116 protein-coding genes, 1 tRNA gene and 1 pseudogene (2 of these 118 running past the window's edge) are annotated in these 115343 nt (G+C 59.8%); 53 read left to right on the top strand and 65 right to left on the bottom strand.

The window, feature by feature from the left end:
• The 21 genes from M2401_RS21600 to trmJ all read right to left on the bottom strand — a co-directional run.
• On the bottom strand, window positions 1-252 hold the 5' end (the start) of the coding sequence (locus tag M2401_RS21600; protein WP_259105873.1) for an amidohydrolase. It extends 540 nt beyond the left edge of the window; only the first 252 of its 792 coding nucleotides appear in the window; its start codon is at window positions 250-252; its stop codon lies off the left edge, out of view.
• Entirely contained in the window at window positions 240-1388 is a 1149-nt protein-coding gene (locus tag M2401_RS21605; RefSeq protein ID WP_259105874.1) for a pyridoxal phosphate-dependent aminotransferase, read from the bottom strand. Before M2401_RS21605 ends, M2401_RS21600 begins: the two co-directional genes overlap by 13 nt.
• Before the next feature lie 120 nt (window positions 1389-1508).
• The gene (gene der / locus M2401_RS21610; protein WP_259105875.1) at window positions 1509-2978 is read right to left on the bottom strand and encodes a ribosome biogenesis GTPase Der; all 1470 of its coding nucleotides are present in this window, start codon (window positions 2976-2978) and stop codon (window positions 1509-1511) included.
• 162 nt (window positions 2979-3140) lie between these two features.
• Window positions 3141-4292: an outer membrane protein assembly factor BamB gene (gene bamB, locus M2401_RS21615; RefSeq protein WP_259105876.1), complete on the bottom strand. Its 1152-nt coding sequence runs from the start codon at window positions 4290-4292 to the stop codon at window positions 3141-3143.
• Window positions 4285-4926: a tetratricopeptide repeat protein gene (locus tag M2401_RS21620; protein WP_259105877.1), complete on the bottom strand. Its 642-nt coding sequence runs from the start codon at window positions 4924-4926 to the stop codon at window positions 4285-4287. Before M2401_RS21620 ends, bamB begins: the two co-directional genes overlap by 8 nt.
• A gap of 40 nt (window positions 4927-4966) precedes the next feature.
• Window positions 4967-6256 (bottom strand): histidine--tRNA ligase, encoded by a 1290-nt coding sequence (gene hisS, locus M2401_RS21625; RefSeq protein WP_259105878.1) that lies wholly within the window; start codon window positions 6254-6256, stop codon window positions 4967-4969.
• 35 nt (window positions 6257-6291) lie between these two features.
• The gene (gene ispG / locus M2401_RS21630) at window positions 6292-7401 is read right to left on the bottom strand and encodes a flavodoxin-dependent (E)-4-hydroxy-3-methylbut-2-enyl-diphosphate synthase (RefSeq protein ID WP_259105879.1); all 1110 of its coding nucleotides are present in this window, start codon (window positions 7399-7401) and stop codon (window positions 6292-6294) included.
• A gap of 3 nt (window positions 7402-7404) precedes the next feature.
• The gene (locus M2401_RS21635; RefSeq protein WP_259105880.1) at window positions 7405-8397 is read right to left on the bottom strand and encodes a RodZ family helix-turn-helix domain-containing protein; all 993 of its coding nucleotides are present in this window, start codon (window positions 8395-8397) and stop codon (window positions 7405-7407) included.
• On the bottom strand, window positions 8397-9155 hold the full coding sequence (gene pilW / locus M2401_RS21640) for a type IV pilus biogenesis/stability protein PilW (RefSeq protein WP_259105881.1): 759 nt from the start codon (window positions 9153-9155) through the stop codon (window positions 8397-8399). The genes M2401_RS21635 and pilW overlap by 1 nt, the downstream gene beginning before the upstream one ends.
• Before the next feature lie 14 nt (window positions 9156-9169).
• Window positions 9170-10318: a 23S rRNA (adenine(2503)-C(2))-methyltransferase RlmN gene (rlmN, locus tag M2401_RS21645; RefSeq protein ID WP_259105882.1), complete on the bottom strand. Its 1149-nt coding sequence runs from the start codon at window positions 10316-10318 to the stop codon at window positions 9170-9172.
• A 29-nt stretch (window positions 10319-10347) separates the two neighbouring features.
• Complete coding sequence (gene ndk / locus M2401_RS21650) at window positions 10348-10773, bottom strand: nucleoside-diphosphate kinase (protein WP_259105883.1); 426 nt, start codon at window positions 10771-10773, stop codon at window positions 10348-10350.
• Between the two features lie 89 nt (window positions 10774-10862).
• Entirely contained in the window at window positions 10863-11063 is a 201-nt protein-coding gene (gene iscX, locus M2401_RS21655) for a Fe-S cluster assembly protein IscX (RefSeq protein WP_259105884.1), read from the bottom strand.
• Between the two features lie 13 nt (window positions 11064-11076).
• Entirely contained in the window at window positions 11077-11418 is a 342-nt protein-coding gene (gene fdx / locus M2401_RS21660) for an ISC system 2Fe-2S type ferredoxin (RefSeq protein ID WP_259105885.1), read from the bottom strand.
• A gap of 3 nt (window positions 11419-11421) precedes the next feature.
• On the bottom strand, window positions 11422-13284 hold the full coding sequence (gene hscA, locus M2401_RS21665; RefSeq protein ID WP_259105886.1) for a Fe-S protein assembly chaperone HscA: 1863 nt from the start codon (window positions 13282-13284) through the stop codon (window positions 11422-11424).
• A gap of 45 nt (window positions 13285-13329) precedes the next feature.
• Window positions 13330-13851, bottom strand: a complete 522-nt coding sequence (gene hscB, locus M2401_RS21670) for a co-chaperone HscB (RefSeq protein ID WP_259105887.1) — start codon at window positions 13849-13851, stop codon at window positions 13330-13332.
• 8 nt (window positions 13852-13859) lie between these two features.
• Complete coding sequence (gene iscA, locus M2401_RS21675; RefSeq protein ID WP_259105888.1) at window positions 13860-14183, bottom strand: iron-sulfur cluster assembly protein IscA; 324 nt, start codon at window positions 14181-14183, stop codon at window positions 13860-13862.
• Between the two features lie 42 nt (window positions 14184-14225).
• Window positions 14226-14612 carry a Fe-S cluster assembly scaffold IscU gene (gene iscU / locus M2401_RS21680; protein ID WP_259105889.1) on the bottom strand — a complete coding sequence of 129 codons (387 nt, stop codon included), beginning with the start codon at window positions 14610-14612 and terminating at the stop codon, window positions 14226-14228.
• Between the two features lie 89 nt (window positions 14613-14701).
• Window positions 14702-15916, bottom strand: a complete 1215-nt coding sequence (locus M2401_RS21685) for an IscS subfamily cysteine desulfurase (RefSeq protein WP_259105890.1) — start codon at window positions 15914-15916, stop codon at window positions 14702-14704.
• A 44-nt stretch (window positions 15917-15960) separates the two neighbouring features.
• Complete coding sequence (gene iscR, locus M2401_RS21690) at window positions 15961-16452, bottom strand: Fe-S cluster assembly transcriptional regulator IscR (protein WP_259105891.1); 492 nt, start codon at window positions 16450-16452, stop codon at window positions 15961-15963.
• A 164-nt stretch (window positions 16453-16616) separates the two neighbouring features.
• The gene (gene cysE / locus M2401_RS21695; protein WP_259105892.1) at window positions 16617-17408 is read right to left on the bottom strand and encodes a serine O-acetyltransferase; all 792 of its coding nucleotides are present in this window, start codon (window positions 17406-17408) and stop codon (window positions 16617-16619) included.
• Window positions 17408-18181: a tRNA (cytosine(32)/uridine(32)-2'-O)-methyltransferase TrmJ gene (gene trmJ, locus M2401_RS21700; protein ID WP_259105893.1), complete on the bottom strand. Its 774-nt coding sequence runs from the start codon at window positions 18179-18181 to the stop codon at window positions 17408-17410. Before trmJ ends, cysE begins: the two co-directional genes overlap by 1 nt.
• Window positions 18182-18375: 194 nt before the next feature.
• On the opposite strand from trmJ, the gene suhB reads away from it, so the two are divergent.
• Entirely contained in the window at window positions 18376-19191 is an 816-nt protein-coding gene (suhB, locus tag M2401_RS21705) for an inositol-phosphate phosphatase (protein WP_259105894.1), read from the top strand.
• A 215-nt stretch (window positions 19192-19406) separates the two neighbouring features.
• Here suhB and M2401_RS21710 read toward each other — a convergent pair whose 3' ends face one another.
• From M2401_RS21710 to queA, 6 genes are all read right to left on the bottom strand, one after another.
• Window positions 19407-19958: a glycine zipper 2TM domain-containing protein gene (locus M2401_RS21710; protein ID WP_259105895.1), complete on the bottom strand. Its 552-nt coding sequence runs from the start codon at window positions 19956-19958 to the stop codon at window positions 19407-19409.
• Window positions 19959-20073: 115 nt separating this feature from the next.
• Window positions 20074-20985 carry a protein translocase subunit SecF gene (gene secF, locus M2401_RS21715; protein ID WP_259105896.1) on the bottom strand — a complete coding sequence of 304 codons (912 nt, stop codon included), beginning with the start codon at window positions 20983-20985 and terminating at the stop codon, window positions 20074-20076.
• 9 nt (window positions 20986-20994) lie between these two features.
• The gene (gene secD / locus M2401_RS21720) at window positions 20995-22863 is read right to left on the bottom strand and encodes a protein translocase subunit SecD (protein WP_259105897.1); all 1869 of its coding nucleotides are present in this window, start codon (window positions 22861-22863) and stop codon (window positions 20995-20997) included.
• 64 nt (window positions 22864-22927) lie between these two features.
• The gene (gene yajC / locus M2401_RS21725; protein WP_259105898.1) at window positions 22928-23263 is read right to left on the bottom strand and encodes a preprotein translocase subunit YajC; all 336 of its coding nucleotides are present in this window, start codon (window positions 23261-23263) and stop codon (window positions 22928-22930) included.
• Between the two features lie 50 nt (window positions 23264-23313).
• Window positions 23314-24429, bottom strand: coding sequence for a tRNA guanosine(34) transglycosylase Tgt (gene tgt, locus M2401_RS21730; protein ID WP_259106008.1), 1116 nt, complete (start codon window positions 24427-24429; stop codon window positions 23314-23316).
• Between the two features lie 5 nt (window positions 24430-24434).
• A complete protein-coding gene (gene queA, locus M2401_RS21735) occupies window positions 24435-25499 on the bottom strand; it encodes a tRNA preQ1(34) S-adenosylmethionine ribosyltransferase-isomerase QueA (RefSeq protein WP_259105899.1) in 1065 nt (354 codons plus the stop codon).
• 117 nt (window positions 25500-25616) lie between these two features.
• Between queA and M2401_RS21740 the strand changes: the two genes are divergently transcribed.
• The 4 genes from M2401_RS21740 (at window position 25617) to M2401_RS21755 (ending at window position 27386) form a co-directional block, all read left to right on the top strand.
• Window positions 25617-25701: transfer RNA gene (locus M2401_RS21740), tRNA-Leu, on the top strand.
• Window positions 25702-25954: 253 nt separating this feature from the next.
• Entirely contained in the window at window positions 25955-26452 is a 498-nt protein-coding gene (locus M2401_RS21745) for an SMI1/KNR4 family protein (protein WP_259105900.1), read from the top strand.
• Window positions 26453-26478: 26 nt separating this feature from the next.
• Window positions 26479-26880, top strand: coding sequence for a hypothetical protein (locus M2401_RS21750; RefSeq protein ID WP_259105901.1), 402 nt, complete (start codon window positions 26479-26481; stop codon window positions 26878-26880).
• Window positions 26868-27386 (top strand): DUF4303 domain-containing protein, encoded by a 519-nt coding sequence (locus M2401_RS21755; protein WP_259105902.1) that lies wholly within the window; start codon window positions 26868-26870, stop codon window positions 27384-27386. Before M2401_RS21750 ends, M2401_RS21755 begins: the two co-directional genes overlap by 13 nt.
• Before the next feature lie 14 nt (window positions 27387-27400).
• On the opposite strand, the gene M2401_RS21760 is transcribed toward M2401_RS21755, so the two are convergent.
• The gene (locus M2401_RS21760) at window positions 27401-28798 is read right to left on the bottom strand and encodes a methyl-accepting chemotaxis protein (protein WP_310504145.1); all 1398 of its coding nucleotides are present in this window, start codon (window positions 28796-28798) and stop codon (window positions 27401-27403) included.
• A gap of 245 nt (window positions 28799-29043) precedes the next feature.
• Between M2401_RS21760 and M2401_RS21765 the strand changes: the two genes are divergently transcribed.
• The 7 genes from M2401_RS21765 to M2401_RS21795 all read left to right on the top strand — a co-directional run bounded on the left by M2401_RS21765 (window position 29044) and on the right by M2401_RS21795 (window position 35414).
• On the top strand, window positions 29044-29289 hold the full coding sequence (locus M2401_RS21765) for a hypothetical protein (RefSeq protein WP_259105903.1): 246 nt from the start codon (window positions 29044-29046) through the stop codon (window positions 29287-29289).
• 152 nt (window positions 29290-29441) lie between these two features.
• Window positions 29442-29714 carry a hypothetical protein gene (locus M2401_RS21770; protein WP_259105904.1) on the top strand — a complete coding sequence of 91 codons (273 nt, stop codon included), beginning with the start codon at window positions 29442-29444 and terminating at the stop codon, window positions 29712-29714.
• Entirely contained in the window at window positions 29707-30432 is a 726-nt protein-coding gene (locus M2401_RS21775; protein ID WP_259105905.1) for a zeta toxin family protein, read from the top strand. The genes M2401_RS21770 and M2401_RS21775 overlap by 8 nt, the downstream gene beginning before the upstream one ends.
• 81 nt (window positions 30433-30513) lie before the next feature.
• Window positions 30514-31011 carry an RNA polymerase sigma factor gene (locus M2401_RS21780; RefSeq protein WP_259105906.1) on the top strand — a complete coding sequence of 166 codons (498 nt, stop codon included), beginning with the start codon at window positions 30514-30516 and terminating at the stop codon, window positions 31009-31011.
• Window positions 31012-31048: 37 nt separating this feature from the next.
• Window positions 31049-31990, top strand: coding sequence for a FecR domain-containing protein (locus M2401_RS21785; RefSeq protein ID WP_259105907.1), 942 nt, complete (start codon window positions 31049-31051; stop codon window positions 31988-31990).
• 293 nt (window positions 31991-32283) lie between these two features.
• Complete coding sequence (locus M2401_RS21790) at window positions 32284-34710, top strand: TonB-dependent receptor (RefSeq protein WP_259105908.1); 2427 nt, start codon at window positions 32284-32286, stop codon at window positions 34708-34710.
• Window positions 34711-35144: 434 nt separating this feature from the next.
• Window positions 35145-35414, top strand: coding sequence for a DUF3077 domain-containing protein (locus tag M2401_RS21795; RefSeq protein WP_259105909.1), 270 nt, complete (start codon window positions 35145-35147; stop codon window positions 35412-35414).
• A 134-nt stretch (window positions 35415-35548) separates the two neighbouring features.
• Here the strand turns inward: M2401_RS21795 and M2401_RS21800 are convergent, their stop codons facing one another.
• The 3 genes from M2401_RS21800 to M2401_RS21810 form a co-directional block, all read right to left on the bottom strand.
• Window positions 35549-35851, bottom strand: coding sequence for a helix-turn-helix domain-containing protein (locus tag M2401_RS21800; protein WP_259105910.1), 303 nt, complete (start codon window positions 35849-35851; stop codon window positions 35549-35551).
• Between the two features lie 10 nt (window positions 35852-35861).
• Window positions 35862-36140: a type II toxin-antitoxin system RelE/ParE family toxin gene (locus M2401_RS21805; protein ID WP_259105911.1), complete on the bottom strand. Its 279-nt coding sequence runs from the start codon at window positions 36138-36140 to the stop codon at window positions 35862-35864.
• A gap of 103 nt (window positions 36141-36243) precedes the next feature.
• Window positions 36244-37122 (bottom strand): LysR family transcriptional regulator, encoded by an 879-nt coding sequence (locus tag M2401_RS21810; RefSeq protein ID WP_259105912.1) that lies wholly within the window; start codon window positions 37120-37122, stop codon window positions 36244-36246.
• A gap of 109 nt (window positions 37123-37231) precedes the next feature.
• Here M2401_RS21810 and lldD point away from each other — a divergent pair, with 109 nt between their 5' ends.
• The 12 genes from lldD (at window position 37232) to M2401_RS21870 (ending at window position 46032) form a co-directional block, all read left to right on the top strand.
• Complete coding sequence (gene lldD, locus M2401_RS21815) at window positions 37232-38374, top strand: FMN-dependent L-lactate dehydrogenase LldD (RefSeq protein ID WP_259105913.1); 1143 nt, start codon at window positions 37232-37234, stop codon at window positions 38372-38374.
• A gap of 213 nt (window positions 38375-38587) precedes the next feature.
• Window positions 38588-38833, top strand: coding sequence for a hypothetical protein (locus tag M2401_RS21820; RefSeq protein WP_259105914.1), 246 nt, complete (start codon window positions 38588-38590; stop codon window positions 38831-38833).
• A gap of 216 nt (window positions 38834-39049) precedes the next feature.
• Window positions 39050-39898 (top strand): 3-keto-5-aminohexanoate cleavage protein, encoded by an 849-nt coding sequence (locus M2401_RS21825; protein WP_259105915.1) that lies wholly within the window; start codon window positions 39050-39052, stop codon window positions 39896-39898.
• 297 nt (window positions 39899-40195) lie between these two features.
• Entirely contained in the window at window positions 40196-40669 is a 474-nt protein-coding gene (locus M2401_RS21830; protein ID WP_259105916.1) for a hemerythrin domain-containing protein, read from the top strand.
• A gap of 341 nt (window positions 40670-41010) precedes the next feature.
• Complete coding sequence (locus M2401_RS21835; protein ID WP_259105917.1) at window positions 41011-41220, top strand: DUF6124 family protein; 210 nt, start codon at window positions 41011-41013, stop codon at window positions 41218-41220.
• A gap of 328 nt (window positions 41221-41548) precedes the next feature.
• Window positions 41549-42214 (top strand): GntR family transcriptional regulator, encoded by a 666-nt coding sequence (locus tag M2401_RS21840; RefSeq protein ID WP_259105918.1) that lies wholly within the window; start codon window positions 41549-41551, stop codon window positions 42212-42214.
• A 13-nt stretch (window positions 42215-42227) separates the two neighbouring features.
• Window positions 42228-43079 (top strand): DUF1989 domain-containing protein, encoded by an 852-nt coding sequence (locus M2401_RS21845; protein ID WP_259105919.1) that lies wholly within the window; start codon window positions 42228-42230, stop codon window positions 43077-43079.
• A gap of 192 nt (window positions 43080-43271) precedes the next feature.
• Window positions 43272-43625, top strand: coding sequence for a YceK/YidQ family lipoprotein (locus tag M2401_RS21850; RefSeq protein WP_259105920.1), 354 nt, complete (start codon window positions 43272-43274; stop codon window positions 43623-43625).
• Between the two features lie 5 nt (window positions 43626-43630).
• Window positions 43631-44410, top strand: coding sequence for a transporter substrate-binding domain-containing protein (locus tag M2401_RS21855; protein WP_259105921.1), 780 nt, complete (start codon window positions 43631-43633; stop codon window positions 44408-44410).
• Window positions 44411-44482: 72 nt separating this feature from the next.
• Window positions 44483-44722 carry a CopG family ribbon-helix-helix protein gene (locus tag M2401_RS21860; protein ID WP_259105922.1) on the top strand — a complete coding sequence of 80 codons (240 nt, stop codon included), beginning with the start codon at window positions 44483-44485 and terminating at the stop codon, window positions 44720-44722.
• Window positions 44712-44990, top strand: a complete 279-nt coding sequence (locus tag M2401_RS21865) for a type II toxin-antitoxin system RelE/ParE family toxin (RefSeq protein ID WP_259105923.1) — start codon at window positions 44712-44714, stop codon at window positions 44988-44990. The genes M2401_RS21860 and M2401_RS21865 overlap by 11 nt, the downstream gene beginning before the upstream one ends.
• A gap of 46 nt (window positions 44991-45036) precedes the next feature.
• The gene (locus tag M2401_RS21870) at window positions 45037-46032 is read left to right on the top strand and encodes an ATPase (protein ID WP_259105924.1); all 996 of its coding nucleotides are present in this window, start codon (window positions 45037-45039) and stop codon (window positions 46030-46032) included.
• Here M2401_RS21870 and M2401_RS21875 read toward each other — a convergent pair.
• Window positions 46007-46687, bottom strand: a complete 681-nt coding sequence (locus M2401_RS21875) for a Crp/Fnr family transcriptional regulator (protein ID WP_259106010.1) — start codon at window positions 46685-46687, stop codon at window positions 46007-46009. The genes M2401_RS21870 and M2401_RS21875 overlap by 26 nt on opposite strands.
• Window positions 46688-46909: 222 nt before the next feature.
• Between M2401_RS21875 and M2401_RS21880 the strand changes: the two genes are divergently transcribed.
• A complete protein-coding gene (locus tag M2401_RS21880; protein ID WP_259105925.1) occupies window positions 46910-47665 on the top strand; it encodes a class II aldolase/adducin family protein in 756 nt (251 codons plus the stop codon).
• 129 nt (window positions 47666-47794) lie between these two features.
• Here M2401_RS21880 and M2401_RS21885 read toward each other — a convergent pair whose 3' ends face one another.
• From M2401_RS21885 to M2401_RS21900, 5 genes and pseudogenes are all read right to left on the bottom strand, one after another.
• The gene (locus tag M2401_RS21885) at window positions 47795-48814 is read right to left on the bottom strand and encodes a branched-chain amino acid aminotransferase (RefSeq protein ID WP_259105926.1); all 1020 of its coding nucleotides are present in this window, start codon (window positions 48812-48814) and stop codon (window positions 47795-47797) included.
• A 240-nt stretch (window positions 48815-49054) separates the two neighbouring features.
• Window positions 49055-49918, bottom strand: a complete 864-nt coding sequence (locus tag M2401_RS34675; protein ID WP_409033966.1) for a methyl-accepting chemotaxis protein — start codon at window positions 49916-49918, stop codon at window positions 49055-49057.
• Window positions 49910-50686: pseudogene (locus M2401_RS34680) on the bottom strand (MCP four helix bundle domain-containing protein); the annotation flags it as partial. The pseudogene M2401_RS34680 and the gene M2401_RS34675, both read right to left, overlap by 9 nt.
• 249 nt (window positions 50687-50935) lie before the next feature.
• Window positions 50936-51577 carry a CatB-related O-acetyltransferase gene (locus M2401_RS21895; RefSeq protein WP_259105928.1) on the bottom strand — a complete coding sequence of 214 codons (642 nt, stop codon included), beginning with the start codon at window positions 51575-51577 and terminating at the stop codon, window positions 50936-50938.
• Between the two features lie 28 nt (window positions 51578-51605).
• Complete coding sequence (locus M2401_RS21900) at window positions 51606-52505, bottom strand: glycosyltransferase family 2 protein (protein WP_259105929.1); 900 nt, start codon at window positions 52503-52505, stop codon at window positions 51606-51608.
• A gap of 362 nt (window positions 52506-52867) precedes the next feature.
• Between M2401_RS21900 and M2401_RS21905 the strand changes: the two genes are divergently transcribed.
• The gene (locus M2401_RS21905) at window positions 52868-54388 is read left to right on the top strand and encodes a hypothetical protein (protein ID WP_259105930.1); all 1521 of its coding nucleotides are present in this window, start codon (window positions 52868-52870) and stop codon (window positions 54386-54388) included.
• 65 nt (window positions 54389-54453) lie between these two features.
• On the opposite strand, the gene cyoE is transcribed toward M2401_RS21905, so the two are convergent.
• The 7 genes from cyoE to hmpA form a co-directional block, all read right to left on the bottom strand.
• Entirely contained in the window at window positions 54454-55341 is an 888-nt protein-coding gene (gene cyoE, locus M2401_RS21910; RefSeq protein WP_259105931.1) for a heme o synthase, read from the bottom strand.
• A 10-nt stretch (window positions 55342-55351) separates the two neighbouring features.
• Entirely contained in the window at window positions 55352-55684 is a 333-nt protein-coding gene (gene cyoD / locus M2401_RS21915; RefSeq protein ID WP_259105932.1) for a cytochrome o ubiquinol oxidase subunit IV, read from the bottom strand.
• Window positions 55685-56311 carry a cytochrome o ubiquinol oxidase subunit III gene (gene cyoC, locus M2401_RS21920; RefSeq protein ID WP_259105933.1) on the bottom strand — a complete coding sequence of 209 codons (627 nt, stop codon included), beginning with the start codon at window positions 56309-56311 and terminating at the stop codon, window positions 55685-55687.
• A gap of 3 nt (window positions 56312-56314) precedes the next feature.
• On the bottom strand, window positions 56315-58327 hold the full coding sequence (gene cyoB, locus M2401_RS21925; RefSeq protein ID WP_259105934.1) for a cytochrome o ubiquinol oxidase subunit I: 2013 nt from the start codon (window positions 58325-58327) through the stop codon (window positions 56315-56317).
• A gap of 3 nt (window positions 58328-58330) precedes the next feature.
• Complete coding sequence (gene cyoA, locus M2401_RS21930) at window positions 58331-59266, bottom strand: ubiquinol oxidase subunit II (protein WP_259106011.1); 936 nt, start codon at window positions 59264-59266, stop codon at window positions 58331-58333.
• 462 nt (window positions 59267-59728) lie between these two features.
• Window positions 59729-60253: a disulfide bond formation protein B gene (locus M2401_RS21935; protein ID WP_259105935.1), complete on the bottom strand. Its 525-nt coding sequence runs from the start codon at window positions 60251-60253 to the stop codon at window positions 59729-59731.
• A gap of 313 nt (window positions 60254-60566) precedes the next feature.
• The gene (gene hmpA / locus M2401_RS21940; RefSeq protein ID WP_259105936.1) at window positions 60567-61748 is read right to left on the bottom strand and encodes an NO-inducible flavohemoprotein; all 1182 of its coding nucleotides are present in this window, start codon (window positions 61746-61748) and stop codon (window positions 60567-60569) included.
• Window positions 61749-62049: 301 nt separating this feature from the next.
• On the opposite strand from hmpA, the gene M2401_RS21945 reads away from it, so the two are divergent.
• The 5 genes from M2401_RS21945 (at window position 62050) to M2401_RS21965 (ending at window position 65705) form a co-directional block, all read left to right on the top strand.
• Window positions 62050-62952 (top strand): chemotaxis protein, encoded by a 903-nt coding sequence (locus tag M2401_RS21945; RefSeq protein ID WP_259105937.1) that lies wholly within the window; start codon window positions 62050-62052, stop codon window positions 62950-62952.
• Between the two features lie 50 nt (window positions 62953-63002).
• Window positions 63003-63434 carry a GNAT family N-acetyltransferase gene (locus M2401_RS21950; protein ID WP_259105938.1) on the top strand — a complete coding sequence of 144 codons (432 nt, stop codon included), beginning with the start codon at window positions 63003-63005 and terminating at the stop codon, window positions 63432-63434.
• Between the two features lie 44 nt (window positions 63435-63478).
• Window positions 63479-63802 (top strand): hypothetical protein, encoded by a 324-nt coding sequence (locus M2401_RS21955; RefSeq protein ID WP_259105939.1) that lies wholly within the window; start codon window positions 63479-63481, stop codon window positions 63800-63802.
• 181 nt (window positions 63803-63983) lie between these two features.
• Window positions 63984-64736 (top strand): YkgJ family cysteine cluster protein, encoded by a 753-nt coding sequence (locus tag M2401_RS21960; RefSeq protein WP_259105940.1) that lies wholly within the window; start codon window positions 63984-63986, stop codon window positions 64734-64736.
• Between the two features lie 9 nt (window positions 64737-64745).
• Entirely contained in the window at window positions 64746-65705 is a 960-nt protein-coding gene (locus M2401_RS21965) for a GlxA family transcriptional regulator (RefSeq protein WP_259105941.1), read from the top strand.
• On the opposite strand, the gene M2401_RS21970 is transcribed toward M2401_RS21965, so the two are convergent.
• From M2401_RS21970 to M2401_RS22000, 7 genes are all read right to left on the bottom strand, one after another.
• Window positions 65702-65935 carry a hypothetical protein gene (locus M2401_RS21970; protein WP_259105942.1) on the bottom strand — a complete coding sequence of 78 codons (234 nt, stop codon included), beginning with the start codon at window positions 65933-65935 and terminating at the stop codon, window positions 65702-65704. The genes M2401_RS21965 and M2401_RS21970 overlap by 4 nt on opposite strands.
• Before the next feature lie 200 nt (window positions 65936-66135).
• Window positions 66136-67128, bottom strand: a complete 993-nt coding sequence (locus M2401_RS21975) for a fimbrial protein (protein ID WP_259105943.1) — start codon at window positions 67126-67128, stop codon at window positions 66136-66138.
• Between the two features lie 2 nt (window positions 67129-67130).
• Window positions 67131-67895, bottom strand: coding sequence for a molecular chaperone (locus M2401_RS21980; protein ID WP_259105944.1), 765 nt, complete (start codon window positions 67893-67895; stop codon window positions 67131-67133).
• Window positions 67892-70342 (bottom strand): fimbria/pilus outer membrane usher protein, encoded by a 2451-nt coding sequence (locus tag M2401_RS21985; RefSeq protein ID WP_259106012.1) that lies wholly within the window; start codon window positions 70340-70342, stop codon window positions 67892-67894. Before M2401_RS21985 ends, M2401_RS21980 begins: the two co-directional genes overlap by 4 nt.
• A gap of 156 nt (window positions 70343-70498) precedes the next feature.
• On the bottom strand, window positions 70499-71242 hold the full coding sequence (locus M2401_RS21990) for a molecular chaperone (protein ID WP_259105945.1): 744 nt from the start codon (window positions 71240-71242) through the stop codon (window positions 70499-70501).
• Between the two features lie 99 nt (window positions 71243-71341).
• Window positions 71342-71926, bottom strand: a complete 585-nt coding sequence (locus M2401_RS21995; protein ID WP_259106013.1) for a fimbrial protein — start codon at window positions 71924-71926, stop codon at window positions 71342-71344.
• Window positions 71927-72258: 332 nt separating this feature from the next.
• Complete coding sequence (locus M2401_RS22000) at window positions 72259-72630, bottom strand: hypothetical protein (RefSeq protein WP_259105946.1); 372 nt, start codon at window positions 72628-72630, stop codon at window positions 72259-72261.
• Window positions 72631-72932: 302 nt separating this feature from the next.
• Between M2401_RS22000 and M2401_RS22005 the strand changes: the two genes are divergently transcribed.
• The 5 genes from M2401_RS22005 (at window position 72933) to M2401_RS22025 (ending at window position 80978) form a co-directional block, all read left to right on the top strand.
• The gene (locus tag M2401_RS22005) at window positions 72933-74087 is read left to right on the top strand and encodes an efflux RND transporter periplasmic adaptor subunit (RefSeq protein ID WP_259105947.1); all 1155 of its coding nucleotides are present in this window, start codon (window positions 72933-72935) and stop codon (window positions 74085-74087) included.
• Entirely contained in the window at window positions 74084-77209 is a 3126-nt protein-coding gene (locus M2401_RS22010; protein ID WP_259105948.1) for a multidrug efflux RND transporter permease subunit, read from the top strand. Before M2401_RS22005 ends, M2401_RS22010 begins: the two co-directional genes overlap by 4 nt.
• A gap of 10 nt (window positions 77210-77219) precedes the next feature.
• Complete coding sequence (locus M2401_RS22015; protein ID WP_259105949.1) at window positions 77220-77897, top strand: heavy metal response regulator transcription factor; 678 nt, start codon at window positions 77220-77222, stop codon at window positions 77895-77897.
• Complete coding sequence (locus M2401_RS22020) at window positions 77887-79251, top strand: heavy metal sensor histidine kinase (RefSeq protein ID WP_259105950.1); 1365 nt, start codon at window positions 77887-77889, stop codon at window positions 79249-79251. The genes M2401_RS22015 and M2401_RS22020 overlap by 11 nt, the downstream gene beginning before the upstream one ends.
• Window positions 79252-79451: 200 nt before the next feature.
• Window positions 79452-80978 (top strand): sensor domain-containing diguanylate cyclase, encoded by a 1527-nt coding sequence (locus tag M2401_RS22025; RefSeq protein ID WP_259105951.1) that lies wholly within the window; start codon window positions 79452-79454, stop codon window positions 80976-80978.
• A gap of 192 nt (window positions 80979-81170) precedes the next feature.
• Here the strand turns inward: M2401_RS22025 and M2401_RS22030 are convergent, their stop codons facing one another.
• Window positions 81171-81641 carry a PA2169 family four-helix-bundle protein gene (locus tag M2401_RS22030; protein ID WP_259105952.1) on the bottom strand — a complete coding sequence of 157 codons (471 nt, stop codon included), beginning with the start codon at window positions 81639-81641 and terminating at the stop codon, window positions 81171-81173.
• 230 nt (window positions 81642-81871) lie between these two features.
• Between M2401_RS22030 and M2401_RS22035 the strand changes: the two genes are divergently transcribed.
• Window positions 81872-82108 carry a DUF3820 family protein gene (locus M2401_RS22035; RefSeq protein WP_259106014.1) on the top strand — a complete coding sequence of 79 codons (237 nt, stop codon included), beginning with the start codon at window positions 81872-81874 and terminating at the stop codon, window positions 82106-82108.
• A gap of 7 nt (window positions 82109-82115) precedes the next feature.
• Complete coding sequence (locus M2401_RS22040; RefSeq protein ID WP_259105953.1) at window positions 82116-83315, top strand: aminotransferase class V-fold PLP-dependent enzyme; 1200 nt, start codon at window positions 82116-82118, stop codon at window positions 83313-83315.
• Window positions 83316-83414: 99 nt separating this feature from the next.
• Here M2401_RS22040 and M2401_RS22045 read toward each other — a convergent pair whose 3' ends face one another.
• From M2401_RS22045 to zwf, 3 genes are read right to left on the bottom strand one after another with little or no spacing between them, the layout of a single operon-like run.
• Entirely contained in the window at window positions 83415-84089 is a 675-nt protein-coding gene (locus M2401_RS22045) for a bifunctional 4-hydroxy-2-oxoglutarate aldolase/2-dehydro-3-deoxy-phosphogluconate aldolase (RefSeq protein WP_259105954.1), read from the bottom strand.
• A gap of 17 nt (window positions 84090-84106) precedes the next feature.
• Window positions 84107-84820 carry a 6-phosphogluconolactonase gene (gene pgl, locus M2401_RS22050; protein ID WP_259105955.1) on the bottom strand — a complete coding sequence of 238 codons (714 nt, stop codon included), beginning with the start codon at window positions 84818-84820 and terminating at the stop codon, window positions 84107-84109.
• Window positions 84807-86276, bottom strand: a complete 1470-nt coding sequence (gene zwf, locus M2401_RS22055) for a glucose-6-phosphate dehydrogenase (RefSeq protein ID WP_259105956.1) — start codon at window positions 86274-86276, stop codon at window positions 84807-84809. Before zwf ends, pgl begins: the two co-directional genes overlap by 14 nt.
• A gap of 226 nt (window positions 86277-86502) precedes the next feature.
• On the opposite strand from zwf, the gene M2401_RS22060 reads away from it, so the two are divergent.
• Complete coding sequence (locus M2401_RS22060) at window positions 86503-87360, top strand: MurR/RpiR family transcriptional regulator (protein ID WP_259106015.1); 858 nt, start codon at window positions 86503-86505, stop codon at window positions 87358-87360.
• A 200-nt stretch (window positions 87361-87560) separates the two neighbouring features.
• Here the strand turns inward: M2401_RS22060 and M2401_RS22065 are convergent, their stop codons facing one another.
• The 10 genes from M2401_RS22065 to edd form a co-directional block, all read right to left on the bottom strand.
• Window positions 87561-88415: a D-hexose-6-phosphate mutarotase gene (locus M2401_RS22065; protein ID WP_409033967.1), complete on the bottom strand. Its 855-nt coding sequence runs from the start codon at window positions 88413-88415 to the stop codon at window positions 87561-87563.
• 198 nt (window positions 88416-88613) lie between these two features.
• Entirely contained in the window at window positions 88614-89972 is a 1359-nt protein-coding gene (locus M2401_RS22070) for a carbohydrate porin (protein ID WP_259105958.1), read from the bottom strand.
• A 129-nt stretch (window positions 89973-90101) separates the two neighbouring features.
• Entirely contained in the window at window positions 90102-91274 is a 1173-nt protein-coding gene (locus M2401_RS22075) for an ABC transporter ATP-binding protein (RefSeq protein ID WP_259105959.1), read from the bottom strand.
• Window positions 91275-91276: 2 nt separating this feature from the next.
• Window positions 91277-92122, bottom strand: a complete 846-nt coding sequence (locus tag M2401_RS22080; RefSeq protein WP_259105960.1) for a carbohydrate ABC transporter permease — start codon at window positions 92120-92122, stop codon at window positions 91277-91279.
• On the bottom strand, window positions 92115-93029 hold the full coding sequence (locus M2401_RS22085) for a carbohydrate ABC transporter permease (protein WP_259105961.1): 915 nt from the start codon (window positions 93027-93029) through the stop codon (window positions 92115-92117). The genes M2401_RS22080 and M2401_RS22085 overlap by 8 nt, the downstream gene beginning before the upstream one ends.
• Before the next feature lie 106 nt (window positions 93030-93135).
• Entirely contained in the window at window positions 93136-94422 is a 1287-nt protein-coding gene (locus tag M2401_RS22090) for an ABC transporter substrate-binding protein (protein WP_259105962.1), read from the bottom strand.
• 328 nt (window positions 94423-94750) lie between these two features.
• A complete protein-coding gene (locus M2401_RS22095; RefSeq protein ID WP_310504146.1) occupies window positions 94751-96157 on the bottom strand; it encodes an ATP-binding protein in 1407 nt (468 codons plus the stop codon).
• Window positions 96158-96217: 60 nt separating this feature from the next.
• Window positions 96218-96958, bottom strand: a complete 741-nt coding sequence (locus tag M2401_RS22100; RefSeq protein ID WP_259105963.1) for a response regulator — start codon at window positions 96956-96958, stop codon at window positions 96218-96220.
• Between the two features lie 165 nt (window positions 96959-97123).
• Window positions 97124-98104, bottom strand: a complete 981-nt coding sequence (locus M2401_RS22105; protein WP_259105964.1) for a glucokinase — start codon at window positions 98102-98104, stop codon at window positions 97124-97126.
• On the bottom strand, window positions 98101-99927 hold the full coding sequence (gene edd / locus M2401_RS22110; RefSeq protein ID WP_259105965.1) for a phosphogluconate dehydratase: 1827 nt from the start codon (window positions 99925-99927) through the stop codon (window positions 98101-98103). Before edd ends, M2401_RS22105 begins: the two co-directional genes overlap by 4 nt.
• 220 nt (window positions 99928-100147) lie before the next feature.
• Here edd and gap point away from each other — a divergent pair, with 220 nt between their 5' ends.
• The 14 genes from gap to gcvP all read left to right on the top strand — a co-directional run.
• Window positions 100148-101149, top strand: coding sequence for a type I glyceraldehyde-3-phosphate dehydrogenase (gene gap / locus M2401_RS22115; protein ID WP_259105966.1), 1002 nt, complete (start codon window positions 100148-100150; stop codon window positions 101147-101149).
• A 99-nt stretch (window positions 101150-101248) separates the two neighbouring features.
• On the top strand, window positions 101249-101767 hold the full coding sequence (locus M2401_RS22120; RefSeq protein WP_259105967.1) for an RNA polymerase sigma factor: 519 nt from the start codon (window positions 101249-101251) through the stop codon (window positions 101765-101767).
• 75 nt (window positions 101768-101842) lie between these two features.
• Window positions 101843-102760, top strand: a complete 918-nt coding sequence (locus tag M2401_RS22125; RefSeq protein WP_259106017.1) for a FecR domain-containing protein — start codon at window positions 101843-101845, stop codon at window positions 102758-102760.
• Between the two features lie 192 nt (window positions 102761-102952).
• Window positions 102953-105544 carry a TonB-dependent receptor gene (locus M2401_RS22130; protein WP_259105968.1) on the top strand — a complete coding sequence of 864 codons (2592 nt, stop codon included), beginning with the start codon at window positions 102953-102955 and terminating at the stop codon, window positions 105542-105544.
• A gap of 68 nt (window positions 105545-105612) precedes the next feature.
• Window positions 105613-106209: a biliverdin-producing heme oxygenase gene (locus M2401_RS22135; protein WP_259105969.1), complete on the top strand. Its 597-nt coding sequence runs from the start codon at window positions 105613-105615 to the stop codon at window positions 106207-106209.
• A gap of 55 nt (window positions 106210-106264) precedes the next feature.
• Window positions 106265-106660 (top strand): YbaN family protein, encoded by a 396-nt coding sequence (locus tag M2401_RS22140; RefSeq protein ID WP_259105970.1) that lies wholly within the window; start codon window positions 106265-106267, stop codon window positions 106658-106660.
• 267 nt (window positions 106661-106927) lie between these two features.
• Window positions 106928-108355, top strand: coding sequence for an arginine-ornithine antiporter (gene arcD, locus M2401_RS22145; protein WP_259105971.1), 1428 nt, complete (start codon window positions 106928-106930; stop codon window positions 108353-108355).
• Between the two features lie 24 nt (window positions 108356-108379).
• Window positions 108380-109636 carry an arginine deiminase gene (gene arcA, locus M2401_RS22150; RefSeq protein WP_259105972.1) on the top strand — a complete coding sequence of 419 codons (1257 nt, stop codon included), beginning with the start codon at window positions 108380-108382 and terminating at the stop codon, window positions 109634-109636.
• Between the two features lie 13 nt (window positions 109637-109649).
• Window positions 109650-110660, top strand: a complete 1011-nt coding sequence (locus M2401_RS22155) for an ornithine carbamoyltransferase (RefSeq protein ID WP_259105973.1) — start codon at window positions 109650-109652, stop codon at window positions 110658-110660.
• Between the two features lie 130 nt (window positions 110661-110790).
• A complete protein-coding gene (arcC, locus tag M2401_RS22160) occupies window positions 110791-111720 on the top strand; it encodes a carbamate kinase (protein WP_259105974.1) in 930 nt (309 codons plus the stop codon).
• A gap of 74 nt (window positions 111721-111794) precedes the next feature.
• Window positions 111795-112151 (top strand): DUF5064 family protein, encoded by a 357-nt coding sequence (locus M2401_RS22165; RefSeq protein ID WP_259105975.1) that lies wholly within the window; start codon window positions 111795-111797, stop codon window positions 112149-112151.
• A gap of 167 nt (window positions 112152-112318) precedes the next feature.
• Window positions 112319-113827 carry a sigma-54-dependent transcriptional regulator gene (locus M2401_RS22170; protein ID WP_259105976.1) on the top strand — a complete coding sequence of 503 codons (1509 nt, stop codon included), beginning with the start codon at window positions 112319-112321 and terminating at the stop codon, window positions 113825-113827.
• Between the two features lie 419 nt (window positions 113828-114246).
• Window positions 114247-114630, top strand: a complete 384-nt coding sequence (gene gcvH, locus M2401_RS22175) for a glycine cleavage system protein GcvH (RefSeq protein ID WP_259105977.1) — start codon at window positions 114247-114249, stop codon at window positions 114628-114630.
• 9 nt (window positions 114631-114639) lie between these two features.
• Window positions 114640-115343: the 5' end (the start) of an aminomethyl-transferring glycine dehydrogenase gene (gene gcvP, locus M2401_RS22180; protein WP_259105978.1), read on the top strand. The gene runs 2161 nt beyond the window's last position; the window shows 704 of its 2865 coding nt (coding positions 1-704); the start codon lies at window positions 114640-114642; the stop codon falls past the right edge of the window.

Here is a 115343-nt window from a genome sequence, read left to right on the forward strand (position 1 = left end):
GACCACGGCGTTCAAGCGTTTGGCCTGAGCCAGCATCCAGGCCGCCGTCGGACCGTTCTCCGGCTCAGCCAGCAGCTGCGATTCCATGCTGAAGCCGGTGGTGAACATCTCCGGCAAAATCACCAGGTCAGCGCCTTCGGCCTGATCAAGCAAGGCGTCGAAGTGCTCATGGTTGGCCTGACGGTCGTGCCAGGCCAGGGTGGTCTGGACCAGCACCACCTTGAGATCGGGTAACTCGCTTAGATCACGCATAGTTTCTCTGCTGCTTGGCGCAGCGTCTCCTCGCGCTTGGCGAAGCACAGGCGGATGATCCGCTGCCCTTCGGGTGGGTTCTGGTAGAAAACCGACACGGGAATACTGGCAACACCGTGTTCACGGGTCATCCACAGAGACATGTCTACATCATTGAGGTCCGGACGGATCTGCGAATAGTCAACCAATTGGAAATACGTGCCGCCGACCCGATTGAAGGTAAAGCGCGACGACGCCAACTGATCGCAGAAGAAATCCCGCTTGGCCTGATAGAACGCCGGTAACTCTTCGACGTGCTCCGGATGGGCCGCCATGAAGTCAGCCAAGGCCCATTGCAGCGGAGTCACGCCACAGAAACTGACGAACTGGTGAATCTTGCGCAACTCGGCGGTCAGAGCAGGAGGCGCGACCACGTAGCCGGTTTTCCAGCCGGTGACGTGATAGGTCTTGCCGAAGGAGCTGACCACGAAGGCACGCTGATACAGCTCTTCATGGGCCAGCACACTGGCATGCTGGACGCCGTCGAACACCAGGTGCTCATAGACTTCGTCGCTGACCAGATAAATATCGCGATTGGCGATCAAAGCCGCCAGTTGATCGAGTTCGGCACGGGTAATCAGGGCACCGCTGGGGTTGTGCGGGCTGTTGATGATGATCATCCGCGTACGCGGGCTCAGGGCATCACTGAGCTTTTGCCAGTCGATGGAGAAATCATCGAGGCCCAACTGCACATGCACGCAACGACCGCCCGCAAGTTCGACTGAAGGCTCATAGCTGTCATAGCAAGGATCGAAGACAATCACTTCATCGCCGGGGCGGATCACCGTCTGGATGGCGCAGAAAATCGCCTGGGTCGCACCGGGGGTGACCGTCACTTCGCTGTCCGGATCAACCTGGCGGCCGTAGCTGCGGGCGATCTTGGCCGCGATCTGCTGGCGCAAGGCAGGCAGGCCGGTCATTGGCGAATACTGGTTATGGCCCTCGGCTACGTGACGGCTGAGCGCGTCGCGCAAGGCTTGCGGGCCGTCGAAATCCGGGAAGCCCTGAGACAGGTTGATCGCCCCGGTCTCGGCGGCGAGCTGGGACATCACGGTAAAAATGGTGGTGCCCACGTTGGGCAATTTGCTGCTGATCATCGAGCCTTTTCCCTGCGGTACACCCGGCTCCACAGCGGCACGGGTCAGGCAGGATAGCCCATAGCGCAAGCATAAAAAAAGGCGCCATTGGCGCCTTTTCCGAGAAAGCCTTTTACAGAATCAACGCTTATCGCGGCGCTTCTTGTCGGCTTTCTTGTGGTGCGACATCATTCGACGCTTCTTGTTGACCTGGCGGTCAGTCAGCGTGTTCTTGTTGCCTTCGTACGGGTTCTCGCCGCCCTTGAATTCGATGCGGATCGGCGTACCGACCAGCTTCAGGACACGGCGATAGGTGTTTTCCAGATACCGCACATACGACTTCGGTACTTTCTCGACCTGGTTGCCGTGGATCACGATCAACGGCGGGTTGGCACCACCCAGGTGGGCATAGCGCAGCTTGATGCGGCGGCTGCCAACCATTGGCGGAGCATGCTCGCTGACGGCGTCTTCGAGGATCTGGGTCAGGCGGCTGGTCGGCCAGCGAGTGACCGCCGACTTGAACGAGTTCTGCACCGACTGATACAGGTTACCCACGCCCGTGCCATGCAGCGCGGAGATGAAGTGGATATCGGCGAAGTCAACGAAGAACAACCGGCGTTCCAGCTCGGTCTTCACGTAATCACGTTCGCTCGGCACCATGCCATCCCACTTGTTCAGTGCGATGACCAGGGCACGGCCGGCTTCCAGGGCAAAGCCCAGCAGGTTGAGGTCGTGGTCGACCACGCCTTCACGGGCATCCATGACGAAGATGACGACGTTGGCGTCTTTGATCGCCTGCAGTGTCTTGACCACCGAGAATTTTTCAACTTCCTCGTGGATCTTGCCGCGCTTGCGCACACCCGCGGTGTCGATCAGCGTGTACTTCTCGTCGTTGCGCTCGAACGGGATGTAGATACTGTCGCGCGTGGTGCCAGGCTCGTCGTAGACGATAACCCGGTCTTCACCGAGCATGCGGTTGACCAGGGTCGACTTGCCAACGTTCGGGCGACCGATAATGGCGATCTTGATGCCGTCTTTTTCGCTCGGGCCCGGAATGCGCTTGGCTTCCTCACCTTCGGCGACGTGCTCGGCTTCGCCTTCTTCGGGCTCTTCCTCGTCACGGGGGAAATCACGCAGGGCGATTTCCAGCATCTGGCTGATGCCACGACCGTGGGCGCCGGCGACCGGAATCGCATCACCCAGGCCCATCGGGCTGAATTCGGCACGGGCCAGCTCAGGATCGATGTTGTCGATCTTGTTGGCGACCACATAGGAACGCTTGTTGCGCTTGCGCAGGTGCTCGCCAATCATCTGGTCCGCAGCGGTGTAACCGGCGCGGGCATCGACCAGGAACAGCACGACATCGGCTTCTTCGATGGCCAGCAGCGACTGCTCGGCCATCTTTTCGTCCATGCCGTGCTCATCGCCGGAGATACCACCGGTGTCGATCAGGATGTAGGAGCGCCCCTGCCACTTAGCCTCACCGTATTGGCGATCACGGGTCAGACCGGACAGATCGCCGACGATGGCGTCACGAGTCCTGGTCAGGCGGTTGAACATGGTGGACTTGCCGACGTTCGGTCGGCCCACCAGGGCGATTACGGGAACCATGCGGCTCTCCACTTCGTTATTTCAGAAAATACAAAAGCCGCTGCACAGCAGCGGCCGGAGCTTGGCGCGACACACCGAGTGTCGCAGGCCTTGTCTGGGCAAGGCCGCTCGACGCTTGCCTCCACCGTCAGGCAGGAGGCTCACATCGAGCATAGACAGCCATTACTTGATCGTCAGGGCTTCCAGTTTGCCGCTGTTGCCATAGACATAGATCATGTTGCCATCCACCAGCGGCCGGGCACGCACGCCGTCGCTGTCGATACGCTCGCGACCGACGAAGCGACCGTCAACCTGGCTGAGCAGGTGCAGATAGCCTTCGAAGTCACCCACAGCGACATAGCTGGAGTAAACCTCTGGCGAACCCAGCTGGCGACGAGCCAGTTGGTCGTTGGTCCACAGACCGGTAGTGGTGCGCTCATCGACGCCCTCAACCGAACCGTTGGCCAGGCTCAGGTAAACGCTGCCAAAGCCCTGGGCAACGCCCGAGTAGCTGGAGGCATCACGCTGCCAGAGAATACGACCGCTTTCCAGATCCAGACCGGCAACGCGGCCCTGATAGCTGGCGACGTAGATGGTATTGCCCGACAGCAGCAGGCCGCCGTCGATATCCACTACACGATCGAGTTCGGAGCGACCTTGAGGGATCGCCACACGCTGCTCCCAGACCGGTACGCCGTTGCTGGTATCCAGTGCCACGACCTTGCCAGTCGAAAGACCGGCAATGGCCAGATGGTTGGTGACCAGCGGTGCACTTGTGCCGCGCAGGGTCAGTACCGCCGGGGTGCTTTCGTAGATCCAGCGACGGTTGCCGGTGGAGGCATCAAAGCCAACCACACGGTCGTCCTGGGTCTGGACTACAACCACATCACCGTTGTTGACCGGTGGAGCCAGTACTTCGCTGGTGACGTGGGCGCGCCATTTTTCTTCGCCGTTGGTCACGTCCATGGCGATGACTTCGCCCTTGAGCGTACCGATGGTCAGCATGCCGTAGGCCACGCCGACGGCGCCGGAGACCGGAACCTTGAGATCTTTCTTCCAGATCACGTCGCCGTTCATGCGGTTCATCGCCACGACTTCGCCGTTGACGTCGGCGGCGTAGATGTTCTGGCCATCAATGGCCGGCACCAGCATGTTGTAGGTTTTACCCTGACCATCACCGATCGAACGGCTCCATTGCTTCTGCAGGACCACTTCTTCCTTGAAAGAAGTCAGTTCGGCGGGCGGCAATTCCTTTTTGCTGTTGCTGCTGCAACCCACGGCCATAACGGCCAGGGCCAGCAATGCTGCATGTTTCCAACGGATCACGTCACGCATCCCCTTTGGCCAGGTCGTCGAGTTTCATTTGCAGGTCACCCACAGCAGCCTCTTCGGACAGCGCGGATTTAGCTTTCTGGTATGCAGCGTGAGCTTCATCAGCACGACCCAGTTGCACCAGCAGGTCGCCCTTGAGTTCTTCACGGCTGGCCAGGAATGCCTTGTCGGCATCGCCAGCGAGCAGTTTCAGCGCATCTTCGGCCTTGTTCTGTGCCGCCAGGATCCGGGCCAGACGCTCACGGGCGATTTCGCCCAGGGTCGGGTTGACCGGCTTGTCGAGTACAGTCTTCAGCTCAGCCGCAGCATCATCGAGCTTGCCGGCATCGACGGCAACCTTGGCGACGAACAGACTGCCGTATTGGGCGTATGCGGTGCCAGCGTATTCGCTTTTCAGCTTGCCGGCGACGTCGGCGACACGGCCGATATCAGCCTGGCCGCTTGGCGTCAGCGCGGTTTCGAGCAGTTGCTGATAGAGCGCCGAAGCGCCCTGGGTCTGGTTGCCCTGGTATTTCTGCCAGGCCTGCCAGCCAAAGAACACGATCAACGCCAGCAGACCGCCAGTTACCAGGGGTTTGCCGTTGCGCTGCCACCAGTCCTTCATTACCGCCAGCTCTTCATCTTCGGTACGCGACACCCCAATACTCCTATTCGCTAAATCGGCTGTTAATCAGCTCTCAACCCTGCACGACGCAGGCGGCCAGGTGCTCGGACAGAGCATCCCAGGCAATATTTTGTTGTTCGCCCTGACCACGCAGGGGTTTGACCCCGATGATCTGCTGGGCCAGCTCTTCTTCGCCAAGAATCAGGGCAAACAGCGCACCGCTCTTGTCGGCTTTCTTGAATTGGCTCTTGAAGCTGCCGGCACCGGCGTTGACTTGCAGGCGCAGGTCCGGCAACTGGTCGCGCACACGCTCGGTCAGGGCCAGGGCAGCCAGTTCGGCCGCTTCGCCGAAGGCGCAGAGGTAGACGTCGACCTGACGGGAGATCTCTTGCGGGATCTGCTCCAGGGTTTCCAGCAGCAGTACCAGGCGCTCGATACCCATGGCGAAACCAACACCCGAGGTCGGCTTGCCGCCCATCTGCTCCACCAGACCGTCGTAACGGCCACCGGCACACACGGTGCCCTGGGCGCCGAGCTGGTCGGTGACCCACTCGAAAACGGTCTTGCTGTAGTAATCCAGCCCACGCACCAGCTTGGGATTGATCACATAAGGAATGCCGGCCGCATCCAGGCGCGCTTTCAGACCTCCGAAATGCACGCGGGATTCTTCGTCCAGGTAATCCGCCAGTTTGGGCGCATCCACCAGTACGGCCTGGGTTTCCGGGTTCTTGGTATCGAGCACGCGCAGTGGGTTGGTCTTCAGCCGACGTTGGCTGTCTTCGTCCAGTTCGCTCAGGCGGCTGGAGAGGAATTCGACCAAAGCGTCACGATACCGACCACGGGCTTCGCTGGTGCCCAGGCTGTTCAGCTCGAGCTTGACCGCATTGCGGATGCCCAGCAGGCCCCACAGGCGCCAGGTGAGCACGATCAGTTCGGCGTCGATGTCCGGACCGTCGAGGTTGAACACTTCGACGCCAATCTGATGGAACTGGCGATAACGGCCTTTCTGCGGGCGCTCGTGGCGGAACATCGGGCCGATGTACCAGAGTTTCTGCACCTGGCCACCGCCAGTGATGCCGTGCTCAAGCACCGCTCGCACGCAGGCCGCCGTGCCCTCAGGGCGCAGGGTCAGGGAATCGCCGTTGCGATCCTCGAAGGTGTACATCTCTTTTTCGACGATATCGGTGACTTCACCAATGGAGCGCTTGAACAGCTCGGTGAATTCGACAATCGGCATGCGGATCTGGCGATAACCGTAGTTATCCAGCAGACGCGAAACGGTGCCTTCGAAGTAGCGCCACAGCGGCGTCTGTTCCGGCAGGATGTCGTTCATGCCACGAATGGCTTGCAGGGACTTGCTCACAAAAAATCCTTAGCGAAATCTTCTATTGGCCACACTCAGCCGCGGGCGATGAGCGCCGCTTCAGCTGCGACTTTTTCGGCCGCTTTCTGCCGGATCAAGCGTTCAAGCTCATCCACCAGATTGTCATTGGTCAGTTTCTGCGCCGGCTTGCCGTCGATGTAGATCAGGTTCGGCGTACCACCGGTGAGGCCGATATGCGCCTCCTTGGCTTCACCAGGACCATTGACCACACAACCGATCACCGCCACGTCCAGCGGCACCAACAGATCTTCGAGGCGCCCTTCCAGGTCGTTCATGGTCTTGACCACATCGAAGTTCTGCCGCGAGCAGCTCGGGCAGGCGATGAAGTTGATCCCACGGGAACGCAGGTGCAGCGACTTGAGGATGTCGTAACCGACTTTCACCTCTTCGACCGGATCAGCGGCCAGGGAGATGCGGATAGTATCGCCAATTCCTTCGGCCAGCAGCATACCGAGGCCGACGGCAGATTTCACTGTGCCTGAACGCAGGCCACCGGCTTCGGTGATACCCAAGTGCAAAGGCTGAATGATTTGCTTAGCCAGCAGACGGTAGGCCTCAACGGCCATGAACACGTCGGAGGCCTTGACGCTGACCTTGAAGTCCTGGAAATCCAGGCGATCCAGGTGATCGACGTGGCGCAGGGCAGACTCCACCAGCGCAGCCGGGGTCGGTTCGCCATACTTCTTCTGCAGGTCTTTTTCCAGTGAGCCGGCGTTGACCCCGATGCGAATCGGGATACCACGGTCACGGGCGGCATCCACCACCGCGCGCACACGGTCTTCGCGACCAATGTTGCCGGGGTTGATCCGCAGGCAATCGACGCCCAATTCGGCTACGCGCAGGGCGATCTTGTAGTCGAAGTGGATGTCGGCGACCAGAGGCACCTTGACCAGTTGCTTGATGCGGCCAAAGGCTTCGGCGGCGTCCATGTCCGGCACGGAAATACGCACGATATCGACACCGGCGGCTTCCAGACGGTTGATCTGGGCGACCGTGGCAGCCACATCGTTGGTGTCGCTGTTGGTCATGCTCTGTACGGCAATCGGCGCATCACCGCCGACAGGGACCGAGCCGACCCAGATTTTGCGGGATTCGCGACGCTTGATCGGAGATTCGCCGTGCATGATTTATTGCCCCAGCTTCAGGCGAGCAGTCTCGCCACTGGTGAATGGAGCGACGTCGACTGCCTGACCGTTGTAGGTCACCTGGGCGCCGCGAGCAAAGCCAAGGCGGACGGTCAGCGGCGGTTTGCCATTGACGTCAACGGTATCGCCCTTGCGTTTCAGGCCGCTAAGCAGCACTTTGCCGCCGCCGTCGGTGACCTGGGTCCAGCAATCGGCAACGAATTGCAGCTTCAATTGGCCATTACCTGCCGGGACTTCAACCACCGGCGCTGCTTCGCTGGTAGTCGGTGCAGCAGTCGGCGCGGTGGCAACCGTCGGCGCAACAGGCTGCGGTGCATGAACAGGCGCAGCCGGCGGCGTTGCAGCCCCATGGGCCGGAGCCGCAGGTCCTGTCGGCGCTAGCGTAGCAGCCGGAGCAGTCGCGGTTTCAGCAGCCGGTGCGGTATTCAGTGGCAGTGGCGCTTGCTGGACAGGCTTCGGCGCTTCTTCCGGCTCGTCCAGCGGATGAATCTGCGTGGTGCCGTCGGCGCTTTCCACTTCCACATGCTCAAGGGCCAGGCCGCCCTGATCCTTGCCACGGGACGAAGTCTGATCCTGCCACCAGACAAAGCCGCCACCCACCAGCACTACCAGCAACAGCAGGCTGACGATGCGCAGGATATTGTGGGACAGGCGCACAGGCTCCTCGATACGGCCCAGCGCATGTACCGCACTGCCCTTGCCGTCGGTGCCGGTGGTCTGGTCGAACTGGTTGACCAGCGCGGCCTGATCCAGATCCAGCAGCTTGGCGTAGGCGCGGATATAACCCCGGGCGAAAGTATTGCCGGGCAACTTGTCGAACTCACCGGCCTCGACGTGGCTCAGGGAAGTCACGGTGAGGTTCAGCCTCGTGGCCACATCGGGCAGCGACCAGTTCCTGCTCTCGCGGGCCTGGCGCAGGGTTTCTCCAGGATTCATGCGAGTGGTTGCCACAACTTCGGGATGCGCCGCTTTCATCATTGCTCCGACAGGTATTGCTGATATTCCGGCGTACCGGGATAGAGTCTTTTTAGTAGCAGCCCGTAACTGGCCACTTTGTTGCGATCGTCATAGATCTTGCCCAGTCGCGTACCGAGCAACAGGCTGCGCGCGTTCTGCTCGCTGACCTTGCTGAAACGATCGTAGTATTCGCGCGCCGGCACATATTGCCCGTCTTCGTAAGACAACTCAGCCATTTCCAGCAATGAGCGGGACAATTGACGATCCAGGTGCAGGGCTTTGGTGAAATGTTCACGTGCAGTGTCGCGCTGACCCAGTTGGATGGCGGTCAGCCCCAGGTTCTCGAAAACCCGTGAGCGGCCGGGGTAGAGGTTGTCTTCGGCAGCCTGCTGGAAACGCTCATAGGCTTCCTTGTACTTCTTCTGCTCGTACAGGAAGCTCCCGTAGTTGTTGAGGATACGGGCGTCGTTATGGCTGTTGGACAGGGCCTTGCGAAAGTACTGCTCGGCCAGGTCCGGCTCCATCTCGGCCTGGAACACCAGGGCCAGGGTGGCGTTGGCGTCCGGGTCGGAGCTGTTCATTTCCAGGGCTTTCTTGAGCGGCACCTTGGCCCGCTCGGTCTGCCCCTGCTGCAAGTAGCCCACGCCCAGTTGGACGTAGGCCGCGCGTGCCTCGTCGCGTCCCTTGCTGGTGCTCATGGGGTCGATATTACCCGATGAAACGCAACCAACCAGCGAGGTCAGGAACAACAGCAACAGCGCAGCACGCACAGACATGGGTACCCTCTCGGTCAGTTTCGCGGCGCGGCGCTTTGCACCACATCGGCCTCGGCACTCAGCTCACGTACAGCAATGTAACGTTCACTGCGACGAGTCCGGTCCATGACCTGGCCAACCAGTTGGCCACAGGCTGCATCGATATCTTCGCCGCGCGTGGTGCGCACAGTGACGTTGAAACCGGCCTGATGCAACTGATCCTGGAAACGGCGTATTGCATTGTTGCTCGGACGCTCGTATCCGGAGTGCGGGAAAGGGTTGAACGGGATCAGGTTAATCTTGCAAGGCGTGTCCTTGAGCAGCTCGATCATCTCGACCGCGTGCTCGACCTTATCGTTGATATCCTTGAGCAAGGTGTACTCGATGGTCAGGACACGCTTTTCGCCCAATGCCGACATGTAGTTGCGGCAGGACTCAAGCAGCATCTTGAGCGGGTACTTCTTGTTGATCGGTACCAACTGGTTGCGCAGCGCGTCGTTGGGCGCGTGCAGCGACAGGGCCAGGGAGACGTCGATGTGCTTGGCCAGCTCGTCGATCATCGGTACCACGCCGGAGGTGGACAGGGTCACCCGGCGCTTGGAAATGCCATAGCCCATGTCATCCATCATCAGATGCATGGCGGCAATGACGTTGTCGAAGTTCAGCAGCGGCTCACCCATGCCCATCATCACCACGTTGGTGATGGCACGGTCGACGGTCGCCGGGACGCTGCCAAAGGATTTGTTGGCAATCCACACTTGGCCGATGACTTCGGCGGCGGTGAGGTTGCTATTGAAGCCTTGCTTGCCGGTGGAGCAGAAACTGCAGTCCAGGGCACAGCCTGCCTGGGACGAAACGCACAAGGTGCCGCGTTTTCCCTGGGGAATGTACACGGTCTCAACGCAGCTGCCGGACTCAACGCGCACTACCCATTTACGGGTGCCGTCGCTGGAAATGTCCTCGCTGACCACTTCCGGACCGCGAATCTCGGCACAGGCCTTGAGCTTTTCGCGCAGGGCCTTGCCGACATTGCTCATGGCGTCGAAATCATCGACGCCATAGTGGTGAATCCACTTCATTACCTGACCGGCACGGAAGCGCTTCTCCCCTATCGAGTCGAAGAACTTTTCCATTTCCAGCTGAGTCAGCCCCAACAGGTTTGTCTTGCCAATCGATTCAGTCATGAATTCACCTTCGCTCGTAGACCGCAGTCTTATCGAGCGGTTACTTCGGTAGCAGCGAAGAAGTACGAGATTTCGCGGGCAGCAGCGGCTTCCGAGTCGGAACCGTGTACAGCGTTGGCGTCGATGGAGTCAGCGAAGTCAGCGCGGATGGTGCCGGCAGCAGCTTCTTTAGGGTTGGTAGCACCCATCAGCTCGCGGTTCAGAGCGATAGCGTTTTCGCCTTCCAGAACCTGAACAACAACCGGACCGGAGATCATGAAAGCAACCAGGTCGCCGAAGAAACCGCGAGCGCTGTGCTCAGCGTAGAAACCTTGAGCTTCAGCCTTGGACAGTTGCTTCAGTTTCGAAGCTACGACGCGCAGGCCGGCTTTTTCGAAACGAGTGGTGATCTCGCCGATTACGTTTTTAGCAACGGCGTCAGGCTTGATGATCGAGAAAGTACGTTGAACAGCCATGTGAAACTCCAGAAACTGTGATTAAAGCGAAAAATTAAACCCGCGAATTATACGCGGGTTCCTTGGTATTGCCTAACCTGCAAAGAGGATCAGTCGATTTCTTCGGCCCAGAGGGTCTGGACAGCTTCCAGGACCTTCTCACCAACGCGCCCGGATTCATTGTCAAAATCGGGCAATTCCTTGATCCATTGCTGCAAAACCACGAAATTGACTGAAAACGGGTCGACACCCGGTTTGGCTTCAGCCAGCTCTTCGGCAATGCGTTGTACATCATTCCAACCGTAGCTCATTTCAGCATCTCGATCAGTGCGGCGCTTCGGCCGCATGGTTGAGCGAATATTTCGGGATCTCGACGGTCAGGTCTTCACTGCCGACCTTGGCCTGGCACGCCAGGCGCGACTGCGCTTCCAGACCCCACGCACGATCAAGATAGTCCTCTTCCAGCTCGTCGGCCTCTTCCAGCGAGTCAAAACCCTCGCGGATGATGCAGTGACAAGTGGTGCAGGCGCACACACCGCCGCAGGCGCTCTCGATCTCGATATGGTTGTCATGGGCCACTTCGAGGATGGACTTGCCTTCCTCGGCCTCGACAACCATACCGTCCGGGCAGTGCTCGGCGTGTGGCAGAAAAATGACCTGCGGCATCAGTTATTCCTCGATTTCATTCAGATTGCGCCCTGCCAGTGCGGCCTTGACCGTCGAATCCAGGCGGCGGGCTGCAAATGCGTCGGTCACTTGCGACAGACGCTTGGTCTGTTGCTCGATGGCCGGGCCATCGGTGCCTTGCATCAATTCACGGAGTTCATCCATCTGCAGTTCGATGACCATGCGCTCTTCGGCATCGAGCAGACGCTCGCCGTCGGCCTCAAGGGCACCCTGCACGGCTTCCAGCAGACGCTCGGCGTCCACCTGCTGCTCGCGCAGGACACGGGCGACCTTGTCATCGCTGGCGTACTGGAACGAATCCTTGAGCATGCGGGCGATTTCGCCGTCGGTCAGGCCGTAGGACGGCTTGACCTGGATGCTCGATTCGACACCCGAACCCAATTCACGGGCCGAGACGTTGAGCAATCCATCGGCATCGACCTGGAAGGTCACACGGATCTTCGCGGCACCGGCCACCATCGCCGGAATGCCACGCAGCTCGAAGCGCGCCAGGGAGCGGCAATCGCTGATCAGCTCGCGCTCACCCTGCAGGACATGGATCATCATGGCCGTCTGGCCATCTTTGTAGGTCGTAAAGTCCTGGCCGCGTGCGACGGGGATGGTGGTATTGCGCGGAATCACCTTCTCCATCAGGCCGCCCATGGTTTCCAGCCCCAGGGACAACGGAATCACGTCCAGCAACAACAATTCTTCGCCATCGCGCTTGTTGCCCGCGAGGGTATCGGCCTGGATCGCAGCCCCGATGGCCACCACTTGATCCGGATCGATTTCGGTCAACGGCTTGCGACCGAACAATTCGCCCACGGCTTCACGCACGCGCGGCACACGAGTCGAACCGCCCACCATGACCACGGCTTCAACTTCTTCGATTTCGATACCGGCATCGCGCACCGCACGGCGGCAGGCTTTCAGGCTGCGAGCCAGCATCGATTCGATCAGCGCATTGAACGCTTCACGGCTCAGCTCGCCCTTCCAGTCACCGTATGCAACCTCAACCGACGTTGCATCAGTCAGGGCTTCTTTCGCCGCACAGGCAACCTGCAGCAGGCTGCGCTGGGCAGAAGGGTCGATGTCGGCGGACAGACCCGCCGAGCTGACGATCCAGCTGGCGATGGCATGGTCGAAATCGTCGCCGCCCAAGGCACTGTCGCCACCGGTGGCCAGCACTTCGAACACACCGCCGGTCAGGCGCAGGATCGAGATATCGAAAGTACCGCCGCCCAGGTCATAGATAGCCACGACGCCCTGGGCATGCTGATCCAGGCCATAGGCCACGGCAGCCGCAGTCGGCTCGTTGAGCAGGCGCAGCACGTTCAGGCCAGCCAGACGCGCGGCGTCCTTGGTGGCCTGGCGCTGGGCGTCGTCGAAATACGCAGGCACGGTGATCACCGCGCCAACCAGCTCGCCGCCCAGGGTCTGTTCAGCGCGTTGACGCAGGACCTTGAGGATGTCCGCCGAGACTTCCACCGGGCTTTTCGGCCCCTGGATGGTCTCGATAAAGGGCATATGCGACTCGCCGCCGACAAAGCGGTAAGGCAGTTGCTCACCCAATTGCTTGACGTCGGCCAGGCCGCGGCCCATCAGGCGCTTGACCGAGAGCACGGTATTGAACGGGTCGATGGACGCCGCAGCCTTGGCCGACTGCCCGACTTCGACGCGATCGGCGTGATAGCGTACGGCAGACGGCAGGATGACCTGGCCTTCAGCGTCAGCCAGTGGCTCGGAAAGACCACTGCGCAACGCAGCGACCAGCGAATTGGTGGTGCCCAGGTCGATCCCGACAGCCAAACGGCGCTGGTGGGGTTGAGGACTTTGGCCGGGTTCGGCGATCTGCAGTAGAGCCATGCTTGTCTGAACATCACAGGCGCGCCGCCCAAGGGCGACACGGGGTTAGTCGTCGAGGCGCTCTTCCAGCTGGCGCACTTCGTAAGAGAGCTTGTCGAGGAACTGCATGCGCCGCATCAGGCGTTCGGCCTGGTCGCGTTGTGCTGCATCATCCCAACAGGCGGCAAAACTTTCGCCCAACTGTTCCTGAGCCACTTTCAACCGCCGCTTGAACACGGCAACGCCGGCCAGGTCCGCATCATCCTGCAGTTCCTCAAGCTCCTCACGCCATTGCATCTGCTGCATGAGGAATTCGGGATCTTGCACGGTGACTTCCAGCGGCACCTCATTACCCCCTATCGCCAACAAGTAACGCGCCCGTTTCGGCGCACTCTTGAGGGTCTGGTAGGCTTCATTGAGGCTGGCGGAACGCTCCAGCGCAACACGCTGCTCACGCTCGGAAGCGTCGGCAAAGCGGTCGGGGTGCACGCTACGCGCCAATTCGCGGTAGCGGGTGGCCAACTGATCAAGGTCCAGGCGGAAACCGGGCTGGAGCTCGAACAGGGCGAAATGACAAGGAGTACCCACGTTCAGCCTCAGACGTTGAAGCTTTCGCCGCAGCCACATTCACCGCGCGAGTTGGGGTTGTTGAACTTGAAGCCTTCGTTCAACCCTTCCTTGACGAAATCCAGTTCGGTGCCATCGAGGTAGACCAGGCTTTTCGGATCGATAATGATCTTGACGCCGAACATCTCGAACACGGTGTCTTCACCGCCCGCCTCATCGACGAACTCGAGCACATAGGCCAGACCCGAACAGCCCGTGGTGCGAACACCCAGACGAATACCGTCACCCTTGCCGCGCCCATCGAGGGAGCGACGTACGTGGTTGGCGGCAGCTTCTGTCATGCTGATAGACATGGAAACTCCTTACTTAGCGCAAGCGTGGGGAAAAGCGGCTGCTTACAGCAGGCCTTTCTTCTGCTTGTAGTCGCGAACGGCGGCCTTGATGGCGTCTTCGGCGAGTACCGAGCAGTGGATCTTCACCGGCGGCAGAGCCAGTTCTTCGGCCAGCTGAGTGTTCTTGATGGTCTCTGCTTCATCCAGAGTCTTGCCTTTCATCCACTCGGTCGCCAGGGAGCTGGAGGCGATAGCCGAACCGCAGCCGTAGGTCTTGAACTTGGCATCTTCGATGATGCCTTGTTCGTTGACCTTGATCTGCAGGCGCATAACGTCGCCGCACGCCGGAGCGCCGACCATGCCGGTGCCTACGTCTGGATCTTCCGCGTCCATCTTGCCGACGTTGCGCGGGTTCTCGTAGTGGTCGATGACCTTTTCGCTGTAAGCCATGATTCGTTTCCTCTCACATCAGGGTGCCGCTCTGCGGGTCATGTTCAATCTGGCAAGACCGTCATGACCCGTCCGGTAGGCGGCTTGAATTAGTGCGCCGCCCACTCGATCTTGGAGATGTCGACACCGTCTTTGTACATATCCCACAGCGGCGACAGAGCGCGCAGCTTGGTAACGGCCTCGCAGACTTTCTGCGCGGCATAATCGATCTCTTCTTCGGTAGTAAAGCGGCCGAAGGTGAAGCGTATCGAGCTATGGGCCAGTTCGTCATTACGACCAAGGGCGCGCAAGACGTAGGAAGGCTCAAGAGACGCCGAGGTGCAGGCCGAACCGGACGACACCGCCAGGTCCTTGAGCGCCATGATCAGCGACTCGCCTTCGACGTAGTTGAAGCTCAGGTTCAGGTTGTGCGGTACACGGGCGGTCATGCTGCCATTGATGTACAGCTCTTCCAGGTTTTCGACCTGCTTGTAGAAGCGATCGCTCAAGGCTTTCAGGCGCACGTTTTCAGCGGCCATTTCTTCCTTGGCAATACGGAAGGCTTCACCCATGCCGACGATCTGGTGGGTCGCCAGGGTGCCGGAACGCATGCCGCGCTCGTGACCGCCGCCGTGCATGGTCGCTTCGATGCGCACACGCGGCTTGCGGCTGACGTACAGCGCGCCAATACCTTTAGGGCCGTAAGTCTTGTGGGCCGAGAAGGACATCATGTCGACCTTGAGCTTGCTCAGGTCAATCTCGACTTTGCCGGTGGACTGGGCCGCGTCGACGTGGAACAGCACGCCACGGGAGCGAGTCAGCTCACCGAGGGCGGCGATGTCGTTGACGGTGCCGATTTCGTTGTTCACGTGCATGATCGACACCAGGATGGTGTCTTCACGCAGGGCTGCTTCGACCATGGATGGAGTGATCAGGCCGTCTTCGCCCGGATCCAGGTAGGTCACTTCGAAGCCTTCACGCTCCAGTTGGCGCATGGTGTCCAGGACAGCCTTGTGCTCGATCTTGGAGGTGATCAGGTGTTTGCCTTTACTGGCGTAGAAGTGCGCTGCGCCCTTGATCGCCAGGTTGTCGGACTCGGTGGCACCAGAGGTCCAGACGATTTCGCGAGGGTCGGCGTTGACCAGATCAGCCACCTGACGGCGGGCGTTCTCGACTGACTCTTCGGCTTTCCAGCCGAAAACGTGGGAGCGCGAGGCCGGGTTACCGAAGTTTCCGTCCACCAGCAGGCATTCGCTCATCTTCTGGGCGACACGCGGATCAACCGGAGTCGTCGCGGAGTAATCGAGGTAAATCGGCAATCTCATTGAATCTCTCCTATCAGGCAGGCGCACCGCTCATTCATCTACGTTCATTCGACGGCGGACGTTTCAATCTTATCCAGTTGCGGCACCTTGCTTGAGCAACGGCGCTGGTCCTGGCGCTGGGCGACTTCTTGTACCTCACGGCGAGTGACAAGGTCGGCCAGACTGATACCGCTCAGAAACTCGTGAATCTGTGCACTGAGGTCGCACCACAAGTGGTGGGTCAGGCAGGTGTCGCCGGCATGGCAATCGCCAAGGCCCTGGCAACGGGTCGCATCGACCGATTCATTGACCGCATCGACCACCTGCGCCACCTGGATGCCACGCATGTCGCGGGACAGCTGGTAGCCGCCACCCGGACCACGGACACTGGAAACCAGATTACTGCGACGCAGCTTGGCGAACAGTTGCTCGAGGTAGGACAAGGAAATCCCCTGTCGCTCGGAAATATCGGCCAGGGACACTGGCCCGTGCTGCGCGTGCAACGCCAGATCGAGCATGGCGGTCACAGCGTATCGGCCTTTTGTAGTCAGTCGCATGGCGTGTACCACGGGGGTTCGGGATGGGAGCGAGTATGCTATTCCCGAGTATTTAAGTCAACTATAAGACCAAGCAAAATAGTCGGGATTGCGCGCAAAAGAGCGGCGGTATCATAGCAAACGATGGGGCACATTGACATGCCCCATGCGCTGCGGCCATTGCTCTAACCGACCTTGGCCTCGACGCCTTTGGCTTCAGTGTCATCCTTTACACAATCGAAGACTTCATCGCGCAACTCGGGCAATTCCCCCGCGCAATAGTCACTGCCCAGCTTGGTCAGGGCTCCGCACATACCCTCCAACCGACCATCGACGGCCTGCAGGTGATCAAGCAACTGGCCAATGGCCCGCGCCACCGGATCGGGCATGTCTTCGCTGACACCGTAGGCATCGAAGCCCAGCTTTTCAGCGATAGCCTTGCGCTTGGCTTCAACGGCGTCGTCGGACTTGACGATGATCCGCCCCGGAATGCCCACCGCCGTGGCACCCGCCGGTACTGCCTTGGTGACCACCGCATTGGAGCCGATCTTGGCCCCGGCACCTACAGTGAACGGGCCCAGCACCTTGGCGCCCGCGCCCACTACCACACCGTCTTCCAGCGTCGGATGGCGCTTGCCCTTGTTCCAGCTGGTGCCGCCCAGGGTCACACCCTGATAGAGGGTCACATCATTGCCGATCTCGGCGGTTTCACCGATGACAATGCCCATGCCGTGGTCGATGAAGAAGCGGCGACCGACCTTGGCTCCCGGATGGATCTCGATACCCGTCAGCCAGCGGCCGAAGTTCGACACCACCCGCGCCAGCCACTTCCAGTTGTTGCGCCACAGAATATGACCGAGGCGATGCAGCCAGATGGCGTGCATGCCCGGATAGCAGGTCAGCACTTCAAAGGCGTTGCGCGCGGCAGGGTCACGGTGAAACACACTTTGGATATCTTCTCGCAGACGTTCGAACATTATTGATCCTTGCGCTTGTAAGGTTCACCACGCGCAGCTTTCTGGGTCTCGGTCAGGACGCCGCGCAGAATGCTCAGCTCCGACTTTTCCACTTCGCTGCGACCGTAGAGTCGACGCAGGCGCGCCATCAGGTGACGAGGCTTTTCAGGATCGAGGAAACCGATGGCGACCAGAGTCGACTCCAGGTGCCCATAAAACCCTTCCATTTCATCCATCGTCGCCAGATCGGCGTTACGCACTGGCGTCACTGCATTGCTTTGATCCGGGGTCACCTCGGCCTGGGCGGCCAGCCAGGACATGCGCACCTCATAACTGAGGACTTGCACGGCAGCCGCCAGGTTGAGGGAGCTGAACGCCGGATCGGACGGGATATGCACGTGATAATGACATCGCTGCAGCTCGTCATTGGTCAGACCGGCGTGCTCACGGCCAAACACCAGGGCCACTTCGGCACCCTGCCCCGCCTGCTCGGCGACCAATACACCGGACTCACGGGGATCGAGCAAAGGCCATGGCAGGCTGCGGTCACGGGCACTGGTGCCCAGCACCAGCGTGCAACCGGTCAGTGCCTCTTCGAGGGTGGCGACCACTTGCGTGTGCTGAAGAATATCGTCGGCACCCGAGGCCCGCGCTGACGCTTCCGGCGACGGGAATACCTTGGGGTCGACCAGCACCAGGCGCGACAGCCCCATGTTTTTCATGGCGCGCGCAGCCCCACCGATATTGCCGGGGTGACTGGTTCCGACCAGGACAACACGAATGTTCTGCAACAAGGCAAGGCGCTCTATATGTGGATCATGGGGGGCAAATCTTACAGAACCACCCTGCGTAACGCCATGAACGCCTGCATGGCCGTCGGTCATTTCACACGACGCTCATAGGCTGTAACGACAACGCAACGCTGGAAATATTCTGCCGCAATCAATAGAATGCCCGGCTCTCTTTAACAACCTCAGGTGAAACGTCCATGCAGCCCATGCTGAATATCGCGCTGCGCGCCGCCCGCAGCGCCAGCGAATTGATCTTCCGCTCCATCGAGCGCCTGGATACCATCAAGGTCGACGAAAAAGACGCTAAAGACTATGTAACCGAAGTCGATCGCGCAGCTGAACAGAGCATCATCACCGCTCTGCGCAAGGCTTACCCTACCCATGGCATCCTCGGCGAAGAAAGCGGCCTGCACGCGGGCAGCGGCGAAGGCGCGGATTACCTGTGGATCATCGACCCGCTGGACGGCACCACCAACTTCGTCCGTGGTATCCCGCACTTCGCGGTCAGCATCGCCTGCAAATACCGCGGTCGCCTGGAACACGCCGTGGTCCTGGACCCGGTTCGCCAGGAAGAATTCACCGCCAGCCGTGGCCGTGGCGCCGCACTGAACGGCCGCCGCCTGCGCGTCAGCCCGCGCAAGAGCCTGGAAGGCGCCCTGCTGGGTACCGGCTTCCCGTTCCGCGACAACCAGATGGACAACCTGGAAAACTACCTGGGCATGTTCCGCAGCCTCGTTGGCCAGACCGCCGGCATCCGCCGCGCAGGCGCCGCGAGCCTGGACCTGGCCTACGTGGCAGCCGGTCGTTTCGATGCATTCTGGGAGTCGGGCCTGTCCGAGTGGGACATGGCAGCAGGCGCCCTGCTGATTCAGGAAGCAGGCGGCCTGGTCAGCGACTTCACCGGCGGTCACGAATTCCTCGAGAAAGGCCATATCGTTGCGGGCAACACCAAGTGCTTCAAGGCTGTCCTGACAGCCATCGCACCGCACCTGCCAGCATCGCTGAAGCGCTGATTTTATAGCGCCCACAAAAAAACCGGCCAAGGCCGGTTTTTTTGTGCCTGTAAATTGGAGCCTTGAATCACAGATTTACAACGATTGTGGGAGCGAATTCATTCGCGAATACGGCAATTCACTCGATGAAAATGTCTCGCCTGTACCGAAGCTTTCGCGAATGAATTCGCTCCCACATCATTCACTCCCATGCCATGCAACCAAGAGACCCGGCATTACTGCGCAGGCTGACCCGCCTGCCCCAGAATCAACTGCCCTTCCTTGTTCACCGGAATCTGATTCCCCGGATCACGATCCATGCGCACCTGGCCGAACTTGTCATTCAACTTGTACTTCACGTCATAACCCACGACCTTGTCGCTGATGTCATTGACCGTGTTGCAGCGGGTTTGCGTGGTGGTGTAGGTGTCGCGATTCTGCATACCTTCCTGCACCTTATTACCGGCATAACCACCACCGACCGCACCGGCCACTGTGGCGATTTTCTTGCCGTTACCGCCGCCGACCTGATTACCCAGCAGGCCGCCGGCCACCGCGCCGATCACGCTGCCGACAATCTGATGCTCGTCCTTGACCGGTGCACGACGGGTCACCGCCACGTCCTTGCACACTTCGCGAGGGGTTTTGACTTGTTCCTTGATGGGCTCCACTGCGACGACATCCGCATATTCAGGGCCGCTTTTCACGAGGCTATAGGCGGCAATAGCACCACCGGCGGTGACACCGACAGCACCCAATACAGCACCAACTAGCAACGACTTGTTCACGTGAACCTCCAGACCATCTCAGGCGCAAATTTCTGCGCATTACCTAGCCTTGGAGCACAAAAAAAAGCGCGAGTTCACACTCGCGCTTTTTTAACAGACAGATAACCGTCAAGTGTTAAGGACGGTCGTCCACCTTGTCGGCTACCACTGGCGGAATCAGATCCTCAGTGGTCAGGTTCAGCCAGATCAGCACCACGTTGGCGATGTAGATCGACGAGTAGGTACCCGCCAATACACCAATGAACAGCGCGACGGAGAAACCGTGCAGGCTGTCGCCGCCGAAGATCCACAGGGCAACAATGGCCAGCAGCGTCGAGATAGACGTGGCCATGGTACGCAGCAGGGTCTGGGTGGTGGAGATGTTGATGTTCTCGATCAGCGACGCCTTGCGCAGCAGACGGAAGTTCTCGCGAACCCGGTCGAATACTACGATTGTGTCGTTGAGCGAGTAACCAATGATTGCCAGTACCGCCGCGAGCACCGTCAGGTCGAAGGTGATCTGGAAAAACGACAGGATGCCCACGGTCACGATCACGTCGTGGATCAGCGAAACAATGGCACCGACCGCGAACTTCCACTGGAAGCGGAACGCCAGGTAAACCAGTACGCCGCCCAGCGCCAGCAGCATGCCGATACCGCCCTGGTCGCGCAGCTCTTCACCGACCTGTGGACCGACGAATTCGACGCGCTTGACGGTTACCGGGTTGTCCGCCTGCGCTTTACGCAGGGCATCGGCCACCTGGGCACCCAATTGCGGGTCATCGCCCGGCATACGAACCAGCAGGTCAGTGGTAGCGCCGAAGCTCTGAACCACAGCTTCCTTGTAACCGGCACCGAACAGCTCTTCACGAACCTTGGCAAGGTCTGCCGGACGCTCGTAGGTCAGCTCGATGAGCGTACCGCCGGTGAAGTCCAGGCCGTAGTTGAGGCCTTTGTGGAAGCAGCTGAACAGGGCAATCGCCGTGAGGAGCATGGTGAAGGCAAACGCAAGGTTGCGAATGCCCATGAAGTTGATGGTAGTTTTCATGGCAGCCCCTTAAATCCACAACTTCTTGAGGTCACGACCGCCATAAATCAGGTTGACCATTGCGCGGGTCACCATGATGGCTGTGAACATCGAGGTAAAGATCCCGAGCGACATGGTCACGGCAAAACCCTTGACGGGGCCGGTGCCCATCGCAAAGAGAATACCGCCGACCAGCAACGTCGTCAGGTTGGCATCGAGGATCGCCGTAAAGGCACGACCGAAACCTTCGTTAATGGCACGCTGGATGGTCATGCCATTGGCGATCTCTTCACGTATCCGCGAGAAGATCAGCACGTTGGCGTCCACCGCCATACCCATGGTCAGGACGATACCGGCGATACCCGGCAGGGTCAGTGTCGCACCCAGCAGAGACATCAATGCCAGCAGCAGGACCATGTTGATGGCCAGTGCCACCGTCGCGATCACACCGAAGAAGCGGTAGATGGCGATGATGAACAGCGACACGAACAGCATGCCCCACAGAGAAGCGTCGATACCCTTGGTGATGTTGTCGGCACCCAGGCTCGGACCAATGGTGCGCTCTTCAGCGAAGTACATCGGCGCGGCCAGACCACCGGCACGCAGCAACAGTGCCAGTTCCGAAGACTCACCCTGGCCGTTCAGGCCGGTAATCCGGAACTGGCTGCCCAGTGGCGACTGGATGGTCGCCAGGCTGATAATTTTCTTCTCTTCCTTGAAGGTCTGTACCGGTACGTCTTTCTCGACGCCGTCAACCGTCTGTTTGACGTAGGTGGTGACCGGCTTCTGCTCGATGAAGATCACCGCCATGCTGCGCCCGACGTTGCTGCGGGTTGCGCGGCTCATCAGATCGCCACCGTGATTATCAAGCTTGATATTCACCTGTGGGTTGCCGTGCTCGTCGAAACCAGCCTTGGCGTCGGTAACCTGGTCACCCGTGATGATCAGGCCACGCTCGACCGGCGCCGCTGGGCGACCGCCTTCGCGGAACTCGAACATCTCAGTAGTGGCTTTCGAATCATCAGGCGCTGCGCCCAGACGGAACTCGAGGTTGGCCGTCTTGCCGAGAATACGCTTGGCTTCGGCCGTGTCCTGCACGCCCGGCAACTCGACGACGATACGATTGGCGCCCTGACGCTGTACCAGCGGCTCGGCAACACCCAGTTCGTTGACCCGGTTACGTACGGTAGTCAGGTTCTGCTTGATCGAATATTCGCGAATTTCGGCGATCTTGGCCTGGGTCATGGCCAGGCGCAGTACCGGGATACCGTTCAGGTCGGCCGGGACTACATCGAAATCGGTGGAATTCTTACGGATCAGGCCACGGGCCTGTTCACGTTCGGTGTCATCGTTGAAGCCCAGCTGAATGCCGTTGGCAATCGGCGGCAGGCTGCGATAGCGCACTTTTTCCTTGCGCAGCAGGCTTTTGACTTCGCCTTCATAGACTTTCAGGCGGGCGTCGATGGCTTTGTCCATGTCGACTTCCAGCAGGAAGTGCACACCGCCGGACAAGTCCAGACCCAGTTTCATCGGGCTTGCACCCAGGTGACGCAACCAGTTCGGCGTGGTCTGGGCCAGGTTGAGCGCCACGACATAGTCGTCGCCCAGGGCCTTGCGCACGACGTCCTTGGCCGGCAGTTGATCTGCCTGCTTGTTCAGACGCAACAGGCCGCCCTTGCCGGTATCGGCCAGGGTCGCACCCTTGACGGTAATGCCCGCATCGGTCAGCGCCTTGCTGGCACGGTCCACATCAGCCTGAGTGACGTGCAACGCCGTGCTCGCACCGCTGATCTGGATCGCCGGATCATCAGGATAGAGGTTGGGTGCGGAATAAATGAAGCCGACCACCAGCACCGCCAGGATCAGGACGTATTTCCACAGAGGATATTTGTTCAGCATCACGCCGCCCGCTTATAACGCGGGGCGCCTTGCGCGCCCCGTCGATTGGTAAAAAAACTGCAAATCAGATCGCTTTCAGGGTGCCCTTTGGCAGGGTGGCAGCAATGGCGCCCTTCTGGATTTTCAGTTCAACGGTGTCAGACACTTCAATGACCACGAAATCGTCGGTCACTTTGGTGATCTTGCCCGCGATACCGCCGGTGGTGACCACTTCGTCGCCTTTCTGCAGGTTGCCGAGCAGGTTCTTCTGCTCCTTGGCGCGCTTGGCCTGTGGACGCCAGATCATCAGGTAGAAGATAACCAGGAAGCCGACCAGGAAGATCCACTCAAAGCCCGAAGCCGCAGGACCGGCAGCCGGTGCAGCAGCATCCGCAAAAGCGGAAGAGATGAAAAAGCTCATGTAGCACTCCAATTGCACATATTAAATAAGAAGCGAAATACCGTGTTGTATCAAGCCATTGGTGGCACGGGAAGCCCGCGCTTGGCATAGAAGGCATCAACAAAGGCGGCCAATGTACCCTGTTGAATAGCCTCGCGCAAACCAGCCATAAGCACCTGGTAATGCCGCAAATTGTGGATCGTATTGAGCATACTCCCCAGCATTTCGCCGCACTTGTCCAAATGATGCAGATAAGCGCGGGAGAAGTTCTGGCAGGTGTAGCAATCGCAGGTCGGGTCCAGCGGCGAATCATCATGGCGATGGAACGCGTTACGGATTTTCAGCACGCCGGTCTCGATGAACAAGTGACCGTTGCGCGCGTTGCGGGTCGGCATCACGCAGTCGAACATATCGACGCCACGGCGCACACCCTCGACCAGGTCTTCCGGCTTGCCCACGCCCATCAGGTAGCGCGGCTTGTCGGCTGGCATCTGCCCAGGCAGGTAGTCCAGCACCTTGATCATCTCGTGCTTGGGCTCACCCACCGACAGGCCGCCGATGGCCAGGCCGTCGAAGCCGATCTGGTCCAGGCCTTCCAGCGAACGCATGCGCAGACTCTCGTGCATACCGCCCTGAACGATGCCGAACAGCGCCGCGGTATTGTCGCCATGGGCGATCTTCGAGCGCTTGGCCCAACGCAGCGACAGCTCCATGGACACCCGCGCCACGTCTTCATCGGCCGGGTACGGCGTGCATTCGTCGAAGATCATGACGATGTCCGAACCCAGGTCACGCTGCACCTGCATCGACTCTTCCGGGCCCATGAACACCTTGGAGCCGTCCACCGGTGAGGCGAAGGTCACGCCCTCTTCCTTGATCTTGCGCATGGCACCCAGGCTGAACACCTGGAAACCGCCGGAGTCGGTCAGAATCGGCCCCTGCCACTTCATGAAATCGTGCAGGTCGCCGTGGGCCTTGATCACTTCAGTGCCGGGACGCAACCACAGGTGAAAAGTGTTACCAAGTATGATCTGCGCGCCAATGGCCTCGATATCCCGCGGCAGCATGCCCTTGACCGTGCCATAGGTGCCCACCGGCATGAACGCCGGGGTCTCGACCACGCCACGGGGAAAGGTCAGGCGGCCGCGACGGGCCTTGCCGTCAGTGGCCAACAACTCGAAAGACATACGACTCATGCGAGATCCTCTGGGTCCGACGACTTCGGAGCGGTCGGCGCAGGATTGCGGGTGATGAACATCGCATCACCGTAACTGAAGAAGCGGTAACCGTGTTCGACCGCCGCCGCATAGGCAGCCATGGTCTCGGGATAACCGGCGAACGCCGAAACCAGCATCAGCAATGTGGATTCAGGCAGATGGAAATTGGTCACCAGGGCATCGACCACATGGAACGGCCGCCCAGGGAAAATAAAGATATCGGTGTCGCCACTGAACGGCTTCAAGGTGCCATCACGGGCCGCACTCTCCAGGGAACGCACACTGGTGGTGCCCACGGCAATCACTCGCCCACCCCGGGCACGGCACGCGGCCACGGCGTCGACCACGTCCTGGCCGACCTCCAGCCACTCACTGTGCATATGGTGATCTTCCAGACGCTCGACCCGCACCGGCTGGAACGTGCCCGCGCCGACATGCAAGGTGACAAAAGCGCTCTCGACGCCCTTGGCGGCAATCGCATCCAACAGCGCCTGATCGAAATGCAGCCCCGCCGTCGGCGCCGCCACCGCACCGGCACGCTGGGCGTACACGGTCTGATAACGCTCGCGATCGGCGCTCTCGTCGGGCCGGTCTATATAAGGAGGCAACGGCATATGCCCGACCCGTTCAAGCAGCGGCAACACCGGCTCGGCAAAACGCAGCTCGAACAGGGTGTCATGGCGCGCGACCATCTCGGCCTCGCCACCGCCGTCGATCAGAATCGACGAGCCCGGCTTGGGCGACTTGCTCGAGCGCACATGGGCCAGCACGCGATGGGTGTCCAGCACCCGCTCGACAAGGATCTCCAGCTTGCCGCCGGACGCCTTTTGCCCGAACAACCGCGCCGGAATCACCCGGGTATTGTTGAACACCATCAAATCGCCGGGGCGCACATGCTCCAGCAAATCAGTGAATTGACGGTGAGCCAGCGCCCCCGTCGGCCCATCCAGGGTCAACAGGCGGCTGCCACGACGCTCAGCCAGGGGATGGCGGGCGATCAGGGCATCGGGAAGATCGAAGGTAAAGTCAGCAACGCGCATGATGGGGTTCGTCTCGCAGGGCCGGGGAGTTTAGCCGGTTTGACGGAATTAGTAAAAAACCCTCACGAATCAAGGTTGACCGACGGTCGGACCCTCTCTATACTTCGCCGCCATTGAGCCCTGATGGCGGAATTGGTAGACGCGGCGGATTCAAAATCCGTTTTCGAAAGAAGTGGGAGTTCGATTCTCCCTCGGGGCACCACTCAAATGTTTCCACATGCACCAGCATGTACCGGAAACCCAATAAAACCGCCACTTCCGGCGGTTTTTTTGTGCCTGCATGAATCATCTTCAACCGACATGATTCGTGAAGCCATGTATAGCCGTCTCCCCACTGGCGTCCCGATAAATCAACGTCGAAGGCGCACGCCTCATTGGCCGCCGCCCCCTTCGCCAGCAATGAACCATCGTGTTGAAAAGCGCTCTGAAATGCTTCGGCATAAAGGACCTGCGCAATGTTTGAAAACATCACAGTCAAAGGCGGCCCGCTCGTGCTGTCGACAGCGGCAGAGGTCGATCAGGCGCAAGTGGCTTTGGGCACTCGGTTTCCGAGCGGTTACCGCGAATACGTCACCCAGTTTGGCGAGGGGATTCTCGGCGGTGTGTACGTGCGGATCTATCCGCCTCATCAGATCATGCACGGCGAAAACAGTCAGGCTCAGTGGCTGGCTCGTATCAACCAGTACTGGTTCTGGGATGACGACAAGGAACTGATGCCCAAGGAAAAGGCTTTGCAATGCGTCATCATTGGCGACACCTATGATGGCGACGAGCTCATCATCCACCCTGATGACCCGGAGCGAATTTACGTGTTGCCGCGCCACAGTGAGGCGGCGCTCGTGGCTGGAAACGGTTTGGCGCAAGCCATCGAATGGCTGTGCAGCTCCAATATCCTGACCGAAGCGTTTACCGAGCGGGATTTCGAACCTTTTGATAGTCGCGTGCAGGCATAGAGCCTCTGCGATTCACCGGGACGAATATGAACCTGACCGAGAAGAACCCGCCTGCCAGCATTGAGCAGATCAATGCCATTGCCAGGCTGTCGGCTATACATCCAACCTCCTGGCTCGGCAACTTCTGGAAAGTCAGCGACGGCGCAATGATCGAAGATCTGATCAGGATTTATTCGACCGACGAGTTAGTCGAGCGTCAGCAAACTTATGAAATCGCTGATTACTTTCCGGATCACCTGTTAATTGGCGATGACTCCGGAGGACGGCTGATACTGCTTGATCGAGCATCGATGATGCACTTCTACTTGCTGGACGCAGGCTGCCCCAGTATCGATGATGTCGAGGTCTTTGCGTCGCTAGAGGCGCTGGTCGCGGCTGTCGTCAGCGAATTGAATGCCTATTCGGGGGATGCGCCATGTCGCTCCTGATCAGCGAACACGTCCAAAGAGATATTCAAGCAGCCTGCGGCAAAGCCATTGCGCAATTTCGCAACGACTATCCCGATGCCGAGGTCTGTGGCTTTGCCCTTTACTCGGACGGCGATGCACGAACATTGGTACCGGCCTTCAATACCGCAGACCACTTGAAGCGCACGCAAGCGGAAAACCCTGAGGATTGGCAATACTTCAAGTGGTCGCCTGCCGAATGGAGCCACGAAGCTTTCGGTGGCGAGCACTTCAATGACCTGTCGCGCCTGTTGTGGCGCCTGGCCGACTCGGTCGGCGACGAAGACTTCGTCCAGCATCGCAACCAGGTCTTCGAGCAATGTGTCGAGGCCTTGAAGGCCATCGCCTCTTCAGTGTTCGAGGGCGCAATCTTTGTGTTCTCAGTCTCTGACTATCAGAGCCCAGAAGATGAAATAGCCTGGATCACTACCCTGAACACTCCTGGGCAGGCGCATGAGTTCAAGACCTGGACAATGGCCTGGGGTTAGCGCCGATGCAGGCTTTATGAATCCCCCTGAATCAACACCGACAACCGCACATCCGCCGCCAGCACCCGCTGCAACTGCCCGTTGGCGGCAAACACCGGCACCGAAATCGTCAAACAGAAGTGATCCGTCGCCGAAGAGCGATAAACCGGGGTGATGTAGCTGCTCAACTGCTCCGCCACCGTCCTGAACCACGGCCGTTGCGACCAGTTGCGCCCGCGGCAGCTTTCACCGGCGTGGTCGGCTTCAGCGAAGACGTTTTCGCTGATCTGCACGCCATCGCTGCCCACCAGGTACAACAGTTCAAAACGGTTATCCCGTTGTAGAGTTTCGCGCATGAAGCGTTCGGCATTGGCGATGTCGCCATGCAGGGCGGCTTCCATGGCCAGACGTTCGACGCTGGCTTGTACGTCTTTATGGACCTGCAGACGGAACCCGCCAAGACCTGCCAACAGGTGATCGCCACTGGCGCGCACGGCGGCGCTGTGGGTCAGGACTTGTCCGGCCTTGCCCAAGAGATCGGCGGAGACGCTGGCGATATTCTGCACGTCGCGATTGATCGCGTGCACGGCAATGCCGATGTGTTCAGTGCCGGAGGCGATGCCGCCGACGCGCTTGTCCAGTTCTTCCATGGCCACTTGCGTGCTGTTGAGGTCCTGGCCCATTCGGGTCATGCCTTCGCGCCCATCGGCAACGGCCAGGTGCATTTTCTGCCCGGCGGCACCGAGTTGGTCCATGTCGGAGCGGAAGCGCTCGATGATCTGACTGACCCGTGAAGTCGATTCAGTAGTGTGCCCGGCCAAGCGGCGGACTTCGTCGGCGACCACGGCGAAGCCGCGACCATGCTCCCCTGCCCGCGCGGCTTCGATGGCAGCGTTGAGGGCGAGCAAATTGGTCTGTTGAGAAATACTGGCGATCACACCGAGGACCTGGCTGACCTCTTCCAGTTGGCCGAATAACTGGCCGATGACCTCTTCAAGTTTCAGTTCGCTGGCGCCGATGGCCTCTACCTGGCTCAGTACCTCGCTGCCGGTCTGCTGGCATTGCCGTAGCGTGGCGCTGACCTCGGTGGCCAGTTTGGCAACCTGCACGGCACCGGGCACCAGTTCAGAATCCAGAGAAGTGCTGACCTGTTCACTGGCACTGGCGATCAGCTCCGACGCTTGGGCCAGGGTTTGGCCGCTGGCTTCGGTTTCCGTGGCGATGCGCGCCAGTTCCGGCGCGTGAGAGGCAATGGACACGGACGCTGCAAGGCTTTCGGCCAATCGTTCATGCAGAGTCTTGGTAAACCCGTTCAGGCGGTTATTGAACGGCTGTTGCCCGGACAGCTGCACTGTCAGATCAAGGTCGTCACAAAGCAGATTCAGAGCGTCATCGTCTTGAAGCCGGCGTTTCCGTGCGCGCATTAGCAACATTCATGTCTCTCCTGATGGTTGTGAGGAGACTTGCAAGCACAATGCCATCACCTGAAGTGTTACTGAATCGTTCAAGCTTACGAACCTGAAGAAATTAATGCCCCTGTTTGGCGGCGCCTGCGTGAAATACAGCTGTTATTGGTGCACTTGCGGGTCGCCGTTCGTCCGCTGGCTGGCACTCCTCGGTGCCGACTATCTCTCAATGCCATGTGCGGATGTGCCGCGCCAGCAACGGGAGAGCCGTCATGGCCAAGCAAGACAACGAACCGCAAAGCGCTTATCAGGGCCCGGCAGCCAGAACCGGCGACACCGAAGATGGGCTTTACCCCGATGCCCAGGGGGATCTGGGGCATAAGAAAGGCGGAGACACTGAGTCGCTACCGGGGAGTAATGAGCCGCTGGCGTCGGAGTCAGGGTTGGATAAATCTACAACAAAGGGAAATGCAGGCGATCCCGCGTCAACGCTGGACTCAACTGTTGATGAGCAGTAGCGTCCTCGCTCCACTTTCAGCACGCAGGGTGCCAGCATCTGCAGCAAGTCCGGCAACGTGCGTGCGGTAACCATGTAGCTTTTGTAAGCCTCTCATCGGCGTTATTATCTCACCTGCAAGCGCAGCACCGCATCTACGCCCGGAGAGTCTCAATGAATGTACAACCAAACACAGTTTCCGACAGTGAGCTGGACATTCTGGAAAGTCAGGTACCCGGCCTGGCCTCGACAGCAACCCATGTCGCCCACGTCAGGGCGCTGGCAGCAAACCCGCAAGGGGTTCTGTGCATCGACGCTGGCAATCTGGTTCGTATCTCTCAAGACGGCAACAAAACCGTCGTAGCCAAAGCCAAGCCACGTCACAGGGTCAAGGTCGGAGAAGTGATCACCGTCCGTCGAGTCGAGGCGGGACAGGCAGGTGCCTAGACTGCGGGTTTTCGCCGGCCCCAACGGATCAGGCAAGAGCACCATTAAAGAAACCTTGTCACCCGCGCTGATCAAGACTTATGTAAACGCTGACGAACTCGAAAAAGAAGCGAAAATTACCGGGTTCGTCGACTTATCTGCTTTTGGCCTCAATCCCGCATTACCAGAACTCCTGGCTTTTCACGCCGAACACTATCTATTGATCAAAAAAGGCTTGATCGAACAGGTCACACACCTCGACCTGGTCGACGGAAAAGTTGACTATCGGGCAGTCAAAGTAAACTCGTATTTTGCGTCAGTCATCGCCGACTTCATCCGCCAATATCTGCTTAATGGCGGAGCAAGCTTTACCTTTGAAACGGTAATGTCTCACCCAAGCAAAGTCGAATTCATGCGTGACGCACGCGCCGCAGGATACCGTACCTACCTGTACTTTGTTTCAACGGAGGATCCTGACATCAACCTGGACCGTGTGAACATCCGCGTTCAGGGAGGAGGACATCCTGTAGCCCCCCAGAAAGTACGAGAGCGGTACGTAAAATCATTGGGTTTATTGCCTGAGGCGATTGCCGCCAGCGACCGAGCCTATATTTTTGATAACTCGGGTGACAGCTCTGTTCTGCTCGCTGAGATAACAAGCGGCACTCAGCTCGACTATCGGACGGAAGACATTCCGGATTGGTTCTTCGAGGCCTATACGAACAAAGTTGATAGCTGAAAACCGCCCCACCAAAGATACAAACAATTCTCATTTATGCTATTTTGCCGCCCTCGCTCCCAGGCCAGCTAAGGTGGCTGTATGTCCGGTTCAGACCTCAAGGCGCTCTATCTCGCCCATCGCGCGGAAATTCAGGATTACCTGGACCGTCGTTTGCGCTGCAAAGAGACGGCTGCCGACCTGACGCAGGACACCTTCATTCGCCTGTCCGAGCAGATGGGTCGTACGCGCATAGAAAATTTTCGCGCCTATCTGTTCTCCGCCGCGCGCAATCTGTTTATCGATCACACCCGCCGCCAAGGGCATCGCAAAGGCGAGTCCCTGGATCAGGAAGAAGTGAGCAATCTCGAGCAGCAGACCCCCACCCTGGAGCAGGCGGCCATTGCCAATCAGCAGTTGGCGGCGCTGAACGAGGTAATCCAGAACATGCCCGAGAGTTGCCGCGAGGTGTTTCTGCTGGTGCGGGTCGAGGGTCTGACTTACGCGGACATTGGCGAGCGTCTGGGGATTTCGCCGAAGACCGCCTACAGCCGCATGGTCAGGGCGCTGGATTTATTGAAGCAGGGTATGTCCAAATGAACGCCCGCTTCCTGTACGACGTTGAACTGATCAGCCTATGAATCCCTCCTCCTCGCCCGACGATATCAGCCATCAGGCCAGTGCCTGGTTTGCCCTGGTCAATGGCGGCGAGCCAACTCAGGCCGAGCGCGAGCAATTAGCGGCGTGGATCGCTGCCGACCCTCGCCACGCCCAGGCCTATGCCGAGCTGGAAAATCTCTGGTCGGCTTCGGCCACGCTGCTGCGCCCGCGTGCGCCGGTGGTTCGCGTGCAACTGTCGCGCAGACGCTTTGTCGGTCTGGGGATTGCCGCCAGTGCAGCGGCGGTGACGGCAGGGGCGACGACCTTGTGGTTCAAGGGCATCGGCTCACCCTTTGCCGACGTGCGCACCGCCGTGGGCGAGCGGCGTACGGTGCGTCTGCCGGACGGCTCAAGCGTCGAACTGGCGGGCAATACCGCGCTGAATATGGACTTCTCGTCGAACAAGCGCGCCTTGCAACTGCTGCAGGGCGAGGTGTTTTTCAGCGTCGCGCCGGGGGCTGACAATGAACTGACAGTCAGTACCGAAGCGGGCAAGGTGGCGACTCGCGAGGGTGAGTTCTGCCTATCCTGCGAAGGTGCGACGGCGATGCTGGCAGTAAGCCGCAAGACCGTACGAGTGATCACCCCCAATCAGCAGACGGACGTCGAAGAAGGCCTGTCCCTGCGTTTCGGCGCCGCACAGAGCGAAGCCATTCAGCATGCCGATCTGGATCAGGTGCTGGCCTGGCGCAACGGCCGGCTGGTGTTCTTCGACAAACCGCTGCTGACGGTTGTCAATGAACTGCAACGCTGGCGCGAAGGGAAAATATTTATCCCGGACAAGCAACTGGCGGCGCGGCGGGTCAGTTTGATCCTCAACCTGAACCGGCCGGATCAGATGCTCGATGTGCTGGCCAAAGCCTTGTCGGTGCGTACGACGAAGTACACCGAGCTCGTGACCTTGATTTATCCCGCCTGATCTTCAACCAGACGAGGTGTGAGCAAATTCTGTGGGAGCGAATTCATTCGCGAACAGGCCGGTACATCCGACACATTTTTTGGTCTGAAACACTGCTTTCGCGAATGAATTCGCTCCCACACATTGGCGCTCATATACGCACCATTTCAGTCAGCTGTGAGATTTTTCGCTCCAATCAGTCATACGCCCGCCAAATATTTCAAATCGCCATCAGGTATCCCGATCACTCATGCGTCTTAACGTGACTGATATCTATTCGCATGCTTTAAGCAGTCTCATAGGGAACCACCTGAATGGCCAAGCACACCAAACCCGGGCGCACACTCGACACTCAATGGCGGCGCAGCGCCCTTAGCGCAGCCCTCGCCTGCACCTTGCTGACGGGGGCCGTTCAGGCTTATGGCGCGCCGGACCAGGCCAGTGGTGTAGCCGTCGAAAAGCTGTCGCTGAATATTCCGGCGCAGCAGTTGCGTCAGGCCCTGCTGCAATTCAGTCAGCAATCCGGGCAGAACGTGCTGCTCGACGGCAACCTCGATGCGGGTCTGCGCAGCCATGCCGTGGTCGGGCTGTATTCGGCACAGGACGCCCTGGCGATGCTGCTGCAAGGCAGCGGCTACAGCTTCGCCCGCACCGACGCCGTCACCGTCTATCTGGTGCCGTTGAAGACCGCGAACGGTTCCGTGCAGCTTGAAGAAACCCAGGTCACCGCCCGCAACAATGAAGCGGTGTCGGACGACAGCGGCGAGGTGCGTGGCTACAAGGGCAAGCCAGCCTCAAGCACCACGCGCATGGGCCTGAGCAACAAAGACACCCCGCAAGCCATCACCACCATCACCCGCGAGCAGATCGACGACTTCAAGCTCAATAGCGTCAAAGACGCCCTGCGCAACGCGCCATCAGTCACGGTCGAGCAGTTCGAAAGCGACCGCACCGCCTTCACGTCCCGTGGTTTCAAGGTCGAGAACGTCGAGTTCGATGGCATGGGCATGCCCTTTTCCGGCGGCGTGTTGATGGGCGATCAGGACATGACCGAGTTCGAGCAGATCGACGTGCTGCACGGCGCCAACGGTTTGATGAGCGGCGCCGGTGATCCCTCGGCGACGGTCAACCTGGTGCGCAAACGGCCTACCGATACCTTCCAGGCACGGGTCGATAGCAGCATCGGTTCCTGGGATAGCCGCCGTCTGGCACTGGACGTCTCCGGCCCGCTGACCGACAGCGGCAACATACGCGGGCGCTTCATCACCTCCCACGACAAGGGCAATTCCTACCTTGATCAGTACAGCCACGAAGTCAACGTAGTCGCAGGGCTGCTGGCCTTCGACCTGTCCGACGCCGACACTCTGACCGTGGGCTACTCCCAGCAGGACAGCTATTCCAACGGCAGCACCTGGGGTGCCCTGCCCATCGCCGACTACGCGGGCAACCGCATTCACTACAGCAGCCGCAGCTCCAGCGTCGGCCAGCCCTGGACCTATTGGAATATCCATACCCAGCGCGCTTTCGCCGAGCTGACCCACGCCTTCGACAATGGCTGGGCAAGCAAGATCACCCTGACCGGGACCAACCAGCATTCTGATACCAAAATGCTCTACGCCATCCCCGCGACGGCCGACACCGCCTACGCCTATATCAACCGCACCACCAGCACTGAGCATTCATTGACCGGCGAGGCGCAATTGTCCGGGCCCTTCAGCCTGCTCGGTCGCGAACACGAACTGACTGTGGGCGCCAACTACGGCCGCACCCACCACGACGAACGCGGGCATTACAAGGATGCCTCCGGCAACCAGATCGTCAGCCTCGCCGACGTGCTGGCCGGGCGGGTCGTTGAACCGGCGATGAACTACACCGACGAGCTCAACACCCAACTGTTCACCGACCGCCAGAAGAGCCTGTTCGCCGGTGCGCGTTTCAGCCTGCTCGACGACCTGCACTGGATCGCCGGTGCGCGCATGCTCAGCGCCGACGGCGAAGGCGCGGGCTATGGCTCGTCCCACTACACCCGGGTGCATGGCAAGGTCACGCCCTACACAGGCGTGGTCTATGACCTGACACCGGAGTGGAGCCTGTACGCCAGCTGGACCGAAATCTTCAAGCCGCAATACCTGCGCAGCGTCGGCGGCGGCCTGATCCTGCCGCTGGAAGGCACCAGCATGGAAGCCGGGGTAAAAGGCAGCCTGCTCGACAAGCGCCTGAACGTCACCGCCGCAGTGTTCAAGACCAAACAGGAGAACGTCGCCGAACTCACCGGCCAGATCGTCAATGGCCAGTACGTTTATCAGGGCGTGGACTACAAGAGCCAGGGCATCGAACTGGAAGCCTCCGGCGAAGCCTTGCCGGGCCTTGAAGTGGCCGGCGGCTACACCTTTGTCGATATCAACGATAACCACGGCGACAAGGCGCGCCAGTACATCCCCACCCATACCGTACGCGGCAGCCTGACCTACCGCCTGCCCGCCCTGCCCCAGGCCAAGATCGGCACCCGTGTGCAATGGCAAAGCGAGACCGAAGTCGACAGCAACAGCCGTATCCGCCAGGACGCCTATGCCCTGGTCGACCTGATGGCCAGCTACGACTTCGACGAACACTGGAGCACGTCGCTGAACATGAACAACGTCACCGACCAGAAATACCTGCTGTCGCTGTATCAGGCGGCGGGGTCGACCAACTATGGCGCGCCACGCAATGTGATGGCTTCTGTGACGTGGAAGTATTGAGCCTTCGCAAATCTGAAGTGCAATGAGATCTGTGGGACCGGCTTTAGCCGGGAAGAGGCCGGTACATCCGCTACATCTTCTTGATTGAGACACCGCCTTCCCGGCTGAAGCCGGTCCCACATTGCTCCAGTGTTTGCCGGGAGACCGCGTTACATTTGCCTGCCCACCAAAGTCCCGCTACCCTGCCGCCCTATCTGCATTCGTAATGGATGCGGAGACGGGCTTGGCGGCCCGATCAGAACGCGCAATTCGTTGTTTTCCTCATCGCAGGCAGCTTTTTCGTGCCTGAGTTGTCGATTTATGGCGGGTTGCGCAGGGACTTGTTCGCAAGTGCCGGGTTCGTTCTGCCGGTCCGCCAACCTTGTGCAATCCGTCACCCTAACCTGCTTGGCGGCAGGCGGTGATGGTCTATTCCACAGAGCGGACTACTCAAAATGGACAATCCAACAAATCAACATAAAACCCTCGGCATCACCACCTTCGCGCAATGCGGCCCTGACGCCACCCCGCTGCTGCGCGTCAATCCCGGTATCGACGTCAGGCACGCCCTCGAACACAGCGCCAACCTGCAACACATTGCCAGCCAACTGATGGCCGATTCGGCCATGGGCGATGGCGGGCAACATGTGCCTTGGGCGGCGGTTTACCTGAACGAAATGGCCCAGGCGATTGTTGAAGATCTGGCTTTGGTTCGGCAGGAATGAGATAGATCGCTAAAAGCGGTAAAGCCGGGGCTGGGTTGGTAGCTGGTTTCGGCTGATCAGTTTGAACATGTCCAAGGACAGTATCGAGCGCAGTACATTTTTTGCACGCCCTGATTGACGTGCGGCCGCGCTAGTTATGCACTTGCCTTTTCCCCATCGGGTATCAAGCGAACCTCAACCCGCTGACCAAGCGCTTTGGCTGCGCTGGCGAGAGTTGCCAAGGTCATACCTGCATCATTTTGATCGAGGACTCGATCAACTACAGTGCGACTGGTGTGCATCAGCAAAGCCAACGCTGTTTTAGTAATTCCCTGAGCCTTCATGGCTTCGGCAAGCTGCCATGAAATTACGCGTTTGAGCGCGGCAGCAGAGACTTCTTCTGCGAGCCCCTGCTCGATCAGAAAATCGTCAAAATCAGATCCGATATGTTTGCTCACGCGGCGTACCTCATAGTCTTGCTTTGCGTTGTTTGGCGGTAGCCAAGTCGGACATGGGGGTTTTCTGGCTTTTCTTGATGAAGCCATGAAGCAGAATCATATTCGAGCCTACGACCGTAAATAAAACTCTTGCGATGGTGTCACCGAGGTCAACACGGACCTCCCAAAGCCCGATATCAAGCTTTCGTACTACCGGCATGCCGATAGGCCATCCCATTTGTACAGTTTTGATCTCGATGCCAACCAAACGTCGCTGCTCACGAGGCAAATCGGTTAACCATTCACGCACCGGCTCGTTGCCCGCTTCTGTACAGAAAACCTAACGCCGAGAACTGGTAGAAAATTGCTCATTGGAGAAGTGTACCTAAAAAGGTACATATTTCAACCTTCACCTACCTCCCCCGCGCTACTTCCAACCAGGCCCCCGCCGCCGGCGACAAATGCGCGTTCTTGCGCCACGCCAGGGCTATATGCCAGTCCGTATCTACCTCATCCAGCGCCACCAACCGAATCCCGTCATGCTGATGTTTCTGCGCCAGCATCCTCGGCAGAAAGGCCACGCCCAAGCCTGCTGAGACCAGATCAACAATAAAGTCGATCTGGCCGCTACGGGCGGTGACTTTGGGGGTGACGCCCTTTTTATCGCAGGCGGCCTGGATCACGGCGTTCAGGGCAAAGCCGGCCTCGAAGAGGATGAAAGGCGCGTCGGCCAGGTCAGCGAAGTCGACGCTTTTGCGGGCGCTCAATGGATGGTGTTCGGGCATGACCACGACCAGGGGCTCGATGCGCACGTCCTGATAGTCGAAGGCCTCGTTATAGGGCTTCTGCTTCAACAACGCGGCGACGTCCAGTTCGCCGCACTCCAGACATTCGAGAAGTTTCTTGGCGCCGTATTCGATCAGTTCGATTTCGATATCGGGGTAGCGCGCGCGGTACTCGGCGAACATCGCGGCGAACAGTGCGCCGCTGCCCACCGGCGGCAGGCCGATGCGCAGAACGCCGCCCTTGAGGCCGCGCAGGTCGTTGATTTCAGCGATCAGGTCACTACGCTCGGCCAGCAGTACCAGGGCGCGGCGGTAGACAATGGCGCCGGCGGCAGTGAGTTCGCTTTTATGGCCCATGCGGTTGAGCAGCGGCGTGCCCAGTTCGTCTTCCAGGGTCTTGACCGCTTTGCTCACCGTGGATTGGGTCAGAGACACGACCTCGGCGGCTTGAGAGAAGCCGCCCTGGCGCACCACTTCGACGAAGGTGCGTAATGTGCGAAGGTTCATCGCTATTCACTTTCCGACTGGAATCTATTTATAAAAGTTGTTTTTACCATGCGCTATACCTCTTTACTCTGCATGCACATAAAAATCCGTCTACCCAAGGACACCTGCCATGATCATCTCGTCGGCCTCTGACTACCGCGCAGTGGCCAAACGCAAGCTGCCGCGCTTTCTGTTCGACTATATCGATGGCGGCGCCTATGCCGAGCACACCCTGCGGGCCAACGTTTCCGATCTGTCCAGCATCAGCCTGCGCCAGCGCATCCTGAAGAATGTCGACAGCCTCAACCTGAACACCACGCTGTTCGGCGAACAAATGGCCATGCCGATAATCCTCAGCCCCGTGGGTCTGACCGGCATGTATGCGCGGCGCGGAGAAGTGCAGGCGGCCAATGCGGCGGCAAACAAGGGCATTCCGCTGTGCCTGTCGACGGTGTCGGTATGCTCCATCGAGGAAGTGGCGTCGCAATGCTCGCGGGCGATCTGGTTTCAGCTCTATGTGCTCAAGGATCGCGGGTTCATGAAGAACGCCCTGGAGCGTGCCCAGGCGGCCGGGGTCACGACCCTGATGTTCACGGTGGATATGCCGACGCCTGGCGCGCGTTATCGTGATGCTCACTCGGGCATGTCCGGGCCTTACGGGGCGCAGCGGCGCATGCTGCAGGCCATGACCAAGCCGCAATGGGCGCTGGATGTCGGCCTGCTCGGTCGGCCCCATGACCTGGGCAATATTTCCAAATACCTGGGCAAGCCCACCACCCTGGAAGACTACGTGGGCTGGCTGGGCGCCAACTTCGATCCGTCCATCAGCTGGAAGGATCTGGAGTGGATTCGCGAGTTCTGGAAAGGCCCGATGATCATCAAAGGCATTCTCGACCCCGAGGACGCCAAGGACGCGGTGAGCTTCGGCGCCGATGGCATCGTGGTCTCCAACCATGGCGGCCGTCAGCTCGACGGCGTGCTGTCCACGGCCAAGGCGCTGCCACCGATTGCTCAGGCGGTGGGCAGTGATCTGACTGTACTGGTGGACTCCGGCATTCGCTCAGGCCTCGACGTCGTGCGCATGCTCGCCCTCGGCGCCAAAGGCGTGCTGCTCGGCCGCTCGATGGCCTATGCCCTGGCGGCGGACGGGCAACGCGGAGTTGAGAACCTGCTGGATATTTTCGCCAAGGAAATGCGTGTGGCGATGACGCTGACCGGCGTGACGTCCATCGAGCAGATTGATGGCAGCACGCTGGTTCAGGCCGGGCTCTGACACCTGCGGCGACAGGCAAGAGCCAGCTTAGTGGCGAGGTGCTGCGTCAGGCGCCACGCCTCGTCAACACGTTCGCTCCTGCCGGAGTTCTCGCAGAGAAAGCGCCTACAAAAAAGAGAATCGTCTGACATCAATCTCTGCGAACGCCCTTTAACATCTATGGCCACACTTGACTCACAACGATGGCATAGAGGTTCAGAAATGGAAACACGAGTGGCGAAGCTGGAGAGTCACTTTGAATATATGCGCCGTGACATCTCGGAGCTGAAATCGGATGTGAAAGCGATTTCGTCTGATCTTGTGACCTTGAAAATCCAGATGACTCACGTCGACAAGCATATGGTGACCAAAGCGCAGCTCGCCTCCTACGCCCTGCTCAGTCTTATACCCATCCTGGGCGGCGGTTGGTGGATCGTGCAACAGTACCTGGCGCCTATCCTCAAAGCGCTGCCGCAGTAACGAAAACGCCAGGAGCGATCAGGCCTCTTGAGGTAAAGTGCGGACAGACTTGTACACTGCGTGATAAATACCCTCGACCCGCGATGAGCCGGGTGTTGGCACTGGACTCGCTGAAATCGGCTGAGGCCCAATGGCTGCGCTGCTCCGCCATGGCCGAACGGCCCCATAACAACGAAGCCATACAGCCCGGTACGCGAGGCCAACAAGGGACACCAGATGCAAATCGGTAAACCTTTCTTCATCAATCTGGCCTGCACCGGCGTAATCCCGACCAAGGCGATGAACGCCCATGTACCGCTGAGCCACGATGAGATCGTCGCCGACGTCGCCCAGGCCCTCGCCCTTGGCGTGCAGATGGTGCATCTGCATGCCCGTGACGGCGATGGCATCCAGACCGCCGACCCACAACCCTATGGCCGACTGATCGAGGCGATACGCGCCTTGCCGGGCGGACGCGAGCTGATCGTCTGCGTCACCACCAGCGGCCGCCAGGATGCCAGCTTCGCGGCCCGCTCAAGGGTATTGGACCTGGACGGCGACGCCCGTCCGGACATGGCCAGCCTCACCCTCAGCTCCATGAATTTCGCCCAGTCAGCCAGTATCAATTCGCCGGATACCATCCGCCGCCTGGCAGAGCGTATGCGCGCCCGACGCATCAAGCCGGAGCTGGAAGTGTTCGATACGGGCATGGCCAATTTCGCCAGGGTGCTGCTCAAGGAGGGGCTGCTCGAAGCGCCGTTGTACGTCAACGTGCTGCTGGGCAATATGGCCGGGGCCCAGGCTGATCTGCTGCAACTGGCGGCGATCCTCGCGGCGTTGCCTGACGACTGCATCGTCGGCGTGGCCGGGCTCGGGCGCTTTCAACTGGCCGCCAACGGCCTCGGCCTGCTGGCGGCTGATGGGGTCCGCGTGGGTCTGGAAGACAATCTGTGGTTCGATCAGCAACGCACCCGCCCTGCTGACAATACAGCGCTGATCAAACGCGTGGTTGCTCAGGCTGCTTTGCTGGAACGTCCGCTGATATCAGCGCGTGCACTGCGCCAGACAATGGGAATTGCATGTTGAGCGAGTAATGTATTGTCTTCGGCTGGTTTCGGCCAATTGCAGGACCGGCTTTAGCCGTGAGGAAGTCTTCGCTTGCTGCCTGATTGGCATGTTGCGTCTCGCGCTTCCTGCAACCCTCATTCGACAACATTCATGCAAGCTGCACGAATAAAATCCCCTACCGTTCATCCAACCCAATGATTTTATTCAGATAAATTCACGACCAGAAACTGGCACAGCCTCTGCAACTTCCTCTACACACCAGCCGGATCAGCCTGAGGTCTGGCTCGAAAACCGTGAAACCAGAGGAACTATAAAATGAACGCCATCGACCTTTTGGAAGCCGACCACGAACGCGTTAAAGCCATCCTGACGCAGCTGAGCGAGTCTACAGAGCGTGGGATCAAGAAGCGCACTGAGCTGCTGGCCAAGCTGGAAATGGAAATCACCATTCACACCCAGATCGAGGAAGAGATCCTCTATCCGGCCTTCAAGGCGGCCGGGGCCAAGGAGCAGGATGTGATGTATTACGAAGCCAAGGAAGAGCACCGCACTGTCGACTCCCTGGTGCTCCCCGACCTCAAGCAAACCGACCCATCGACGCCCGAGTTTTCCGGCCGCGTGAAGGTCGTCAAAGAGCTGCTGGAACACCATATCGAAGAAGAAGAAACCGAGATGTTTCCCCAGGCTCGCAAACTGCTGGGCAAGGCCAAGCTCGAGGAACTGGGCCTGCAAATGGAAGCGATGAAGGCTGAGTATAAAAAGACCATGAATCATGGCATGGCCGCCTGATTTCATAGGCTGTTACAAGAGCCCGGCGAAATGCCGGGCTTTTTCATACGCATGCAAAAGCGCCAACCGAGACACCTGACTGCTACCCCTTGCGACCCCACCCTTACCTCGCTACCCTTGCGCCCGTCGCTGCCAAATCAGCGGCCTGGGTGTAGGAACCCAGATTCTAGGACGTACGCTTCAACCAATTCGACTGTATATACAGATCGTTATGGCGGCTGTGTGCGGGCACGCTTCGGCGTGGCCGGTTTCCTAGATCCGGTATTCCTACCCCGTGCACAGCTGCCACCCAAAGCCCGTAGGAAGGCCTGAGGCAGCTCCATCAATCTAGGAGCAAGACCATGAGCAACAACAGCCAAACCCCCACCCTCGCCCAACTGATCGATGAAACCGATGAGCTGCTGCGCTGTGTCAAAGCCACCGCCTATGAAAGCGCCGACAACCTCAAGGGCAGCCAGCGGGATCATTCGCTATCGGTGGTACACCTGCTTGAAGTGATTCAGGTCAAGGTGACGCAGATGGCGCGGATTCAGGCAGCGAGCCAGCTATAAGCCGGCTCATCAGGCCCGGTCCATGACTGGGTCTGCCAATTCTTTATTCCTGTGAACCAGCCGCAGATTTTCTTAACTCGCTCACCCAACCCTGGCACGTGTAGACGCACCACTGTGGGAGCGAATTCATTCGCGAAAGCGATATTCCAAGCGATGAAGCGTTATCGACTGTACCGCCCTCTTCGCGAATAAATTCGCTCCCACATCCCCCCTGTGATTCAGCAGTTTTGCGTGACTGAAGCCTGTATCTGCTGCCCGACTAAAACTGGCACGCTTCCCGCTATTGTTTACCCACTGAGTTGTTGAACAATCTGTGGGAACCCCCGTTATGACCCCTGCCCCGGAAAATGATCTGTCCCTGGCCGACCACGTGGCCATGGAGTTGCGCGCCGACATTATCGGTGGGCGGCTATTGCCTGGCATGGCGTTGGTCGAGAGCGAGCTGGTCAAGTCCTACAGCGCGTCGCGCAATACCGTACGTGAGGCGCTGCATCATCTTGGCCGCGAAGGGTTGGCGCGCTATGTGCGCAACAAGGGCGTGATGGTACGGCGCATGGGTGTTGCGGATGTGCGGGATATTTTTCAGGTGCGGCGCACCCTGGAACTGCCTGCACTGGCCGGCAGTCAGGCGCTGCACGAATCCCGCCTGGCGCTGATGGGCGATGCGATTGAAGCCGCCGAATTGGCTCAGGAGCGCGAGGACTGGCAGGCCTTCGGCACTCATAGTCTGCGCTTTCACCAACATATCGTCGGGCTGTTGTGCAGCCCGTTGTTCGACGAGTTTTTCACCCAAGTCGCCGCCCAGTTGCGCTTGGTATTTTCCAGTGCCGGCAGCGAAGAGCACTTCCAGAAACCTTGGCTGGAACGCGACCGGCAAATCCATGAACTGCTCGGCGAAGGCCGTCGCCAGGACGCCCACGAGGCCCTGCGCCTCTACCTCAAAGATTCCGAACGCGAGCTGTTGGACGTGTTCAGCCGCGCCGCCAAACCCTGAACGAGGATTCACTATGTACAAGGACTATCCCGCCGCTTATCAGGTCAGCAAGGGCAGCGCCCTGCAGGTCGATCAAGCGTTCTATGACCGGGTGCGCGAAGGCAAGGGCCTGCGCACGCTGATCGAACAGTTCGAAGTGCCGATCCGCACCGGCCGGGCCTGGAAAGTCCCGGCCGGCCATGTGTTTCGTGTGACCACGCCGGTCGGCCCTCAGGTCGGCGACTTCAACGTGTGGAACGCCAACGACCCGCGCGAACGCATGTGGGCCGCCCGTACCCGGCAGTTGCAGGGCGCCCATGTCAGCACCTATGACCGCCTGTGGTCGAACCTGCCGTTCCTGCGCCCACTGGTTACCATCACCGACGACAGCCTGGCCAGCTACGGCATCGACGAGCACGGTGGGCGCCTGCATGACCTGCTCGGCACCCGCTGCGATCCGTACGTGAACCGCATGCTCACCGGCGAAGACTTCCACCATCACTGCCACTCCAACCTGACCCGCGCCGTACTGCCCCACGGCCTGACCGAGTTCGATGTGCATGACGTGCTGAATATCTTCCAGTGCACCGGCCTGAATCATGACGACATGTACTTCATGAAAGCCTGCCCGGCCAAACAGGGCGACTACCTGGAGTTCTTCGCCGAAATCGACCTGCTCTGCGCCCTCTCCACCTGCCCCGGCGGTGATCTGTCACTGCCGATGTGGGGGCCGGATGCCCAGGATCCGCTGACGGTCTGCCGCCCGCTGGGGGTAGAGATTTATCAACTGGATGACGCGTTGTTGCAGGGTTGGCAGCAGCCTGAACGTGCGGCTTATAAAGGCCTGCACGGGTTGCACATTGCCAAGGCGGACTGGGAAGTTTGAAATCTACAGCGCAGAGTCGTGAGAGCGAATGTGGGAGCGAATTCATTCGCGAAAGCGGCATCAAGACCACAGCCATATCGGCTGTAACGGCCTTTCGCGGATAAATCCGCTCCCACAATTCGTGCAGGCCGTGTGCTAGCCACGCACCGATGCAGGCCTTATGCTGCCTGCTTTCGCGCAAGGACGCTGATTATGAAACATATCGTTTTATTGGCCCTGGCACTCGCCCTGAGTGGCTGCGGCAACATCGTCACGGTGTACATGGGAGACGCAAAGACCAGTAACTTTCTGCTGGATCAGGGTTCCTCCTGTGGTGCCGTGCCGCGAGTCTACAGCGGCGTGATATTCGACTTCTGCATGCTCTATGGCGAGCCTGCGAGCAACAGCAGAAGCACCGCGTCTGGTAGCTCCGCGTTTCCGATCCTATTCATTGATGCCGCAGCCTCCGGTGTCCTGGACACCGTATCCCTGCCCTACACCATCTACCGCCAATCCACGGACGGCAGTATCGAAATCAGTCGTCGTAACTGGAAAAGAGAGAGCTGAAACCCATGCAGCGCTTGACCCTTACCCTCGCTTTACTGGCTAGTGGCACCATCGCCCATGCTCAGGAGTCCACCTCCCATCTGGACAGCGTCCAGCAACAGGGCCAACTGGCCGTGTGCACCACGGGCGATTACAAGCCCTACTCGTTCCTGCGCCCGGACGGCGAATACGAGGGCATCGATATCGAGATGGCACGCAACCTGGCCAAGAGCCTGGGCGTGAAGGTGCAGTGGGTGCCCACTAGCTGGAAAACCCTGATGCCGGACTTCCTCGCGGGCAAGTGTGATATCGCCGTGGGCGGTATTTCGGTGAGCCTGGAGCGGCAGAAGAAGGCCTTCTTCAGCAATATTCTGGATATCGACGGCAAGATCCCCTTGGTGCGCTGTGAAGAACAGGCGCAGTACCAGACCCTGGATCAGATCAATCGCCCCGAAGTGCGTCTGGTCGAGCCGGCGGGCGGCACCAACGAAGCTTTCGTTCACGCTTATGCACCCAAGGCGCAATTGGCCCTGCATGACAACGTGACCATCTTTCAGCAGTTGCTCGACAAGAAGGCCGACGTGATGATCACCGACGCTTCCGAAGCGCTCTATCAGCAAAAGCGCCTGCCCGGCCTGTGCGCGGTAAATCCGAGCAAATACATGCAGTACGGCGAAAAGGCTTACCTGCTACCACGGGACGACATGGCCTGGAAAAGCTATGTCGATCAATGGCTGCACCTGAGCAAAGCCAACGGCGCCTACCAGAAAGTGGTCGGTGAATGGCTGGCGGTGCCGGGGGAATAAACCCCGGCGTGTCGCACATTGTATGACCTTGTACTACGGTGTATTACATCTGATTACACTGGAGGATGAGGTATGACAATGCTCTCTCTACGCCTGCCGGATGATCTGTCCGAGCTGCTGACGGCCCTGGCCAAGGCCACCGGCCGCAGCAAGTCGTTCCATGCCGTAGAGGCGCTGCGCGAATACCTGGCCAGGGAAGCCTGGCAGGTGGCGCAGATCGAGAAGGCCCTCAAGGAAGCCGATGCCGGGGACTTCGCCAGTGAGGCCGAGGTCAATGCGGTCATGGAAAAGTGGCTGGACAATGCGCGTTGAATGGCTGCAAACCGCGCTGAACAATCTCCACGAAGAAGCCACCTACCTGGCCCGGGACAATCCCCGGGCGGCGGCGGAGTTCATTGCGGCCATCAAGTACCGGGTCGAGCAACTGGCGCGCTTGCCCGAGCAAGGCCGTGAAGGCCGCATCGTCGGCACCCGGGAGTGGACGGTGATCGACCGGCCTTATCTTATTCCCTACCGCGTACGCCAAGGTCGCCTACAGGTGCTGCGGATCATTCATACGCGTCGTGCACTGACTCTCTAGCCGGTGATAAGGTTCTTCCTACACCCGCCAGGGAACGGAGCCCATTGTGAAAACCAGCAAAACCATCACCCGCGCCTTCTGCGTCGAGCTGCAACGAGAGTTGTCTATCACCGCCGCGCGGCGCGAGTACTTTTCCCTGGAGCCGCCGCGCCAGCGCTTTGAGTTTCTCTGTTCCAGCGAAGCCTGCCGGGCAGTGGGCGCGAAGATCACCGGGGTGCGCTACGACGTCAAACCCCAGGACAACCCGACCTTCGTCGCCGCGCATTTTCGCGCCAACCCGCACTATGAACACGATCCCACTTGCGAGTGGGTCGATGTCGATGCCGAAGAACAAGCCCCCGCCCCTGCCAACGAGACCGAAGGCGAAGCGCGATTGCGCAAGGCCCGGCGCAAGCTTGATGACTATATCGACGTGTTCGACCCGACCATTCGCACGCCTGCCAAGGACAAGGAAACAGTCACCGCCAGGCAAGCAATCGTCGAAGCCAACTCCGGCCCCGAACGGGCAGCTGAAGAAAAAGTGCCAAGCGCAACGCCGGTGCGCAGTGAAACCCGCACCAGCAATCTCGAGCGTCTGGTGGATGCCTACCGCCAGGCCAAGGCGCAGCTTGAGGCGCAAGATTTCAATCTGCTGAAGCTACGGGTACCCGGTCAGGGCGAGATGACCCTGCGCTCGTACTTTCGCCATATCAAGTACGCGCAGGTGGGCGACAGCGGGCGGATCGTCTACGGCGGCGGCTTGGTCGAGCGTTATGGGGCGGGCTTCAAGTTCAAGTTCTTCGACCGCCTGAACGGCAAGCAGGTGACGCTCTATGTGTCACCGGCGCAGATGCAGGCCTACCGTTCCAGCCGCTACCTCGGCGAACTGCTCAGCCATGCTGACGAGGTGAAGTTCTTCACCCTGTATGCCTTGGGCACACTGGTGCAGAGCCCATCGGGCAAGAGCGTCAGCGTGGAAGTCGAAGACCTGCGTCATTTGGCGATCGTGTTGGGGCCGCAAAAGACGTCAGGCGATACTAGCGAGACGACTCCATCGCCTTGAGTGCACTCAACGAAGCGATTTCCACCTTGCCGTACTTGAGCACCACCGCGCCTTCAGCGGCCATGGCCTTGAGCTCAAGCGCGAGTGTCTGGCGGGTGATGCCAAGCATCATGGCCAGCTCGTCCTGAGTGACGTTGAGAATCTGACGCTCGCTGGCCGCCAGGGTCGCATCGCCCCTGGCCAGGTGCTCTAGACGCCGGGCAATGCGTACGCGGGTCGAGCGCAGCATGGCGTCTTCAAGCATGGTGTAGACCAGCCGGGTATGAATGGCCTGCAACAAGGCCACGGCGCGGGCAAAACCGGCGTCGAGCATCAACCGGTCAAACACCGGCGGATCGACGCACAACACCTCGGCCGCAGTGATCGCACTGACGTCGTGGATACGCGGCAGGCCATCGAGCAGCGACGTTTCGCCAAACCAATTACCGGCTTCGAAGAGGGTCAGGATCGCCTCGCGCCCGTCCTCGCGCAGAGTCGACACTTTCAGCGTGCCTTGGACCAGGCCATAGAAACAGCCCGATACATCACCCTGACGCGACAGGAACTCGCCGACGCCCAGGCGTTGCACGCGGCTATTGGCCAATAGCTCGGCCTGAAGATTGGCGCCCAATCCGGCGAACCAGGGATGGCGGTTCATCTGTTGCTGGATATCCATGCTCACGCTGTCTTCTGACCGGGAAATGCAAGATACCTTGCAGTGTGGGGGTATACAAAAGGCTAGGCTTCAAACGTGCGACACACTTGAACCTGTGGGAGCGGATTCATCCGCGAAGGCGTCGGTACTTTCAACAATACAGTCGACTGACACACCGCTTTCGCGAATGAATTCGCTCCCACACAAGACCGCGTTCTCTATAACAATAAAAAGGCCCCCCTGATGAATATCCCCTCGCTCAAAGACCAGGTCAGCCCCGAAGAGTGGAAAATCCGTTGCGATCTGGCCGCCTGTTATCGGCTGGTTGCGCTGCACGGCTGGACCGATCTGATCTTCACCCATATCAGCGCGCGCCTGCCCGGTGATGACCATCGCTTTCTGATCAACCCCTACGGCATGCTCTTCGAAGAGGTCACTGCCTCGTCACTGATTGTGGTCGATCAACAAGGCAATAAGCTCAATGACTCGCCGTTCAACGTCAATCGCGCCGGTTTCGTCATTCACAGCGCCATTCACGCGGCCCGGGAAGATGCCCAGTGCGTGCTGCACACCCACACCCGCGCCGGGATTGCCGTGAGCGCGCAGAAGTGCGGCGTGCTGCCGATTTCCCAGCAGTCCACCTTTGTCCTGGCGTCTTTGGGTTATCACGATTACGAAGGCGTGGCGATTCGCGACGAAGAGCGCGTCAGCCTGCAAGCCGATCTGGGCACGGCGAATTTCCTGATGCTGCGCAACCACGGTCTGTTGACGGTCGGGCGTTCGATTGCCGAGGCGTTTCTGGCCATGTATCTGTTTGAGAGCACCTGTCAGATTCAGCTGTCGGCTCAGGCCGGTGGCGAGCTGACTCATGTGCATGACGCGATTGTCGAGGGCGTGGCCCACGTCATGAAGGTGCAGACCGAAGGTCAGGGCGGGGAATTCGTATGGCCGGCGCTGTTGCGCAAGCTGGAGCGGATGGGGAGCGATTATCGCAATTGATCTGCAGATGAAAACATTGTGGGAGCGGATTCATCCGCGAAGACGGTGTTGCAAACGATAGATATCTATCGAATGTACTGACCTCTTCGCGGATGAATCCGCTCCCACAGTTTCTAGCCTATCCCGGACTTAGACCTTGACGATCCAGCCCGCTGGCGCTTCCACGTCACCGGACTGCACGCCGGTCAGCTCTTTGTACAAGCGCTGAGTGACCGGGCCGACTTCTGTCTGGCTGTAGAAGACGTGCAGCTTGTCCTTGTAGGAAATGCCGCCAATCGGGGTGATCACAGCAGCAGTACCGCAGGCACCGGCTTCCTTGAATTCGTCGATCTTGTCGATGAACACATCGCCTTCGACCACTTCAAGACCCAAGCGGCTTTGTGCCAGTTCGATCAGCGACAGGCGAGTGATGCCTGGCAGCACGGATGGCGACTTCGGTGTAACGAACTTGCCATCAGCCGTGATCGCAAAGAAGTTGGCCGAACCGACTTCCTCGATTTTCGAGTGGGTCTGCGGATCCAGGTAGATGCAATCGGCGAAGCTGTTTTTCTTGGCTTCGGAACCTGGCATCAGGCTGGCCGCGTAGTTGCCACCGACCTTGGCGGCACCCGTGCCGTTGGGCGCGGCGCGGTCGTAGCTGGAGATCACGAAATTGTTCGGCTTCAGGCCGCCCTTGAAGTAGGCGCCGACCGGGATGCAGAAGATCGAGAAGATGAACTCGGGCGCAGTGCGCACGCCGATATTGTCACCCACGCCAATCACGAACGGACGCAGGTACAGCGCGCCCCCCGAACCGTATGGCGGGATGAAATGTTCGTTGGCCTTGACCACCTGCTTGCAGGCTTCGATGAACTGCTCGGTAGGCACATGGGGCATCAACAGGCGTGAACAGCTGCGCTGCATGCGCTGGGCGTTCTGGTCGGGACGGAACAGGTTGATCGAACCATCCTTGCAGCGGTAGGCCTTGAGGCCCTCGAAGCATTGCTGGCCGTAGTGCAACGCGGTAGATCCTTCACTGATGTGCAGGACGTTGTCTTCGGTCAGGGTGCCTTCCTGCCAGGCGCCATCACGCCAGTGCGACAGGTAACGCTTGTCCGTCTTGATGTAATCGAAACCCAAAGTGTCCCAGTTGATGCTTTCGTGACCCATAACACCCTCGTTGATTTAGCCATCGCCTGCTTGAGTCAGGCCAGGAACCGATTCTGCCAGATCGACCCGACATCGGCGTAGTCGCAAGCAAGCAAGATAACCTGTAACGAAAAAAATCGCTGCACACAGACGACTCAAAGGTCGGGAAAAGAACACAGAATCTGCGAATCTACCGTAGGACCGGCTTTAGCCGGGAGGACGCCCTCGCGGCTAAAGCCGCTCCTACGCAATAACCCCGGATCACACCCTGAACTTCAACACTACCTGATTGAGCCCCACCGCCAGTTGCGACAGTTCGCTGCTGGCGGCGGAGGTCTGGTTGGCGGCTGCCGAGCTTTGCATCGACAGATCACGGATGCTGGTCAGGTTGCGATCCACTTCACGGGCGACCTGGGCCTGCTCTTCAGTGGCCGAGGCGATGCCCAGGTTGCGTTCGTTGATCAGCACGATGGCCGCGTTGATTTCCACCAGGGCCTGGCCGGCAGCCTCGGCGACTTGCAGGCTGGCCTTGGCCCGTTCGCTGCTGCTGCTCATGGCGTTGACGGCCTTGCCGGTGCCAGCCTGGATCGAGGTGATCATCTGCTCGATTTCCGCTGTGGACTGCTGGGTGCGATGGGCCAGTGCGCGCACTTCATCGGCGACCACGGCAAAACCGCGCCCGGCCTCGCCTGCACGCGCCGCTTCGATGGCTGCGTTCAGAGCCAACAGGTTGGTCTGTTCGGCAATGCCGCGAATCACATCGAGCACGCCGCTGATGCCTTGCACCTGTACCGCCAGGCCGTCGATTTCCGTTGCCGTCACACCGACCGCGCGGTGCAGTTCGTTGATCACCGTGACCGTCTCGGCCACCCGCAAACGGCCCTTTTCGGCCGACTGGCTGGATTCCTTGGCAGCCGTGGAGGCTTCGGCGGCATTGCGCGCCACTTCTTCAACGGCCGCGCTCATCTGATTAATGGCGGTGGCGGCCTGATTGATTTCGTCGTTCTGACGTTGAATGCCGCGCAGAGAGTCTTCGGTAACTGCGGTCATTTCCTCGGAGGTCGAAGCCAGTTGATTAGAAGAATGGCCGAGGTGGGAGATGGTCGTGCGCAGGTTTTCCTGCATCACGCTCAGGGCTGTCAGCAGACGCCCTGGCTCATCCTTGCCATCCGACACCACCGGGCGGCTGAAGTCGTTGGCGGCGATCCCCTCGGCCACGGCCAGGGCCTTGGCGATGGGCGCGGTGAGACTGCGGGTAAACATGGCCGCCAGCAGCAGAGTGGCGATCAGCGAGGCAATGATGGCGATGATGGTAACGGTGCGGGCCTGGTTGAAAGTGGCCGTCGAGGCTTCGGTCGTCGCCTTGGCCTTGGCATCGGTCATATCGCTAATCTGGGCAATGGCTTTGTTCAAGCGGTCAGCCGCCTGGGTCTGCTCGCCATTGGGGGCGCTGAGGCTGCTGATCAGATCGTCATTCTTCTGCCCGACTGCGTCGATAAAACGGCTATGAACAGCCAGATAAGCAGTGATGGCCGTCTGCAGATCGGCAAATACCGCCTTGCCCTGGTCAGAAATAATCAGCGCTTTCATGACATTGGCGTGGCTTTGCAGGTCTGCCCGAGCCTGGTTGATTTTCTGCCGGGCGACGCTTTCGGCATCCGCCGTCCTGGAGAGGCGCAAAGAGCTGTTGTAGAGGCGCATGGTGAGCAGGTCGGCGCGCATGTCATCGATCGCCGAAACGGACGGCAGCACAATGTTTTCTACCTGTTCCTGGCCCTGCTTGAGTTCGGTCGATTGCAGCAGCGAGAACACCCCTTGAGCAATGACCAGTAACGCAAAGAATCCGAAACATACTAATGCACGTGGAGCGATGTTCAAGGATCTCAGATTCATGAGAAGCGACCTATTCTTGCTTTTAGTTCACAAAAATATACGCCTTTATCGTTTCATCTTAAAGAAACATGATGTCCTTAGGCCATCTTTCCGTCGGAAACATATATATGAATTGTGTCGATTTGCCTACATGATCTTAACGAGGCTATGCAGGGGGGCTACCTGGAGGGACGGCTTTAGCCGCGAGATTGCTCTCCCGGCTAAAGCCGGTCCCGCGACGAGGTGCGTCAGGCCTCAAGGTGATGTACGTCAGACCGCCGCAGTCGCCCTGGCCCCCTGACGCACCTGGATATATTCCAGCAGCGCAGGCAGGTCGTTGCTGCTCAGAGTGCGGGCGATAGACTTGACCTCGTCCATGGGCCAATCCCACCAGGCGGCGTCGAGCAGTTGCTGGCGTATGTGTTCATCGAAGCGAAAGCGAATGAACTTGCAGGGATTGCCGCCGACCACCGAGAACGGCGCAACGTCCCGCGTGACTACCGCGCCGGCCGCGACAATCGAGCCATGGCCGATGGTCACGCCGGAGAGAATCATGGCCCCGGCGCAGATCCAGCAATCGCTGCCGATGACCACATCGCCCTTGCTCGGCGCGTAGTCCTTGATGTCTTCCAGGCCTTTCATCATGGCCGGGAACGGATAGGTCGTGAGCCAGTCGGTACGGTGCTCGCCGCCCAGCAGGATGCGTACACCCGCGGCGATCGAGGTGTAGGAGCCGATACGCAGCACAGTGTCATCACCGAATTCGAACACCTCCGGAATGCCATACGTGCCCACGCCCACGGTGTAGCGCGGGTATTGCAGGCGGATCTTTTCCGGTGCCCGCTCCAGTTTGTCCATGCGCCGCAGACGTTTGCGGGTGGCACGGTTTTTCAGCATTTCGAGGAATTTCATGGGATGCCCGTATCAGTCGCCGCAGGCGTCAGCCTTCCTGGCGGTGCAGCAGAAAGCGCTTGAAGCGGCGGAAAGTGGTCATGTTGAACTGGCGCATGGGAATGGAACGCAACAGGCTCCAGGCATGCTTTTTGTCCACCACCACAGCGTACTTGAGCGCCTTGTTGAGGATCGCCGTGCGTCCGCTCTGATACGACGGATGGCTGCTGTATGGGGCGATGGTCTGCAGGTCGGCGTCGAGCAGAACCTTGTATTTACGTGAAAGGTTGTTGGGGTGGCGCCGATAGCGCGTGACACTGACCGGCAGCACGTCGATGCCATAGCCCTGATGGGCAATCTTCAGAGTGATCTGGAAGTCCTGGACCTTGATATTCGGGTCATAGAACCCGGCGGCCTTAAGGGCATCCATGCGATACAGCGACACCGGCGCACCGACCACCACCGCGTCGCTGAGGATTTCGTCGAAGTGCAGATGCTTGATCTGGTCGAGTTTCTGATGCTTGGTGGTGTTGCCTTCGCTGTCCATGTAGATGATCAGCGCGCCTACGCAACCAACGTCCGGATGAGTATTCAGATATTCGGCACGTACCCGCACCGAATCCGGCAGCATCAGGTCATCAAGGTCAGGCGTGGCGACATACGCGCCCTTGGCGTAGCGCAGGCCATGATTGAGGGTCGCGCTGACACCCTGGTTTTCCTGGCGGTAGAGCTGGAAGGCATAGTGTTTTTGCAGGTCTTCGAGCATCGCGAAACTGTTATCGGTGGAACCATCATCGACGATGATCACTTCGAAGTTTTCGTAGTTCTGCGCAAAGATGCTGGCAATCGCCCCCTCAAGAAATTTCTCGGCGTTGTAACAAGGGGCAATGATCGAGACCAGGGGCGGTATATCGGCCCGCGTTCTTATAGAAGTGAGTTCTTCAGTCATAGTTCAGTGTTATCAAAACCTTCCAAGGGGCCGGCCAAGGCAGAATCTGCTTACCATTTGCCTACAAACCCGACACATGATGAGGCAAGCACCTATCTCTTGTCATGGTTTGTATCCCATGCAAAAGCTAAAAAAATCTACATTCGACATTCAATCGGATGTCTGGACACCGTAGCCCATGCGGGCTGGAGTAATGGTAAAGGATGAACGATATTTAATTGACAGAGGCGAATAAGTCACTCTAACAAACCGTCATTAAAGTCATTAATTTGACTAAAGAGATCGCTCTATTAAGGTGAAGACTCATGTGCTCGTCCCTGACGGCACTCACTGTTACTTCATCGTAGATGAGTCAGTACGCCATGGAAGCAGGCATTCCCAGTTCATCCTCCCTCGTTGCCACCGTTATCGACCGACGGCTGACCGTACTGCTGTTCATTCTGCCGCTCGGCCTGCTGTTGTTGGCAGCACTGGTCATCAATCATGGCCAACTGATCTATACGCTGGACGATCCCTACATTCATATCGACCTCGCCCGGCAGATCTTCAGTGGCCATTACGGAATTAACCCGGACGAGTTCTCCGCGCCATCATCCAGTGTGCTGTGGCCCTTGCTATTGGCGCCCTTCACGCCACTGGGCAACGTGCAGCTCTGGGTGCCGTTGATCCTTAACCTGCTGTTCTCCTGGCTGACATTCTCGTTGCTCAGCCAACGCCTGCAGGAACTGGGCTTCGTCCATCGGCTGATTATCCTTGGCGGCTGGCTGCTGGCTACCAACTTCTACGGCCTGATCTTCAATGGCATGGAACACTGCCTGCAGGTCTATCTGGTCGTAGTGATTGCCTGTGGCGTGCTGGGCAAGGAATACGAACAACTCGAAGTCAGTAGCCTCGGCCTGTATGCGGCGCTGCTACTCCTGCCTCTGGTGCGCTACGAAGGCATGGCCGTTTCACTGCCAGTGCTGCTGTACCTGTTCTATCGCGGTGAATATGTGCGCTCGCTGTGCTGTAGCGCACTGCTGATCGGGCTTGTGGGAGCGTTCTCGTTGTTTCTGGCGCATTTGGGTCTGGGTTACCTGCCCTCCTCGGTCATTGCCAAGTCGGACACCACCGGAGTCGCCTCAATCCTGCGTAACCTGATCAGCCAGTTCGACAAATACGGCTGGGTGATCCTCATTCTGCTGGTCACCTGCGGTCTGCTCTCACGGCGCAAGCCTTTGGCCGTACTGCTGCTGACAGTCACCGGCCTGCACCTGCTGTTCGGCAAGTTCGGCTGGTTCGGCCGCTACGAGATCTATTGGCTGAGCTTTCTCGGGGTGTTCTTCCTCCACTTGGGCCGGCGCCATCTATCGGTGCGCGGCGTCGCCCTGATCTTCGGCCTGCTGCCTGTGGCCTTCGCCCAGTTGGTCTACACCACCCTGGCTACGCCTCTGGCGGCGGCGGCGATCTACAACCAGCAATACCCGATGGCCCAGGTCGCGCACCGGCTGGACGCCCCGGTCGCGGTCAACGACCTTGGCCTGGTAGCACTGAACAACCGCCATTACGTGCTCGATCTGTGGGGCCTGGGCAGCCTGGAAGCGTTGAAGCTGCGTAAAACGGAGCAGGGTCCGGGTTGGATCGAGGCGCTGATGACTCGCAAGGGCGTGCACTACGCGATGGTCTACGAAGAGTGGTTCCCGCAGCGACCGGCCAACTGGATCAAGGTCGGCGAGCTGAAGATGACCACACCGAAGATCGCGGCCGCAGGTGACACCGTGGCGTTCTATGCCACCGATCGGGCCTCGGCGGGTAGACTCAAGAGCGTGATGCAGGCGTATGAGCGGGAGGTCCCGCTGGCACGCTTTCATTTCGAATACACCGATTCAGCGATCACCCCGTAAAACGACACCCACAAAAAAGCCCCGCTCCTCAACGAGGAACGGGGCCTGGGTATTTCTGCTTCAGGTTACGGTGCGTACGTCAGCAACAACTCTTTGGTTACCTGAAAGTCCACCGACATCATCACGCTCAGGGCAGTGATGGTGAAGATGGAAAACACGAACAGCTTGCGCGCCCAGACGGTGTCATCGACAGCCTTGTAGCCTTTCCAGGCCATGTACAACCAGTACATGCCCATGCCTGCCGCAACGGCCAGGTAGTTAAGGCCAGCATAGCCGCCGAAGGTCAACATCAGTGTGGCAATGAGGAACGCCAGGATGTAGATCAGGATATGACGCTTGGCCACCGGGATGCCGCGCTCAACCGGAAGAACCGGAATCTTGGCAGCCAGGTAGTCATTGAAGCGGAAGATCGCGATGGCGTAGGAATGCGGCATCTGCCACAGACTGAACATCACCAGCAGGGTCAGCGCCGCGAGGTCGAAGTGATTGCTCACCGCGACATAGCCGATCACCGGAGGCATCGCCCCCGACAAGCTGCCGACGAGGGTGCCGTGTACGGATTTGCGTTTCAGCCACAGGCTGTACAAGCCCACGTAGATGACAAAACCGATCACTGCAAACAACGCCGCCAGGGGCGTTGCGTATGTGTACAGCAGACCTACGCCGCCAAGGCCAAGCACCGTGGCATAGAGCAGGGCCAGTTTCACTGAAACCAGGCCCTGAACCAGAACACGATTACGCGTGCGCTCCATCTTCACGTCGATGTCGCGGTCGATGCAGTTGTTGAAAACACAACCGGACGCCACAACCAGAGAAGTGCCTATGACTGCCGCCAGGAACACGACAAAGTCGATATGCCCTTTGGAAGCCAGAAAAAAGCCACCCGCCACCGAAAGCACGTTACCGAAAATGATCCCCGGTTTGGTGATTTGGATAAAGTGCTTCAGGGACATGCGGTTTTCCTCAGTGCGCCATCATTTCGGTGTGGATGCTGAACATGATCCACAGCGACAGACCGACCAGCAGGACAATCACCAGCGCGGCAAAAGCCAGCGCCGTGACGTTGTTACGCTGAGCTGCCGAGCGGTCCAGGTGCAGGAAGTACACCAGGTGGACCACAACCTGAACCACTGCGAAGATCAGCACGATCCACAGGGTCGCGGCCTTCGACAGCGACGGGTACATCACCAGGCCGAAAGGAATGGCGGTCAGGATAATCGACAGTACGAAGCCGATTACGTACGACTTGACGCTGCCGTGGCTGGCGTCGTCGTGATGAGCGTCATGGTTCGCCATTTACAAGGTCCCCATCAGATAAACAACGGTGAATACACAGATCCAGACCACGTCCAGGAAGTGCCAGAACAGGCTCAGGCAGCTCAGACGCGTGGTGTTGGTTGGAGTCAGGCCGTTTTTCCAGACCTGATACATCATGACTGCCATCCAGATCAGACCGCTGGTCACGTGCAGACCGTGGGTACCGATCAGGGTGAAGAAGCCCGACAGGAAGCCGCTGCGCTGAGGACCAAAGCCTTCGGAGATCAGCTTGTGGAACTCGTTGACCTCCATGACGATGAAGCCCAGGCCGAACAGGAAGGTGATGAACAACCAACCCAGAACCTGGCTCTTCTTGCCTTTGAACAACGCCAGCATGGCGAAGCCGTAGGTGATACTACTCAACAGCAGGAACGCTGTTTCGCCCAGTACATACGGCAGTTCGAAGATGTCATGACCCGACGGGCCGCCGGCGAAGTTATTCGCCAGCACCGCGTAGGTTGCGAAGATCGACGCGAACAACACGCAGTCGGTCATCAGGTAGAGCCAGAAACCGAATACGGTCATTGGCCCACTGTCGTGGTGCTCATCGTGATCATGGTCATGATCGTGACCGTGGGCGTCAGCATTCATTACTAAGTTCGACATGTTTTACACCTGCCCCAGCGAGGATTTGACAGGAGTGATTGCGCCAACCGACGCCAGCACTTTCTGTTGCTCACCTTCAATACGCGCCACTTCGGAAGCAGGAACCATGTAGCCCTGGTCATCACGTGCAGCATGAATTACGAAGTAGACAAGGGTACCGACCAGGCTTACGCCAGCCAGCCACCAGATGTGCCAGATCATGGCAAAACCGAAGACGGTGATCAGCGCGCCCATCACCAGGCCAGTGGCGGTGTTGTGCGGCATGTGGATCGGCTTGTACTGGGCTGGAACCTTGTACGCCTCGCCAGCACGCTTGATTGCGGTGAAAGCGTCGATATCGGTAGCTTTCGGCAATTCAGCGAAGTTGTAGAACGGCGGTGGCGACGAAGTGGACCATTCCAGGGTGTGGCCATTCCATGGGTCACCGGTCAGGTCACGGTTCTGCTCGCGGTCACGGATACTGACGTACAGCTGGATCAGCTGGCAGGCAATACCACAGGCGATCAGCAACGCACCGAAGAAGGCAACGTGCAGGTATGGGGTCCACAGTGGGTTGTCAGTCATGTTCAGGCGACGGGTCATGCCCATGAAGCCCAGAGCGTAGAGCGGCATGAACGCGACGAAGAAGCCGACGAACCAGAAACCGAACGCAGCCTTGCCCCAGCCTTCGTGCAGCTTGAAGCCGAACGCTTTCGGGAACCAGAACGCGAAGCCAGCGATGTAACCGAAGACCGCACCGCCGATGATGACGTTGTGGAAGTGAGCGATTACGAACAGGCTGTTGTGCAGAACGAAGTCAGCACCCGGGATAGCCAGCAGTACGCCGGTCATACCACCGATGGAGAAGGTGATCATGAAGCCCAGGGTCCAGAACACTGGCGCGGTGAAGCGCAGGCGACCGTGGTAGATGGTGAACAGCCAGTTGAACAGCTTCACACCCGTCGGGATCGCAATCAGCATCGTCGCCAGACCGAAGAAGGCGTTGACGTTGGCACCCGAACCCATGGTGAAGAAGTGGTGCAGCCAGACCATGAAGCCCAGGACAGTGATGACACCACTGGCCACGACCATGGAGGTATGACCGAACAGGCGCTTGCCGGTGAACGTCGAGATGACTTCGGAGAAGACACCGAACGCAGGCAGTACCAGGATGTAAACCTCAGGGTGACCCCAGGCCCAGAACAGGTTCACGTACATCATTGGGTTACCGCCCAATTCGTTCGTGAAGATGTGGAAGCCCAGATAACGGTCAAGGGTCAGCAGAACCATGGTTGCAGCCAGGATCGGGAACGAAGCCACGATCAGGACGTTTGCCCAGGTGCAGGTCCAGGTGAAGATCGGCATGTCCATCATTTTCATGCCGGGGGTACGCATTTTCAGCACGGTGGCCAGGAAGTTGACCCCCGTCAGCGTTGTCCCGATACCGGATATCTGTAGAGCCCAGATGTAGTAGTCGACACCCACGCCAGGGCTATAGGCCAGACCCGACAGCGGCGGATAGGCAACCCAGCCGGTACGGGCGAATTCGCCGACGCCCAGGGACAGGTTGATCAGCACGACGCCGGAAACCAGCAGCCAGAAGCTCAACGAGTTGAGGAACGGGAATGCCACGTCACGGGCACCGATCTGCAGCGGCAGAACGATGTTCATCAGGCCGGTGAAGAAAGGCATCGCCATGAAGATGATCATGATCACACCGTGAGCGGTGAAGATCTGGTCATAGTGTTCAGGCGGCAAGTAGCCTTCGTTACCGTTGGTAGCCACGGCGAGCTGGGCGCGCATCATGATGGCGTCGGCAAAACCGCGCAGCAGCATGATCATGGCAACGACGATGTACATCACGCCGATTTTCTTGTGGTCGACGGACGTCAGCCACTCGGACCAGAGGTAGTTCCACTTCTTGAAATAGGTGATGACAGCAACCAGCGATATGCCGAGAAGCGCGACCACCGATAGCGTGATCATGACGATCGGTACGTGAAACGGTACCGCGTCGAGCGTTAATTTACCAAACATCGTTTACTCCTCTGCCCCAGCAGCTGAATGCTTACCCATGTCCATCCCTTCCATCCCGGCTACTTCTTTGCCTTCGTGGTGCGGCGTGCCCCGTTTCATGCCTTCGTACTTGTCGACGATGATCTTGAACAGGTCTGGCGTGTACGAAGAATAGAGCTCGACAGGATTGCGTTCGCTTGGTTTGGCCAGTGCGGCGTATTCAGCCGTTTCAAGCCGTTTTGGTGATTTCTTGACATCAGCAACCCAGGCGTCGAAATCAGCCTGGGAAGTGGCGGTGGCCGTGAACTTCATGCCGGTGAAACCTTCGCCGCTGTAGTTGGCGGAGATACCGTCGAATTCACCCTTCTCGTTGGCGATCAGGTGCAGTTTGGTCTGCATGCCCGCCATCGCGTAGATCTGGCCGCCCAGCGCCGGGATGAAGAACGAGTTCATCACCGAGTCGGAAGTGATCTGGAAGTTGACCGGAGTGTTGGCCGGGAAGACGATCTTGTTGACCGTGGCGATCCCTTGTTCCGGGTAGATGAACAGCCATTTCCAGTCCAGCGAGACAACCTGGATGGTAACCGGCTTGACGTCGGACTCAAGCGGACGATAAGGGTCCAGTGCGTGGGTCGACTTGTAGGTGATGATGCCCAGGAAGATCAGCAGGATCAGTGGCACGCCCCAGACCGCAACTTCGATCTTGGTGGAGTGCGACCAGTCAGGCAGGTAAGTGGCCTTGGTGTTGGATGCGCGATATTTCCACGCGAACGCGATAGTCATCAGGATGACCGGAACGACCACGACCAGCATCAGCAGAGTTGCCGTGATGATCAGATCCTTTTCGGCCATACCGACCTGCCCTTTCGGTTCAAGCAGGGTCATCCCGCAACCACTAAGCAAAAGCATGCTGAAAAGGGCCAAGAAGCCAAACAATCTGGGGTACCTTTTTTTACTCATCTCACAACCTCTAAAGCAGCTCGCGCAGTGCAGTTGGGTTTCGACCGCCAACACTTCACCCTGCCGGTGTTGGCATGTTTTTTTGAATTGAACAGGGGCCTGCCGACACACACTCGGGCGTTACGACAAATCCGGTTATTGCGATGATTTCTTATTCGATTGGTGGGCAACGAGCCTGTCTGAGGGGCCAATTCCATTTGGCGCAGACATCGAAAATATCCGCTGAAGCCGCTGTCTACCGGGGGTTTCGGGCGTATGCAGAAACGCCTGAAACCTCGAAAATTGCTGATCGCCAAGCCAGGCTGGCCGATAAGTGCTGGCGATTGTAGATACGTAAGATTTTGTTGACTATGCCTTATTTTGCAACAGTAATTTACAGGATTGGCAACAATACGAAAATAATCTGCATTCAGCCCTTGAAAAAAACCCGCTTTTTTTGACCTGAAGCGGGTTTTTTCACGCTTAAAGACCTTGCAAACCGCGCGGCTTTCGACGATTGCGAATAACCCCCAGCGGAACCAGCACAGCGGTCAGAACGAATGCGACCAGCGCCCACTGCGCCAAGGATAGACCGAGAATCGGCGGATAGGGAGTCGTGCAGAAACCACTCACCTGAAATACCATCGGCAACAGGTTGGCCAGCGGCAGACCATCGACGATCGGTTGCAGCACATCGATGCCGCAGCTTTCGCTTGGATGGGCAAGAATCCAGGCGTGGTTGCCAGCCGCCGCGATACCGCCCAGGGCACTGAGTACGACCAAAGTTTCAAACAGCGTGACGCTGCGGCTGCCCGGCATGGCGGCGCCGATGAACGCGAAGATGGCGATGAGCAGCAAGGCGTAGCGCTGCAGGATGCACAGCGGGCACGGCGCTTCAGCCAGCACCACCTGCATGTACAACGCGCCGCCGATCAGGGCCAGGCAGATCAGCCCCAGCAGGACCAGAAAGCGTTTCTCGCGTTTTAGGTACAACGTGTTGTTGCTCATTCCCATACCTTCCGAAGGTTTCCCGTTGAGGGTGACGGCAGACGCACCCGGCGCCCGACAGCCGGTCATGATCAGGCGCACCTGCCGACAACTCAAGGACGAAACCGCCATACGGATACATTTGGTCGCTCGATGGCATGCCGCCCGCCGCGAGGGGAACTGTCCCGGCACAAACACCGTCTCAGTTCGCCTGCGCCTGCCAATCGCCGGGCAGCCGAAAACCACACCCTTCTATATATATAGAAGGATGCGGCCATTTGTCGCACACACCTCTTCTATATATAGAAGGGATGCGGCCATTTGTCGCAGCGGATCATTCCAGCGCGGATGCCGGACCGAAGAACTCGTAACGGCTTTGCGCCTCGGGCACGCCGGCCGCCTTGAGTTGACGCTTGACTGCTGCCATGAAACCTTTCGGCCCGAGGAAGTACGCATCCAGGTCGCGATCTTCAGGCAACCACTGCTCCAGTTGCGCCTGATCAAGCAGGCCGATGGCATCGGCGGCCCGGCTGACCCCGTCCTCTTCGCCATACAGATAAAAACGCTTGAGCCGGGGATGCTCGGCGGCCAGGGCATCGATCCAGTCGCGGAATGCATGCACTTGGCCGTTACGCGCACAATGGATGAAATGCACCGGACGCTGCGACTGCAGGGCGTGGCTCAGCATCGCCAGGGTCGGCGTGATGCCCACGCCGCCGCTGATCAGCACCAGCGGCTTGTCGCTATGGCTCAGGGTGAACTCCCCCGACGGCGGGAACAGTTGCAGGCTTTCGCCGACCTGAACCCGGTCATGCAGGTAGTTCGACGCCTTGCCCGATGGCTCGCGCTTGACGCTGATGCGGTACTGGCAGCCGTTCGCCGCCGCCGACAGCGAATAGTTGCGACGCATCTCGACGCCGTCGATCATCAATTGCAACCCGATGTACTGCCCCGGGGCGAAATCCAGAATCGCGCCGCCGTCGGCCGGGGCCAGGTAGAACGAGACGATCTCGGCGCTTTCCTGCACCTTGTTGACCAGCTTGAATTCACGCACGCCGCGCCAGCCACCCAGAGCCTCGGCCTTGGCGGTGTAAACCTCAGCCTCGGCGCCAATCAGGATATCGGCCAGTTGCTGATAGGCATTGCCCCAGGCAGCGATCACTTCAGGCGTGGCAATGTCCGCGCCCAGCACCTCGACAATCGCCTGCAACAGGCAGGTGCCGACAATCGGGTAATGCTCGGGAAGAATCTGCAGGGCGACGTGTTTGTTGATGATCTTGGCCAGCAGGTCGCCCAGTTGCTCCAGCTCATCGATGTGCCGGGCGTACATCAACAGGCCGTTGGCCAGGGCTCGAGGCTGGGCACCGCTGGACTGGTGCGCAGGGTTGAACAGCGGCCGCACTTGCGGATACTCGCTGAGCATTTTCTGGTAGAAATGAGTGGTCAGCGCCTCGCCACCGCTTTCCAGCAGGGGTACGGTGGCTTTGACGATGGCACGGTCGGCGGCGGTGAGCATGGGGCATCTCCTGCATCAGGTTATTTACAATTAACCTGTATGTATCAGGAACCATGCCAGTTATTTTTTTGTTTAAAATCATATAGTTAAAATAATAGAGTCGAAATGACACAGCTATACAAGGTGTTATTTCGACTACAATGAGTCTTTTTGACTAGCAAGCAGAAAATTCTGTATGCAGTTGTTTTTCCGTTCGTCAGATGAAAAATCTAAAGCCTGCCCCCACTGAGTCGATAACCCGTTATCGAAAGCTGTTTGCACTTGCCTGATGCAATGCAGCACCTCCTGCCAGAAGGTTTCTATGTCCTCCAAGAACGCTCGAGCAGATTCACTCTCGCTGCTGCTGTTCACATTGCGCAGCGGCAAGCTGATGGCCATCAACCTGCTCAAGGTCAGCGAGATCATTCCCTGCCCGCCCTTGACCCACTTGCCCGAATCCCACCCCCACGTCAAAGGTGTCGCCACCCTGCGCGGCGCGTCGCTGTCGGTTATTGACCTGAGCCGGGCGATTGGCGAGCGACCATTGGCCGACCCGGACGGCGGCTGCCTGATCGTCACTGACGTCAGCCGCTCGAAACAGGGCCTGCACGTGCAGGCGGTGAGCAAGATCGTGCATTGCCTGACCACCGATATTCGTCCGCCGCCCTTTGGTGCCGGGGGTAACAAGTCCTACATCACGGGGGTAACCCAGGTTGATGGCACGCTGGTACAGGTCCTGGATATCGAAAAGGTCATCCACTTCATTGCGCCGCCAAACGTTGAAGTCCTGGAAGAAGAACTGACCATGGAGGAAGCCGACCTGCTGGGCGCCGCGCGGATCCTCGTGGTCGATGACAGCCAGGTTGCCCTGCAGCAATCCCTGCACACCTTGCGCGCCCTGGGCATCGAAGCCCATACCGCGCGCAGTGCCAAGGAAGCCATCGATGTACTGCTGGAATTGCAGGGCACAGCGCGGCAAATCAACGTAATCGTCTCCGATATCGAGATGTCGGAAATGGACGGCTACGCCCTGACCCGCACCTTGCGCGAAACCCCGGATTTCCAGGAGCTGTACATCCTGCTGCACACCTCTCTGGACAGCGCCATGAACAGCGAAAAAGCCCAGGCTGCGGGGGCCAACGCAGTGCTGACCAAATTCTCCTCGCCTGAACTGACCAAATGCTTGATCGCAGCTGCCAGAGACGTGAGCGCGAGGGGCATTTAAGCCCTCGCGACACGTCGGCCGAGCACTATTGGCTGATGCGTGGCGAGTGCATGCCTACCGTTGCTCCCGCCTGGCCAAAACACCTGAAACTGGTCGACTTCAATCATGAAATTGCAGCCAACGTCTATGAACTGCTGACATTGACCGACCCAGGCGACGGCGATTTCGCCAGCTGGCAGCAGGCGCTCGAATGCGACCCGGAATATGACGTCAATCTGTGCGTCATCGTCGCCGATTCTGACGGCATCGTCGGCGTGGCGCAGTGCTGGACCAGTGCTTTCATCCGTCACCTGGGCGTCCATCCCCGAGCCCGGCGCCAAGGCATCGGCCGCCTGCTGCTGCAACAGGCTCTGGCCACTTTCGCCCGCCGCGGCGAAGGCTGGCTCGACCTCAAGGTAATGGAAAACAACCTGCCCGCCCGCCATCTCTATGAGCAGGCAGGCATGCGTTACATCAGCCGCTCGGCGCTGGTCCGCAACTGATCTGGCATAATCACCGGCCGACTTCATGTCACCGGAGAACGCCCATGAAAGCATCCACCGTGCTGCTGATCGCCCTGGCCGCCATCACCACCCACGCCAATGCCTCTACCAGCGAAGCCTGGAATGCGATGGACAAGGCCATGATCGACAGCTGTCTCAAGGCCAGCCAACTGAAAAATACCAAACCCGCAGGCAGCCCCGCGATGTTCGACGACAGCGTCGGCTACAGTGCGCTGCTGCTCAAGGGCCGCTACCCGCAACCGCACATGAAAAACCTGGCTGGCACCGAGCTGTGCCTGTATCAGCGCCAGAGCAAGAAAGCGACTGTGACGGAGTGGGATAAGGTCATGACCGTACCGAAGAAATAATCTTGTGCTCGCCTGTTAGCTTGATGGATCCGGCCAGTTGGAGCGAGGCTTGCCCGCGAAAGCTTCGACGCGTTTCGCCTGACTTACCGCGCTGCTCGATTCGCGGGCAAGCCTCGCTCCAACGGGCCAATGGCGCATAACTTGCTTGAACACTCGCCTTAGTCAGGGTATTGGCGCATTCATGAACACTCGATTTTCCTGCGTAGGCTGCGGCAGCTGCTGCACCGACCACCATGTCCCCCTGACTCTGGGCGAAGCCCGGCAATGGGCCGAGGACGGTGGCAATGTGATCGTCCTCACCGAAGCCTTCCTCGACAATGGCTACGGCCTGCCCGTCGAACAGACGACCCACGCCACGCGGCGCTCGATCAAGGTCAGCAGCGGCCAGACCCACGCTCATGTGGCCATTACCTTTGCCGCCTATAACGTCGGTCCTTGCCGGAATCTTGACGAAGAAAAGCTCTGTCGCATCTACGAACGCCGCCCGTTGGTGTGCCGTATTTACCCGATGGAAATCAATCCGCATATCCCCCTGCGCCCGGAAAACAAAGGCTGCCCGCCTGAGTCCTGGGACCAGGGCCCGGACCTGATCGTCGGCGACAAGCTGGTGGACATGCAGCTCATGGAACTGATCGAACAGTCGCGCCAGGCCGACCGCGATGATATCGCCGCCAAGGAGTCGATCTGCCAGTTGCTGGGGATCAACACCACCGCCCTCAAAGGCAACGGTTTTGTCGCTTATCTGCCGGACATGGCCGCCTTTGCCTCCGCGCTTGCCCAGGTGGTCGATGACCGTCAGGCCAGTAGCATCACTGCCGACTGGACCTTCCATGTCGCCGGCGACAGCGTCCAGCAGACCCTGCAGCACGCCGGCGCGAGCCTTGCCTGGGAAGCGCCAACCCGCTACCTGTTCATTCCCCTGCAAGCCGGTTGAGCCGCGCACTTGAAGAGTGTCGCCATCGTTATTTTCCCCGGCGTCCAGGCCCTGGACGTCGCCGGGCCGCTGGATGTGTTCGCCGAGGCTAATCGCTTTATTGCCGAAGGCAGCGGCTACCATATCGTCACCCTCAGCAGCGCGCCCTACCCCGTCAATGCCTCCAACGGCATGCCCCTTGGCGCGCATTTCGATCTCGATAGCGCTGCGGCGCAATTCGATATCGTACTGGTGCCCGGCGGCCCGGAACTGCCCTACAGCCCGCCCGACCCAAATCTTACCGTGTGGCTGCACAAAGCGACGGCACTGGCCGGGCGCTATGGCTCGATCTGCACCGGCGCATTCATCCTCGGCCATGCCGGGCTGCTCGATGGCAGGCAGGCCACGACCCATTGGAGTCATGCCGGGGAACTGGCCGAGCAGTTTCCCAAGGCGCTGGTCGAGCCGGACCGGATCTACGTGCGCGATGGATCGCTGATGACATCAGCAGGTGTCACGGCCGGGATCGATATGGCCCTGGCGCTGGTGACGGAGGATCACGGCGCGGCGATTGCGCTGAAGGTGGCCAAGCGTCTGTTGGTGGTGGCCCAGCGCCAGGGTGGCCAGTCGCAATTCAGCCCCTACCTCAACGCCCCCAGCGACGACACTTCACCGGTAGCAAAAATTCAGCGCTATGTGCTGGAGCATATTGGCGAGGCGTTTTCCGTCGAGCGTCTGGCCGAGGTCGTGGCCATGAGCCCGCGCACCTTTGCCCGCGTCTTTGCCCGGGAGGCTGGGGTGACACCGGCGGAATTCGTCCTGCGCGCCCGCATCGATGCGGCACGCAGCCTGCTGGAAGGCAGTGAAATGGCGATCAAGGCCGTGGCCTGGCATTGCGGATTCGGCAGTGCCAGCCGCATGCGGGTGATTTTCAGCCAGCGTTTAGGCGTGACGCCCACTCAGTACCGAGAGCGCTTTCAGCAGGGTTAGCGCTTGCCCATGGACCGACGAGTCCCCGACGGAGCGGCACCGGGCCGGCTGTCGTGGTTGGACTTGTTGGACTTCTGATACCAGGGCTGCTTGTCCTTGGACTGAGCAAAGTCAGCCGGCTTGAACGGGAAGGCAAAGGCCGGGACAGCAGCCTTGGCATCCTTGGTGGTGGATGCATCGACCGTGTCGGCAGCAGTTTCTGGAGCCTGGGTGTGTTCGGGGGTGGTCATGAAAAGCTCCGGGTTGCGCGTATTCGGTCGATGGGAAGAAACAGCCGCGCAGCATACCTGAATCTATTACCCCGTAGGAGCGAGGCTTGCCCGCGAAGGCGATTTTTCAGCTGGAAAAGGTGCTGAATGTACCGGCCTTTTCGCGGGCAAGCCTCGCTCCCACAGGTCCTGTGCCAGACGTCAGGAATCGAACAAATGCCCTACTTGTAAAACAAATCCACCATCACCTGCGCCTCGAACGGCCCGGCGTTGGGCCGTGGGTTTTGCCAGACCAGTTCGGCAGTGAAGTCGATGCTGCTCTGCTGCGTCTCACCCAACAGATCGGCCAGATGGAAAGGTTCGTTGTAGCGCAACGGCGTGCCCCTGCGCGTATCCACCAGGCGAATGCCCAAACCATTATTGGCCGAAGGGATCAGCAGATCATTGCGAACAAGGCCAGTTACGGGCTTGAAGCGCGCATTGAGGCTGAACGGAGAATCGCAGCTGCGGCTGGCCACCAGAGAAAATGCCCGACTGTCGATCACATTACCCACCACTACGTTCTGGATGCCTATATTGCCGAACTCGACGGTTTCCGGCAGCACTTGCAACTCGGCATCGCAGGCGACGAAGCGCAGGCCGCGCAGGCTGGCGATCTGATAGCTGAGGCTCTGCCCCGGCAGTGAGTTCAAGTTCTGGCCGTCGAGCTGAAACAAGCGGTAATCCAACAGATCACTGGCCACGCCAGACGGTGGTGTCGCGCCGAACTTCTGGATAAAGACCGAAAACGGCAGGGAAAATCTGACTTTTGGGCAGGCGCCGATATTCGCATCTCCCTCATGACAGACCGGCAGAAATTGCCCGGTACTGATCCGCCCGGCGCTCTGCACGTAATCGATGCCATTGAACGCCAGCCCGGCCCGGATACCCTGGCCGATGGGCAGATTATCCGGATTCAGGTAGATAAAGATTTCTTCACGCAGGCCCTGCTGGCCGTCCTTGGCGCATTCGACCTGAACATTGAAGCGCTCGGAACGCCAGACCACATCACCCTGGGGCACCGTCGCCGGAATGGCCACGGTGCTGCTCAACTCGCTGCGCAACAGGGTTTCGCCACTCTGGGTCTTGCAGATCAGCGCGAAACAGGTGGCCGGACTAGACAATAAGACCAGAAAAAGAAAGCGCATCCATCGAAGGGGAAAAACCGGGGTCATGATCAGCATTGCTCCTTGTTGTGCTGAAGGGTTTGAAAACTGTCCTGTGGCATCGGTTGTGCCGTGACGACCGCCGACCGGGCCAGGCGAACGCAATAGCCAAGCTGGCCGCCGTAATCGTTCAGCGCCTGAAACGACAGCGTTGCGGCGACCTGAGCATCGGGCAACGGCCAGTCATGCGCGGCGCCGGGTGCCAGCAGCAGGTAGTCGCGCAGTTGCACGCCGTCGATACGGATATCCTGCAAAGTGGCGTGGAAGGGCGTGGGATTACGCAGTTGCAGCACGCCATCGGTGTCCTGCTGCCATTGCAGCGCCTGGGGCGCCAGGGCCGGGTCGCCGGGCAAATCCTTTGGCCGGTAGAACACATTGATGCGCTGGCGCAGAGCGATATTCAGCTGCTGTGCACCCTCGGCACGCCGGGGAATTTCCAGGGCGTATAGGTGCAGCAGGGATTCCCGCTCCGTGGGCATGCCCTGCCCCTGATACAACAGGCGCAACTGTTCACGCCCGCGGGCGGGCAGGCGCAGCAGATGCGGCGTGACGACAAAGGGCAAGGCGGCATCAGGGGAGTCATCGCCCTGGCGGCCATCCGTAAGCCAGACCTGCAGCAGCACCTCGCGATCATCTCGATTGCGCGCCTCGAGGCTGGCCTCAACGAAACGTCCGTCGAACACCAGCCGCGTCCCGGACAGCGATACCGCGCCCTGGGCTGCCGTCAGCCAGATCCAGAGCGCGATAACCGCCGCACTTCGCCGTACGCGGATCATTGGCACACCACGCGCAGGCGCTCGTAGGCCCGCGCCGAATCTCGCGGCGGCAGGCTAAAGGGTGCCCGGCAGCGTTGATCGGACCAACGCACCGACAATTCACCCTGCTCCTGCTCACTGAGCACCAGGGCGCGACTGGCAGGATCGACCACCGCCAGCAACTTGCCATTGGCGTCTTCGACACTGGCGCCCATGGGCAGCCTGCTGCCGTCGGCCCTGACCAGTTCGAACTGCACGCGACGACCAAGCGCAGCCTTGAAGTGCACGACTGGTACAGCGCCACGGCGCGGCACCACCTGAGTGATGGCAGTATCCAGATCGACGTCGGCACCCAGGCTGCGGGTGTCGAGGCTGACCCAGTTGGCGCGATAGGGCTGCGCATAAGGCATCACCGCATAGCCATTGCCGGAGGTCTGCACATTATTGAAATTGCCCAGGCGAGCTCCGGCGACATCCGGTACTTCGACCAAGGCGAAGGTTTCACCCAACGGCTGCCCGGCATTGAGGCCGCCACGGTGAGCGACCAACGAGCCAGCCGCGCCAACACTGACCGCGTGGAAGTCACGGCCCTGGCTGTAACCGGCATTGAAGCGACCGAATGCCGTGGTGGTATCGAGCTTGCCCGCGCCCGAACTGCCGGAGTAGCTGTCGTGCCCGGCCTGCACGCTATAGAAGGTATCGCGGTCCTCCAGCACCTGACCGCTGAGCCCGGCCTGAGTGGTGTAGTCGCCCCGGCTGTCGCGCACGCCATTGAACCAGGCCCGCGATGAGCCCGGATTGCTGCCCAGCGGCATGCTCAGGGTCACGGCCAGTTGATTGTCGGTTTGCAGGTCGCCATTACCTGCGGACTGTTGATTGCGCTCCAGCGAGACGCTGTAGCTCAACGAACGCCAGGCGGCGTTGTACGAGACGTAGAACTGCCGGGTCTTGCCCGACAGATTCCAGTAACGCTGCTCCGAGGCGGTCAGGCTGACAAAGCCCAGTTGCTCGGGCAGGGCCTGGGAAACACTCATTTCCAGGCGATCCTTGGCCAGCCCAGTGAGCAGGCGTCCGCCTGCGCGAGCAGCTTCCTCGACATGATCATTCAGGGTCCGGTAATGCTCGGTGGAATAACGATAACCGGCGACCGCCAACGTGGTGTTGGTGAGGTCCAGGGTATTGGCGTAACGCAGGCGCAGGCTTTCACCGACGCGATCCTGTCCACGGACTTTACTGATCGACTGGGTCAGGTCGGCCGAGACCGCACCCAGACCGGTATTGACCCCCATGCCAACGTTGCCCGCCTGATAATCCTCAGCCACCTGTACCCCGCCATAACCGGTCAGACGCTCGCTCAGGCCGTACACCAGCGTGGCGCTGAGAAAATTCGGCGACGCCTGATCGGTGCCGTAATTATCGACCTGCCCCGCCGCTACGCCATAACGCAGCGCGCCCGCAGGCAGCATGATCGGCAACGACGCGTAAGCCTGAGTAAACGAGCGACGCCGACCGTCCGCCTCGATCACCGTGACCTCCAGATCGCCATTGGAACCACTGGGGTAGATATCGCTGATCTCAAACGGCCCCGGCGAGACATTGCCGCTGTACAGCAGAAAACCGTTCTGCCGGACTTCCACTAGGGCATTGGTCTCGGCGATGCCGCGAATGACCGGGGCAAACACCCGTTCGCTGTCAGGCAGCATGCCGTCGTCGGAAGCAATGGCCGCCCCTTTGAAACGCACACTGTCGAAGATTTGCGAGTCGGTGTAGGTCTCGCCGAGGGTCAGTTGACTGCGCCAGTCGGTCAGGTCGCGCTGGGCATAGGTCCGATTGCTGCGATAGCGATAGGGCTGATGATTGCCGTAGGTCAGCGAGGCCTCATTGCGCAGACGCCAGGCGCCCAGGTTCAGGCCATTGCGCAGCCCCAGATAATACTGATCGGTATCGAGCTGCGAATTGCGCCGCTGCGTGCCGTTGAAGTTGTAATTGATGAAACCGGTGGTCTCGCCGACGTCCCAGAGTTCCGGCGCTACATAGCCCCTGGCACTGCGCGCCATATAGGCCTGGGGCACGCTGATATTCAGGCGCAGGGTCGTGGGCTGGTATTCGATATGAGCAAACTGCACCTGCCCGACCAGATCGAAGCAGCCCTGATCACTGATGGCACCGCCCTTCTCCTGCACGCGCCCCAGGTCCAGACCGAAATCTTGCAGCATTTCCAGACCCAAACACGGCTCGACCAGAGCGGAGCCGGCTTTCTGTTTGAAGGTGATGTCACGGCGGCCGCTCAGCGCCCGATTGACGTAGACATCCACCCGATACACACCGGGGACCACACTGTTGCCCCGGATAAACTCACTGAGGTCAGCCGGCTGATCGCTGCCTTGGATAAAAGCGGTGTTGAATTTCACCGTCGGCGTTTCTGCGGCTTCGACACCCATTGCCAGGCTGAAGCCGGCACAGGCCATTACCAGGCCTCTGTTGTTCTTATCAAGCCATTCCATAGCAACCTTCACTAAACTCCGAAGTTCCAACGCCACGCATCACAGAGTTTTTCCGCGTGCGCGCGAAAAAGAGCCAACGCACGAAGCGGGCTCCAACAAGCACATTTGAAAAAAGATCGATCAGGGTTGCGGCTCGACCCTGTCTGCGTGAGCGAGCTGATCGCCGTTCAGATTGGTGCGGTAGCGCACATGGGCACCGAAGTCGTCGATGCTGGCAAACTCCAGCTGCAACGTCTCGCTTGACGGGCCGGACTTGAGCGGCAGCCGCAGGCTCTGGCGGGGCGCCAACATTTGGCTGTCTTTCTTCATCAGCTCACGACTGCCCTGACGCACACCGATACCGATCATCGAGACGTGATAAGGACTTGGGTTTTCGACCTGCAATTCATCCCTGAACACACGCCACTTCAGACCATCGGCCGCCTTGAACGGATCGCCTGAAAGGCCACGCGGCCGGAAGAACACCTTGATGCGCTGACGGATAGCAATCTGCAACGTGTTCTCGCTGGCCTCCTGGGGAATTTCCTGCACATTGAGCCAGAACACCGACTCGCGGTCCTCGGGCATGCCGCTTCCGGCATAGATAATGCGCAGCAGTTGCCGCGCATCTGCGGGCATCCGGGCCAGCCCCGGGGTTATCACGAACGGCAGGCTGGACGGATCTGCATCGGCGATGCCGGACTCCAGCCACGACTGCAAAAGGATTTCGGCGCGGCCACTGTTATGGGCCGCCAGGCTGACTTCCTTGTCCTTGGCCGGGTAAATGACCCGCGTGGTGTTGAGTACCACGCCCGCCTGGACACTGACCGCCAGCGACAAGCCCGACACAAGCAGGCACGCCGAGCGAAAAATACTGAAAAACATGGGGGCATTCGCCTTGAATTCAGAACCCGTATTCAAAAAACGGGTTCGGAAATTGAAACCAGAGAGACGGAGCAGGCAGCGCCCGCTCCGCCTACGGTATTACTCGTAATCCAGCACGAACGGCATGAAGCCATCGGCGTTACCGGCACGGGTCGTGGTGCCGTTGAGGACGTACACCGCACCGAAGTTCAGCTCGGCAGTGGCGCCGCCGTTGCCGTCCTGGACCAGCGGTTTGTCGATGGTTTCGGTGCCGCCCAGATCCATCAACGCGTTGGACGCATTGATCAGACCGATACCCACACCTTGCGCCGAACCGGTGGTACGCAACAGCTTCAGGTCATTCTGATCCTGGCCGGAACCGTTGCTGGCGTTGAAGCGCATCTTCACCTGGTTGTACTGGTCAGCCCCGGCGCTGCAATTGATCAGCAACTGAATCGGCATCGCCGTTTGCAATTTGCTCTCGCTGAACGCGCCGATGTCAGAGAACGAAACGTTACCCAGATCGACATTGATATCGCCCGGATTGCTGCCTGGGCTGGTGCCGGCACCCGCGCCTACGTCGCAGGAAATATTGGTCAATGTGCCGTTAAAGATCAGCTTGCCATTATTCGCGGCTGAAGCTGTCCCCATCGTACCCAGAACCATCGCGCCCACTACTGCCGCTGTAAGAGAAAGCTTCTTCATGTTCATGCTAACAACATTCCTTGTGTTATTTCGTGTGTGCCCACAATCGGACGGCGAGAACTATAGGCGCGAAGAACTTCTACCGCTGTCAGGAAAGTTACTTTGAGGTGAACGTTTTAACTATTACATAGGCCATCCCATTCTGTAGGAAAATTCTACATATGGCCGGACCCCGCGTAATTAAAGACTTTCAGAAAATACCTGAGTAAAAAGATCAACCAAATGTTTTTTTTGCCACTTGCCATTTGCCAATCAAAACCTGCTGCGGCGCCATAAAAAAGGCCGCTCCGATTTATCGGGCGGCCGTGTCTGGGGCTCTGTAGTCAAACCGCTCATTCGTAAGTCATCGTCACCACGCCGGACTTCATCTGTGCAGCAGCATTGCCAGCGGAAACGGGCAACGGCTTGTAGGCCAGGGTGAAAGGCGCCTCCGAGTGGCTGCACGCGTTATCGACTGTGTTGACCAGGATATTGATGCCCGGCGAAACCCTGAGCACCCGCTCGTTATTGTTGGTCAGTGAAGCCGTTCGCACTTCGCAACTGGCCTGCGTGATATGGCCGCGAAACTTTATAAGTCCGCCAGGCGCCGCACCGGCCAAATCAACACTTAACGCACCCAGAATAAACACCGCCACCGCAGTTGGTTTATTTTTGTTTACTATCCAATGATGAAACCGCTGCCAACGTGAAACTTTCGTCTTCATCGCAGTTCTCCAGCCTGGTAGATACAGCTATGAGTTAAGCTGACGGAATCATGAATTGCCAGACACGCTAAAATTCACGTAGGAAATTTCCATCGAAAGACAAACACTATGACCGTCTTACTTAACTACCGTTAATCATCATATCGCCCACCGACTGATTTTCTTGATGGTTCGGTCAACAACTTATTTGTCTTGCTGACAATCCTGACAGGTAGCGGTCATTCTCCTGACCGGGTTGGCAGTCTATAAAGGGCAGACCTGAAACGTCCGTCTGATCCAATGACCCTCCGGCGCCTCTTCGCATGCCTAAACACACCCGCACCGTTTTTATCGCCATCGCTGTCGTGGCCATTGTCGCCGCCACCAGTTGGAGCCTGACCCGGCCCGCCACGGCCAAAGTCTCGGCGCCAGCGGCCATACCGGTGCGCACGATCAAGGTGCTGGAACAGGATGTACCGCTGTTCGTCAGCGGCCTGGGCTCGGTGCTGTCGCTGCACAGTGTGGTGGTGCGTCCACAGGTGGACGGCATCCTTACCCGGATTCAGGTCAAGGAAGGCCAGGTGGTGAAAGCGGGCGACCTGCTGGCGACCATTGATGACCGCGCCATTCGCGCCAGTCTGGAGCAGGCCAAGGCACAACTGGCCCAGAGCCAGGCGCAGCTGGATGTGGCCCAGGTCGATCTCAAACGCTATCGCCTGCTGACCACCGATAACAGCATTTCCAAGCAGACCTTCGATCAGCAACAGGCCCTGGTTCATCAGCTCAGCGCCACCGTGCAGGGCAATCAGGCATCCATCAATGCCGCGCAGGTGCAACTGTCCTACACCCAGATCCGCTCGCCCGTGACGGGCCGGGTCGGTATTCGCAATGTCGATGAAGGCAACTTCCTGCGCGTCAGTGACAGCATCGGCCTGTTTACCGTGACCCAGATCGACCCGATCGCGGTGGAGTTCTCCCTGCCGCAACAAATGCTGCCGACCCTGCAGGGTCTTATCGCGGCCAGCCCACCGGCGCCCGTCCGCGCATTCCTCGGCGACGGTGACACGGGCAATCTGCTCGGCCAGGGCCACCTGAGCCTGATCGACAACCAGGTCGCGGCGACCACCGGGACCATTCGCGCCAAGGCCGAATTCGACAACCCCAAGGATCAGCTCTGGCCGGGCCAGTTGGTGACGATCAAGATCCAGACCGGGCTTGAACGCAACGCCTTGAAAGTGCCGCCGCAAGTGGTGCAGCGCGGCATCGATCAGCACTTTGCCTACCGGGTTAAGGACAACAAGGTCGAGGTGGTGCCGGTCAAGGTGGTGTATCAGGACAGCGAGCAGACCCTGATCAGTGGCCCCCATGCCGGCGATGAGCTGGTCAGCGACGGCCAGTCGCGGCTCAAGGCCGGTTCCCGGGTCGATGTGGTACGTGACGCCACCGGCGAAAACGGCCAGCTGGAGACCGCACGATGAAAGGCCAGGGCTCAATATCGGCGTGGTGCATCGATCATCCGGTAGCAACCCTGCTGCTGACCTTCGCCATGGTCCTGCTGGGGCTGATTGCCTATCCGCGCCTGCCCATCGCGCCGTTGCCGGAGGCGGAATTCCCGACCATCCAGGTCTCGGCACAGCTGCCGGGCGCGAGCCCGGAAACCATGGCCTCGTCTGTGGCAACGCCCCTTGAGGTGCAGTTTAGCGCAGTGCCCGGCGTGACCCAGATGACGTCGAGCAGTGCATTGGGCTCGACCAACCTGACCCTGCAATTCACCCTGAACAAGAGCATCGACACCGCAGCCCAGGAGGTCCAGGCGGCGATCAACACCGCCGCCGGCCGCCTGCCCAAGGACCTGCCGACTTTGCCCACCTGGCGCAAGGTCAACCCCGCAGACAGCCCGGTGCTGATCCTCAGCGTCAGCTCGAAACTGATGCCTGGCACTGAGCTGAGCGATGTCACCGAATCGCTGCTGGCCCGCCAGTTGAGCCAGATCGACGGCGTCGGCCAGGTCGCCATTACCGGCCAGCAACGTCCGGCCATTCGCGTCCAGGCCGCCCCGGAAAAACTCGCCGCCCTGGGCCTGACCCTGGCCGATGTACGCGGCGCGCTGCAACAGACCAGCCTCAACCTGGCCAAGGGCGCGCTGTACGGCAAGGACAATCTCTCGACCCTGGCCGCCAACGACCAGTTGTTCAAGGCCAAAGACTACGAAAGCCTGATCGTCGCCTACAAGAACGGCGCCCCGGTGCAGATCAAGGACGTGGCGCGGGTCATCGACGGCGCGGAGAACGCCTACGTCAAGGCCTGGTCGGGCAATCAGGATGGCACCAGCCAGGGCGTCAATATCGTGATTTTCCGCCAGCCCGGCGCCAACATCGTCGAGACCGTGGACCGTATCCAGCGCGAACTGCCGCGCCTTCAGGAAATGCTCCCGGCCTCGGTGGACGTCTCGGTACTGGTGGACCGCACCAAGACCATCCGCGCCTCGCTGCATGAAGTGGAAATGACCCTGCTGATCGCCATCCTTCTGGTGGTCGCGGTCATGGCCCTGTTCCTGCGCCAGCTGTCGGCAACCCTGATCGTCACTGCCGTGCTGCTGGTGTCCCTGGTGAACTGCTTTGCCATGATGTATGTCATGGGCTTCAGCCTGAATAACCTGACCCTGGTGGCGATTGTGGTGGCCGTGGGCTTCGTGGTCGATGACGCCATCGTCGTCGTGGAGAATATCCACCGCCACCTCGAAGCCGGTGACGGCATGCGCGAAGCGGCGATCAAGGGTGCAGGAGAAATCGGCTTTACCGTGGTCTCGATCAGCTTCTCACTGATCGCCGCGTTCATTCCGCTGCTGTTCATGGGCGGCGTGGTCGGCCGACTGTTCAAGGAGTTCGCTCTGACCGCCACCGCGACCATCCTGATTTCCGTGGTGGTGTCCCTGACCCTGGCACCGACCCTGGCGGCGCTGTTCATGCGTCGCCCCCATCACGATGCGCACGCCAAACCCGGCTTCGGCGAGCGTCTGCTGGCGGGCTACGAACGCATTCTGCGCAAGGCCCTGGCCCATCAGCGCCTGATGATGACAATCTTCTTCCTCACCCTGGGCCTGGCCGGTGCGGGCTATGTGTTGATTCCCAAAGGCTTCTTCCCGGTCCAGGACACGGCGTTCATCCTCGGCACCACCGATGCCGCCGCTGACATTTCCTATCCGGACATGGTCGCCAAACATCAGGCCCTGGCCGCCATCGTCGGCGCCGACCCGGCGGTGCAGGCGTTCTCTCATTCGGTGGGGGTCAGCGGCAGTAACCAGACCATCGCCAGCGGGCGCTTCTGGATTGCCTTGAAGCCGCGCGGCGAGCGGGATGTCTCGGTCAGCCAGTTCATCGACCGGATCCGGCCGAAACTGGCGAAAGTCCCCGGCATCATGCTGTACCTGCGCGCAGGCCAGGACATCAACCTCAGTTCCGGCCCCAGCCGCGCCCAGTACCAGTACGTACTCAAGAGCAATGACGGCGCGCTGCTCAACACCTGGACCCAGCACCTGACCGAGAAGCTGCGCACCAACCCGGCGTTTCGCGACCTGTCCAACGATCTGCAACTGGGCGGCAGCGTTACCCATATCGATATCGACCGCAGTGCCGCCGCGCGTTTCGGCCTGACCGCCACCGATGTCGATCAGACCCTCTACGACGCCTTCGGTCAGCGCCAGATCAACGAGTACCAGACCGACACCAACCAGTACAAAGTCATCCTCGAACTCGACGCCCATCAGCGCGGCAAGGCCGAGAGCCTGAACTACTTCTACCTGCGCTCGCCCCTGACCGGCGAGATGGTGCCGCTGTCGGCACTGGCCAAAGTCAGTGCGCCGAAAATGGGACCGCTGTCGATTGCCCACGACGGCATGTTCCCGGCCGCCAACCTGTCGTTCAACCTGGCCCCCGGCGTCGCCCTCGGCGATGCTGTGCAGATGCTCAACCAGGCCAAGAACGAGATCGCCATGCCGACGGCCATCATCGGCAACTTCCAGGGCGCGGCCCAGGCGTTCCAGAGTTCATTGGCCAACCAGCCATGGCTGATCCTCGCCGCATTGGTAGCGGTGTACATCATCCTCGGCGTGCTCTACGAGAGCTTCGTGCATCCGCTGACCATCATCTCGACCCTGCCTTCAGCGGGTATCGGCGCACTGCTGTTGCTGTGGCTGATGGGCCAGGATTTCTCGATCATGGCGCTGATCGGTGTCGTGTTGCTGATCGGCATCGTCAAGAAGAACGGCATCCTCCTGGTCGATTTCGCTCTGGATGCCCAACGCTCACGCGGGCTGAGCCCGCAGGATGCGATCTTTGAAGCCTGCCTGACGCGCTTTCGGCCCATTATCATGACCACCCTGGCGGCATTGTTGGGTGCCCTGCCGCTGATGCTCGGCTACGGTGTCGGCGCCGAATTGCGTCAGCCATTGGGTATCGCGGTGGTTGGCGGCTTGCTGGTCAGCCAGGCATTGACCCTGTTTACCACCCCAGTGGTCTACCTTCAGCTTGAGCGGTTGTTCCATCGCCGTAATCCAGAGCCTTCGGCCGAACCGGTCGCGGCCCTGGCCATTAATAAGTGAGTGTCGCTGCATGCGCGTGCTGATCATCGAAGATGAAGAGAAAACCGCAGACTACCTGCATCGCGGGCTGACCGAGCAGGGCTATACCGTGGACCTGGCGCGCGAAGGCATCGAGGGCCTGCACCTGGGTCTGGAAAACGACTACGCGGTGATCATTCTCGACGTCATGCTCCCGGGCCTTGACGGCTACGGGGTGCTGCGCGCGCTGCGGGCCCGCAAGCAGACCCCGGTGATCATGCTCACCGCCCGGGAGAACGTCGACGACCGCATCCGCGGCCTGCGCGAAGGCGCCGATGACTACCTGGGCAAGCCCTTCTCGTTCCTTGAACTGGTCGCCCGCCTGCAAGCCCTGACCCGGCGCAGCGGCGGCCATGAACCGGTGCAGGTGAGCATCGCCGACCTGTGGATCGACCTGATCAGCCGCAAGGCCACCCGTGCCGGTACACGACTTGACCTGACCGCCAAGGAGTTCTCCCTGCTCAGCGTACTGGCTCGGCGCCAGGGCGAAATCCTTTCGAAAACCTCGATTGCCGAGATGGTCTGGGACATCAATTTCGACAGCGATGCCAATGTCGTCGAAGTCGCGATCAAGCGTCTGCGCGCCAAGCTCGACGGGCCGTTCGAGAAGAAGCTGCTGCACACCATACGGGGCATGGGCTATGTGCTGGAAAGCCGCGATGGCGAGTAATTCCATTGCCCTGCGCCTGAGCGGCCTGTTTGCCCTGGTGGCGCTGTTGGTATTCCTGCTCATCGGCTGGGTCTTGTACCTGCAGGTCGACAAGGGCCTGGGCCGCCTGCCCGCCGCCGAGCTGGATGCGCGCTACAGCGTGCTGGAGTCGGCGGTGACCCGCTACGGCAACCCGGAGCACTGGGCCAAGATCAACGCCAAGTTGAAGCTGCTCAGCGAGGAAGACAAGCGCATTCACTTTTGGGTGGTCAGCGACAACCCGCAGTACGAGTTCGGCAACCCGGACGCCAACATCCGCCAGTTCGCCATGGGCCGCCCAGGCATGCGCGACCTGCAACTGCCGGATCGTGAATTCCCCCTGAAAGTGCTGATCAGCCAGTTCCCGGCCAAGGACCAGCGCCCGCCTCTGCGCTTTCTGATCGCCATCGACATGCAAACCTTCTGGGACACCCAGCACCGGCTGTTGATAGCCCTGATCAGTCTGGCGGCCGTGGGCATCCTGCTGGCCTCGGCGCTGGGCTACTGGGTCGCGCGCATCGGCCTCAAGCCTTTGGTCAGCCTGTCCCTGGAAGCGCAGAAGCTGGCGCCGCCGCGCTTGTCCGGGCGCCTGCAACTGTCGTCGTTGCCGCCAGAGCTGGACCAGTTCGTCACTTCGTTCAACAGCACGCTGGAACGGGTCGAACAAGCCTATTCGCGCCTGGAATCCTTCAATGCCGATGTGGCCCACGAACTGCGCTCGCCGCTGACCAACCTCATCGGCCAGACCCAGGTCGCCCTGACCCGTGGGCGCTCGGCCGAGCATTATTTCGAGGTCCTGCAATCGAACCTGGAAGAGTTGGAGCGCCTGCGTTCGATCATCAACGACATGCTGTTCCTGGCCAGCGCCGATCAGGGCAGCAAGGCCACGGAGCTGACCTGCGCATCCCTGGCCGAGGAAGTGGCGACGACCCTCGACTATCTGGACTTCATTCTCGAAGACGCCCAGGTGCAAGTCGAAGTCCATGGCGATGCCAGTGCGCCGATTGAAAAGGCCCACTTGCGCCGTGCCCTGATCAACCTGCTGCACAACGCCGTGCAACACACAGGGCCAGGTCAGGTGATCCGCGTCGATATCCACGGTGACGAGCAACAGGCCAGCGTCGGCGTCGCCAACCCCGGCGGCGCCATTGCCGATGAACATCTGCCCAAACTGTTCGAGCGCTTCTATCGGGTGGACGCCTCGCGCAGCAACAGCGGCGCCAACCACGGCCTGGGCCTGGCGATTGTCAAAGCCATCGCCCTCATGCACGGCGGCAGCGTGTTTGTGCGCAGCGAAGGTGGAATCAACACCTTTGGCATCAATTTGCCCTGTTAACCGATTAAAAACGGTCTTTTACAGAGGGCACGCCTAAAAGCGACGTCGCTTTTAGATCACAGCGTTTAACGACATTGCACCTCGATCTTTTTTGTATCGGCAGACTGACTATTCAGTTACAAACGACGCTAAATCACGGCAATACAGGCGTATTGAACTGAATTGAATACTTCCACCCGCTCAATGGCGCAAAGCTTGCCATGATTGCCACCGCAGCTGAGCCTCCTTTGCGCAGGGAATGGTCGCGCTCGCAAATCCTGTTGATTTCCGGCGGCCTGGCTGCGGTGCTGGCCATTGTGGGCATCGTTTCGTCCTTGCTGATACGCGAACATGCCGACGCCAAGACCGCCGCGGCCCGGGCGGCCACCAATATCGTCCAGTTGATCGATGCCGATGTGCTGCGTAACGCCGAGCTTTACGACACCTCGCTGTCCGGCATCATCCTGGCTTGGCAGCGTTCGGACCTGATGAGTATTTCCCCGGAACTGCGACAGATGGTGCTGTTCGACCGCTCCACCGCCGCGCCGTACAAAGGCGACCTGCTTCTGCTGGATCAAAAGGGCGACATTCTCGCCGACTCCACCTCGGTGGTGCCGCGTCGGGACAATTTCGCCGACCGGCCCAATTTCGACTGGCACCGTCAACACAGCGACTCAACGCTACAGGTCGGCGGCCCGTTCCGCAGCTACTCCAACTTCAATGACTGGTGCCTGACCTTCAGTCGGCGCATGTCCGGGCCCGACGGCGAGTTCATGGGCGTGGCAACCAGTGCCATGCGCGTGGTGTATTTCAAGAACCTATTCAAGAACCTCAATGTCGGTCAGAACAGCAGCGTGGCCTTGATCAACTCCCAAGGCATCCTGATAACCCGCCAACCGGATTTCCTGGGCAAGGATCTGGTCGGTACTGACTTCAGCAAGCAGCCCAATTTCCAGCGCATGCTCAGGGAGGAAAACGGCAGTTTCAGCGGCATCTCCGGCCTGGATAATCTCGAGCGCCTGTACACCTTTTCTCGTGTCGGCGACTTGCCGCTGATTGTGGTGGTGGGCCAGTCCCTGGATGAGGTCTATACCGTCTGGCGTCGCAACATGCTGTTGGTGGCCGGTGCCACCGGCCTGCTGTGCATCGGCATTATGTGGTTGACCCTGCTGCTATGCCGGGAATTGCGTCTGCGTCATCAGGCCGAGACGGAGTTGGCACAGATGGCCGCCACCGACTCACTCACCGGCCTGCCCAACCGTCGGCAGCTGGATCAGGTGATGAGACAGGAATGGGCGCGGGCGCAACGCTCTGGCCAGCCCATGGCGCTGCTGATGATCGATGTCGACCACTTCAAGGCCTTCAACGACCGCCACGGCCACAACGGTGGAGATGAAGCATTGCGCCGGGTTGCCCAGACCTTTACCGAAACCATCCGCCGACCGGGTGACCTGGCGGCCCGTTATGGCGGTGAGGAGTTTCTGATCATCCTGCCCGAGACCGACCTGGCCGGCGCCAGGCTGATGGCCGAGAAGATCCGCCTCGCCGTTCAGGCCATGCCGCGCTTTGCCAATGATCCACAACCCATCACCGTGAGCATTGGCATCGCCGCCCAGACCGCCGGCCCTGCAGACAAACTGGCGGCGCTGTTCGGGGTAGCCGACAAGGCGCTGTACGAAGCCAAGCGCAAGGGGCGCAATCGGGTGGAACAGGCCGCTTTTGTGCCTTGCCCGGAGGATGTCAGTTAATTTTGGCCATCCTTTGTGCGATTACCACATGTAGGAGCGAGGCTTGCCCGCGAAAGCAATATATCTGGCCCAGATAATGTGCCAGCCGTATCGACCATTCGCGGGCAAGCCTCGCTCCTACAAAATGAAGTCATGCAGCGCCCATAAAAAAACGCCAGACGGGCTGGCGTTTTTTCGACGGGCTAAAAGAACTTAGCTGGCGCGACGTACCTGATCACGCAGGAGTTTGACCTGATCGTGATTTTTCTGGGTGCCTGCAAGCTGACGCTCGATCAGGCTGACCACATTCACTGGCAGGTTTTCCTTACGGGCTTTCTCGGCCGCTTCACGATAAGCCTTCAGCGCATGGTCTTCACCACGCTCAACTTCATTGAGCACAGCCTCATCGCTTTTGCCAGTCACCGACGACTTCAGGTTGACCCAGGCACGATGTACGGAGCCGGAAACGCTACCGCTGGTTTCAGGATCGCCGCCCAAGGCACGAACTTCGGTCTGCAGCTCACGAACGGCAGTAGCGCAGGCTACCGCATGCTCGGCGAAGAACGCTTTAAGCTGAGGGTTTTTCAAGTCCTTGGCGCTTTCTTCAAACCCTTTCTGACCATCTTTACTGGTTTCGATCAGGTCATTGAGCAGCGAGATCGATTCTTTATTGATATCTGTCATTTTCAAATTCCTTATTGGCGGGTTGATCAAGTTTTGCGTTGCTGCCAAGGTAGTTGCAGCGCCCGTGCCAGGAATTGAAAACAGTTTTTACCCTTTAATTTCAATACGTTATAAATATCAAGAGACAGATCCACCGGGGTTTCTGCATGAACTGTCAATTGGCCTGCATGCAGAATGCACGTATCTTTTCCCATATGGCCGTACGGCCCAGCGAACCACGAGCACGACTGATGAATCCGGAAAAACTCAAGCTGCTGGTGACCCAGGAAATGCCCTTCGGCAAGTACAAAGGCCGCCTGCTGGCGGATCTACCGGGGCCTTACCTGAACTGGTTCGCCCGCGAAGGTTTCCCCAAGGGCGAGCTGGGTGCCCTGCTGGCCCTGATGCAGGAGATAGACCATAACGGCCTGTCCGAGCTGCTCGACCCTCTGCGCACCCGCCCCCGCCGACACTTCAACGATAAGTGAGACCGCCATGCCTGCTGCCCGCGACAACGCCACTGCGCTTGAACTGGCCCGAGATGAAGACTTTTGGCAACGCATTGCCGAGTCCTATACCGTCGAACCCGGCCCGATCAACCTGGAGAACGGCTACTTCGGGCGCATGACCGACAAGGTCCTGGCGGCCTATAAAAGCCATATCGACTACGTCAACCGCAGCAACTCGGTCTACGTGCGCCAGCAGTTCGACAGCCATGACAGCGAGCAGATACGCCAACAACTGGCCGAGCTGGTACAGGTGGCGACCGAGGAGGTGGCGATCACCCGCTGCGCCTCGGAATCCCTGCAAGTGCTGATCCGCAACTACAACGGCCTGCAGCCGGGTGATCAGGTGCTGATCTGCGACCTCGACTACATCAGCGTGCAAAGTGCCATGCGCTGGCTGGCCAAGAGCCGCGGCGTGGAAGTGATCGAAATCACCCATGCCCACCCGGCCAGCTACGACAGCCTGCTGGACAGCTACGAAGCGGCGTTCAAGCAGTATCCACGGCTCAAGCTGATGGCCCTGACCCACGTCACCCACCGCACCGGTCTGGTGATGCCGGTGCAGGCCATTGCCGAACGGGCCAAAGCCCACGGCATCGATGTGATCCTCGACGGCGCCCACGCCCTCGCCCAGCTGGATTTCAAGCTCGATGAGCTGGGCGTGGCCTTTGCCGGTTACAACCTGCAGAAGTGGATTGGCGCGCCTCTGAGCCTGGGTTTTGTCTATATCGCCCGGGAGCGCCTGGGCAGCATCGATGCCGATATGGGTGACACCCGCTATGCCGACGACGATATCCGCTCCCGCGCGCCCTACGGCACGCCGAATATCCCGGCGTGGATGACCTTGCCGACGGTTTTTGAAGAGCATTACGCAATGGGTGGCGCCGCAGTCAAACAGGCACGCCTGAATTATCTGCGGGATATCTGGGTCGAGGGGGTACGGGGTCTGGAAGGGATCGAGGTGCTGACACCGGACGATCAACGGCTGTATTGCGGGATCACGGCGTTTCGCTTCACCCGGCATGAGGATCAGCAACCACTGGTGGAAAAACTGTTGCAGGACTACAACCTGTTCACGGTCGGCCGTACGGGCGCCGGTTGCGGGCCGTGTATCCGGGTAACGCCGGGCTTCAGTACCTCAGTGGCGGATCTACAGTTGCTGGTCCGGGCACTGACTGAATTGGCCTGAAAAAAAATGGCGCACCGGACCAGGGTGCGCCAAAAAAGCCAACTACACACACATCTTCATTGCTGCCCGGGCCGTCAGTGACGGCCCCGGCAAAATCCTTCAGTCAAACAGTGCCATGGCCTCGGCCGTGGCTTCGGTGATGCGGTTCCAGTCACCGTTCTTGACCCACTCGTTGTCGATCATCCAGGTACCGCCAACGCACATCACGTTAGGCAGGGCCATGTACTTCTTCAGGTTGTCGGCGTTCACGCCGCCAGTCGGGCAGAAGCGCACCTCGTTGAACGGGCCGCCCAGAGCCTTGATGGCCGCGACGCCGCCGCTGATTTCCGCCGGGAACAGTTTGAAACGGCGATAGCCCATGGCGTAGCCGATCATGATTTCCGAGGCGCTGCTGACACCCGGCAGCAACGGCAGCGGGCTGTCGACAGCGGCTTGCAGCAGGTCTTGCGTGCTGCCCGGCGTGACGATGAACTGCGAGCCGGCAGCTTCGGCAGCGGCCAGTTGATGGCGGTCCAGGATAGTCCCGGCGCCCACGCACAGTTCAGGGCGCTGCTCGCGCAGAATGCGGATCGCGCTCAGGCCAAAGGCCGAACGCAGGGTGATTTCCAGCGCCGTCATGCCACCTGCCGCCAGCGCATCGGCCAGCGGCAGGACATCCTGTTCGCGGGCGATGGTGATGACCGGCAGAATCTTCGCCTTGGCGCAGAGTTCGTCGATCTGGATAACCTTGTTCGCCATGCTGTTGAGCGGCTGTCGGGTTTCAGGAGTGTTCATGGCGGCGGTTCCTTTGCTTATGGGCACCAGTAAATCTCGAGGGACGGGGTGAGAAACGCACGTACCGGCATTTGGGCGAGGTCATCGCCCGCCAGTGCTGTGCGCAGGGTGTCGAGTTTGGCCTGCCCGGAAATAGACAGGATGGGCTGACGGGCCGAATTCAAAAGGCGACGGGTCAGGGTCAGGCGCTGGTGCGGCACGGTCGGTGCCAGCATCGGCAGGCAACGACGCTCGCCGTCCAGGCTCAGGGCCTCGGTCAGGTTCGGGCTGTTGGGAAACAGTGAAGCGGTGTGACCGTCATCGCCCATGCCCAGCACCAGCACGTCGATGGTCGGCAGTTCGGCCAAGGCCTTGTCTGCCAACAGGGCCGCAGCCTCCAGGCTGTCGGCAACCTGATACAGGCCGACAAAACGCGCCTTGGCCACCGGGCCTTGCAGCAGGTAACGCTGCAACAGGCCGGCATTGCTGTCGGTGTGTTCCACCGGCACCCAGCGCTCGTCGGCCAGGCTGATCACCACCTTGGACCAGTCCACGGCCTGTTCGGCCAGGCTCTGGAAAAACGCCACAGGGCTGCGCCCACCGGAGACCACCAGCGTGGCAATGCCACGCTCGTTGATCGCGCTGTTCAGTCGGTCGGCTACGTTAGCGGCCAGCCCTTCGGCCAGCAGGCCGGGATTATCGAATTCCCGGGCCACCAGGCCAGCGGGCAATTCAAGTTCACATATCGCCATACCAGGATCTCCCATCTCGAGTAATCAAAGCGATGGAGCTCATCGGCCCCCACGACCCCGCCGCATAAGGCTTGGGCGCGTCGCCCGCCTTGCGCCAGCCGGAAATCAGCTGGTCACACCAGCGCCAGGCGTACTCGATCTCATCTTTACGGACAAACAGGTTCTGATTGCCGCGCATCACTTCCAGCAACAACCGCTCGTAGGCGTCCGGGACCCGGGCGCTGCGGTAGGTGTCGGAAAAACTCAATTTCAACGGACCACTGCGCAGTTGCATGCCCTTGTCCAGGCCCTGGTCCTTGGTCATCACTTGCAGGGAAATACCTTCGTCGGGCTGCAGGCGAATGATCAGGCGGTTGCTGATCTGCATGCGCTGCTCCGGCGCGAAGATGTAGTGCGGCGGTTCCTTGAAGTGGATGACGATCTGCGACAGTTTCTGCGGCATGCGCTTGCCGGTACGCAGGTAGAACGGCACGCCGGACCAGCGCCAGTTGCGGATATCGGCGCGAATGGCGACGAAGGTTTCGGTGTCGCTCTGAGTATTGGAGTTTTCTTCCTCCAGATAACCGGGCACCGGCTTGCCTTCGCTGTAGCCGGCGATGTATTGGCCACGGACCACCTGGGTCGCCAGGCGCTCCGGGGTGAACGGCGCCAGAGCCTTGAGCACCTTGACCTTCTCGTCACGAATACTGTCGGCGGACAGATCGCTGGGCGGGTCCATGGCGATCAGGCAGAGCAATTGCAGCAGGTGGTTCTGGATCATGTCGCGCAGTTGCCCGGCCTGATCGAAATAACCCCAGCGGCCCTCGATACCCACTTGCTCGGCCACGGTGATTTCTACGTGGGAGATGTGGTTCTGGTTCCACTGGGTCTCGAACAGGCTGTTGGCGAAGCGCAGGGCAATCAGGTTCTGCACCGTGTCTTTGCCCAGATAATGGTCGATGCGGTAGACGCGGGTTTCAGGGAGGAACTGCGCTACGGCGTCGTTGACCGTCTGCGACGAGATCAGGTCGTGACCGATGGGTTTTTCCAGCACGGCGCGGGTGCGCTCGGTGAGATTGACCGACGCCAGGTTCTCGCAGATCGCGCCATACACCGACGCGGGTGTGGCGAAGTAGGCAATCAAGGTCTCGGCATCGCCGACCCGCTCGGCCAGGGCCACGTAGTCCTCAGCCTTGAGGAAGTCGACGTGCAGGTAGCTCAGTCGCGCCTGGAAGCGCGCGACGTGTTCTGGCTCGAGTTCGGCATCAGGCACGAAGCGGCGCAGGGATTTATCGATGTACGCCAGGTGCTGATGCTCGTCGCCCGGTTCGCGCGCGAGCGCGAGAATACGGGTGTCGGCATGCAGCAAACCGGCACGGTCCAACTGGTATAGAGCCGGGAACAGCTTGCGCACCGCCAGGTCGCCCAAGGCGCCAAACAAGGCAAAAGTGCACGGTTCAACCGTAATCGAAGGCATAATGTTGGTTCTTTTATCAAGTTAGACTACAAATACCTTTTTTAAAGGCGTTACTCAAGGCCATATGTAGTAATAACCACAACATTTGTTCAGAATCGATATTCCAGTGGTGATCAACACAGGCCCTGAGTACGATAGGCCACCTTTGCGACAGGCTAAAGAGGTTCGTCGATCCTCGTTGAAGATCAGCCTGTTGCAACACGATGAAGGGACCCGAATGGACCGCATACGCAACCTCCTGGAGCAGATCCAGGGCCGACTCGAAGAGCTGAACAAGGCTGAACGCAAGGTCGCCGAAGTGATCCTGCTCAACCCACAGCAAGCGACCCGTTTCAGCATTGCCGCACTGGCCCAGGCGGCCAAGGTCAGCGAACCGACGGTCAACCGTTTCTGCCGTTCGTTCGCGGTCAGCGGCTACCCCGAATTGAAGCTGCAACTGGCCCAAAGCCTGGCCAGCGGCGCGGCCTATGTCAGTCGCGCAGTCGAGGCCGACGACAATCCCGAGGCCTACACGCAAAAAATCTTCGGCAGCGCCATCGCTTCTTTGGACAGCGCCTGCCAGCAACTGGACCCGTCCCTGATCAGCAAGGCCGTGGATATGTTGATCCAGGCCCGGCAGATCCACTTCTTTGGCCTCGGCGCCTCGGCGCCAGTAGCCCTGGATGCGCAGCACAAGTTCTTCCGCTTCAACCTGGCCGTCACCGCCCATGCGGACGTGCTGATGCAGCGCATGATTGCCTCGGTGGCCCATACCGGCGAGCTGTTCGTGATAATTTCCTACACCGGCCGCACCCGCGAACTGGTGGAAGTGGCACGCATCGCCCGGGCCAACGGCGCCTCGGTGCTGGGCCTGACCGCAGCCGGCTCGCCACTGGCCAAGGCCAGCTCGGTCAGCCTGAACATTCCACTGCCGGAAGACACAGACATCTATATGCCGATGACCTCGCGGATCATCCAGCTGACCGTGCTGGATGTGCTGGCCACGGGCATGACCCTGCGCCGTGGCGTGGACTTCCAGCCGCATTTGCGCAAGATCAAGGAAAGTCTGAATGACAGCCGCTATCCGATAGAGGATCAGGGCTAAAGCCTAACTGTGGGAGCGAATTTATTCGCGAAAGCGGTGTTCCAGGCGATGAAGATGCGTCGGATATACCGGCCCCTTCGCGAATGAATTCGCTCCCACAGATTTGCCCCTGCCCCCCGGCTAATGTTTGCTGCGCGACAGCGCGGCGCCTTGGCGGCGGGACGGCTCCCACAGTTCGCGACCGCATCAGGCAGGCAATATCAATGCACCAGATACGCCTGCAAACTCAACTCGGCATGCTCCCCCGGCGCCAGACTCAGGCTATCGCCGCCCCCCGCTGCCGCTTCCACACAGACGAACTCCGAGGCCTCGCTGCCCGCCACCCCCATCAGCGGTCTGCGCCCCGGATGCCAGACCACGGTGCTGGTGCTGTCGCCGGTATCGATGCCCAGGCGCCGATCCCACGCCGGGTCTTGCAAATGCAGCGGGCCGCTATGGTCGAATTCGCGCTGACAACCACCGGCGACACGCAACTCGCCCTCCTGCTGACAGGCCCGACGCACCAGATGGTCGTAACCCTGCACGCCGTCCAGGCCCTGTAGTGCCACGTCGGCAACATCGCTGATACGCCAGTAGGCGTGCAAGGCATGACTGAACTGACAGGGCGCGCTGTCCTCGTGGCAGGTATTGAGGCGCAACTCCATGCCCTGCCCCAGTTCGGCGTACAGATCGGCCTGCCAGTCCCACAGCTTGAGGCGCCAGTGCAGGCTGACACCTGTTGCGCTTTCGCTGCTGTCGATGAGCTTCCAGTCCAGTAGCCGCGCCCAGCCGTGGGCCGGCCAGACGCCTTCACTGGGATGGCGGCCGTACCAGGGCCAGCACACCGGCACGCCACCGCGGATCGGACCGACTTGAGGCCACTGGGCGGCGCACCACAGCCAGGGCTTTTGCCCCACCGGCTGGAAATGCAGCAACTGCCCGCCCTGCCGACTGAACACGGCCTGGCACTGCGGGTGATCGATCACCAGCACATCGCGTAGCTGATAGCGTTCCCATTCGAACGTCGGGCGAGCCCGGCGCGACCTGAAAAAACGCTGCAATGGATGCTCCAGCATCCCCGCTTCCTTGATCGCCATGGTTATCCCGGTTTACCGCACAGAAAAAAAATGCCTCCGGGAGCACGGAAGCAAATTGTTCGAGCTTAAAAAAGGCGGGCAGAACTGCTGCCCGCAAAGCACACACGATCTTTAGCCTCAAGCTGCAAGCCAGTAGCTTCTAACTTGTCGCTTGCAGCTTATAGCTTGTAACTGCCCTTAGAACTTCGACTGAATCTTGATACCGGCAACAATGGCGTCGTCGACCTGGTCAACACCGCCTGGGTGTTTGACGAACTGCAGGTTAGGACGCACGGTCAGCCAGTCGGTGACATGCACACCGTAGTAGATCTCGGAGTTGTATTCGGTCTTCTGGACCGGCACGAAACCTGGATTGTCGTAGTCGCTGATGCCGCTGAGCTGGTTGCGCAGGCGGGCGTTATCCGTTGCATCGTCGTTCACGTGGATACGCGCAACACCGACACCGATATCGTCTTTTGGACGGGCATCGAACGGACCTTTGAAGACCAGACCGATCTGCTGATAGTTGTCGACGAAGTTGGTCGCTTTATCATGCACGGTCAGGTTGCCGAAAATGCTCAGGCCACGGGAAGTATCACCGCCAACCGACGTCAGCTGTTGCTGGGCAACGACCCACCAGCCATGCTTGTCGTCATGCTCTTTGAAATTGCCACCGACCACAGCTTGTGGCTGGCCGTTCTGGGCTTCATAGAGATCGTTGGCATTGGGCGTGCTGCGGTAGTAACCGATGCGGTATTCGCCCGGCAGCTTGTTGACCATCGGCGACCACACCAGCTCGACCGGTACCACGTTGCCTTGTGAGCCGCTGGTGGCGAGGGTGAAGCCGTTGTGTTTGTCGAGGTTGTCGGCGTCCTGCATGTAGATACCGACCTGGGCGTACAACTCAGGCGTGATGTTGTATTTCACGCGCGCAGCCCACTGGCTTATTGGCCAGTTGTACCAGGTGTTTACATAGTTGCCGACCTGAGAACCGCACAGGGTCAGGTTCTGGAAGTCGCAAGGGAAGCTGTTGAAGTCTTCGCCTTCGCCGAAGCGGCCGAGTTTGATGTCCAGGGCGCCGTCGAAGAATTTCTGCTTGTACCACATTTGCGTCAGGCGCCAGGTCTGACCACGGCCCCAGACTTCCTGCGAGGAGCTGATGGTGCCGACGCGAGGATCGCCAATACGGTCGTTGGAGATGTTGCGGCCACTACGCTCGGTGACTGCCAGCTTGAATTCAGCATCGTGCCAGCCGAGGATTTTTTGCAGGTCCATGTCCAGACCGAAGGCAAACTGGTCGGCATAACGTGCAGTCTTGTCGTTGTTGTAGCCACCCTTGACGTTGCTGCCCACCTCACCGACGTACTCTGCCGAGATGGTGTAACCCTTGCTCTCAAGCTCGCTACGCAGACCGCCCCAATCGCCGGTCATGTACTTGGAGTTCGCAGCGAATGCATCATCGGCCTGGGCATTACCCGTCAGTGCCAGCGCGCCCAATACAGAGAGCTGACTGACCAGCTGGAGACGGGAAATCGATTTGGCTTTGATCTTCTTCATCCCTTAAATCCTCGTAATTTTATTTTTATTGATTACTGCTTTGTGTATTCACTGCTTCGTGTTGACAGGCTGGCCACCCGGTAAGGCAGAGATGGCCGACCTGCTGTGCTCGGTTGCGTTACAACATGTTCAGCTACGGTTGAATTGGGTGACGTTGCCCACACGCTCAGCGGGCTGAGGCTTTCCCTCGCCATTACCCAGCACGCCCAGGCGCTCGCCGGTCTTGGCATCGAACAGCAGCACCTTGGATGGATCGAATTGCAGGTTCAGGCTTTCCCCGACCTGAGGCGCGACGTCCGGCGCCAGGCGGCAGCAGACCTTGCTCTGGTTCAGGTCAACGAACACCAGGGTGTCCGGGCCCGTAGGCTCGGTCACCTGGACTTCGGCGCGAATGGTCGGCAGCCCGGACGTCTCGGCCGAAGCCAGGAGAATCTGCTCAGGACGCAGGCCAAGAATCACTTCACGATCTTCAAGCCCGGCGTCGTTCATGTTCATCGGCAGCTCGCAACGGGCCTGGCCGCTGTCGAGCAAGGCAATCAGGCGGCCGTCCTTGCGTTGCAGGCGCAATGGAATGAAGTTCATCGGCGGTGAACCGATGAAGCTGGCGACGAACAGGTTGGCCGGGTTGTTGTAGATCTCTTTCGGCGTACCGAACTGCTGGACGATGCCGTCCTTCATGACCGCAACCTTGTCGCCCAGGGTCATCGCCTCGATCTGATCGTGGGTGACGTAGACGGTGGTGGTCTTGAGACGCTGGTGCATCAGTTTCATTTCGGTGCGCATCTCGACCCGCAGCTTGGCGTCGAGGTTGGACAGCGGTTCGTCGAACAGGTAGATCTTCGGCCGCCGCGCCAGGGCACGGCCCATGGCCACACGCTGCTGCTGACCACCGGACAACTGGCCGGGCTTGCGATTGAGCAGGTGTTCGATCTGCAGCAGCTTGGCGACCCGGGAGACTTCTTCGTCGATGGCCGCCTGCGGCATCTTGCGAATCTTCAGGCCGAACTCGATGTTCTCGCGCACGCTCATGGTCGGGTACAGCGCGTAGGACTGGAACACCATGGCGATGTCACGGTCTTTGGGGCTCATGCCGCTGACATCGGAGCCGTCGATGAGAATCGCGCCGCCGGTAATGTTTTCCAGGCCCGCGATGCAGTTCATCAGGGTCGACTTGCCGCAGCCCGATGGGCCGACCAGGATCAGGAACTCGCCGTCCTTGATCTGCAGTTCAATGTTCTTCAGCGTGTCGGGCAGACCGGCACCGTAGGTCTTGTTGACGTTGCGTAGTTCGAGCGTTGCCATGATTACCCCTTGACTGCGCCGGCTGTGAGCCCGCGCACGAAATACTTGCCGGCGACGATGTAGACCAGCAGTGTCGGCAGACCGGCAATCATCGCCGCCGCCATATCAACGTTGTATTCCTTGACCCCGGTACTGGTGTTGACCAGGTTGTTCAGCGCCACGGTAATCGGCTGCGAATCACCGCTGGAAAAGACCACACCGAACAGGAAGTCGTTCCAGATCTGAGTGAACTGCCAGATCAGGCAGACCATCACGATAGGGGTCGACATCGGCAGGATGATCTTGCCGAAAATGGTGAAGAAACCCGCGCCATCCAGGCGTGCCGCCTTGACCAGCGCATCGGGAATGCTCACGTAGTAGTTGCGGAAGAACAGCGTGGTGAAGGCCAGGCCATAGACCACGTGAACGAACACCAGGCCGGTGGTGGTGCTGGCCAGGCCCATCTTGCCGAGGGTAAAGGACGCCGGCAGCAGCACGGTCTGGAACGGCAGGAAGCAGCCGAACAGCAGCAGGCCGAAGAACAGCTGCGAACCGCGAAAGCGCCACATCGACAGCACGTAGCCGTTCAACGCACCGATGGCCGTGGAGATCAGCACCGCCGGGATGGTGATCTTGATCGAGTTCCAGAAGTAACCATCTACCGTAGCCCAGGCCTTGACCCAGCCAATGGCAGTAATCACGGTCGGCCAGCTCAGCAGGTTGCCGGTACTGATGTCCTCAGGGGATTTGAAGCTGGTCAGCAGCATCACTACCAGGGGCACCAGATACAGCAGGCAGGCAGCAATCAGCACCACATGGATGGCGATGCGGCTCAGGCTGATCGGCGATTTTCCAACGAGACTAGTCATTGCGCTTGGTCCTCAGCTCGGAATACAGGTAAGGCACCAGAATGGCCAGGATCGCCCCCAGCATCAGGATCGCACTGGCCGAGCCCATGCCCATTTGCCCGCGGCTGAAGGTGAAGGAATACATGAACATCGCTGGCAGGTCCGAGGAGTAGCCAGGGCCGCCGGCCGTCATGGCTGCGACCAGGTCGAAGCTCTTGATTGCAATGTGGGCGAGGATCATCACCGAGCTGAAGAACACCGGGCGCAGGCTCGGCAGGATCACTTTCCAGTAGATCGTCGGCAGGCTGGCGCCGTCGATCTGCGCAGCGCGGACGATGGACTGGTCAACGCCACGCAGACCGGCGAGGAACATCGCCATAATGAAACCCGAGGCTTGCCAGACAGCGGCGATAACCAGGCAGTAGACCACGCGATCGGAATCGATCAGCCAGTCCAGGCGAAAGCCTTCCCAGCCCCAGTCACGCAGCAGCTTGTCCAGGCCCATGCCAGGGTTGAGCAGCCACTTCCAGGCGGTGCCGGTAACAATCATCGACAACGCCATCGGGTACAGATAAATGGTGCGGATAAAGCCTTCGCGACGGATGCGCTGGTCGAGGAAAATCGCCAGGATTACGCCGACAACGAGACTGATGCCGATGAACATGCCACCGAACACCATCAGATTCTTGCTCGCCACCCACCAGCGGTCGTTGTCGAACAGGCGCTCGTATTGCGCCAGCCCGGCCCACTTGTAGGACGGCAGGAATGTGGAGGACGTGAAAGACAGCACAAACGTCCAGAGGATATAGCCATAGAAGCCGACCAGAACGATGAACATACTCGGCGCCAGCACCAACTTGGGCAGCCAGCGCTGGAGCGCATCGAACGGCGAGGCTTTGGCTTTGCTGAAGACAGCGACAGAGCTCATCGGAAAATCCAGGTCTGATACATCGAATCCAGCCCGCAGGCGTGCGTGAAACCAGGTTGCGGTTTCAACAGCACGAACTGCGGCTGGGGGGTTCAGGTACTACGAATTACTTGGCGGACTTGATCGCTGCGCCCAACTTCTTGGCGGCATCTGCCGGGTCGGCTTTCGGGTCGTTGATGTAGTTGGTCACGACATCGAAAAACGCACCCTGTACGGCAAGGGTAGTTGCCATGTTATGCGCCATGCTCGGTTGCAGACCGCCGGTCTTGGCGTCAGCCAGGAAGTCCTTGGCCGCTGTCTGGGCGCAGGAGTCGAAGCCGTACTTGCCCATATCGCTCAACATGTCGGTACGAACCGGGATCGAACCCTTGTTGATGCTGAAGACTTTCTGGAAGTTCTCGCTCAGGGTGACCTTGGCGACGTCCTGCTGGGCAGCCGTGGTGCCTTTGTCTTTCTGCTTGAACACCGCCAGGGAGTCGATGTTGTAGGTAAAGGCTTTGTCGGTGCCCGGGAAGGCTACGCACTCATAGTCTTTGCCCGCGACTTTCTTGGCCGCAGTCCACTCGCTCTTGGCCCAGTCGCCCATGATCTGCATGCCGGCCTTGCCATTGATGACTTTGGCGGCTTCCAGGTTCCAGTCCTGGCCTTTGCCGTCCTTGTCCATGTAGGTGGCGACTTTCTTCAGCTCAGTCAGGGCCTTGACCATTTCCGGACCGGTCAGCGCGCCGTTGTCCAGGTCTACCAGGGCCTTTTTGTAGCCATCAGCGCCCATGACCGAGAGAACGACGGCTTCGAATACAGTGCTGTCCTGCCAAGGCTGACCGCCGTGGGCCAAGGGGATGAAGCCTGCGGCCTTGAGTTTCTCGGCGGCAGCGTAGAACTCTTCGAGGGTGGTCGGGTTCTTGGTGATACCGGCTTTCTTGAAGACTTCCGGGTTGATCCACAGCCAGTTGACGCGGTGGATGTTCACCGGCACAGCGACGTAATCACCGTCGTACTTCACGGTATCGGAGACTTTCTTGTCGAGCAGGGAGTCCCACTTCTCTTCCTTGGAGACATCCTTGAGCACATCGGTGTCGAGCAGACCGGTAGACGCCCACTCCTGAATGTCGGGGCCTTTGATCTGGGCAACGCCCGGTGGGTTACCGGCAACGGCGCGGCTTTTCAGTACGGTCATGGCGGTGGAACCGCCACCACCGGCTACAGCGCCGTCTTTCCAGGTAAAGCCGTCTTTTTCAACTTGCGCCTTGAGTACATCGACAGCGGCTTTTTCGCCACCGGACGTCCACCAGTGTACGACTTCGACCGTACCCTTGGAGTCGGCAGCGTGAGCGCTCAGCGGAAACAACGAGGCGAGAGAAATGACAGCAGCGAGGCGGGAGATTGAATTCATCGATTTAACCTTTCTTGTTGTTATGCATGAGCAAGTCGTCAGGTGCTTGCGCTGCATAGAAGTCTAACCAAGGGTTTTGAAAGAACAGTAACGAAGGGATGTGCAAGTGTCACAAGATAGTGACATTTCGAACATTCAGGAAAAACCGCTCTGGAATGAGGGTTACAGAGGATCTACCGTCGGAAAAGGGATGTCCAGACTGTCGGAAAAATTCGTTTTGACTGAATTTTCCTAAAGTTTTGTAGGATTAATCCAACAAAAGCCCAAGACGGCACCACCCCTAGAAGCGACTTCAGCCGCGAGGGCGCCATCCCGGCGAAAGCCGCTCCTACTCAGCTGTGCGAGGCAGATACAGGGTCACCCGCAACCCACCCCCGCGCAGGTTCTGCAGGCTCACTTCGCCCCCATGGCTGTGGGCGATATTGCGCGCGATGCCCAGCCCCAGGCCGTAGCCCTGTTGCTGGCTGCCCGCGAGGCGGAAATGCGGCTCGAATACCTGCTCCAGACGCTGCTCGGGAACGCCCGGCCCCTCGTCATCGACATGCAGAACGAACGCCTTGGGGTTGTCTTCGATCTTCAGGTGGGCCTTTTGCCCATACTTGATGGCGTTGTCGATCAGGTTGCCGATGCAGCGCTTGAGCGCCAGGGGCTTGCCCGGATAGCTGGCCTCGGCCTGGCCCTGCTGGGTGACGCAGCCATTGCCCTGGGGCAGCAGGTACGGCTCGATCAGCACGTCGAGAACGTGATTGAGGTCGACGTCGACGATGTTCTCGTGGATGTCCGTGTCTTTCACGCATTGCAATGCACCCTTGACCAACAGCTCCAGCTCGTCGAGATCGCGGCCGAACTTGGTTTGCAGGGTTTCGTCTTCCAGCAGCTCGACCCGCAGCCGCAGGCGCGTGATGGGCGTGCGCAAGTCGTGGGAAATGGCGCTGAACAACTGGCCGCGCTCGGTCAGATAGCGGCTGATGCGGGTGCGCATGGCATTGAACGCCCGGCTCACTTCCACCACCTCGCTGCCACCGCCTTCGACCACCGGCTCGACGTCGGCACCCAGGGACATGTCCCGGGCGGTGCGGGCCAAACGCTTGAGCGGACGACTTTGCCAATGCACCAGCAGGCCGATGAACAGCAGCAGGAACACGCTGGTCAGGACGATGAACCAGACCTGGGAGACCGGTAACTCCTGCTCCTCCAGGGTGGTGTAGGGCTCTGGCAACAGCGAGGCGATGTACAGCCATTCCCCCGGCGCCATCTGGATCTGGGTGACCAGTACCGGCGGATTGACCGGCTCCAGGCTCAAGGCGTAATGCGCCCAGGAACGCGGCAATTCGTCGAGCTTGAGACCGCTGTTGAAGATCCGCAAGTCTTCGGGACGGACGAAACGCACCGAGATATCCGGCCCGTTGCCCAAGTGCTCCCGCAACACCTGGCCGACCATATCCAGTACCGCCTGCTTGCGCGGGGTCAGTTCCAGCGTGGTCATGTCCAGCGGGCGATCGTTGAGCGTCACGACGAAGCGCGTGCCGCCCATATTGCGCAGCTGATCCAGCACCAGCGGTCGATAGGCCACTGGCAACGAGCGGAAATAACTGGCACTGGCCGCCATGGAGTTGGCCAGGCTGCGTGCTGCGGTGATCAGCCCCTCCATCTGGGTGGCACGCAACTGCGCCAGCCAGATCACGCTGGACAGGGTCTGGGCCAACAACACCGCCAGCAGAGTCAGGAGCAACATGCGCCCCAGCAACGAACGCGGCAACGGGAACCGGCGCTTCGTATCGAGACTGATCAAGCGTCAGTAACCATTGCTGAGTTGCGATTGCACGTTGGCCGCCAGCAGGTAGCCGCTGCCGCGCACGGTGCGGATCAGGCGTGGCGACTTGCCGGTATCACGCAGGCGTTGACGCAGACGGCTGACCGCCATATCGACAATGCGCTCAAGGGGCATCAGCTCGCGGCCACGGGTGGCGTTGCCGATGGTGTCGCGGTCGAGGATCTGTTGAGGGTTGTCGAGAAACAACTTGAGCAGGGCAAAGTCGGCGCCGGAGAGAATCACTTCTTCGCCGTCCTTGTGAAACAGACGGTGGCTGACCATATCCAGACGCCACTCATCGAACACCAGCACTTCGCCACCCACCCGCTCCTGCTGACCAAACTGTGCCCGACGCAACAGAGCCTTGATCCGCGCCTGCAATTCACGGGGACTGAAGGGTTTACCGAGGTAATCGTCCGCACCCAGTTCCAGACCAATCACGCGGTCGGCCTCGTCGGAACTGGCGGTGAGCATGATGATCGGCACCTGAGCCTGACGCGGATGCTGGCGCACCCAGCGGCAGAGGCTGAAGCCGTCTTCGTCGGGCAGCATCACATCAAGGATCACCAGATCGCTGGGCTCATCATTGAGCGCTTGGCGAAATCCGGCACCATCGCCCACGGTCCGCACCTGGAAGCCCGCACGGGTCAGGTAGGTGTGCAGCAACTCCCGGATCTCCTGATCGTCGTCGACCAACAGAATGGATTTACTGGCTGAACTCACGATGGATCGTCCTTGTTATTTTATAGGCAGGAAATTAGACAACACAGGAGCTTACACAGGTGGGAGCCGCCTTGGTGGCGATCGAGTGCGAAGCACTCGCAACAGCCTCAGTGATTGACACTACGCCATCGCCAGCAAGCCGGCTCCCACATATCTCATTCCAACTCAAATAGCCTCGGGTAGCCTGCTATGCGCCAATGCCTGATCCAGCGCCACCCCCGCGCCCATCAACCCCGGATACTCGGCTGTCACCAGCCACACCGGCACGCCCTTGAAGTAGTCGCTCATATGACCCTTCTCGCTGAACGAGCGCTTGAAGCCACTGCTCAGGAAAAAGTCGGTAAAGCGCGGAATCACGCCGCCGGTAATATACACCCCGCCGCGCCCGCCGACTGTCAGTACGTTATTGCCCGCGACACGGCCAAGGAACACGCAGAACTGCTCCAACACCGCCGCCGCTACGTGATCACCGGCCAGCGCGGCCGAGGTGATGGCCGCCGGTGACTTGAGTTCCGGCTCGATATCGTCCAGCGCGCAGCTGACCTGGTACAGCAGCAACAGCCCGGCACCGCTGAGGATTGTCTCGGCGCTGACATGCTCGTGGTCGGCCATCAGGCGCATCCACAGCAAGGCTTCCCGGGCGCTGCCGATGGGCAGGTCGACATGGCCGCCCTCCCCCGGTACTGCCGTCCAGTGCGCATCACCGGTCTTGAGCAACGTACCGACACCGAGGCCGGTGCCCGGACCGATCACTACGCGAGCGCAGGCCGGATCGCCGATACCGTGGACCACGGTCAAATACTCATCGTCCTTGAGCCGGGTCATGCCCAGGGCCTGGGCGGTGAAGTCGTTGACCATGATCAGGTTGTCGATCTTCATTTCTTCGCAGAACTTCTGGCGATTGATCGTCCAGTGGCTGTTGGTGAAATGAAAGTCGTCGCCGGTGACCGGCCCGGCAACCGCCAGGCAGATCGAGCCGACATCACCCTTGTGCAGTTCAAGGTCCTGCAGATAGACCGACAGGGCCTTTTCCGGGCTTACGTAGTCGATGGTCGGGAATACCCGGATCGAATGCAGTTGATCGTCTTCCCAAATGGCAAAACGTGCATTGGTACCGCCAATATCACCCACCATGGCCAATGTCACTTCAGCGTCTCCAATTGCGAGGTAAAGGCGCTGGCGCCCTGCTCGGCGGAGCTGAAGGCCATGCGCATGAAACCGAACAGCTCACGACCGCAGCCCACAGCGTTGCCGAGGGTGCCGATCGCCGGCGTCCGGGCGGCCAATTCTGCAGGTTCAAGCAAAACTTGCAACGTCCCTTTTACGCCGTCTACACGAATGACATCGCCATCGCGTACAAGTGCCAAAGGGCCACCATCAAAGGCTTCCGGGCAGACGTGGATCGCCGCAGGAATCTTGCCGGAGGCACCGGACATGCGCCCGTCAGTGACCAACGCCACCTTGAAGCCACGGTCCTGCAACACGCCGAGGAACGGTGTCATTTTGTGCAGTTCAGGCATGCCATTGGAACGCGGGCCCTGGAAGCGCATCACCGCAACGAAATCACATTCCAGCTCGCCAGCCTTGAACGCATCGGCCAGGTCCTGCTGATCTTCGAAGACCTTGGCCGGTGCTTCGACGATCTGGTGTTCCGGCGCCACGGCCGAGACTTTCATCACGCCACGACCCAGGTTGCCTTCCATCACGCGCAGGCCGCCTTCCGGCGAAAACGGACGCGATGCCGGGCGCAGGATATTTTCGTCCAGGCTCTGCAGCGGACCTTCGCGCCAGATCAATTTGCCGTCTTCGAGGAACGGCTCGCGGGTGTAGCGGCTCAGGCCGTAACCGGCCACGGTGTTGACGTTTTCATGGAGCAGACCGGCGCCCAGCAGCTCACGAATCAGGAACGACATGCCGCCCGCCGCCTGGAAGTGGTTGATGTCAGCCTTACCGTTTGGATAGACGTGGCTGAGGGTCGGCACGACTTCGGAGAGGTCGGCCATGTCCTGCCAGGTCAGCTGGATGCCAGCGGCCTGGGCAATCGCCGGCATGTGCAGGGTATGGTTGGTCGAACCGCCCGTGGCATGCAGGGCAACGATGGAGTTGACCAGGGAGCGCTCGTCGACGATCTCGCCGATCGGCATAAAGTTGCCGCTCTGCTTGGTCATGCGCGTGACCTGATGCGAGGCCTCGGTGGTCAGGGCGTCACGCAACGGCGTGTAAGGGTTGACGAAGGACGAGCCGGGCAAGTGCAGGCCCATGACTTCCATCACCAACTGGTTGGTGTTGGCGGTGCCGTAGAAGGTGCAGGTGCCAGGGCTGTGGTAGGACTTCATTTCCGAGTCCAGCAGTTCCTCACGGGTAGCCTTGCCTTCGGCGTAGCGCTGACGCACGTCGGCCTTTTCCTTGTTGGAAATGCCCGAAACCATCGGCCCGCCGGGCACGAAGATCATCGGCAGGTGACCGAAGCGCAGCGCGCCCATCATCAGGCCCGGCACGATCTTGTCGCAGATACCCAGCATCAGGGCGGCATCGAACATGTTGTGGGACAAGGCAATCGCCGTCGACATGGCGATGACTTCACGGCTGGCAATGCCCAGCTCCATGCCCGGCTCACCCTGGGTGACGCCGTCGCACATGGCCGGCACACCGCCAGCGAACTGGCCCACCGAGCCGATTTCGCGCAGGGCCTTTTTGATCTGGTCCGGGTAATGCTCGTACGGCTGATGCGCCGAGAGCATTTCGTTGTAGGAAGACACGATGGCCACATTGGCCGCATTCATCATGCGCAGGCTGTGTTTGTCCTCGGTGCCGCAGCCAGCCACGCCGTGGGCGAAGTTGGCGCATTGCAGCTTGGCGCGCATCGGGCCATCGCTTGCGGCCCCTCGAATCAGTTCGAGATAGCGCTGACGTGTCTCGCGACTACGGGCTATCAGCCGTTCGGTTACCTCAAGAACGCGGGGATGCATGTGATGAACTCCAGGCTAACGTCTATGGTCACCCGTGTAGGCAGTGTCGGCGATCGATCCACGCTGGCATTGGCAAGCGCTTGATTTCGAACGGATGTACTGGCCTTACGAGCTTTGTCGTTGTAGATAAAACAAAATATTGCCATTAAAAAGGCTTGTTTTCTATTTCTATGCGAATAATCTTGTAATTCCAACAACAAATTCAGAGAGGATGCTTGTTATGACGCTTCGCATCGCAATCAATGGCTTTGGCCGTATCGGCCGCAACGTCCTGCGTGCACTCTATACCCAAGGCTACCGACAGGACCTGCAAGTCGTCGCCATTAATGATTTGGGCGATAGCGAGATCAATGCCCACCTCCTGCGTTTCGACACCGTGCACGGCCCGTTCGGCGGCACCGTGGAATTCGACAAGGAAAGCCTGACCGTCAACGGTGACCGTATCGCAGTCAGCGCGATCCGCAACCCCGCCGAGCTGCCGTGGAAATCCGAGAACATCGACGTCGTCTTCGAATGCACCGGTCTGTTCACCGACCGTGTTAAGGCAGCGGCGCACCTGACTGCCGGTGCGCGCAAAGTGATCATTTCGGCCCCGGCCAAGGGCGCCGATGCCACCGTGGTCTACGGCGTCAACCATGACGTTCTGCGCCAGTCGCACCAGATCATCTCCAATGCCTCCTGCACTACCAACTGCCTGGCCCCGGTGGCCCAGGTGCTGCATCGCGAGCTGGGTATCGAAAGCGGCCTGATGACCACCATTCATGCCTACACCAACGACCAGAACCTGATCGACGTCTACCATACCGACCCGTACCGCGCCCGCTCCGCGACCCAGTCGATGATCCCAAGCAAGACCGGTGCCGCCGAGGCCGTGGGCCTGGTCCTGCCGGAACTGGCTGGCAAGCTGACCGGCATGGCCGTGCGCGTGCCGGTGATCAACGTGTCCCTGGTCGACCTGACCGTGCAGCTCAAGCGCGAAGCCACGGCAGAGGAAGTCAACGCACTGATGAAAGAAGCCAGCCAGCATTCCAAGGTCCTGGGCTACAACACCCTGCCGCTGGTTTCCCATGACTTCAATCACAACCCGCTGTCGTCGATCTTTGACGCCAACCACACCAAGGCCAGCGGCAAGCTGCTCAAGGTCCTGGCCTGGTACGACAACGAGTGGGCGTTCTCCAACCGCATGCTGGATAACTGCCTGGCGCTGCATAACGCCGAGTAAGACAGGATAAATCCTACAAGGTCTTTTGCGTTCTGCCCTTGACCAAACAAGCGGATGATAAGCATTATCATCCGCTTGTTTTTCCGGTCGGGCCTCCCCGTGACTCAGTCGCACCTTAATGCCGTATTTCTCAGTCAGCGCACCGTGCTGCTGCGTACCCTGCAACGGATCGTCCGTAACCCCAGCATCGCCGAAGACCTGCTCCAGGAAACCTGGCTGCGAGTGACCCGCGCCCTGGGCGAACGCCCCATCGACCATCTGGAACCCTTCGTCTACCAGACCGCGCGCAATCTGGCGCTGGATCATTTGCGCGCACACAAGCTGCACGCCCGGACCATGGTCGAAGATGCGCCTGCTGATCAACTTTACAGCGTCGCCGCAACGTCAAGCCTGCCGGAAGATGCCGCCCATGCCGAACGCCTGATCAAGGGCCTCAGCGCCAGTCTGGGGCGCCTGAGCGAACGCCAGCAGCGCATCTTCACCCTCAGCCGGTTACAGGGTTGCAGCTACCTTGAAATCGCCGAACAGCTGAATGTGTCGGCCAGTACGGTGCAAAAAGAATTGAAATTGATCATGGCCATCTGTCTCGACGTCGCCGCGAGACTTGACCATGACTGAGTGCTGCCGCAGGCTGCGGGCCATTGCATGTCCCATCGCCAGAGATCCCGTGTGAACACCCCCGAACCGACGCCCATGGACAACAGCGCCATGGATCAGGCCCTCGACTGGCTGATTCAGCTGGAGCACTGCGACGCGCAGCAGCGCCAGCGCTTTGAGCAATGGCTCGACGCCGATCAGGCCCACGTCGAAGCATTTGCCCAGGCCCAGGCGATGTGGAACTCGGTGCCGCTGCAACAGGTGGCCGCCGGCCTCGAGCAGCAGGCACGCCCTGCCCGTTCGCGGCCCCTGCGCCGCCTGTGGAAACCCATGGCCAGTGCTGCCGTCCTGCTGCTGGCGGTGTTCAATTTCACCAACCTGCCCCTGCGCCTCGAGGCCGATCACCTGACTCAGGTCGGCGAACGCCAGCGCCTGCAATTGCAGGACGGCTCCTCGGTGCTGCTCAACACCGATTCGGCCTTTTCCAGCCAGCTCGACGAACAGCATCGCAGCGTCCGGTTGTATCAGGGCGAAGCCTTCTTCAATGTGCCGGACAATCGCAACCGCCCGCTGGAAGTCGAGGCCGGCCCCTTGCACATGAGCGCCAGCAGTACCGACTTTGCCGTGCGCTATCTGGATGGCGAGGCGCGTATTCAGGTCCAGCGCGGCGCCGTGGATGTACGCAATACCCAGGGCAACACCCGCATCAGCCTCAGCGCCGGCAACAGCCTGCGGGTCGGGCCTTCGGGCATCGGCCAGCCGGAACCCATGAGCCACAACGACCTGGCCTGGGTCCAGGGCCGCCTGATCTTCGACAACCGCCCCCTCGGCCAGGTCCTTACCGAACTGCGCCGCTACTACCCCGGCTGGATCATCAACGCCAACTCAGCCCTCGACGACGTCGCAGTCACCGGCAACTACCGCCTCGACAACCCGCTGGACGTGATGCGCTCCCTGGCGCAGATCACCTCGGCGAGCCTGCATGAGTTGCCCAGAGTCGTGATCCTCAATTAGAGACTCATGACCTTTGTGGGACCGGCTTCAGCCGGTCCCACCGAAACCTGCCCATCGATTCGAAATCGAACTCCCTGAAAAACTTTTACGCGATTACCACCCGTCGTTCGTCTAGTCACCAAATGCAATTAATTCTCATTATTAAGCGTTTGTCACTATCATAAAGACCAGCACGACAGGGGAGCTGTACCCATGCCATCTGCGACACCCGCCATCCGCAAAACCCTCCATACCGATCTGCATGCCTTTGCCCTGTCAGTGCTGACCGTGGCCATGCTTGGTGCGACGCTGTATACCAGCGGTGCCCTGGCCGCTACCCCCGGTGAAAGCGCCCCACGCAGCGTCGGTACTTATCCCTTCGCCATCGCCCAGCAGCCCCTGGTCTCAGCCCTGAACGAATTCAGCCGCATCACCGGTTGGCAGGTGGGCGTTTCCGCTGATCTGGCCAAGGACGTGGTCTCCCCCGGCGCCATTGGCACCCTGCCTGCCGACAAGGCCCTGGATAAACTGCTGGCTGGCAGTCACCTGGGCTATCGCAACCTGGGCAACAACAATGTCGTGCTGGAAAAGCGCAGCAGCGGCGCCCTGGCCCTTGAGCAGATCACTGTCAGTGCCACTCGTCAGGCTCAGGAAGTGGCGACCGTGCCCAGCAGCGTCAGCGTGCATGACAGCGCCGAGCTGGACCGCCTGAACGTCAATAACATTCGCGATCTGGTGCGCTACGAACCGGGCATCTCGGTCGGCGGCGCCGGCCAGCGTGCCGGCACCACCGGCTACAACATTCGCGGCATCGACGGCGATCGCATTCTGACCCAGGTCGATGGCGTCGAAGTGCCCGACAGTTTCTTCACCGGCCCCTACGCCAACACCCACCGCAACTACGTCGACCCGGAAATCGTCAAGCGCGTGGAAATCCTCCGCGGCCCGGCGTCGGCGTTGTATGGCAGCAGCGCCATCGGCGGCGCGGTCAGCTATTACACCCTTGATCCCGATGACATCATCAAGCCCGGCAAGGATGTCGGCGCGCGCCTCAAGACCGGCTACAGCTCCGCCGACGAAAGCTGGCTGACCTCGGCCACCGTCGCCGGACGCACCGGCCAGTTCGATGGCCTGCTGCACCTGAGCCAGCGCAACGGTCACGAGACCGAATCCTACGGCAGCAACAACGGCACCGGCCTGCAACGCACCGAAGCCAACCCGGAGGACGTACGCACCACCAACGTGCTGGCCAAACTGGGCTGGGACTACGCCGACGACGCGCGCCTGGGCCTGACCTACGAGAAGTACAAGGACGACCGCTCCACCAACCAGAAAAGCGCCATCGGCGGCCCGTACAACAACGGCAGCCCCCTGGGCATGTACACCTCGCGCACCGGCAACGACGTGATCACCCGCGAACGCTTTGGCGTGGAAAACAAGTTTGCCCTCGACAGCCTGCTGGTGGACAACGTCAAGTGGAGCCTCAACTACCAGACCGCCAAGACCGAGCAGGAAACCCTCGAGCGTTATTTCCCGTTCTCCCGGGATGTGTGGCGTAACCGCGAAGCCTCCTACCAGGAAAAACAATGGATCCTGGATGTGCAACTGGACAAGGCCTTCCAGATCGCCGACACCGATCACCTGCTGACTTACGGCACCACCCTCAAACGCCAGGAAACCACCGGCCTGCGCCAGGGCAGCGGCGTCTGCGCAAGGATCTTCGGCAGTTGCCGCGCCGTCGGCGCCGACAGCCCCAGCGACCGTCTTGTTCGCTCCAGCGACTTCCCGGACCCGATCACCACCAGCTACGCCCTGTTCGCTCAGGATGAAATCCGCTGGAACGACTGGACCTTCCTGCCTGCGCTGCGCTACGACTACACCCGCCTGAATCCGGAGATCACCCAGGAATTCCTCAATACCGTAGCCCTGAGCAATTCCAGCCAGGTCGATGGCAAGGACAAGACCTGGCATCGCCTGTCGCCCAAGTTCGGCCTGACTTACGCGATCACCGACCAGTACACCTGGTACGGTCAGTACGCCGAGGGCTTCCGTACCCCTTCAGCCAAGGCCCTCTACGGGCGCTTCGAAAACCTCGGTTCGGGCTACGTGGTCGAACCCAACTCGAACCTGGAACCGGAGAAGAGCAAGAGCTACGAGACCGGCCTGCGTGGGCGTTTCGACTCGGGCTCCTTTGATGTCGCGTTGTTCTATAACAAATACCGCGATTTCATCAACGAAGACGCCATCACCCCCGGCTACACCCAGACAGTGTTCCAGTCCAACAACATCAAGCACGCCACCATCAAGGGCGCCGAGGTCAAGGGCCGCCTGAACCTCGACGTCTTCGGCGCACCCCAGGGTCTCTACAGCCTGGGTTCTCTGGCCTATGCCTACGGCCGCAACGATGACAGCGGCGAGCCGATCAACAGCGTCAACCCGCTGACCGGCGTGCTCGGCCTGGGCTACGAGCAGGACAACTACGGCGGCCTGCTGAGCTGGACCCTGGTCAAGCGCAAGGACCGTGTCGACGACACCAACTTCCATACCCCGGACGGTGTTTCCACCTCCAGCCAGTTCAAAACGCCGGGCTATGGCGTGCTCGACCTGAGCGGCTTCTACAAGGTCACCAACGACGTCACGGTCAACGCTGGCCTGTACAACCTCACCGACAAGAAATACTGGCGCTGGGACGACATCCGCGGCTACGACGGCGTCGGCGAGGCAGGCGTAACCGCCCCGGCCAACCTAGACCGCCTGACCCAGCCGGGTCGCAACTTTGCCATCAATGTGGTCTGGGATATCTGACCCAATATCTGCGCCGCCCGTTTCTGCGTAGACGGGCGGCGACGTTTTAATTCGATCAGGAAGACATCATGAACACCCCCTCCAACCGTCCCACCCTGCGCTCGCAACGCCTGAACCAGATCACCCAGGTGCCCCACGAAAAGCTCGACCGTGCCGTCAAGGCCAACGCCCCGTTCGAAACCCTGGCCAGCTACACGCGCTTTGTCGTTGCCCAGTACCTGTTTCAGAACGAACTCAAGGCGCTGTACACCGATCCGGCGCTGATCGAGGTATTCCCTGATCTGGCCCAGCGTTGCCGCGCCGAACAGGCCCTGGCCGATCTCGCCGACCTCGACACCGAGGTGCCACCACCCGCCCCCGGCGCCCTGCACAACCCGAGCAAGGCCCAGGCCATGGGCTGGCTGTTCGTCTCCGAAGGCTCGAAACTCGGTGCGGCGTTCCTGATCAAGCGCGCCGTGGCCCTGAACCTCAGTGACAGCTTCGGCGCCCGCCATCTGGGCGAACCGGCCGGCGGCCGTGCCGAGGGCTGGAAGTCCTTTACCCGCACCCTCGACGCACTGCAGTTCAGCGCCGAAGAAGAGGCCGACGCCGACCTCGGCGCCCTGCAGGCCTTTGAGCGTTTCAACGAGCTGTTGGATATTGCCTACGCGGCTGAATCAGCCTGAGCTGTTAAGCTAGCCAGGCCCCCAACTCACTGATTGATTTGCACCGCAAACGACCATGACCTGCAAACCGCCCGGAACCCCACTGTCGCGCTTTCTGTTCGCAATCCTCGCTTATGTCAGCCTGGGGATCGGGCTGGTGGCCATTGTCGTGCCCGGTCTGCCGACCACCGAATTCATCCTGCTGGCTGCCTGGGCCGCGACCCGCAGCTCGCCGCGTCTGAGCGCCTGGCTGGAAAGCCACCGCCTGTTCGGGCCAATCCTGTACAACTGGCGCAACGGCAAACTCATCGCCCGCCGCGCCAAGATCAGCGCCACCATCAGCATGCTGATCTGCGCCGTGCTGATGCTCAGCCTGCTCAAACATGCCTGGCCGATGTACCTGGCGCTGACGGGGATGGGCATGGGCAATCTGTGGATATGGTCAAGGCCGGAGCCTGCGCCGCAGGTCTGACGCACAATTAGATTGGAATGAACATTGTGGGAGCGAGGCTTGCCCGCGAAGGCGATTTTTCAATTTCTCAAATGGGTCGGATGCACCGGCCCTTTCGCGGGCAAGCCTCGCTCCCACAGACCGTGAGAGCCAGCAGGTCAGGATGCGACATTTCCTGTCACATCTGTTCCCCGCACCATTAAATCGCCCATAGTACTGATCTGCATCAGCAGAATCAGATACCCCCCACCCTAGCCTGTCTCCATCTTCCCAGGATGGAGCAGTGCCATGTCCGCTACCCCCGGCAAACTCAAACTCGGTGCGCTGGTCGCACTGGTCGTCGGTTCAATGATCGGTGGCGGGATTTTCTCTCTGCCGCAGAACATGGCGGCCAGTGCCGGTGTCGGCGCCATTCTCATCGGTTGGGCCATCACCGCCGTCGGCATGCTGACCCTGGCCTTCGTCTTCCAGACCCTGGCCAATCGCAAACCTGATCTGGATGGCGGCGTCTATGTCTACGCCAAGGCCGGTTTCGGCGACTACATGGGCTTCTCGTCGGCCTGGGGCTACTGGATCAGCGCCTGGCTGGGCAACGTCGGTTACTTCGTGCTGCTGTTCAGCACCCTGGGTTATTTCTTCCCGGTATTCGGCGAGGGCAATACCGTCGCCGCCATCATCGGCTCGTCGGTATTGCTGTGGGCCGTGCACTTCCTGGTGCTGCGCGGTATCCGTGAGGCGGCGTTCATCAATCTGGTGACCACCGTCGCCAAGATCGTGCCCCTGCTGCTGTTCGTGCTGATTGCCCTGTTCGCCTTCAAGCTGGACATATTCAGCGCGGATATCTGGGGCAGCGGCAACGCCAATCTGGGCAGCGTGATGAACCAGATGCGCAACATGATGCTGGTCACCGTTTGGGTATTCATCGGCATTGAAGGCGCGAGCATCTTCTCGGCCCGCGCAGAAAAACGCTCGGATGTCGGCAAGGCCACCATCCTCGGCTTCGTCACCGTGCTGTTGCTGCTGGTCCTGGTCAACGTGCTGTCCCTGGGCATCATGACCCAGCCGGAACTGGCAAAACTGCCTAACCCGTCCATGGCCGCCGTGCTGGAACATGTGGTCGGCCACTGGGGCGCGGTGCTGATCAGCATCGGCCTGATCGTCTCCCTGCTCGGAGCGCTGCTGTCGTGGGTGCTGCTGTGTGCGGAAATCCTCTTTGCCGCCGCCCGCGATCACACCATGCCGGCCTTCCTGCGCAAGGAAAACGCCAATCACGTCCCGGCCAACGCCCTGTGGCTGACCAATGCCATGGTCCAGCTGTTCCTGATCATTACCCTGTTCTCGGCAAGCACTTACCTGTCGCTGATCTACCTGGCGACCTCGATGATTCTGGTGCCTTACCTGTGGTCGGCGGCCTACGCCCTGCTGCTGGCGGTGCGTGGCGAGACCTACGAAAACGCCCTGGGCGAGCGCAGGAAAGACCTGATCATCGCTGGCATCTCCCTCACCTATGCGATCTGGCTGCTCTATGCCGGTGGCCTCAAGTACCTGCTGCTCTCGGCCCTGCTCTACGCACCGGGAGCAATCCTGTTCGCCAAGGCCCGCTTTGAAACCGGCAAACCGGTCTTCACCGCCGTGGAAAAACTGATTTTCGTGGCCGTGGTCATCGGCGCGCTGATCGCTGCCTACAGCCTGTACTCGGGCTTTCTGAGCCTCTGATTCTTGTCATTGAAGGAAACGGATATGTCTTCGGATAACGTCAAATTGGGCGTCCACTCGGAAGTGGGCAAACTGCGCAAGGTCATGGTCTGCTCCCCCGGCCTGGCCCATCAGCGCCTGACCCCGAACAACTGCGACGAACTGCTGTTCGACGATGTGCTGTGGGTCAACCAGGCCAAACGCGATCACTTCGACTTCGTTACCAAGATGCGCGAACGCAATATCGAAGTGCTGGAAATGCACAACCTGCTGACCGATATCGTCGCCATTCCCGAAGCCCTGGAGTGGATCATCGAGCGCAAGATCACCGCCAATCAAATCGGCGTCGGCCTGATCCATGAAGTCGCCAGTTGGCTGCGCAGCCTGGAACCACGCAAGTGCGCGGAGTACCTGATCGGCGGTGTATCGGCGGACGATCTGCCGAGCAGTTTCGGCGGCAAGACTATCGAAATCTTCCGTGACTTCCTCGGTCATTCCAGCTTCATTCTGCCGCCGCTGCCCAACACCCAATTCACCCGCGACACCACCTGCTGGATCTACGGCGGCGTCACGCTCAACCCGATGTACTGGCCCGCTCGGCGCCAGGAAACCCTGCTGGCCAGCGCCATCTATAAATTCCATCCGCAGTTCGCCCAGGCCGATTTCCAGGTCTGGTACGGCGACCCGGATCAGGATCACGGCAGCGCAACCCTGGAAGGCGGCGACGTCATGCCCCTGGGCAACGGCATCGTGCTGATCGGCATGGGCGAGCGCACCTCCCATCAGGCCATCGGCCAACTGGCGCGCAACCTGTTCAAGCACAACGCCGTAGAGCGAGTGATCGTCGCCGGTCTGCCCAAGTCCCGCTCCGCCATGCACCTGGACACCGTATTCAGCTTCTGCGACCGCGACCTGGTGACCGTCTTCCCGGAAGTGGTCAGCCAGATCGTCGCCTTCAGCCTGCGCCCGGACGACAGCCAGCCCAGCGGCATCGATATCCGCCGCGAAGAAGGCAGCTTCCTGGAAACCGTGGCCAAGGCCCTCAACCTCAAGACCCTGCGCATCGTCGAGACCGGCGGCAACAGCTTCGCCGCCGAGCGCGAGCAATGGGACGACGGCAATAACGTGGTGGCTCTGGAGCCCGGCGTGGTCATCGGTTACGACCGCAATACCTACACCAACACCCTGCTGCGCAAGGCCGGGGTGGAAGTCATCACCATCAGCGCCAGCGAACTGGGACGCGGACGCGGCGGCGGTCATTGCATGACCTGCCCGATCACCCGCGACGCCGTCGACTACTAAGAGGAATACGATCATGGCTTTCAATATGCGCAACCGCAGCCTGCTGAGCTTGATGCACCACAGCAACCGCGAACTGCATTACCTGCTCGACCTGTCCCGGGACCTCAAGCGCGCCAAGTACACCGGCACCGAACAGCAGCACCTCAAGGGCAAGAACATCGCGCTGATCTTCGAAAAGACCTCGACCCGCACCCGCTGCGCCTTCGAAGTTGCCGCCCATGATCAGGGTGCCCACGTCACCTACATCGACCCGGTGTCGTCGCAGATCGGCCACAAGGAAAGCATGAAGGACACCGCCCGGGTGCTGGGGCGCATGTTCGACGCCATCGAATACCGTGGCTTCGAGCAGGAAATCGTCGAAGAACTGGCGAAATTCGCCGGAGTGCCAGTATTCAACGGCCTGACCGCCGAATTCCACCCGACCCAAATGATCGCCGACACCATGACCATGCGCGAGCACAGCGACAAGCCGCTGCACGACATCAGCTACGCCTACCTGGGCGACGCCCGCTACAACATGGGCAACTCGCTGCTGATGATCGGTGCCAAGCTGGGCATGGACGTACGTATCGGCGCGCCCAAGGCCCTGTGGCCGAGCGAAGAATTCATCGCCCAGTGCCGTGGCTTTGCCCAAGAGAGCGGCGCACGCATCACCCTGACCGAAGACCCGAAAGTTGCCGTCAAGGGTGTGGACTTTATCCACACCGACGTCTGGGTCTCCATGGGCGAACCGGTGGAGGCCTGGGACGAGCGCATCGAGCAGTTGCTGCCGTACCAGGTCAACGCACAGATGATGAAGGCCGCAGAAAATCCGCGAGTCAAATTCATGCACTGCCTGCCCGCCTTTCATAATAGCGAAACCAAGGTCGGCAAAGACATCGCCAGCCGCTATCCGCATCTGGCCAATGGCGTGGAAGTGACCGAAGAAGTCTTCGAATCGCCGGCCAACATTGCCTTTGAACAGGCGGAAAACCGCATGCATACCATCAAGGCGATTCTGGTGGCGGCGTTGGCCGATATCTGAGCCCGACATCTGTAGGAGCGAGGCTTGCCCGCGAACCGGACTACGCGCAATAGCAGGTAAACCGCAGTGATTCCTTCGCGGGCAAGCCTCGCTCCAACGGCGTCTGAATTTCAATCATCAAGGAGCTGATATGCGATTCGTCGTAGCCTTGGGCGGCAATGCCCTGCTTCGCCGTGGCGAGCCCATGACCGCCGACAACCAGCGCGCCAATATCCGCGTCGCCACCGAACAGATCGCCCGCATCGTCGACGGTAATCAACTGGTCATCGCCCACGGCAACGGCCCGCAAGTCGGCCTGCTGTCCTTGCAGGCAGCGGCCTACACGCCGGTTTCGCCCTATCCGCTGGATGTGCTGGGCGCCGAAACCGAGGGCATGATCGGTTATATGATCGAGCAGGAACTGGGCAACCTGCTGCCGGTGGAGAAACCCTTCGCCACTCTGCTGACCCAGGTCGAAGTCGATGCCAACGACCCGGCCTTCGAACATCCGAGCAAACCCATCGGCCCGGTCTACAGCCGCGAAGAAGCCGAGCGTCTGGCCAAAGAAAAAGGCTGGGCCATCGCGCCGGACGGCGAGTATTTCCGCCGCGTAGTCGCCAGCCCCCGGCCCCGGCGCATTTTCGAGATACGCCCGATCCAGTGGCTGCTGGAAAAAGACGTCATCGTGATCTGTGCCGGCGGCGGCGGCATTCCGACGATGTACGCAGCGGACGGCAGCCTGCGCGGTATCGAGGCGGTGATCGATAAAGATCTGTGCTCGGCACTGCTGGCCGAGCAACTGAGCAGCGATTTATTGGTCATCGCCACGGACGTCGCGGCGGCCTGTATCGACTGGGGCAAGCCGACGCAGAAATCCATCGCCCACGCCCACCCCGATGCGCTGGAAAAACTCGGCTTTGCCGCCGGCTCCATGGGCCCCAAGGTGCAAGCTGCTTGCGAGTTCGCCCGCAATACCGGCAAGGTAGCAGTGATCGGCGCACTGGCGGATATCGAAGAGATCGTTGCAGGCCGCGCCGGAACACGCATCAGCACGGCGAGTCATGGCATAGCGTACCGTTGAGCGCACGCCCTGAACCCCTGTCGCGGGCTCAAGGTCTCTATTTTTCACACCACCTATCTCCGGGGAATCACGTCATGTTTGAGCCAGGACACTTGCACATCACCCGCGTGCCACTGCAACCGTCGGATTTCGGCTACGACATTCATATTCACTACGAGGTCAGCCAGGACGCCACGGAAGGCACCTGCATGCTGTTTCGCATGCAGGGCCAGGTCAACGGCAATGCCTTCGAAGACCAGTTTCTGCTGCCCCGGGACATGGCCTTCAACTTCGCCCACGACGCCAACCGCATCGCCCTGAAAAACGGCCTGCCGCACAACCCCGGCCTGCCCCTGGCCATGCACAAGGATTACGACGCCATGTTCGAGGATGTGCGGGCCAAGTTGCATGCCCAGTCGGGCGAGCCGGTGAAGCCTGAGCATCTGACCTGATTTAGCTTTGGTGGGACCGGCTTTAGCCGGGAAGGCGATGCAATAGACACTAAAATTGTGTCGATCATACCGACGCCTTCCCGGCTAAAGCCGGTCCCACAATGTAGAGAACCCCCACCCATCAAGGCATACTGGCGCCTTTCCTCGCCCGGAACCCTTGATCCCCCATGCGTATCCACGTCAGTTTCATCGACCGAGTCGGTATTACCCAGGAAGTCCTGGCGATCCTCGGTGGGCGCAATCTGAATCTGGATGCGGTGGAGATGGTCCCGCCCAACGTCTATATCGACGCGCCGACCCTCAGCCATCAAGTGCTCGAAGAACTCAAGGACGCGCTGTTCCGCGTGCGTGGCGTCGAGGCGATCACGGTGGTGGATATCCTTCCCGGTCAGCGTCGTCACCTGCAACTCGATGCCCTGCTCGCGGCCATGACCGATCCGGTACTGGCCCTGGACAGCGCCGGGCATGTGCTGCTGGGCAACCCGGCGCTGATCGCCTTGATTGGCCGCGACCCCACCGGTGAAGCTGTGGGCGAGTTGTTTGCCGACGCCGGGCTGCACAGCGCCCTGCTGGAAAACGGTTTCCGCCTGCCGCTGCGCGAAGTCACCCTTAATGGCGAAGCGTTGCTGCTCGATGCCACCCCCATCACCGACGCTGGGGCCCTGCTGACGCTGTATCAACCGAGCCGCATCGGCGAGCGTCTGGCGGCGCTGCACCATGATCACGCCGAAGGATTTGACGCACTGCTCGGCGAATCCCCGGCCATCCGTACCCTCAAGGCACGGGCGCAACGGGTCGCGGCCCTCGACGCACCGCTGCTGATTCAGGGCGAGACGGGCACCGGCAAGGAGCTGGTCGCCCGCGCCTGCCACGCCACCAGTGCGCGCCAGGCGGCGCCTTTTCTGGCGCTGAACTGTGCGGCCCTGCCGGAAAACCTCGCCGAAAGCGAACTGTTCGGCTACGCCCCCGGCGCCTTTACCGGCGCCCAGCGAGGCGGCAAGCCGGGACTGATGGAGCTGGCCAACCAGGGCACGGTATTTCTCGACGAGATCGGCGAAATGTCACCGTACTTGCAGGCCAAATTGCTGCGTTTTCTCAATGACGGCAGCTTCCGCCGGGTCGGCGGCGACCGTGAAGTGAAGGTCAACGTGCGCATTCTCAGCGCCACTCACCGCAATCTGGAAAAGATGGTCAGCGAGGGGACTTTCCGCGAAGACCTGTTTTACCGCCTTAACGTGCTCAACCTGGAAGTGCCGCCCCTGCGCGAACGCGGCCAGGACATCCTGCTGCTGGCGCGCTCGTTCATGGAACAGGCCTGCGCGCAGATCCAGCGCCCGGTCTGCCGCCTGGCCACCGGCACCTATCCGGCGCTGCTGGGCAATCGCTGGCCGGGTAACGTGCGGCAGCTGCAGAACGTGATCTTCCGCGCCGCCGCCATCTGCGACGGCAATCTGGTGGACATCGGCGACCTGGACATCGCCGGCACCGCCATGGCCCTGACCAGCGAGAGCGAAGTCGGCAGTCTGGAACAGGCCGTGGAAAGCTTTGAAAAAGCCCTGCTGGAAAAGCTCTACAGCGACTACCCTTCAACCCGCCAGTTGGCCGCGCGGCTACAGACCTCACATACCGCCATTGCCCATCGGCTGCGCAAGTACGGGATTCCAGGGAAATCGTGACAGAGGGAGTCTCACCCGGTGGCAAGCTGTGGGGAGCTGATTCTGTAGAAGCGAATTCATTCGCGAAGAGGCCGGTACAGCCGATGCATCATTTGCGCCTTATATACCGCCTTCGCGAATGAATTCGCTCCCACAAAAATTCACCCCAAGGTTCTGGGTGGACTCGTATCGATTTCAATACACCGTAACGAATTCATTACGACCTCAGCATATCCACGCCCGCCAAGGCCTTGATCCCCTAAGTATTTTCTAGCCGTCATCAACTGTATCGATTTCGCTACAGCCACATTAAAAATACAACTACCTAAAACGATCAAATCATTGATTTATAACGATATTTTAATATTGGCCACATTTTTGCTAAGTATTTCGCCATAACGCTCGTGCCTGTCACGAGCCCTTCACCTTGAGGAGTTTTTATGAGCGAGTTGCGTTTTACCGTTGAACACGAATGGCTGCGCGCCGAAGCCGATGGCAGTGTCACGGTCGGCATCACGCCTTACGCCCAGGAATCCCTTGGTGACGTGGTCTATGTGCAACTCCCGGAATTACAGTCCTACACTCAAGACGCCGAAGTATCGGTAGTGGAATCGGTAAAAGCTGCCAGCAGCATCAACATGCCCCTCGATGGCGAAGTGGTCGAAGTCAATTCGGCGCTGGACAGCACCCCTGAACTGGTCAACGAAGACGCCCTGGGCGCCGGCTGGTTCTTCCGCTTCATCCCACAAGATGCCAGTGCCATCGATGGCCTGATGGATCAGCAAGCCTACGACCGCCTGATCAAAGCCAACGCTGAAGCCTGAGGACCCGACATGACTGACCGTATCGAATTGAGCACCGCCAACGAATTCATCGCCCGCCATATCGGCCCGCGTGCCGCTGATGAAAGCGCCATGCTCGCGACCCTGGGCTTCGACTCGCTGCAAGCCCTGAGCGCCAGCGTCATCCCGGACAGCATCAAGGGCACCAGCGTCCTCGACCTGCCTGCCGGGCAGAGCGAAGCCGACGCCCTGGCCTCGATCAAGGCCATTGCCGGCAAGAACCAGCTGTTCAAGACCTACATCGGCCAGGGTTACTACAACACCCACACCCCGGCCCCGATCCTGCGCAACCTGCTGGAAAATCCGGCCTGGTACACCGCCTACACCCCGTATCAGCCAGAGATTTCCCAGGGCCGTCTGGAATCGCTGCTGAACTTCCAGACCCTGATCAGCGACCTCACCGGCCTGCCCATCGCCAACGCCTCGTTGCTCGATGAAGCCACTGCCGCCGCCGAGGCCATGACCTTCTGCAAGCGCCTGAGCAAGAACAAAAGCAGCACCCAGTTCTTCGCCTCCAGCCATTGCCATCCGCAGACCCTCGACGTCCTGCGCACCCGTGCCGAGCCTCTGGGCATCACTGTGGTCGTCGCCGACGAGCGCGGCCTGGACGATGTCAGCGCGTTCTTCGGCGCCCTGCTGCAATACCCGGCCAGCAATGGCGATCTGTTCGACTACCGCGAACTGGCCGAGCGTTT

The sequence above is a fragment of the Pseudomonas sp. JUb42 genome (assembly GCF_024807945.1).
Classification (GTDB): Bacteria; Pseudomonadota; Gammaproteobacteria; order Pseudomonadales; family Pseudomonadaceae; genus Aquipseudomonas.

Coding starts and splice junctions, on each gene's coding strand:
- M2401_RS21605 (WP_259105874.1), bottom strand. CDS start 1,388: ATGATCAGCAGCAAATTGCCCAACGTGGGCACCACCATTTTTACCGTG.
- der (WP_259105875.1), bottom strand. CDS start 2,978: ATGGTTCCCGTAATCGCCCTGGTGGGCCGACCGAACGTCGGCAAGTCC.
- bamB (WP_259105876.1), bottom strand. CDS start 4,292: ATGCGTGACGTGATCCGTTGGAAACATGCAGCATTGCTGGCCCTGGCC.
- ispG (WP_259105879.1), bottom strand. CDS start 7,401: ATGCACGGCGAATCTCCGATCAAGCGTCGCGAATCCCGCAAAATCTGG.
- M2401_RS21635 (WP_259105880.1), bottom strand. CDS start 8,397: ATGAAAGCGGCGCATCCCGAAGTTGTGGCAACCACTCGCATGAATCCT.
- pilW (WP_259105881.1), bottom strand. CDS start 9,155: ATGTCTGTGCGTGCTGCGCTGTTGCTGTTGTTCCTGACCTCGCTGGTT.
- rlmN (WP_259105882.1), bottom strand. CDS start 10,318: ATGACTGAATCGATTGGCAAGACAAACCTGTTGGGGCTGACTCAGCTG.
- ndk (WP_259105883.1), bottom strand. CDS start 10,773: ATGGCTGTTCAACGTACTTTCTCGATCATCAAGCCTGACGCCGTTGCT.
- iscX (WP_259105884.1), bottom strand. CDS start 11,063: ATGAGCTACGGTTGGAATGATGTACAACGCATTGCCGAAGAGCTGGCT.
- fdx (WP_259105885.1), bottom strand. CDS start 11,418: ATGCCGCAGGTCATTTTTCTGCCACACGCCGAGCACTGCCCGGACGGT.
- hscA (WP_259105886.1), bottom strand. CDS start 13,284: ATGGCTCTACTGCAGATCGCCGAACCCGGCCAAAGTCCTCAACCCCAC.
- iscA (WP_259105888.1), bottom strand. CDS start 14,183: ATGTCTATCAGCATGACAGAAGCTGCCGCCAACCACGTACGTCGCTCC.
- iscU (WP_259105889.1), bottom strand. CDS start 14,612: ATGGCTTACAGCGAAAAGGTCATCGACCACTACGAGAACCCGCGCAAC.
- M2401_RS21685 (WP_259105890.1), bottom strand. CDS start 15,916: ATGAGATTGCCGATTTACCTCGATTACTCCGCGACGACTCCGGTTGAT.
- iscR (WP_259105891.1), bottom strand. CDS start 16,452: ATGCGACTGACTACAAAAGGCCGATACGCTGTGACCGCCATGCTCGAT.
- cysE (WP_259105892.1), bottom strand. CDS start 17,408: ATGTTCGAACGTCTGCGAGAAGATATCCAAAGTGTGTTTCACCGTGAC.
- suhB (WP_259105894.1), top strand. CDS start 18,376: ATGCAGCCCATGCTGAATATCGCGCTGCGCGCCGCCCGCAGCGCCAGC.
- secF (WP_259105896.1), bottom strand. CDS start 20,985: ATGAAAACTACCATCAACTTCATGGGCATTCGCAACCTTGCGTTTGCC.
- secD (WP_259105897.1), bottom strand. CDS start 22,863: ATGCTGAACAAATATCCTCTGTGGAAATACGTCCTGATCCTGGCGGTG.
- yajC (WP_259105898.1), bottom strand. CDS start 23,263: ATGAGCTTTTTCATCTCTTCCGCTTTTGCGGATGCTGCTGCACCGGCT.
- tgt (WP_259106008.1), bottom strand. CDS start 24,429: ATGTCTTTCGAGTTGTTGGCCACTGACGGCAAGGCCCGTCGCGGCCGC.
- queA (WP_259105899.1), bottom strand. CDS start 25,499: ATGCGCGTTGCTGACTTTACCTTCGATCTTCCCGATGCCCTGATCGCC.
- M2401_RS21745 (WP_259105900.1), top strand. CDS start 25,955: ATGTTTGAAAACATCACAGTCAAAGGCGGCCCGCTCGTGCTGTCGACA.
- M2401_RS21750 (WP_259105901.1), top strand. CDS start 26,479: ATGAACCTGACCGAGAAGAACCCGCCTGCCAGCATTGAGCAGATCAAT.
- M2401_RS21755 (WP_259105902.1), top strand. CDS start 26,868: ATGTCGCTCCTGATCAGCGAACACGTCCAAAGAGATATTCAAGCAGCC.
- M2401_RS21760 (WP_310504145.1), bottom strand. CDS start 28,798: ATGTTGCTAATGCGCGCACGGAAACGCCGGCTTCAAGACGATGACGCT.
- M2401_RS21765 (WP_259105903.1), top strand. CDS start 29,044: ATGGCCAAGCAAGACAACGAACCGCAAAGCGCTTATCAGGGCCCGGCA.
- M2401_RS21770 (WP_259105904.1), top strand. CDS start 29,442: ATGAATGTACAACCAAACACAGTTTCCGACAGTGAGCTGGACATTCTG.
- M2401_RS21780 (WP_259105906.1), top strand. CDS start 30,514: ATGTCCGGTTCAGACCTCAAGGCGCTCTATCTCGCCCATCGCGCGGAA.
- M2401_RS21785 (WP_259105907.1), top strand. CDS start 31,049: ATGAATCCCTCCTCCTCGCCCGACGATATCAGCCATCAGGCCAGTGCC.
- M2401_RS21790 (WP_259105908.1), top strand. CDS start 32,284: ATGGCCAAGCACACCAAACCCGGGCGCACACTCGACACTCAATGGCGG.
- M2401_RS21795 (WP_259105909.1), top strand. CDS start 35,145: ATGGACAATCCAACAAATCAACATAAAACCCTCGGCATCACCACCTTC.
- M2401_RS21810 (WP_259105912.1), bottom strand. CDS start 37,122: ATGAACCTTCGCACATTACGCACCTTCGTCGAAGTGGTGCGCCAGGGC.
- lldD (WP_259105913.1), top strand. CDS start 37,232: ATGATCATCTCGTCGGCCTCTGACTACCGCGCAGTGGCCAAACGCAAG.
- M2401_RS21825 (WP_259105915.1), top strand. CDS start 39,050: ATGCAAATCGGTAAACCTTTCTTCATCAATCTGGCCTGCACCGGCGTA.
- M2401_RS21830 (WP_259105916.1), top strand. CDS start 40,196: ATGAACGCCATCGACCTTTTGGAAGCCGACCACGAACGCGTTAAAGCC.
- M2401_RS21835 (WP_259105917.1), top strand. CDS start 41,011: ATGAGCAACAACAGCCAAACCCCCACCCTCGCCCAACTGATCGATGAA.
- M2401_RS21840 (WP_259105918.1), top strand. CDS start 41,549: ATGACCCCTGCCCCGGAAAATGATCTGTCCCTGGCCGACCACGTGGCC.
- M2401_RS21845 (WP_259105919.1), top strand. CDS start 42,228: ATGTACAAGGACTATCCCGCCGCTTATCAGGTCAGCAAGGGCAGCGCC.
- M2401_RS21850 (WP_259105920.1), top strand. CDS start 43,272: ATGAAACATATCGTTTTATTGGCCCTGGCACTCGCCCTGAGTGGCTGC.
- M2401_RS21855 (WP_259105921.1), top strand. CDS start 43,631: ATGCAGCGCTTGACCCTTACCCTCGCTTTACTGGCTAGTGGCACCATC.
- M2401_RS21860 (WP_259105922.1), top strand. CDS start 44,483: ATGACAATGCTCTCTCTACGCCTGCCGGATGATCTGTCCGAGCTGCTG.
- M2401_RS21865 (WP_259105923.1), top strand. CDS start 44,712: ATGCGCGTTGAATGGCTGCAAACCGCGCTGAACAATCTCCACGAAGAA.
- M2401_RS21875 (WP_259106010.1), bottom strand. CDS start 46,687: ATGGATATCCAGCAACAGATGAACCGCCATCCCTGGTTCGCCGGATTG.
- M2401_RS21880 (WP_259105925.1), top strand. CDS start 46,910: ATGAATATCCCCTCGCTCAAAGACCAGGTCAGCCCCGAAGAGTGGAAA.
- M2401_RS21885 (WP_259105926.1), bottom strand. CDS start 48,814: ATGGGTCACGAAAGCATCAACTGGGACACTTTGGGTTTCGATTACATC.
- M2401_RS34675 (WP_409033966.1), bottom strand. CDS start 49,918: ATGCAGGAAAACCTGCGCACGACCATCTCCCACCTCGGCCATTCTTCT.
- M2401_RS21895 (WP_259105928.1), bottom strand. CDS start 51,577: ATGAAATTCCTCGAAATGCTGAAAAACCGTGCCACCCGCAAACGTCTG.
- M2401_RS21900 (WP_259105929.1), bottom strand. CDS start 52,505: ATGACTGAAGAACTCACTTCTATAAGAACGCGGGCCGATATACCGCCC.
- M2401_RS21905 (WP_259105930.1), top strand. CDS start 52,868: ATGGAAGCAGGCATTCCCAGTTCATCCTCCCTCGTTGCCACCGTTATC.
- cyoE (WP_259105931.1), bottom strand. CDS start 55,341: ATGTCCCTGAAGCACTTTATCCAAATCACCAAACCGGGGATCATTTTC.
- cyoD (WP_259105932.1), bottom strand. CDS start 55,684: ATGGCGAACCATGACGCTCATCACGACGACGCCAGCCACGGCAGCGTC.
- cyoC (WP_259105933.1), bottom strand. CDS start 56,311: ATGTCGAACTTAGTAATGAATGCTGACGCCCACGGTCACGATCATGAC.
- cyoB (WP_259105934.1), bottom strand. CDS start 58,327: ATGTTTGGTAAATTAACGCTCGACGCGGTACCGTTTCACGTACCGATC.
- cyoA (WP_259106011.1), bottom strand. CDS start 59,266: ATGAGTAAAAAAAGGTACCCCAGATTGTTTGGCTTCTTGGCCCTTTTC.
- M2401_RS21935 (WP_259105935.1), bottom strand. CDS start 60,253: ATGAGCAACAACACGTTGTACCTAAAACGCGAGAAACGCTTTCTGGTC.
- hmpA (WP_259105936.1), bottom strand. CDS start 61,748: ATGCTCACCGCCGCCGACCGTGCCATCGTCAAAGCCACCGTACCCCTG.
- M2401_RS21945 (WP_259105937.1), top strand. CDS start 62,050: ATGTCCTCCAAGAACGCTCGAGCAGATTCACTCTCGCTGCTGCTGTTC.
- M2401_RS21950 (WP_259105938.1), top strand. CDS start 63,003: ATGCCTACCGTTGCTCCCGCCTGGCCAAAACACCTGAAACTGGTCGAC.
- M2401_RS21955 (WP_259105939.1), top strand. CDS start 63,479: ATGAAAGCATCCACCGTGCTGCTGATCGCCCTGGCCGCCATCACCACC.
- M2401_RS21960 (WP_259105940.1), top strand. CDS start 63,984: ATGAACACTCGATTTTCCTGCGTAGGCTGCGGCAGCTGCTGCACCGAC.
- M2401_RS21970 (WP_259105942.1), bottom strand. CDS start 65,935: ATGACCACCCCCGAACACACCCAGGCTCCAGAAACTGCTGCCGACACG.
- M2401_RS21975 (WP_259105943.1), bottom strand. CDS start 67,128: ATGACCCCGGTTTTTCCCCTTCGATGGATGCGCTTTCTTTTTCTGGTC.
- M2401_RS21980 (WP_259105944.1), bottom strand. CDS start 67,895: ATGATCCGCGTACGGCGAAGTGCGGCGGTTATCGCGCTCTGGATCTGG.
- M2401_RS21985 (WP_259106012.1), bottom strand. CDS start 70,342: ATGGCCTGTGCCGGCTTCAGCCTGGCAATGGGTGTCGAAGCCGCAGAA.
- M2401_RS21990 (WP_259105945.1), bottom strand. CDS start 71,242: ATGTTTTTCAGTATTTTTCGCTCGGCGTGCCTGCTTGTGTCGGGCTTG.
- M2401_RS21995 (WP_259106013.1), bottom strand. CDS start 71,926: ATGAAGAAGCTTTCTCTTACAGCGGCAGTAGTGGGCGCGATGGTTCTG.
- M2401_RS22000 (WP_259105946.1), bottom strand. CDS start 72,630: ATGAAGACGAAAGTTTCACGTTGGCAGCGGTTTCATCATTGGATAGTA.
- M2401_RS22005 (WP_259105947.1), top strand. CDS start 72,933: ATGCCTAAACACACCCGCACCGTTTTTATCGCCATCGCTGTCGTGGCC.
- M2401_RS22010 (WP_259105948.1), top strand. CDS start 74,084: ATGAAAGGCCAGGGCTCAATATCGGCGTGGTGCATCGATCATCCGGTA.
- M2401_RS22015 (WP_259105949.1), top strand. CDS start 77,220: ATGCGCGTGCTGATCATCGAAGATGAAGAGAAAACCGCAGACTACCTG.
- M2401_RS22020 (WP_259105950.1), top strand. CDS start 77,887: ATGGCGAGTAATTCCATTGCCCTGCGCCTGAGCGGCCTGTTTGCCCTG.
- M2401_RS22025 (WP_259105951.1), top strand. CDS start 79,452: ATGATTGCCACCGCAGCTGAGCCTCCTTTGCGCAGGGAATGGTCGCGC.
- M2401_RS22030 (WP_259105952.1), bottom strand. CDS start 81,641: ATGACAGATATCAATAAAGAATCGATCTCGCTGCTCAATGACCTGATC.
- M2401_RS22035 (WP_259106014.1), top strand. CDS start 81,872: ATGAATCCGGAAAAACTCAAGCTGCTGGTGACCCAGGAAATGCCCTTC.
- M2401_RS22040 (WP_259105953.1), top strand. CDS start 82,116: ATGCCTGCTGCCCGCGACAACGCCACTGCGCTTGAACTGGCCCGAGAT.
- M2401_RS22045 (WP_259105954.1), bottom strand. CDS start 84,089: ATGAACACTCCTGAAACCCGACAGCCGCTCAACAGCATGGCGAACAAG.
- pgl (WP_259105955.1), bottom strand. CDS start 84,820: ATGGCGATATGTGAACTTGAATTGCCCGCTGGCCTGGTGGCCCGGGAA.
- zwf (WP_259105956.1), bottom strand. CDS start 86,276: ATGCCTTCGATTACGGTTGAACCGTGCACTTTTGCCTTGTTTGGCGCC.
- M2401_RS22065 (WP_409033967.1), bottom strand. CDS start 88,415: ATGCTGGAGCATCCATTGCAGCGTTTTTTCAGGTCGCGCCGGGCTCGC.
- M2401_RS22070 (WP_259105958.1), bottom strand. CDS start 89,972: ATGAAGAAGATCAAAGCCAAATCGATTTCCCGTCTCCAGCTGGTCAGT.
- M2401_RS22075 (WP_259105959.1), bottom strand. CDS start 91,274: ATGGCAACGCTCGAACTACGCAACGTCAACAAGACCTACGGTGCCGGT.
- M2401_RS22080 (WP_259105960.1), bottom strand. CDS start 92,122: ATGACTAGTCTCGTTGGAAAATCGCCGATCAGCCTGAGCCGCATCGCC.
- M2401_RS22085 (WP_259105961.1), bottom strand. CDS start 93,029: ATGAGCTCTGTCGCTGTCTTCAGCAAAGCCAAAGCCTCGCCGTTCGAT.
- M2401_RS22090 (WP_259105962.1), bottom strand. CDS start 94,422: ATGAATTCAATCTCCCGCCTCGCTGCTGTCATTTCTCTCGCCTCGTTG.
- M2401_RS22095 (WP_310504146.1), bottom strand. CDS start 96,157: ATGTTGCTCCTGACTCTGCTGGCGGTGTTGTTGGCCCAGACCCTGTCC.
- edd (WP_259105965.1), bottom strand. CDS start 99,927: ATGCATCCCCGCGTTCTTGAGGTAACCGAACGGCTGATAGCCCGTAGT.
- gap (WP_259105966.1), top strand. CDS start 100,148: ATGACGCTTCGCATCGCAATCAATGGCTTTGGCCGTATCGGCCGCAAC.
- M2401_RS22125 (WP_259106017.1), top strand. CDS start 101,843: ATGGACAACAGCGCCATGGATCAGGCCCTCGACTGGCTGATTCAGCTG.
- M2401_RS22130 (WP_259105968.1), top strand. CDS start 102,953: ATGCCATCTGCGACACCCGCCATCCGCAAAACCCTCCATACCGATCTG.
- M2401_RS22135 (WP_259105969.1), top strand. CDS start 105,613: ATGAACACCCCCTCCAACCGTCCCACCCTGCGCTCGCAACGCCTGAAC.
- M2401_RS22140 (WP_259105970.1), top strand. CDS start 106,265: ATGACCTGCAAACCGCCCGGAACCCCACTGTCGCGCTTTCTGTTCGCA.
- arcD (WP_259105971.1), top strand. CDS start 106,928: ATGTCCGCTACCCCCGGCAAACTCAAACTCGGTGCGCTGGTCGCACTG.
- arcA (WP_259105972.1), top strand. CDS start 108,380: ATGTCTTCGGATAACGTCAAATTGGGCGTCCACTCGGAAGTGGGCAAA.
- M2401_RS22155 (WP_259105973.1), top strand. CDS start 109,650: ATGGCTTTCAATATGCGCAACCGCAGCCTGCTGAGCTTGATGCACCAC.
- arcC (WP_259105974.1), top strand. CDS start 110,791: ATGCGATTCGTCGTAGCCTTGGGCGGCAATGCCCTGCTTCGCCGTGGC.
- M2401_RS22165 (WP_259105975.1), top strand. CDS start 111,795: ATGTTTGAGCCAGGACACTTGCACATCACCCGCGTGCCACTGCAACCG.
- M2401_RS22170 (WP_259105976.1), top strand. CDS start 112,319: ATGCGTATCCACGTCAGTTTCATCGACCGAGTCGGTATTACCCAGGAA.
- gcvH (WP_259105977.1), top strand. CDS start 114,247: ATGAGCGAGTTGCGTTTTACCGTTGAACACGAATGGCTGCGCGCCGAA.